We start from the raw sequence: 115,343 nt of genomic DNA on the forward strand, positions 1-115,343 counted from the left end.
ACCAACAACACTTTTTAACATATCTTGCATTAATTGAATGTTATCATTAATATCTGCAAAAGCAACTTCTGGTTCTATCATTCAAAATTCTGAAGCATGTTTTGTTGTGTGTGAGTTTTCAGCTCTGAATGTTGGTCCAAAAGTATAGATATTTTTAAATGCTTGAGCAAATGCTTCACCATTTAATTGTCCTGAAACTGTTAAACTAGCTTTTTTACCAAAAAAGTCATTTGCATAATCTTTATCTTCATTAACTGTAACTATGAATTGTTCACCAGCACCTTCAGCATCATTTGAAGTTATGATTGGTGTTGTTACATAAACATAGTTATTTTCTTGAAAGAATTTATGAACTGCAAAAGCAGCTGTTGAGCGAATTCTAAAGATTGCTTGAAATGTTTTTGTTCTAGCTCTTAAGTGAGAGATTTCTCTTAAAAATTCAGAAGAATGTTCTTTTTTTTGTAATGGATACTCTTCAATTGCTTGATCAAGTAGAGTAATTGAAGTTGCATTAATTTCAAAAGGTTGTGGTCTTGTTGGTGTAGGAATTAAAATACCTTCAATTTCAACAATTGAACTAACTCTTGCTTTACTTCCTTCTTCAAAACCAATTGTTTCTGGTTTATAAACAACTTGTAAGTCATTTAAAACAGTTCCGTCATTTAAAACCATAAAGCTAACTGCTTTTCCCTGACGATTTGATCTAATTCTACCAACGATTGTTACTTTTTGTTCTTTTAAAGTTTCATGGTTATCATATAAAAATTTAATATCCATATTTTTATTCTCCTTTTAATACATATTTTTCTATAAATTTACCAACTCCACCATTAAGGTTTGTATCAGTTTCAAATTTTGCTATTTTTTTAATTGCTGGTACTGAGTTTCCCATAGCAACTGAATTTGGAACAACTTCAAACATGCTTATGTCATTCATATTATCACCAAAGATTAATATTTCATCAAGTTTAATATTTAGTAATTCTGCTAATTTTAATACACCATTACCTTTACTTGCCTCAATGTTAATAAACTCATAAATTGGTGTTGATTCAACATTACTTCTCATTTTGTTTAACACTTTATTTTTATCAGTTTTTTCAAATCATTCTAACATTGCAGCTTCTTCTTTTTCCTCAACAAAAATCATAAACTGAATAACGTCTTGATAGTTATTAAATGTTGACACATCAATTGGTTCAACATCATATTTATCAACTCAATTTCTTTCTTTTAATGACTTAACATTAATATCAATTTTATTTCAATATGCATGTGCAGGAACTTTTGTATATGCTAATGTTGGAATGTTCATTTCAAACATTTTTTGCATAAATTCTTTAACTAATTCAATATCGATTGTTTCGCAATATGTTGGTTCAAATTTTGATACTGTTGAAATAACAGATCCGTTTGAAAAAATAGAAACATCAGAATGTTTATCAACATCAAACATTTTTGCTCTTACTGAACCACTTGATCAACCTTGACCCGTAACAACAGCTACATGAACACCTTGTTCTGATACTTTTTTTAACATTTCTAAATCAAATGGATTTGATATTTTTCCATGCTCTAAAATTGTTCCATCTAAATCTGTTGCAATCAATTTAATATTAGTTAACTTCATTTATTTATTTTCCTTTTTTCTATTTTTTGTTGAATTTACATAGAAAGTATTAACTTCATATTTTTCTAAGAAATTATTATCAATAATTTCAGAGTTAATACCTAAATTTTTTAAAGCTCTCTCAGTTGCTTCGTCATCTTTCATTATTTTGTTTTCAAAAACTAATCATCGATAAACTGTTTGATAATAATGATGTTTTAAAGATAAACAATGCGATGAATAGTCATAAATTAAAATTTCATCATCTCTTGAATGAATTGTTCTTTTAACAAATAATCTCATTGAATCATCAAATGGTGTTACATTATCATTTCTACAATGCAAGAAAAACATTGGGAATATCATCTTTAAATCTGATTCATAGTATTTAAATACATCTAAATCATTTCAATCTAAATCAGTATCTTGAATTTGGTTTTTAATAATTCTATTAATAGATTTACCAACTCTTTTGTAACTTACTAAGTTTTTTAATCAAACATTTCTTGTATGCACTAATAATGTTTTAATGCTTCCATAATATGAGTCTGAAATTGCTCATTTAATATTATATTTAGAAAATTCTTTGTTATATTTTACAATACCATATTGCATTGTAAATCCACCCATACTCATTCCAACTAAACCAATTGTTTCTGGTTTGTGGTTTTCATGTAATCATTTCATTGCTGCTCTAAAGTCTTTAACTTCACTAGCACCCATAGTTACATATTCAGTACTTTCAGATTCACCGTGATTTCTAAAATCAAAAACTAAAATGTTATATCCTAGTTCAATGAATGGTCTTGCTTCGTATAAAGCTCAATATTTATGTCCAGCAAATCAGTGTAATGATACAACTCATTTTTTAGAATTAGGATCAGTTATGTACTTCATTCCTGAAATAACTACTCCATCTTCTGTTTCAAAATTAAAAGGGATTAAATTATCAGTTGCTTTTAATTGTAGTTGTGGTGTTTTATAAAACTTACGCATGATTTTATTCATACGTCTTAATTCAGGATAATAGTATTTATTCTTATTAGAATCTCCCATTGTTCCTTCTAAAGCTTTATAAAAAAATTTAAATCTAAGGTTAACAGTTTTAAAAATTTTGCTACCTAATCTAGATCTGAATTTTTTATTATTTTTTTTCTTTACTTTGGACATATATTAATCTCCTTATTTTTTCTCACTATTTAAGTAATGGTAAATTAATAAATCATTAAAGTAATGGAAAGGTAATGATTTTGAAATTAAAACATTATCATCATTTATTTCAACACCATCAACAATTAATGTATGCACTAAACTGGCATTTTCTTCAACTTCTTTTGAAGGCACTTTACCTGAAATAAAAATTGATTTACCTTTTTGTTTTCTTATTGCTTCTATAACTTTTGATAAGTGTGTAGAAGTTCCATATTTTGTTAAGAATATGTATAAATCATTTGTTTGTGTATTTTTAATTCTATTATTGATTGAGTCTCAATCTGAATCTAATAATGTTACATTAACACCTTGGTTATAGAAAAAGTTAGAAAGATCCATTGCTGGTCCTCTTAATACACCTTCTCAGTAACAAATAACAATTCTTGGTGATGAATCAATTAAATTAATTGTTTTAACTAAATTAGCTTTTTTAATTAAAGTGTAATTTTGTTTAATTAAATTGATATATCCATTAGCTACGTTTTCATCATTTTTTGCAATATTTAATTCTGCATGTTCAACGTCATTTGCTAAACAAATCATGAAATCTCGATATCCATCAATATTCATTTTTTTCAATAAATTATAAATTGCACTAAACCCTGTTTTTGCACGTCTTGCTAATTCATCAATTTTAATATTTTCTTCTACTATTTGTTTTGAATTGCTTTTAATGTAATCAACAATAATTAATTCACGTGTAGTTAAATTATTTTTCTCAATTGTTGAAAGTTTTGCTAAAAAAGATCTCATATTTCCTCCGTTGTAAAATTATGCATTTTTGCATATTTATTTATTATATTTTATCATTTTTGGAAATTAATTACTACTTTTCAACTTTTCGTACGCTAATTTCGCTATCATTGCTGCATTATCTGTGCAATATTCCATCTTTGGAACAAATGTGTTTGTTATATTATATTTTTTACCCAATGATATTATTATGTTTCTAATTTCACTATTAGCACTAACACCACCAGCTACTGTTAATGTTTTTGGCTTAAACTGAATAATTGCTTTTTCTAGTTTTTTTTCAACAATTTTTGTAGCTGCATATTGAAAACTTGCAGCAATATCTGCAACCGGTATTTCCTCACCTTTTTGAGTTAAATTATGAATAATATTAATGACTGCTGTTTTTAAACCTGAATATGAAAAGTCATAACTATCATCATTTTTAGATATAGGAAATATAAAAGCTTCTTTATTTCCTTTTTGAGCCAATTTGTCAATTTTTGGTCCACCAGGATAGCCTAATCCCATTACTCTAGCTACCTTGTCATAACATTCACCAATAGCATCATCAAGTGTTGCACCAATTACCTCAAATCCATTAGGTGAGTTAACGATTTCAATTTGCGTATGTCCTCCACTAACAACCATAGCTAGTACTGGATAAACAAAATCATTTTCAATTGATGCTCCATAAATGTGACCTTCAATATGATGTAATGGCATTAATGGTTTATCAATATAACTAGCGATAGTTTCAGCAACTAATTTACCTATGATTAAAGAACCTATTAAACCAGGTTTTTCAGTATATGCAACATGATCAATTTCTTCAATTTTTGTATTTGAAGATTCAAGCGCAGATTTGATTACTCAAGATATATTTTCCAAATGTAATCTTGCAGCTAATTCAGGTACAACACCACCAAATTTAACATGTTGTTCTATTTGAGAAGAAATAATATTAGTTAATATTGTTCCATCTTTAATAATTGAAATTGAAAATTCATCACAACTTGATTCAATAGCTAATATTTTCATTGTTTTCTCCTTATAACGATTTAATAAATTCTTCATACATTTTTGAAATGTTATAACCAAATTTTTGTGCATCTTGTGTATGTAAATAGTCTACTTTAAATATAATTCCACTTTTGAAAATCATAGTCAGATCAGCAATATCACCAAGTACGCCTAATTTTACATCTTGTATTTGTTCTAATCCATATTGCTTAATTTGACTTGCTGTTTGAATAAATTTACTTATTGTAAATAGCCTCTTGTTTGTTAGTAAAACCATATGAGCAAAAGCATTTATTTCTCCCACAATAATATCTATAACGAATTCTTCAGATAAAAAATATTTTTCAACTTCTTGAAATTCTTTTTTATTTATTAATTCATATTTGTCAAAATTGTAAATTTCTAATTTACTTAAGTATTCTTTGTTGTCCATAAATAGATTATAACAAATAAAAAAACCACATTATATGTGGTCTATTCATTATCAATTATTATTTGATTTGCGTCTTCAACAATTTGCATTGCTTCATCTAAGTTGTTAATGATTGCTCCAGCAGCCATTTTGTGACCACCTCCACCTCATTTAACAGCTAATTCATTAACAGCAATACCATTTGAACGGAATTCAACTCTTCATTTTCCATCCTCTCTAATTGAGAATGTAATTCAAATGTCAATTCCTTCTAAGTCTTTTAATAAGTTTGAAAATTTTCCATTTTCATCATAACTTAAATTATATTTTTTCATTAATTCATATTGTAAGATGATATATCCAACTTTGTGATCAGTTACTTTAGCTGATGCTATTAATTCTGATTGTAAAGCTAAAACTGGGAATGAACGTTTGTACATAGTTTTATACATTTCAAACACATCAAAACCTGTTTCAATTAATCTAGCACATACTTCAAAAGTTCTTGGCGTAATACCACCAAATAAAAATCTTCCACTGTCTGTACAAATTCCATGATAAATAACTCTAGCAGCAACTGGTGTTATTTCTCAGTTATTATTAACAGCTAAATCTCCAACCATTTCACTTGCACTTGTATAATTTACATCAACTCATGATAGATCTCCATATGGTGTTGCATCTGGGTGGTGATCAATTTTTAGTAAAAATGCACCTTTATCATAATTTTGATTATCAATTCTTTCGACATTACCACAATCAGTTACAATAACTAATGCATCTTTAAATATTGCTTCATTTGTGAAAACATCGGGTGTTCCAGCGTGTTTTAAATACCCAATTTCTTCACCAAATGCGTAAACTTGCTTATTTGGATAATTTGTTTTAATTAATTCTTTTAATCCTAATTGTGAACCATAAGCATCTCCATCTGGAACAATATGTCTTAAAATAATTATCTTGTCATATTTTTCAATAATTTCTTTTATTTGTTTATAAATTGTCATAATTCTCCTTATATTATTAATATTTTACCAACTATTTGATAGAACATTTTATTTTACAATAAAAAAAGCAATCCCTTACGGAATTACTAATTTTTTATTAATCTAAAGAACTAATTATTTAGCTGCTTTTGTAGATTTTTTTGCTTTTGCATTTTTTAATGCATCTGCTTCAACTGCTTTACGTAATTCTCTAGCCATGTTTGGTGAAATTAAGTTGTTGATTAAGAAACTTGAAATTGATAAATAAATTCAGAATCCAACTAAAGTAACTCCATTGATTGCTGCGAAAATGCTTTGTAAGCTATTTCCATCTGGTCCATATAAAGCCATGAAGTTTGAAACAGTAGCGACAGTTCATGCGATCATTGGTAAAATGATTCCATCAACTAATAATTTTTTAGATAATGTTTTGTGTTGTTTAAAGCTATCTACTAATGTAGCGATTACATAGAATATTAAACTTGTTGATAATACTAAGTAAGCTACTGCTGAGAATCAAACTCAAATTTGAGCTGATGATCCTGGAGCAACGATGTTAACTTTTGATACACCAACAATTCCTGCTGAAATTGTAATGAAAGTTAATACGTATAATGAGTAGAAAATAATAGCTGGTTTAACTAAAATATTTTTGATGTTTTTGTATTGTTCATTTCTGAAGATCATTAATGAATGAGCAATAATAGTTAAAATTACTCAAGAAATGAAGAATGTAGCTGCTACAGCCAATGTTCTAACATCACCTGTTAAATTAGAAACTAATCCATTGATTAATCCTCCAACAAATGCAGAAATAATAATTGCTGGTACAAACATTGCAACTAAGAAGAAGTTGAATTTGAAGATTTCTAAACTATAAATTTTTCATCCTAAATTGTTATCTGCTTTGTCTTGTAATGCTTTGTGGTAAGCGATTGAGTATTTTGAACCTGTTGCACAGTATTCATATCCACGTTTTAAGTCGAAGAATAATTCATCTCCACGACCATTAATTGAACGTCTTCTTTCTTTTTCATACATTTCTTTGATTGATTCTGTAACAACTTTTGCTGATTCAGCAAATACTGTTAAGTCTCCCTCTCTGATAAGTACTGAACAAATTTCATCCATCATAATGTTTAAGAATTCTGGTTTAAATGCTAATCCTGAATATGCTGCATAATCAGCTTTAACTGCATCAAAGTTTCCTTCTGCCAATTTAACTTGTAAATCTTCAGTAAATGAAATTGTTTTTTGGTAGTTGTATAAAACGTTTGATTGACGGTTTTTCATGTATGATTTCATTCCAATAACTGTTCCAAATAATAATTGTTTTGTTAATGGTACGAACATTGCAAATACTCCCCCAACTAAAATCATTTTGAATGGATCCAATAATGTTTTTAATAATGAGTTTGCTGCCATAAATCCTGACAATACATATTCACCATTTGTTAATGCTGTTAATTTTTCAATAAATTCAACATTTGCTAAAGCTGAAGGCGAAATTACATCTAACATTTTTGATGGAAAGTTTGATGAATTATTACCTTGAGCTGAAATAAAATCTGCAAATCCATTTTCTTTCATTCAAGTAACTAAAGTTTCTGAATTTGTAAACCCTAAATTATTATTTGCAATATAATCAAGAATTTCAGCAACTTTTGTGTTTCAAACTGATGATCCTAATTGAGCAGCACCCACATTGTAAATAGCAACTGAATCAATTCAAGCTGAGTAACCAAAGTAAATAACTGCAACAACCAGTAATAAAATAACTAATCTCACTGTTTTTCTCATTTTCTCTATTCCTTTCTTTTAACTAAAATATTATAACAAAAAAATCAGTATCAATACTGATTTTGTGTTTTTTTGTACCCTTATTTAATTACAATGTTAACAATTCTATCGACTACAGCAATTTCTTTAATAATTTCTTTATCTTTAATATAACTAACAATATTTTCATGTTTCTTAGCTAATTCTAATAATTTATCTTTAATAGTTCCTTTTTCCACTTCAATAGTTGCTCTTAATTTACCATTAATTTGTAATGCAATTACTACTGTGTTGGAAACTAATTTACTTGGATCAAAGACTGGTCAAGATTCTTTTGTAATTGAAGGAGCATGCCCTAGTTTTTCTCATAATTCTTCTCCAATAAAAGGAGCATAGATACTTAACATTTTTACAAATCCTTCAATATAAGGACGATATACTGGTCCTTCATGTTTATAAATTGCGTTAACAAATATCATTAATTGTGATATTGCTGTGTTAAATTTTAATGATTCAATCATTTCACTTACATTTTTAACTACATCATTATAAACAAAATCTAGTTTAGTATCATTTACATCAGTTAATTCAGTAGCTATAACCATTCTATAGGCTCTATGAATTCATTTTAAAGCAGAATCTAATCCATCTTCACTTCAAGGTAATGAAGCATCTAATGGTCCCATAAACATTTCATATAATCTTAAACTATCAGCACCATGTGTTGAAACAATATCATCAGGGTTAATTACATTACCTCATGACTTAGACATTTTTCTACCATCCGGTCCTAAAATCATTCCTTGATTAAATAATTGTTTAAATGGTTCTTTAACTGAAGTAATTCCTAGATCATATAATACATAGTTTCAGAATCTTGCATATAGTAAATGACCAACAGCATGTTCTTGTCCACCAACATATAAATCAACTGGCATTCATTTTTCAAAACGCTTTTTAGCTTCTGCACTATCGATGTCAATAAATTCATTTTCTCCATCAGCTAAGATATAAGCTAAGTAATATCAACTTGAACCTGCGGATTGAGGCATTGTGTTTGTTTCTCTTCTATATTTAACACCATCAATTTCTACATTAACTCATTCTTCAACATTGGCTAATGGTGATTCTCCAGTACCACTTGGTTTAATATTTGTAATTCTTGGTAATTCAACTGGTAAATCTTCTATTAATGTTATTTCTTGATTTGGTCCATATAAGACTGGGAAAGGTTCACCATAAAATCTTTGACGTGAGAATAATCAATCTCTTAATTTATAGTTTGTTTGTTCTCTTCCTCAACCTTGTTCAACAGCAATTTTTGTCATTGTTTGAATAGCTTGTTTTTTATACATCCCATTTAAAATATCTGAGTTGATAATTTTATCTTCTCCAACAAAAGCCTTTTCATCAGTTTTGTTTTCAATAACAAATTTTTTCTCTAAATTAAATTTAGTTGCAAATTCTCAATCTCTTTTATCGTGAGCAGGAACTGCCATAACAGCACCAGTTCCATAATTAGCTAATACATAATCACTAACTCAAACTTGAACTAACTCATTAGTGTGCGGATTAGTTGCATACCTTCCAGTGAAAACTCCAGTTTTTGGTTTTGATTCATCTTTACGATCAATCTCTGATTTGTTTTTTGCTAATTCAATATATGTTTGTACTTCTTTTAATTGTTCTGGAGTTGTAATATTTAATACTTCTTCATGTTCTGGAGCTAAAACAATATAACTAACTCCATAAATAGTATCAATTCTAGTTGTAAAGACTGGAACTTTAATATCATTAACTAAAAAGTCTAATTCAACACCAGTTGATTTACCAATTCAATTTCTTTGTAAGTCTTTAATTGAACTATTTCATTCTAGTTCATCTAATCCTTCTAATAAACGATCAGCATATTCTGTAATTTTTAAAACTCATTGACGCATTTTACGTTTAGTCACAGGATGCTCTCCACGTTCACTAACCATTAATCCATCTTTTTCAATAATTTCATCATTAGCTAAAACAGTTCCTAATTCTTGACATCAGTTAACTTCAACGTCACGATTTTCTGCTAAACCTTTTTTATATAATTGATTAAATATTCATTGTGTTATTTTATAATAGTTTGGATTAGCTGTTGATATTTCTTTATCAAAGTCATAACTAAATCCCATCATTTTTAATTGGCGTTTAAATGTTTTAATATTTTCTAAAGTGAAATCAATTGGGTCATTACCTGTTTTTAATGCATATTGTTCTGCTGGTAATCCAAATGCATCTCAACCCATTGGATGTAAAACATCATATCCATTCATTCTTTTATAACGAGAAAAAACATCAGTTGCAGTATAACCTTTAACATGACCAACATGAATACCAGCTCCACTTGGGTATGGGAACATATCCAATACATATGATTTTTTATCAGATGCATTAGTTGTTTTATTTGTATTATTTTCTTCTCAATATTTTTTTCATTTTTTCTCAATTGCTTTATGTGAAAATTCCATTTTAAACTCCTTGTAAATATAAACTATTATTAATTTTACTATTTTTAAAAAATAAAAAAAGTAATAATCAAATGATTATTACTTGTGATATCTAATGGTCGGAATAATTGGACTTGAACCAACGACCTCTCCGTTATCAGCGGAGTGCTCTAACCAGCTGAGCTATATTCCGAAAACAAAAATATTGTATTATTTTTAGAATGTTAAGTCAATAGAAAAACGAATAAAAAATAAAAAAGACAGCCTAAGCCATCTTTTAAATATATATTGCTGAAAATATATGATTAACGTTTTGAGTATTGAGGTGCTCTACGTGCTCCACGAAGACCGTATTTTTTACGTTCTTTAATACGTGCATCACGTGTTAGTAACCCAACAGCTCTTAACCCTTTACGGTAATCTTCACTAGCTACTAATAATGCTCTAGCAATCCCTAAACGAGTTGCTCCAGCTTGACCAGTAAATCCTCCACCTTTAACTGTAACAGTGATATCAAAATCTTTTTCTGTTCCAGTTGCTACAAGTGGTTGTTCTAAGTCTTGAACTAATGTTGGATATGGGAAGAATTCTAATGCAGGAACACCATTAACAATGATGTTTCCTTTTCCAGGAGTTAAGATAACTTGAGCTACAGAAGTTTTTCTTCTTCCAGTTCCTCTATAAATAACTTTTTCTGCCATTATTTGTTATCTCCTTTTTTTACAAATGTTAAAACTTCTGGTTTTTGAGCTGCATAAGGGTGGTTTTCACCAACGAATACGTGTAATGCTCTAAATTGATTTCTTCCTTGTACATTTTTTGGTAACATCAAACGAATTGAACGTTCTAAAATTTTAGTTGCGTCTAATTCTCTTTGAACTGCTACAGTTCTTCTTCTTAGTCCACCTGGGTGCATTGAGTGGTGGTAGTATGTTTTATCTGATTCTTTTTTACCAGTAAATAATACTTGTTCAGCGTTAATGATGATAACGTGATCACCATTATTCATGTGAGGTGTGAAGTCAACTTTATGTTTACCTCTTAAGATTCTAGCTACTTCTGTAGATAATCTCCCCACATTTTGTCCTGCTGCATCAACGATATATCAATTTTTCTTGATGTCTTTTGCAGCAATTAATGTTGTTTGTTTCATGTGCTTTTTCTCCTCTTATTTGACTTGTCCGGGGTCTTATAAATGTAGTAAGCAAAAATATTATAATACATTTGCTTTAAAATTTAAATTCCTAAATGAAATTTTTTATATATAAAGGTAAAATTTCTTCAATTTCATCAATCAATTTGAAGTTTTTTTCTAATAAGTTAAATGTTTGAATATAATCTAAAGACTGATTATCTTCTTTAATTAAAAAGTTAGAATAAGTTTTTTTAATATCATCTAATTCAGATAAGTTAACAACTGTTTCTTCTATTAAAGGCTTTTGGTTTTCATATACTCCAATATAGTATTTATTTCCTCTAGCATCTAATATTGAAATAGCTTGATCATTTGCTGCTTGAAATGCTAATGAATTTAATAAATAGACTTTAATTCTATTGTTTAAAGTTTTTAAAGTTTTAACAATTGTTAGTCCAACTCTAACACCTGTATAACTACCAGGACCATTAGTTAAATAAAATTCATCAATATCATTAATTTTTAAATTATTTTTGCTTAATAACTTAGTGATAGTAGATAATGCTATATCACTAACCTTTTTAGTGTCAGGCAATATTAGACTGTCCATTATCTGATCATCTTTTTTTAGCAATAAAACTAATTTTCAATTACATGTATCTATAAATAATTTCATCCTAATAATTTCTTTCTATTTTAATTTCTCTAGTAGTTTCATCAATTACTAATATTTCAATTTTTATATTTTTAAATTCATCAAAGTCATAATTTAAATTTGTTCATCATTCAATGATATTAATATTGTTATCAAATTCTTCTAAAAACATTTCAATATTTGATTGTTTATCTAGTCTATATGCATCCATATGATTTATAACCAAGTTATTTGTAGTTTCATATTGATTCAAAATATTAAAAGTTGGGGATGTTACATTTTCTTCAACTCCCAATGATTTAATTAATTGCTTAGTTAAAGTTGTTTTACCTGCGCCAAGATCCCCTGTTAATAATAAATAAACTTCACCCATAACTCTTTTTAGCTCATCAGCGATTTTAATGGCTAGTTCTTTAGTTTCATTAATATTTTTAATAATCATTAAAATCACTTCTTTCATTATTAAATTATATAAAAAAATACCTATTAAAGGTATTTATAATCATTCTTTAAATTTTTTGATGTATAGTTTTTTAACTAATTGTGCTAAAACTATATAAGTTCCAACAAATCCCAATGCTACAAATATAAATGATCAGTGTGGTGTTGACATTTGAACCAATTGATTAATTGGCGTAAATGGAATCAATATAGCAGCTAAACAAATCACAATAGTTGCTATTAACATTGACATTGAACATTTAGATTGAATAAATGGTGTTTTTTCAGTTCTATATACTTGCATTACAGCTGTTTGAGTCATTAATCCAACAACGAATCAAGAAGCATGGAATTGCATTGCATTAGTACTTCCTTCAGGTACACTTCCTTGGAATGGCACTAATTTGTATCCAAATATTAAAACTAAGAATGTTGAAATATCGAATATAGAGCTTATAGGTCCATTTATAACTGCAAATCATATTATATTTTTGGTTGTAAATGGTCTAGGTTTTTGTAAAAACTCTTCATCTACATTATCAAAAACTAAAGCAAACATTACAAAGTCATATAGTAAATTTTGTAACAACAGATGTAATGCTAACATTGGTTCTTCTTTTGTTAAGAACAATGCAACAATAACAGATATAACGTTACCAAAGTTTGATGCAACTGTTACTTTAATGTATTTAAGCATATTAGCCAAACTCTTACGTCCTTCAATAACAGCGTTTTCAATAGCCATTAATGATTCACTTGTTAAGATCATATCAGCTGCGTCTTGAGCAATATTTGATGCTTCACTAAATGAAATAGCTACATCAGATTCTCTAAGAACGGGAGCATCATTAATTCCGTCTCCCATGAAACCAACTACATGACCTTGCGCTTGTAACGCTGCAATAATTGTTGATTTATGAATTGGTGATAATTTTACGAATACATTTGCTTCAACAACAGCTTTGTGTAATTGTCTATCATCCATAGTTTCAATTTCTGCACCAGAAAATAGTTTAGTAATTTCAAAATCGACATTTTTACAGATTGCTCTTGTAATAATTTCATTATCACCAGTAAGAACTTTTGTTGATATTCCTTTTGATGCTAAATTTTTAATTAATTTTTTTGAAGTCTTTTTAGGTTTATCAAAGAAAGTACCAAATCCATAAAAAATTAGTTCTTCTTCAACGTCTTCATCTTGTAAAACATTATGAGCTATACCAATTACTCGGTAACCATCAATGTTTAATTCATGAGTTTTTTTCAAAATCATTTTCTTTAACTTAGCATCTAATTTTTCTATTTTTCCATTAATTGAAATTCTATTACATACTTTTAAAACTTCTTCTACCGCACCTTTTGTAAAAATTTCTTTATCTTTTTTACTAGTTAAAATTACAGATAAGATTTTTCTTTCAAAGTCAAAAGGTATTTCTCATTCTTTTGTATAGTCATCAACATCAGGTTTTTTAATTTTTGATGACAAAACAGCACTATCAATAGGATTTTGGAATCCTGATTGGAAATAACTATTTAGATATAAAACATTTTCTAAAAATTCTGATTTTTCACCGTTAACTCCAGTTACTTTATTTAAACTAATTTCACCACTTGTAATAGTTCCTGTTTTGTCAGTACATAAAATGTCAATGGCACCTATGTTTTGTACTGAATTTAAATTTTTAACAATCATTTCACCATTTTTTTCAATTTGTTTGTATCCTCTAGTTAAGTTTGAGGTTACGATAATTGGTAACATTTCTGGTGTTATACCTACAGCAATAGCTATAGTAAACATTGCTCCCTTAACTCAATCATTTTGTTGTAATCCAGAAATAAGTAAAACAACAGGTATAACAGCAACCATAAAGGCAATTAGGTATAATGTAATTCTTTTAATTCCTTTTTCAAATGAAGAACTTTTTCTTTTTTCTTTAACTTTGTTATCGATTAATGAGAAATAAGTATTTTGCCCTGTAGCAACTACAATGGCTAATCCACTACCTGACATAACTTCTGTTCCCATGTAACCAATGTTTTCATAACTTAAATGAGATTCAAATTCTTTATCATGTGAATCTTTTTTTTGTACTGGGAAACTTTCACCAGTTAAAGATGATTGGTTAACATATAAATTATTTGATCAAATAATTCTAACATCAGCTGGAATAATATCTCCATTGACTAAATAGATAACATCTCCTGGAACTAATTCATCATTTTCAATAACTTCAGCTTCTTTGATCAATCTAATTGAATTAGCGTTATCTACTGATTTATAGTTGTATGAAATATTTCTTATAACTTTTGATGTTTTTTTATTCTCAGTTATCATTTTTTTAATAACTAAATGAGATCTGATTTCTTGAATGAATGCCATTGTTCCACTAGCTAATATCATAATTAGCACAATGACAGCAGCCACAAGTGAAAATGTATTTGGATCACTAATATATTCATAAAAGTTAAATGCATCTATTGCCATTAAAATAATATTAAATGGTGAAAAAAATGATTTAACAAATACAAGAAAAACATTAAATCTTGCTGGTTTTAATTCTTTCCCACCAAATTTTTCTCTATTTATTTCAACTTGTTCGTTGTTTAAACCAAAACTATTTATTTCAAATTGTTTTAGTAATTTATTATTATCAGAGTCTACGTAATTGATTAATTCAATTTTTGTATTATTGATTAATTTCTTTAGTCTTTTCATAAATTTTCCTTTTCTATGAATGCCTAAATACTAAAATTTTAACGATTAAAAATTAGTGATTTAAAAGCACTCTCAATAAAATTTAATCCATTAAATAAACTCTGGGATGGAATACTCATAAAATCACCTCTTTCATTTCTTATAGATTATAGCATAAAAAGTAAAATGCATAAAATTTGAATTTATTATAGACATCAAAAAAAACGGCAAGCATTAACTTTAGCTTGACGTTTGTTCTTTATTATTAAATATTTTCTATAGCTCAGTAATAAGCTCCTCAAATTCCTGCGTCATTACCAAGTTTAGCTATTTCTATAACCATATCTTCATAAAATGATTTTAAAGTATATTTTTTTAAATTCTCGAAAATTATTTCAGATATTCTTTCGCCTAAATTTGAAGGGCCACCACCAATGATTACTTTATCAACGTCTAAAACAGTTTGTAAATATCCAACAGCTTTTGATAAAGGCATTAAACACTCTTTGAAAATGTTTATAATAACAGGATCTTCGTTATTAAATAATTCGACAATATCAATAATTTTGATTGTCTTAAATTCTTTTCCAAATTTTGATTCAATGTAATTTTTATTATCAGCTTTATTAAGTTCACGTTCTATACCTGTGGCACTACTTCTTGCTTCTAAACAGCCATAAACACCACATGAGCAAAGTAACTCTTCATCAGCGAAACAACCACCATGGCCACCTTCACTTGCGTATCCTTTTTTAGTTCCTTCTCAAATTTGTTTATTTAAAATTAAACCATGACCAACTCCAGTTCCTAAAGTGAATAGCATCATAGATTCTGGTATACCATCTTGACCTTTTTTTCATTCACCATAAGTTGCAGCATTGGCATCATTTAAAATAAATATTTTTTCAAAATTGAATATTCTTCTTGCTTCTTTTAAAAGAGGATAGTTTCATCAATTTAAATTCCCTGCAAAAACAATAATTTCAGTTTTTTTATCGTATGCACCAGGTACAGAAAAAGATATTGCTTCAATATTTTCTCATTTATAACCATTTTCTTTAAAATAAATATCTATCATTTTCTTTAAATTTTCAATTATTTCAAATTTTGGTGTTTCAACAAAAAACTTACTTTTTATTTCAAAGTTTTCAATAAGTGCGCATTTAGCTGAATTTCCACCTAAATCAATATTTAGTATCATTTTATTCTCCTAATTTTATAATATGTGTCTTGTACTTAAATAAATTTTTCTATATGTGTAAATTCCATACATGAAAGCAAAAACATTTAGTGTTAATAGCTCAAATATTATTAATACAAACATTGTTTTCATTGATTTTTCATTTAAATAACTTCCATATATATCAATCTTATATATAGCTTGTCAGCAGTACAATGCACTTACTATAGTTTGGATGAAAACTATACAAGGTAATATTCATCAAAAAGGAAACTGTTTTACAACACCAATATAAATACAACTAATTATAAAAAGTAAAGTTGAAACAATGAAAACTGCAATACTTGAATTAAGCGAAAATTTTGCTTTTTCACGGTCATTATATCTCATTGTTTTTATTTCCTTTCGATAGCTATTACTTGATAAGGTTTTAAAGAATCAAAACTAAAATCTTCATAATTATTTAAAATTATTTTTCAATTATTGCTATCTAGTTTTAATTTTATCAATTTATTTTCAGTTGTTCAGTTTGTTAATATAATTATTTCTTTATCTTTTAATTTTCTAGAATATGCATAATCCTGGTCTTCAAAAAAGTTTATTGTTCCATCATTAAATACTTCTTCGTTTAATCTTAAATTAATTACTTTTTTATAAAAATTTAAAACAGATTTATCATCATTTAATTGGTTTTTAACATTGATCGTTTTGTAATTTTTATTAACAAATAAATTTATATTTTCTTTTTCTGAAAATCCAGCATTGAATTTATCATTTCATTGCATAACACTTCTTGCATTGTCTCTTGATTTAATTCTTAAAATATCAAGTACTTCTTCTTCTGATTTTATTTTTAATAAATCATTAGCATTTCCAATTGATTCAATATCTTTAAATTCATTAAGATTATTAAAAGTTAAATTTGTCATACCAATTTCTTCACCTTGATAAATGAATGGAACTCCACGCATTAATGAAGTAAATGCAAAAATAGAAGTTGCACTTTCATATCAATATTTATCTACATTCCCAAATCTTGAAACAGCTCTTGGTTGATCATGATTATTCATAAATAAAGCTAAAGTAGAATTTTCTAATTGATAATATTCTTGTCATTCTTTTTGTAATTTTCAAAAGAAGTTTAAATCAGGCTTTATATTTGTTCATTTATCACTATTTTCATAATCGACTTTTAGATGTAAGAATGTAAAAACTGAGTCAAGTTCATTATTTCCTACCTTAGCATATTTAGCTGATTTTTCTTTAGTAGTTGATGAAACTTCACCAACTGTAAATATTTCATTATTAGTTCCAAAAACTTCATTATGCATCAAATTAAAGTACTCTTCAACTTTTGCTCCATCAGTATAGAATCTTCTTCCATCTCCAATTTCATCATTTTCAAATAATGTGGGTTTGCTATAAAGATTACAAACATCAAGTCTGAAACCGCTAATACCTTTATCTTTTCAAAACTTCAATATATTAATTAGTTCATTTCTAACTTCTGGATTTTCTCAATTTAAATCTGGTTGTTCTTTTGTAAATAAATGTAAATAGTATTTATTTAGATTAGGCACGAATTCTCAACTTAAACCACCCATTTTACTTTTTCAATTAGTTGGTTCTTTGCCATTGACTGGATCTTTAAAAATATAATAATTCATATATTTTTCATTACCTGCTAACGCTTTTTTAAATCATTCGTGTTGGTCAGAAGTATGATTGAAAACTATATCTAAAACAATTGTTAAATTTCTTTTCTTTGCTTCAGATATAAGAATTTCTGCTTCTTCCATAGTACCAAATTCTTCATTTATTCCACAATAATCTGAAACATCATAACCACTATCTTTAAAAGGTGATTTTGTAAAGGGTGATATTCATATTCTAGTTATGCCTAAACTTTTTAAATAATCTAATTTATTTATTATACCTTTGATATTTCCTTTACCTTTTTTCTTACCATCAGAAAAAGTTAAAGGGAATATCTGATAAATTACTTCATTTCTCATTTTTTCCCTTTTTCTATTTAGTTTTATTTTAATATTATTTTAGTAATTCTGCTGCTTTTACTTCGATATTGAATTTTTCGAAATATTTAACTTTTGAGAATACCATTGTTAATCCTATTGAAACTGCCGCTGTTAATATCATTGATATCATAAATCATGTATAACCAGTTCCAATTCAAGTATTAACACCTTCAATTTTTGATTCAACTTGAACATTTAAAATTCCTAATCAAGCACCATTTCCTGAGTTTGTTGCACTTACACCTGAAATAACTGCTAATTCTAATCCTAAACCTGTTGCAATTGAAGCTGCTGCAAATGGATACATATGTTTTAAGTTAACACCATACATTGCTGGTTCAGTAACTCCTAGATAAGCTGAAACAACTGATGGGATACCTACATCTTTTGCTCTTGGATCTTTTTTGTTAACTAATATTCAACCAAGAACAGCACTTCCTTGAGCAATAGCTTGAGCACATGTTCCAATAAATAAGAAGTTTCCTCCATTTTGTATTGTATCTTGTACAAACACTGCGTTAAATAAGTGGTGAACTCCTGTTAATACAATTGGCGCATAGGCCATACCAATTATAAATCCGAAGAAGTATTTTGCAATGTTATTTGTAAATGCTCATGAAATAGCAAAACTGATAACTGATGCAACTATAAATCCTGCAGGACCAATTACAAACATAGCTAATGTAAATGTTGGTAAAATTGTTACTAACGGAACAACAATTTGACTTACAACTGCTGGTGATGTTCTTTTAATTCATTTATTGATATAAGCACCAACAATACCAATAGCAAACGCAGGAATAACTTGCGCTGTATATTGAATTTTTCAAGGATATTTCATGAAACCTCAGTCAAAGGCTCCATCATCCATACCTGCCATAATTTGTCAGATTCATTTAAATCCACCATCTTGTGAAGCTTCACCAGAAACTTCATAAACGTTCATTAAAGGTGGAACTAATAAACATAATCCAACAACAATTCCCATAACTTGGTCAGCTTCCATTTTTCTAAAAATACTTCAGCATAAATGAACTGGTAGTCATCAGAAACAAACTTGAGCTGGAATTCATAAGAAGTCATTAAGTCCTTGTCAGAATTGACCAGATTTAACAATTATAAAGCCATTAAAATCTGCTTCTAAAATATTTCTAAATCCTAAAATTATCCCACCTGCTACTAAAACAGGAATAATTGGAATAAATACTTCTCCTAAAAAGTTAAGTGATTTTAAGAATCACCCACCATTATTTTGGTTTGCAATGGCTTTAGCTTTTTCCTTAGATACAGCTTCAACCCCTGAAACAGCTACAAACTCTTTAAAGTATTTTTCAACTTCTGTTCCAATAATAATTTGATATTGACCAGAAGATTTAAAAGTACCCTTAACATTTGGCATTGTTTCAACTTTTGCTTTATTAATTAGATTTTCATCTTTAATAACAAGTCTTAGTCTTGTTAAACAGTGAGTTGCTGAAATAATATTTTCAGAACCACCAAGATATTCAACAAGTTCTTTTGATCATGCTTTTAAATCAATCTTTACTTGTGGTATTTTTTCTTTTTTACCCATAATCTTTGCCTTTCTATTGGAAACATTTCCAACACTATTATTATATATAAAAAAATAAACTATTAAATAATTTTGAAGAAATTTTCCATTTTCTTTTCTTTATTTAATAATTTATTCCCAATTTCATATCCAATTAAAAAGTAATCAATGAAAATATTTATGTCTGAATTAGTTAAATATTGACTTTTTCCCATTCTTCCAATATCAGTAGTAATGAAATTATTTCTTATTTTATTTTCCATTAAATGCCCATACACATACATTGATATAGTATGTGTTGCGCTTACTATAATTTTAGGATTATAGTCTTTTATTATTTTGTGAATAATTTCTTCAACATCATCAAAAGAATTTTGTTTTAATAAGTAATTTTGAACTTTATTGTTTTTAATATTTTCTGTAAAAGATTCAGATCTATATTTTCCTGTTGTAATGTCTTCTTTGTTTAGACCAATAAATGCAATTTTTTCATTTTTATAATCAGTATCAATTTTTAAAGCTAGTTCTTTAAACATTTCTTTATCATCAATGTTAACAGATTTAACTCCTTCAATATTTCTGTTATAAACAATTAAGTTAGTTGATTTTATATCTTGAATTTGTAGTATTAAATCTTTAGAAGTATGTTTGGGTAATAATAAAACAATTCCAAACGGGTTTCTCATTGTTAAATATTTTAAATCTTTTTGATAAATTTCACTTTCAGATGATGAAAGAAAAATAAAGAAATTAATATTATCAGCTGTTAATGAACTCTTAACACCATTAACAATTTCCATATTAGCTGTCTCATCGTTATTGTAAGGCAATATTAAGTAAACATCTTTACTAGGCTTTTTAATATTAGACGCTGCAAAGTTGGGGATATAGTCAATTTCGTTTAAAACTTTATTGATTTTTGCTTTAGCTTCTTCAGATATATTGTAATCATTAAAATATCTAGAAACAGTTCCTATTCCAACTCCAGCTTTTTTAGCAATATCATGATAAGTCATTTTTGTTTTTTTCATATAATCCCTTTTATTTGTTTTCTATAAATTAATTATATTACTTTTAACAAACAAAAAGAGTACTTAATCGTACTCTAAATTTTATAAATTATTTTTTGATAATCATTGAAGGTTGAGTCATTTCTTTAGGAATTTCTAATCCCATAATATCTAAAATTGTTGGTGCAACTTTAGCTATAGCTGGATCAAAATCACTTAATTCAATTGATTTATCAGTAACAATTATTGGAACTAAACTAGTTGTGTGTTTTTTGTTAGGTCCTCCAGTTTCATCAATCATGATTTCTGCATTACCATGATCAGCTGTAATAACCATTACACCATTGTGTTTTAAAACAAATTCATCATGAATACGTTTTAATTGTTCATCTAAAACTTTTACACCTTTAACAGTTGCATCATTATTTCCTGTATGTCCAACCATATCACAGTTAGCAAAGTTTAAGATAATTAAATCAAATTCATCTTTTTTTACTTCTTCTAATAATTTATCTGTAATTTCAACAGCTGACATTTCTGGTTTTAAATCATAAGTTGCAACCTTTGGTGATGAAATTAAATCAATACTTGCATGAGGTAAAGAAATTTCTTCAGGTTTTGCTAAACCATTTTTAAAGTAATCGTTTCCTCCATCAAAGAAGAAAGTAACATGAGCAATTTTTTCAGTTTCAGCAATTCTTAATTGTTTTAATCCTAAACTTGAAATATATTCTCCTAAAGTATTAGTTAATGGAGTTGGCGGATATGCTATAAATGGTGAAGTTACACTATCTGCATATTTCATTGTTGAAACAAATCTAATTTTATCTCCAATAAATCCAACACCTTTGAATGCTTCATCATTTCACGCTGGATAATTATTGTTTGTCATGATTGATGCCATTTGAATAGCACGATCAGGACGGAAGTTAGTAAAGATCATAGCATCATTTGCTTTTAATTCTGAATCAACAACACTTGCATTATAAGCAGGAACAATCATTTCATCATCTAATCCATTTTCATATGCTGCTTTAACATATTCAATTGGGTCTGTAAATTTAGGTTGATCAACTTTTCTTTCAGTCATTGTTATATATGCTGCTGCACTTCTTTCAAATCTTTTATCACGATCCATAGCAAAGTATCTTCCACTAATTGAAGCTATTTCACCAATGTTGTTGTTATCTTTAATAACTTGTAATAATTGATTGATATATTGTTCTGCAACTTTTGGTGCTGTATCTCTACCGTCAGTAATTAAATCAAATTTAATATTTGTTAAACCAAATTTAACAGCAGCTTTATACATTGAAATCATATGATTCATATGAGAGTGAACTCCACCATCTGAGAATAATCCCATTAAGTGTAATGCACTATTGTGTTCTTTAACATATTTAAATGTATCTACTAATACTTCGTTTGTTAAAAATCCATCAACTTTGACTTCATGATTTAGCTTTGCTAAAGATTCCATATTAATTCTTCCAGCACCTAAATGAATATGTCCTACTTCTGAGTTACCCATTTGTCCTTCTGGTAAACCTACTCATTCACCTGAAGCATGTGCTTTAACTCATGGATACATACCCATCATTTCTTTTACAAATTTTTGATCAGCATTAACAACTGCATTACCAACACCAGCTTCTTCAATTCCTCAACCATCTAAAATGGCTAAGATAACAGGTTTTTTAACATTCATTTTTATTTCTCCTTGGTTATTTATTTAAAATGTACTTGTTAACAAATTCTGCAACAGCACCTTCTGTATTTTCTTTATCTATATACACTTGAGCAACTTCTTTAATTCTTGGTTCTGAATTTTTCAAAGCTACTCCAATTCCAGCATGTTCGATCATTGGTAAATCATTCATACCATCGCCCATTGCAGCAATGTTTTCTAATGGAATATTAAAGTATTCTGATAATCAATCAATCGCAAATTTTTTATTAATTCCTGGTGCATTGATTTCAGCAATTTTTCCATCATTAGTTGCAATATTTAAATTAAACTCTTTTTCAAATTTTTCATAAAGATCATAATTACCATTGAATCCTAAAATCTTGAAAAAGTTAAAATTGAAATTATCTTTAACATCTTCATAGATTAGATATTCTCCATCAAAAAATCTTCCTTCTCAATGACATTCTTCATTATAAACATCATTAATTTTTCTTGAAAGAATAACTGTATTTAAATCATCAACATATCCTCATAGAATTGTATCTGCATTTTTAACTTCTTCAAATAATTGTTTAGCTTGGTCAGATTTAATTGGACTACTTTTTAAAACCCTTTCAGTATTTAAATCATAAATACATCCAGAGTTACATCCAATTAAAATTGCATTCTCTTCGGCCAAATTATGAGCTTTTAAATTATTTGGTTTTGCTAAAACTGGTCTTCCAGTAACAAAAGCTACTTTAGTACCAGTTTTGATAGCATCTTGTAATGGCTTAATATTAGATTCGATAATATTTCCCATCTTGTGATAAGAAGTACCATCCATATCTAAAACTAAAAGCTTAATTTCATTCATTAATTATTTTTTGTAATTGATTAATGCAACAAAATCATCAGCTTTTAATGAAGCTCCACCAACAAGTGCTCCATCAATGTTTGGTTGTGACATTAATTCAGCAATGTTTGATGGGTTAACACTTCCACCATATTGAATAGTAATTTGTTGTGCAGTTTTTTCGTCATAAATTTTTGTTAAATTTTTACGAATAGCTTCACAGACTTTTTCAGCATCTTCACTTGTTGCAGTTTTACCTGTTCCAATAGCTCAGATTGGTTCATAAGCAATAATTGTTTTTAATGCATCTTCTGCGCTAATTCCTTTATAAGCTTTTTTAATTTGTGCGTTTACAAATGTAACAGTTTTTTTAGCTTCTTTAGTTTCTAAAGTTTCACCACAACAAATAATTGGTGTCATTCCTGCAGCTAATAATGCAGTAGCTTTTTTGTTAACTGTTTCATCAGTTTCAGCAAACATTTCTCTTCTTTCTGAGTGACCAATAATAACGTATTGTACTCCTACTTCTTGTAACATTGAAATTGAAACTTCTCCAGTAAATGCTCCTTTTTCAGCAAAGTGAACATTTTGTGCAGCAACTTTAACATTTTTTGCTTTTTCAATTCCTGTTGATAATAATGTAAATGGCAATCCTAATCCTGCCACTACATTTGATTTTTTAGCTGCTTTGTCAACTTTTTTTAAGAAAGTAACAAGTTCAGCATTAGTTCCGTTCATTTTTCAATTCCCGAAAATTACTTTTTGTCTCATGATATTTCTCCTCTTGTTTTTTGTACATTTTTAATTATATAACAATAAGAAAATCAATGAAATAAAAAAGATAACAACATTTAAGTTGTTATCAAAAAATTTATTCAAAAACTCTTGCATATCCCATTTTGTGGTAACGTTTTTCACCATCTTCTGAGTTTTGACCATTTATTGAGAAATACATAATATTGTATTTACCTCAACCAATTATTTCTTTTCCATACATGTTGTATTTAACTATATTATTTGTACCTTCTTTTAATTCTGTTGTTACACTAACTCTGCTATTGTCATCAGTAGATCCTATAAAAATGTCTCCTAATTCAGGATGCAAGTTATTTACATGAATTTCTAAAGTTACTGTTTCTTTATATTTTAAATGATATGGAGAAAATATACTTGTTGAAGGTCAATCTTTTCCTGGTTGTGATTGATAAGGTAATGCAAAAATATTTAAATTTATTTCAATTTTTTGATTAGTATCATCAATTTGATAAATTTTTATATGTGCTTTTGTATCATCAATACAATTTGAACTAATTGTGACTGTTCTAAATTCAAGTGTTCCTTCAACGCCTGTTTCTTGTCCAATTGATACATTTGTTTCATTATTATCTGATTCGATAGCTAAAGATTTACCTGCTAAATTTTTCCCATAAATTTTATATGTATTATTTAAAGGTTTTCTTAAATCATAATTTAAATCATTTGATGTTTCAAATTCAGCTGGCATATATCATGTTCCATTATTTTTAAAAGATTTTTCTCCTGTACTTCCAAGCTTATAAGTAATTGATACTTTGTAAGATAAATTCTCTTTTTTATCTCACTCAAAATAAACTTGATCAATTCCATTAATTGATGCTAAGTCTTTTTCAACTTTAACTTGCATATCATTTTCTTTTCCAGTTTTTCAATTATAATTATTTTTAATATTATTTAATGCTAAACTGATACTATCTGAAATATTAACTTCAGATTTTGAGATTAATGTAAACATAGAAACAATTTCATCATTTAATTTTAAACCTATTTGTACTTTTGCATTTTCAGGTAATGCTTTAATAAATTTATAATGCAATATAAATTTTTGTTGGTTTTGAGAGTCTTGCAATAAACTTGTTTCAATATATGTTGAAACAGAAAAACTGTTTTCAACCCCTTGAAGTTTTGAAGTTATTTCAAAACTATCACCTTTAGTTTTATCAAAATCATTTGTAAAAATATCTAAAGTAGTTTCGTGATTTAAGTATCAACCATATTCAGGGTCTAATTTTGTAACTATTTCAGGTTTTGCTAATATTGAAGTTGTAAATTCAATACCATCTTCTTTTTCATCTTCATCTCAAACTTTAATAACACTTTTAATACTTTTATTATTATTAATTACTAATGTAATTTTTTCATTAGCATAAGTTGCTGTTACAGATGAATTATCTGAACTGACAGATATTTTTTTATTAGCTAAATTATTACCTTTTAAATCAACTGATATTGTATTAGTTTTTCTCATGTCAATAATTTGATTTTCAATTTTTTCAAATGTTGCTGATTGATATTTTAAAAGTGTACCACTTATTGAACTTGGTCCAAAATAATCATTTGAATAACTTAATTTAATATTATATTTTAATAAGGATTCATCTATTCAAGAAAATTCTGTATTAGTTATTCCTTCAATTTTTAAATTAGATTCAACTGTTGTTCTTGCTGAAGATGAACTTTTATACTCTTTTGATTCAAAAATATTTTGAGCGGTTTTAATAGCATCTGCTAAATTTGATTTAAGTTCTATCACTCCTTCAGCACTTTCTGGCCCTTTACTTTTGTCATCATATTTAATTGAAATAGTGTATTTATAAGGTGCTCACTGATCTCAAACTAAACTAGTACTTTTAACACCTTCTATGCTTTCAAAAGTTGACTTAATAACTTTTGTTGCTGCTGGTTTTGATTCATATTTTTTATTGTCTTTACTGATTGATTGATTAGCAGCATAAATATCAGTGCTTAAATTATTTTTTAAATTGATTAAAACCTCTTGTTTTTCTGGTCCTACAACATTATATTTATAAGTTAAATTAACTTCATATTTTAAACGACTTCTTGTCATTTGTGCTTGAAAAACAGTAACTTGATCAACACCGCTAATTGATTTAAATTTAGTTTTAATAATTTCTTTTGCTTCATTTTCATCTTCAAAATAAACATTGCTTAGTTCAGTAGCAACTTTATCTACATTTTTTTCATTATTTATTTTAATTGTTACATCAAACTCACCTGCTGATGTTTTTGGTCATATATAACCTTTTTTTAATTTTCCTTTAATATGGATAGAAGAAACTGAATCAGTTCCATAAACACTTCCTGTTAAAGAATCTATTCCTTCAGTTTTTCAATCAGATTTTGATTGAATATCTTTTATCGCACTTTCTTTACTATCAAATGTTCCTTTTTCATTTAAATAGTTTTGAACTTCCATCTTTAATAAAACCTGACTGCTTTCCTTATCAGTGGTTTTTGGATCAGTTGTTCCGCCTTTGTTTTTATCACCCTTAAAAGAACAAGACACAGCTGTTGCGCTTGTTCCTCCAACTACACTAACCGCAGCTAGTAAAGTAATTGTCTTTTTCATTGTCCTAACCTCTTTCTTATTTAAAATAATAAAAAATTAGTTATTTAAAGGTGGCATATTTCTCATTTTGTCTGTTTTAATTATTTTTGTTTTTAAAATTTTAAATATAATTTCAGTCTGATGAATTGAATACGCTAAAAAATGCTTTATTAAATTAATAAAGTTTATTTCGATATTTATGTCACATTCATCATTTTCAGTATTACTGGGTTCATATTTTTCAATTCACAATGAAAAATTGATTTCACCATTTTCTTCAATTAATCAATTCTTTTTAAATATGTAACTTAGAACTATATACGTTATTAAACCAATTAATATTATACTCATTACTAAAAATATGATAGTTACGATTTGAATTGAAACAGGTAATGAATTATTAAATTTATTAATAAACATAAATCTTACAAATTTAATAGTTAAGAATGGTATAACCAAACCCATAAGTCTAAAAATTGATTTAATATTCTCTTTCTTTGTTAAAAATTTAATATTTTTATTTTTAATTAAATCTTCATCATTTCTTGATACAAATCTAATTGTTTCAGATCCTAATAAAATAATTAAAATAAATGATGAAACATTATTTATTTTATCAATCATCATATTTGTTTCATGAAAGTTACTTGTTTTTATAACTTCAAAAGACACTAAAAAGGCAAACAAAACGTATGCTAAAAAAGAGCAATAGATGAAGAAATGAGTTATTTTTTTTATTCTTAATTGATTCATTTTGCTTCCTCCAATTTTATTTATAATAATTTTACTCTTTAAAAAATAAAAAAAGCACATAAGTGCTTAAATTTTTATAGTGGTGGTTGTGGACGGAATTGAACCGCCGACACGCAGAGCTTCAATCTGCTGCTCTACCAACTGAGCTACACAACCGATGGCGACCCCAACGGGACTCGAACCCGTGATCTCCTCCGTGACAGGGAGGCGCGATAACCAACTTCGCTATGGGGCCATTAAAAATGGTTGCGGGGGCAGGACTTGAACCTACGACCTTCGGGTTATGAGCCCGACGAGCTACCAACTGCTCTACCCCGCGATAAAAAAATGGCGGAAGATGAGGGATTCGAACCCCCGCTCGGGTTTCCCCGACTCTCGGTTTTCAAGACCGATCCCTTCAGCCGGACTTGGGTAATCTTCCGTGTAATATTCAAGTTGCAACCATACTTTATTAACTATTGGTGGACCTTATTGGACTTGAACCAATGACCGTCCGGTTATGAGCCGGATGCTCTAACCAACTGAGCTAAAGGTCCTTTAATTATGGTAGCGGGGGCGAGATTTGAACTCGCGACCTTTCGGGTATGAACCGAACGCTCTAACCAACTGAGCTACCCCGCCGTAAAAAAATGGTGGACCCTATCGGGATCGAACCGACGACCCCCTGCGTGCAAGGCAGGTGCTCTCCCAGCTGAGCTAAGGGCCCACAAAAAAAATATAATGGTCGGGAAGACAGGATTCGAACCTGCGACCCTTCGGTCCCAAACCGAATGCTCTACCAAGCTGAGCCACTTCCCGATACGACAATGTTATTACTTTTTCAATAATAACATTAATAATTTAATTGGTGCGCCCGGAGGGACTCGAACCCCCAACCTTTTGATCCGTAGTCAAACGATCTATCCAATTGATCTACGGGCGCATTTGTTATTATTGGTACACCTTAAAATTTAAGGGACTTTTTTATTATAAATAAGTTTTACTAAAAAAACAATAGATTTTTTACAAATTTAAATTTTGTAAAAAAAACCATTCAGATCACTGAATGGTTGGTATTTTATTGGAGGCGGCAATCGGATTCGAACCGATGATCAGGGTGTTGCAGACCCATGCCTTAGCCACTTGGCTATGCCGCCAAATTAAGTACTATATAAGTATATAAAAAAAATCTTATTATGTAAATTAATAGTTGTCATTTACATAATTTTAAAAAAATCAGACATTGCTGTCTGATTAGTTTACTTATTCATTTTATCTATTCTTTTAATTATTAAATATCTATATAAAGTTGAAAAACCTATGTAGATACCTGCAATAATAACTACGAACATAAAGAATCAAACAACACCAGGTATACCTAATAAACCGTCTTTAGCAGGAGTTGTTATTTGTAAAAAGAAATAAGGATATGCATACATTGATGTTGGAGAAGTTCCACCTGATTCTTTTAATAATCCTCTAAGAATTGAGTATACACCATAACTTATTAAAGTGATAATACCTTGCATTCAATTTTTGTGTAAAAACTTAGTTGATATATTTTCTTTTGAATCATGGTTCATACCTAAAATAACATATAACACAAAGGCAATTGGTCCAAATGTATGGAATACTTCATTTTCAATTACTGATGTTGCACTTGGGAATATTGCTTGTAATAATGATTCACCATTTCCTAAGCTGGTTGCAATTACAGTAGGTCTTAAACTTAACTGATAAATTAAGAATGTTATAGTAATAAATGTAGCTGTTAATATTGCACCATTAGTACTAATCAATCCTTTTTCACCTTCATTTTTTGGTTTAATAAATGAAGTTGTCATTCAAACTAAAACTAATATATTACTTAATAAAGTAAAGAATGAAGTTCTAAATCATATATCTTCAAAAGGTTGATAATTTGCATGTAAAGTTTTAGCTTCATCAATTATTGTAAAGTTAATTGTTGAGATTATATTAGGTATATTTTGATCTCCAACTTTTGTAATAATTAATCAATCATAGTTTTTTCCTTCAGCAAATGTTATCAACTCTTCAACTGTTTTGATATTTATTTCGGGATTATTTAAAATATCATTTATTTGCTTTACATAAATACTTGAATCGATAATTGGTTTTAAATAACTCATAAGTAATACAGCGAATAAAATAATAACAAAAGATAATTTAAATCAAAATTTTCAATCACTAACTGAATAGTTATTTGAGAATCATTTATTAACACTTTGTTTTTTTAAAGTAAAATAATTATTTTTCATTGTTTGCTCCTTTTTTTGATCCTTTGTTTGCATTTTTAATAATTATTAAATTATATAAAGAAGTAAATCCAATACAAATACTTGCTATTACTATCATAAAAATTAAAAATAAAACTATTCCTGGTAACTCAATAGCCCCCATTTTTACATTAAGTTCTGTTACTTGTAAGAATGGATAAGGGAAAGCTTGTTGGCTTGATCCTGGAGTACCACCAGCAACTTTTAATAAACCTCTAATTATTGCATATGCTCCGTATGAACAAAGCCCTAAAATACAATAGGTTCAAGTTGTATTTAATTCTTTAAAATTAAATTCTGTTCCTTTTTCTCACTTAACACCAAAAAGTACATAACCTATAAAAAATATTGGTGCAACTGTATGGAACATTTCATTTACAAAATGACTCATAAAATTATTAGCAATTTCCGAAACAGTTATTCTTAGAATTAAGTTATAAAGTAAGAAAGTCACTGTTATATAAGCAGCAAATATAATTGAAGTTCTTTTATTTAAAATACCTTTTTTGCCTTCATTTAAAGGTTTAAATAATGCAACATACATTCAAATTAAGATTAATAAATTGCTTATTAGTGTAAAGAATGAAGACATTTGAATAAATTGTTCAAATGGCTGATAACCTGCATGAAGTAATCCAGCAGATGTTTTATAAAAAATTAATCTTTCTTGTATAGTTTTAGATAAATTTAAATTATCTAAAACTTCTTTTAATTTATCACTAGCTATATCTGAGCTTAGGTTTAAATTATTTATTTGTTTAACTACAGATGACATATTAACAAATAATTGAATGTAACTGAATAGTATAATAAAAGTCATTAATACTGCGAATAAAGTTTTATATCAAAATCTTCAGTCTCTCAATGTATAGTTTTTATATCAAGCTATAAGCTTTTCTTTTTTTAAAGTAAAAAACATATTGCTTCCTTTCAAATAAAAAGTATATAACCTTTTAAAAGATTATATACTAATTTAAATATTAATTTTTACCTGCACGTAATGTATTATATGCATCAATTAATTTTGGATCTAATTCATTATTAAAGAATGGTTGTAATCATGTATCATTGTAACCTGATCCTTTTTGTAAAATAATAGGTTTAAACATATCTGCATATCTATAGTATGTTCCTTCTTCACCATCTTCTGGTGCTGCTGTTGCTGAATGCAATGTTTCAACAAAACCAGTTGGTGTACCTGTTGATTCTGATATATCTTCAGCATGTGCTATAAAGAAGTTAATAAAGTCATAAGCGATATCTTTGTGTGTAGAATCTTTAGACATAACCATATTATCTGAATATATGTTTGTTGTTTGATGAGTTGGTGCACCCTCTTCAGTTGGTTTTTCACCATTTACACCTTCAACTTCAGCGTTAGGTCTACCATATAAGAAGTAAACTTTATTTTCATCTTCATCAGCTTTAGGTTGAATTGAATATGTATCATCATCTTCATCTGTTTCTAAAGTATCTTCACCATTATAAACAACGTTAGCATATGATAAGTCTCCATTATACATAACAGCAAAGTCAAATCTTCCTTCAGCTGCACTTTGAATTAATGAATCACCTTGTAATCCAACTTTTTTATAGCTTAATAATGTTGCTAGTTCTCTTGTAGCTGCATCAATTTGACTTTGTTTAGTTAAATTACCAGTACCATACAATATTTGTCCTGCCATTGCATAAACGTTTTTAGGATCTTCATTTAAAACAACTTCTTTACCAGCTGCTGCTGCATCTCATAAAATTCTTCATGAAAGTTCAGAGTTATTCATTGCATAGTCATAATCTTTATTATATTCTTTATTATCACCAACTATTTCTCATAATGATTCCTCATTTGATTTTAATTTTCTTAATAAAGTTTCTGGATGAGTCTCTAATAATCATTTTATATTAGCTGCATCTGGATTTGAACTTGTTCTGCTTGTTCCCATTGAATTTGGGTTAACAGCAATAACTAAATCTCCTCATAAATAAGGTATAGCATAATCAATAATTGATTGTGTACCTAAACTAGTTTCTTCATATTCTTCTGGTTCAGTGTAATCAACTTTAGATTTATACATAATATCTAAAAGCTCATCACTTATTTGTAATGTTTCACCTTCTTCAGCTTCTTCTTCTGATTGAGTTTTTGTTGTAAATTCTTCTGAAGGTTTTTTACCTTTATTAATTCCTTCTTTAAAATCGCCAAATCCTTCAGATCATGCATTAATTCTTGAATAATCTAAAGGTTCTAACTTACCTTCTTCAGCTAGTTTTTGTACCATATAATCACTAGGCACCATTAAGTCATAGTTAAATGTGTAAAGTTTATTGTAAAGTGTTTCATTTGAATCATATTCTTGATAGTTAACTTTAACATTGTATTCTTTTTCAAATTCTTTAATTAAAGATGGATCAATATATTCTCCTCAGTTACCAATAACTAAATCGTAAATATTATTCATAACAAATGCCACAGTTAATCCTGTAAATGATACTAAGAATAAAAGTGACACTAAAAGTACTTTTCAACTTCTAGCAAAGAAACCTTTTGTAAAGTTTGCTTCATCAATATTTGTTGGGAAGTATTTTTCTTTTTGTTTTGCTATTGCTAACTTAATATGTGTTACTTTTTCATCTTTTGCTTTTATTAAATTATTTTGTTTTGTTTCAAATTTTACAAAAGCTTCATTTTTTAAATTAATTAATTCTTTATCATTTGGATTGTTTGAAATTTTGTTATTTATTTTGCTAGTTACACTTACTTTTCTAAAAGCTTGTGTTGCAACTAAATCTAATCTGCTTGCTAAATCATTAATTTTGCTTTCATTAATTTGTTTAATGTCTTTTAATTTTTCAACAATCATTCTAAGTTTGAAGTTATTTTTTCCTTCTTCAACTTCAATTTTTCATTCTTCATAGTATTTAATTTTTTTGTTATATCAATTAATAGTACTTTTTGAAGGTGCAATTTCTGCTTTAAATTCTTTTTTAAGTTGTTTAATTTTTTTGTTAATTGAAGCAGCTTTTTCTTTTGCTTCTTTTTCTTGTTCATTTAATCATGCAACTTCTTCAGCAAGGAATGTTACTTTTTCTTCTATTTTTTCTAACTGAATAGAAATCTTAGCAGCTTTCTTAATATCTGTTGTTTTAGTTAATTGTTTTTCAAGTTGTTTTTGTTTTGCGATTGCTTTTTTCAATCTAGCACCATATCTTTTTTCACGGTTAATTGTATTTTGCAATTTATATCTTTTTCATTCTAATTTTGCTATTTTTTTATCATAGTTTTTTGAATTAGCTATTTTAAGTTTAAATTTTAATACGTAAAACTTAAATCATATTGATAACTTGAAAGAGATTTTTCTTTTTGTTCCAGTATTCAATGAATCTTTTAACATTTGAATTTCTTTTTCTAATTTATATATTTCTTTAGTTTTGTATGTACCATTTTTAATTTGTAATTTTGTTGTTTCTTTTTTATCTTGAGCAAATAAGAAAGCGTTTCAAATAATTACACCTGCTGCAATGATTCCTACCATTATTGTTCCAAATGCAAAAATATAAGGTTTAATTCTTTTTGCTGAATAAATAAATGACGCAACGTTTGTTTGAGCTCCACCTGTAAAATATGAAATGATGAAGTCATCAAAACTCATTGCAAATGCTATGATGGTTGCAATAATAATTGCTGGTTTTAAAATAGGTAAAATAATTTTAAATATAACAGTACTTGTTTTAGCACCTAAATCATAACTAGCTTCAACTATTGATTTATCTACTTTTCTAAGTCTTGGCATAACTGTAATTAAAACATACGGAACGTTAAATGAAACGTGGGCCATAATTAAAGTTAAAATACCAAATTTTAATCCACATATCAAAAATACTACCATTAAAGCAACAGCTGTAATAATGTCAGCATTAATTAATGGAATGTTTGCAATTGACATTCATTTGCTTTGTTTTCTTTTTGTTAATCTGCTAAGTCCAATAGCAGCCATAACTCCGATTACAACACTAATCATTGTTGAAACTACAGCAACAAAAAGTGAAGTAATAATTGATTTAATAAAAGGTGAGTTTTTAAAAAACTCTTCGTATCATCTTGTACTAAAACCCATTCAGTTTGAAACTGATGAACCACTATTGAAAGAGAATAATACCATTATTCCAATAGGGACATATATTACTAAAAGGATTAAAGCAAAGTAAGTTGATCTGACGAATCTTTTCATGCTTTTGCTCCTTTCTTCTCAAATTTATTTGTAAAGAATTTTGAGACCATCATTAATAAGAATACCATTGCTGCCAATACTACACTTATCGCAGCTCCAAATCCAAAGTCACTTCCTTTAAAGAAATATGACTCAATAATTGATGTAATTAAATTGATTTTTCCATTACCCATGTATTGCACAACAATAAGTGATGTTGCAGCTTGTAATAATACTAAAGTAATAGCTGTAATAACTCCAGGCATTGATGATCTTAAAGTAACACCTCAAAATGTTTTATACTTTGAACACCCTAAGTCCATAGCTGCTTCTTCGATATCTCTTCTTCTTGAATCTAAAGAATCATAAATTGGAGTTATTGCAAAAGGAATAAACATATATGTCATTCCAATAATAATTGCTATTTGTGTTCCTAAAGCACTTGGTGCCATGATTAAAAATAAACTTCTTAACCCTAGAACTTTTAATAACATTGAAATTCACATTGGCATTGTAACTAATAATCACATATTTTTAGCCAATATTTTTGATTTCATTTCAGACATAATTAATGCAATAGGGTATCCTAAAAGAATACACATCACTGAAGCAATAAATGCATAAGCGATTGTTAATCCCATTGACATCATAATATTTCCGTTTTTAAATAATCTGATAAATTTTTCTAAACTTATCTCAAACATTTTTAAGTCACCACTTGGTTGAACTATAGAATACACAACAATTGAAATGATAGGAATAATAACCAATAGAGTCATTACTATAAAAAATGGTAATAATATTGGTCAAACCTTACCTTTGGTAAAGTTAAATAATTTAGTTTTACCTAAAACTTTATTAATTTCTTTAATCTTTTGACGAACTTTTACTTTATTTTCACGAGCAATTTGATTATCAATTGCTGTGTCTAATTGTTCTTGATCAAAAGTATTTGAAATTTGTTTTTCTTTTTTACTCATTAAACTATTCTACTTCTTTTCACATTACATGAATAGCTTCATCATTTCATTTAATAGACACTTTATCATCTACTTTAAATGCTTGAGTTGTGTGTATTTTTCAAATTCTTTTTTTAGTTGTTTCAACCAATAATTCTCAGTGCACTCCTTTAAAAGTTGTGTGCATAACTGTTCCATTAAAAAATCCTGTATTTGTTTTTTTAATTTCAATATCTTCTGGTCTAATTACTATGTCAATTGACTTTTCATTTTCACCGAAGTTAGTATCATCACAAACAAATGTTTTTCCATCTATTTGAACTTTATTATCTTCAATAAACATTCCATCTTCAATAATGTTTGATTGTCCAATGAATTTTGCTACTCATAAATTTTCTGGTTCATTATAAATATCTTCAGGTGTACCAATTTGTTGTATTGAACCTTCGTTCATAACAACAACACGATCACTAATACTTAAAGCTTCTTCTTGATCATGAGATACCATTAAAAATGTAATACCTATTTCTCTTTGTAATCTTTTTAATTCTTCACGCATATGTTGTCTTAACTGTACATCAAGTGCTGCTAATGGTTCATCTAATAATAAAACTTTTGGTTTCATAACTAGAGCTCTTGCAATTGCTACACGTTGTTTTTGACCACCAGAAAGATCATTGATATTTCTATCTTCAAAACCTTCTAATCCAACTTGTCTTAATTGTTTTAAGACTTCACGTTGTAAAATATCTTTTTTAGTTTTTTTAGTTCTCAAACCAAACGCAATGTTATCAAATACATTTAAATGTGGAAATAGTGCATAAGATTGAAAAATTGTATTAAATTGTCTTTTGTTAATTGGAATTGGCAATAAGTCTTTGCCTTCGAACATAATTTGTCCACTATTTGGTTTTTCAAAACCTGCTACGATTCTTAAAGTTGTTGTTTTACCACAACCTGAAGGTCCTAAAAGAGTAATAAATTCCCCTTCTTTGATATTTAAATCTATACCTTTTAAAACAACTTTACCATCATAGTCTTTAGTCACATTACGTAACTCTAAGATGTTATTTTCCATTTTGGTCTCCTCATTTTTCTTCATATATGATTGTTGAGTTTAAACTCAAAAAAACATGTCATTATATGACAAAATAGAAGTCGTTATTAATAAGACTTCCTACTTAAGGGAGAGACTTTCAGTTTCTAAAATAGTTTCAAAAATTTGGGTATGGCTAAATGCAACATCTAATCATTCAAGAATTAGATATTGTTGTGAATTTGAAATTTCTCTAAATTGTAATAAATTCATAGCTTACCTCCTTTTAAAACAACTAAATAAATTTTATATTAATTATTAAAAAAATGGTGAAAATATTTGCATTTAAAGTATTAAAAAATGAAGCTAAAAGAGCTTCATTAAAAATAATAATTTATTTAAAAATATTTTTAAATAAATAATCTCCAACTCCACCTTCTCCGGCAGTTAAATCTGTAACATCATCAGCAGCTTCTTTAACAATATCTTTTGCATTTTTCATAGCAATACCTTTACCTGCTCATTTAATTGCTGCTATGTCATTTTCTCCATCTCCAAAGTAAATAACGTCTTTAGCATCAATGTTTAATTGTTCTGTAACATATTTCAATCCGTATGCTTTATCAACTCCAATTGGGTTTAATTCGATATTAGCATGTGCGTCTGAAACATAACTAAATGCAAAAATTGAAACATTATTATTTTCAGCTAATTTTCTAAATTTATCCATATGTTTGGCTTTTCCAAAACATATAAATTTACTTACTTTTAATTTACTAAAATCTGTTTTTTTATTGTAGCTAATTAATTTTTGTCTTTTTGATTTAAACTTCATAAAAGTTCTAAATGCACTTATTTTTTTATTGCAGTAAGCATATTTTTCATTTTCAGAATATGCAAAAATTCTAATTTTATTTTCATTAGCACAATCAAATAATTCAATTGTTAATTTTGTGTCAAAAGATACTGTGTAATAAATTTTTAATTCGCCTTTATCTTTATGATTAAAACTAAAAGATTGACCACCGTTTTGTGAAACAAATGGATATGAAGAATTTTCTATTTTTAATTCTTTTGCAATGTGATGTATTGATGATAAATTTCTACCTGTTGCTATTATTACTGGTATGTTTAATTCTTTTGCTTTTAAGATTGCATCTTTTGTTGTTTGGTGAATTCCAGTTTTATGATCTAAGACCGTTCCATCGATATCTATTGCTATCATTTTTATCATTTAAGTTACCTCTTTGTATTTAAATAAATTATACTTTATGGAACATTAATAAAAAAGAAAACTAAGAATAAATCTTAGTTTTTTTATTTCAAATGTTCTAGAAAACTTAATGCTCCTAAATATTGAACAGTTTGGTTGGCAAACATATTTGATTTTTTAATAATTTTAGTTATTTCTTCTGTTGAAAAATTTGTGTCAACATCGATAGAAACATATTCACTTATTAAATTTGAAATGAAAGCATCACCAGCTCCAGTAGTATCAACTAAATGTTCAGCTAATACTGTTGGAACATAGTTTATTTGATTTTTTCATCCAAAAATAGTATCTTCACACCCACGTGTTATACAAACTAATGCATTTGGGTTTCTTTGCATTATAGTTTTAACTGCTTCTTCTTGGTTTTTAATTTCTGTTAACAAAAATAATTCATCTTCTGAAAATTTTATTAAGCTTGCTTTATCCATAAATTTTTGGCAATGATTTTTAAAATTTTTGATTTCTTTATCAGTAACTCAAAGTTTATCTCTAAAGTTTGGGTCAAAAGAAAATTTTATATTATTTTTAATAGCAAATTCAAATAGCTCATTGTATGATTCTTTTAAATTACCTTCTAAAAAACCTGTTGCACTTCCAAAATGTATAAAATCTATTTTTGAAAGTTTTTCATTTGATTCTTTTGAAAGACTATAATCAGCATCACTATTTCTTATGAATTGAAAAAATCTTTCTTTGTTTTCATCTAGTGTAACTTTAGCAATAGTTGTTGGCTTGTCACTCAATTGAATAAAATCTTCTTTAACATTAAATTTTTTAACAAAATCTTTTATTGGTGATACAAACTCATCATTACCAAGACTACCCATAAAATAACTGTTATTTTGTTTTAAAGCACCTATTGAACAAGCAACATTAAATGATGCTCCACCAACTTCGCTTTTAATTGTGTTATTTTCTGAATAAACATCCATTAACACTTCTCCAATTGAAACTATATTTTTCATATTATTGTCCTTTTATCTCATTATTGAATATTATATTATTTCAATTATATGAATACCCTTTTAATTGATTAATTTTTACATTTTTTAAATTTGTTAGAATTTTGTTATGTTCATTTATATAGAATCTTACTGAAACAGCGTGTTCACCTTCATTAATAAAGATTTCCATAACACTTCTATCTACTAAAATTCTGATACTTTGAACATTTAAATTATCTAAGTTAATTAAAGGAGGTAAATTTTCATCATCTTTGAAAGTTGCTTCAGATCTATCTATTCTAAATTTATTATCAATATTAGATATTTTTATATTTTCGTTTTTTTCATTTTTTATTAATATTTCAAAATTATTTTTAATATCGGTTGCACATATTTCAGTTAAACCATTTTCATATGTATAAATATTTTCAAAACCTTTAATTTCTTTTACTCTTAGTTCATCCAATTCTTTTATTGGTACTTGATATAATTTATTATTTTTAACAAATAAATCTCTTGGAAGTGTTAGTTGATTACTTCATGTTGTAAGCTCTGGTGGGAATGGACTAGATTTTGAATTACCCAATCATCCCAACATAATTACTCTTTCTCCAGTATTACTAAATACTTGAGGGGCATAAAAGTCAAAACCTAAATCAATTTTTAATAAATTGGTTTTATAAGTGAAATTTATATCATTATCAATTTCAACTTCTCTATATTTAACATAGTGACTTCCATCTTTTAATGGTGCATCTTGTTCTAAACATGCGAAAACATATTCTCTTCCATCCAATTTAAAATAATTAGGACACTCTAGCATGTAAGCATTTTGTTCATTAGCTTCATCAAATTTAATATCTTTGAAATTTTCTCAATTTGATCCATTAAATTTGTAAACATTTAGCATTGCTTTTAAATCTTTTGTTTGAGCTCCGTTAAGCATATACAATTGATTATTTTTTTCAAAAACAATTGGATCTCTATAGTGACCTGTATATTTAGTTAAATCTGCTTCAAAAAGTAATTCTTTTGTTACTAATTTTTCTTTTAAGTCTATAAATGCCTTTAATGTATATGCTGTTCTATCAACATCATTAAATTTTACATTACCTGTATAATATATTTCAATTTCATCATTTTCATTTATTCTAGCGCTTCCTGAAAAAACTCCATTAATATCGTACTTTGTTGAAGGTATTAAAGTTAAACCTTCATAGTTATAATTAATAAAATCAGATGTTGTATATAATGCTCATGATTTATTAAAGTGTTGGATGCTAAATGGGCAGCTTTGCATAAAGATATAATATTTTCCTTTATGATATGTTAATCCATTAGGGTCATTAGTAGAACCTGAATATCCAGCTAAATGAAACTGATTATTGTATCAATCGCTTTGTTTTTTATCATGTCATTTTTGAATATCTTCAAGATCATTATTGCTTATTAAGCTATATTTTTCTTTTTGCATGTCATTATTCTCCTTTGTTTTTTCTAAATTTGATTTTGTCAAATTTTACTTTTGCTTTTAACTCATCAAATTTTAAACCTAATTTAGTTTTTTTAGCTTCTACGCCTTCTTTAAATAAAAAGAATGTTAATAAGAATGCTGATCCAAAGGCTATAATGTTAACACCTATAATTCCCAATAGTTTAACTCAATCTCCTGTATAAAGTAATAATCCAGGTACTACAGTTACTCCCATTCCTGGACATGTAACATTCAACACTCCTGCAAATAAACCACCAAAGAATGCACCAATAGATGCATATATAAATGGTTTTACTTTAGGCAAGTTTGTACCAAATATAGCAGGTTCTGTGATTCCAAAGAATGTTGAAAGTGCTGCAGAAAAACCTAATTCTTTATCTGATTTGTCTTTAGCTTTTATAGCTATCGCCATTGCAGCTCCACCCTGTGAAATAATTGATGCTGTTCATATTGCATTGAATATTGAACCTGCAGGGTCTGCTCCGTTAGCCCCTAGTAAACTTCCATCAATAACAAGTTGCATTTCAAGTCCTTGTAATACTTGGTGGCAACCAGTAATAACAATACCTTGTAAAAGACCTGCAATAATAGCTGTTCCAAATCCGTATTTAATTCCTAATATCGCTTTTGTTGCAATTAATATTCCTTGTTCAACCATTAATAAAATTGGTCCAAAGAAAAATAATGCAATTAGTAAAGCAAATGAAATGGTTAAGAATGGTGTAAAAATCATATTAACTGATTTTGGCATTCATGATTTAATTCATTTTTCTAAATATGCTACTACAATACCTATTATTAAAGCTGGTAAAACTGAACCCTGATAACCTGTAATAGGTATTATTCAAAATTTTATAGCTGTTATTGGCGCACCCATTGTTGCATCAACTAAAATTTCTTTTGACGCATCATCAATTATTGGAGCAGTTCCCATTCATTTTAAACCTGCATTATTTCAATAATCATATATTTGATTTATATTTAAACCTTTACTTGATTGATCATTAAAGAAATCTAATTGTGCATTGTACGCTGCAATTGATCCTTTGTTTGGCAATAACGGACTAACTAACATTAATCCAATAATAATACCTAATACAGGATTTCCACCAAATCTTTTAACAGTTGATCAACAAACTAAAACTGCTAATGAGTCAAATGCTGTTTTAGTAATAATATCAACAATAATTCATAATAATGAATTAAGTTCAGCTCCTGATGGTTTTAAAATTTGTTTTAATAACGCAGCCACACCCATTGCTAATCCAGCTGCTACAATAGCAGGAATGATAGGAACAAATATGTCTCCTAAAACTCTCATACCTTTTTGGATTTGTCCAAAAAATCCTGATTTATTTCTTAAAGCTTCTTTATTGGCTTTAGCTTGTAATTTAAAGTCTTCTAATTTATCATTACTCAATTTTTCATTTAAAGTTAAATTACTTACTTCCATTTCTTTTTGAACTTCTTCATAAACAGCTTCAACAACACCACTACCTAAAATAATTTGTAGTTGATTTTGTGAATAGTTTATTCCTTTTGTTAATGGAGATGCTTTTATTTCAGCTTCATTAACTTTTGTTTTATCAATAAGATTTAATCTTAATCTTGTAACACAGTGAAGGTAAGATTCAATGTTTGACTTACCTCCAACTGCCTCGATAAAACGTTTGGCTTCAAACGCATAATCTTTCTTTTTCATTTTCTCTCTCTTTACATTTTTATTTTCTTCACTCTATAAAATCTCATTTAAAGAATTTAGGTTTATATCTACTGATTCTATACTCAAGTAGCTCTCCAAAAATTCCGTAAACATTTCCCTCATCAACAATATATCCTTGAAGTTTGTCATCATTAAACGTTTTATAAATTTCGTCATCATTAATATTTTCAAAATATATTTTTTTTGATGAATGACTTACTTTTGAAGAAGTTTTTTCTTCAATATATTTCATAAATCCGTAATGATTTAAATAATCTAATCTTAAATCATTGCATAGGTTTTTTGGAACCATGCTTTCTTGATAAAGAATAATTTCTTTAGAGTCTTTATTTTTTCTTAAACATTTAAAATGTATGACTTTTGATCCCACATAAAAATTTGTCTTTTTTGATAATTCTTCTGTTATTAAAATTTCCTTCAAATCATAATATGTATTAGTTGAATTAGGAAATAATTCTCTAAAACTAAAAAGCAAATTATTTTTAATTTTATCTTGAACTACATATCCTTTTCCATTTACAGCTTTTACAATTTTTAGCTCAATTAATTTATTAAAAGCCATTCTAATCGGTTGTTCACTGTACTTAAATTTTGTTTTAAGCATATTTTGACTTGGTAAAACTTCCCCTGCTCCAACTTTATTCTCTCTTATTAAGTGCATTAAATAATCAAAAACTATCTCTCATTTTTTGTCCATTACTTTTATCCTTCATACTAATAATTAATTTTAATTATACTAATTTTCAGATGGATTTAAGTAATTTTTAATTGATTGTTTTCCTCAATCTGTTCTTAACAATAATGCAGATGTCCCGGCAGTTGCAAAAACAGAAATTAACATTGCAATTATTATGTGAACTCCCATAGGTATTCCTGTTAATATTGCATGAATATTATTCGCTTCAATATATTTTTTAGTATCTACTGTATTTCAATCGAATTGAACTAATCCTATTCAAGATGCACTTCCTAGTGAATTTGCCATAGTATGTGTCATTCCTAATCATCATCCAGCAAAAGCAGAACCAATAGCTGCTGAAATGAATAATGGTTTAATTTGTAAATTAATTCCAAACATTGCAGGTTCAGTAATTCCTGTATATCCTCCGAATGTTGATGAAATAGCCTTTGATCTTTCAACTTTATCTTTTGTATAAAATACTAACATTAATGCTGCTGTACCTTGTGCTATGTTTGAAACGCAAGCTACAGGAGTAATAAATGATAATGAATGACCGAATTGTAAATTACTATCTACAAGCAATTGAGTTTCAATTGGCAAGAATCCTTGGTGTAATCCTGTTATTACTAAGAATGGATAGAATCCTGCAAAAACCATTCCACCAAAACCAATAAAGTTTCAGTTAGTATATTTAAATAATCCTGATAATCCCAATGATATACCTTTTCCAATTATTTCTCCTAATGGAGCTATCGCTCAGAAAGCTAATCATGAAGATAATATAACTGTTGCCAATGGCACAACTATAATTGCCACAACTTGCGGTGTTCATCTTTTTAATACTCTTTCAATGTTTACTGATAATCCAATAACTAATAAAACTGGAACTATCTGAGCTTGATATCCAATCAACTTAATTTTAAAAAATCCAGAGAATATTGTGTAATAAGTACCAACTATTTTGTCAAGCATGATTGTTATATTTTCTGGTTCAGGTAAATTATTGTCAGATAAATATTTATAGAATGCCTCTAATCTTGCATTTTGTATTATATCGCTTGGAGTATTAATATCAAATCCTAATTGTATAGGAGTATTGGTTGAGTATCTGTTAAGTAAAGCTGGTGAAACTAAAACTAATCCTATAGCCATTCCTATAAAAGGATTACCTCCTCACTTTTTAGCAGCGGTATATCCTACGAATACTGGGATTGATCCCATAATACCCCCACCAATTACATCAAGTAATTTTGCAAATCCTGTATTAGGTGATATTTGATTAACCAATGACATAATTGCTAATGACATACCTCCAGCAATAAATACTGGAACTAGTGGCACAAAAATTGAAGCAAATGAATTCATTCCTCTTTTTGAAATCATTAGCATATTTGATTTTGTTGATAATTTTTTATTTCAAAATTTTTGCTTATTTTCTGGTTTTAAATCATTATTATTTAATGAATTATTATTTAAAATCAAATCTATTTCTTTATAAACTTTGTCAACTATACCTGCTCCTATAATGATTTGGTGTTGATTTTCTTGTTTTTTATAACCTTTAAAAAGTTTAGTTTTTTTAAGTTCTTCTAAGTTAAATTTTACATCGTCTTTAAGAATTATTCTTAATCTTGTAGCACAATGATATATTTCTTGTATATTTTCTTTTCCGCCTAGTAATTCAATAATTTCTAATGCGTAAGCTTTTCAATTGATCTTTTTCATAAATCCCCTTTGCATAATTTATATTTTATTAAAAAATAATTTATTTTCATATTTGAAAAATACCTATGATTATAACTTTTGATATAAAAAAAGAAGCTCTTAAGCTTCTTCGATTAGATCATTTGATTTTTTAGTTTCATTTTTAAAGAATATTATTTTTATTTGTGGTTGTATTGTAATACTGTAACCAACAAGTAATAACAACATAACCCCAAATACTTTTCATGTATCAGAATCTTGATTGATAACAAAAGTAATATCAGCTGCCATCATCATTGCTGTGGCAATTGTTAATACAATCAATGTTGTAATACTAATAATCATTGTTTGAAATGGTTTTCTAAAAAATAATTTTAGAATAGGTAATATCATTGATGCTCAAACTAAAATTATTCCAGTTAAAGCTAATGCAAAATATTGTTTATTATTTTCTGTTTCTTTTGTAACATTTGCTAAGTTAATTGAATCCTTAAATCCAATGCTATAAAAAGCTACTAAAGCTAGGATACCAAAAATCATAACATTGACACATACAGCCATGTTTAAAATAAGTTTTTTAAAATTTTTCATATTGTCCTCTTTCTTTATTTTAATATTATACTATTATTTATTTTTAAAAAATAAAAATAACGATTTAATCTCGTTATTCTTAAATATTATTTAGTTGCTAAGAATGCATCAACTAATTCAATAACTTCAGGAGTATCATCTGAAGATAATGCTTTATTAGCTAATTCTTCTGCTTCAGCCATAGTAATTTTACTCATTAAGGCTCTTGCTCTTAACATTGAAGTTGCACTCATTGAGAATGCATCCAATCCCATTCCTAAAAGTAATGGTAAAGCTTGAATATCTCCAGCCATTTCTCCACACATACCAACTCATTTATTATTTTTGTGTGCACCTTTAATTGTTAAATCAATTAATTTTAATAATGCTGGATTTAAAGGTTGGTAAAGGTATGAAACATTCTCACTCATACGGTCAGCAGCCATTGAATATTGAATTAAATCATTTGTTCCGATTGAGAAGAAATCAGCATATTTACTAAATTTATCTGCGTTAACAGCAGCGGCAGGAATTTCAACCATCATTCCAACTTGAACATTTTCGTCAAATGCAATATTTTCTTTTCTTAATTCTTCTTTACATTCTTCTACGATTGCTTTAGCACGTTTGAATTCATCAACAGTTGCAATCATTGGGAACATAATTCCTAGTTCACCATGCGCACTAGCTCTTAATAAAGCTCTTAATTGATCTTTAAAAATATCTTTTCTGTCTAATGTAAAACGAACAGCTCTATATCCTAAGAATGGGTTCATTTCATGTGGGAATTCAAAGTATGATAATTTTTTATCTCCACCGATATCTAATGTACGGATAACAACTAATTTACCCTTCATTGCATCCATAACTTGTTTGTAAGCTATATATTGTTCTTCTTCAGTTGGGAAGTGGTCATTGTCCATGTATAAGAATTCTGAACGGAATAACCCAACTCCTTCTCCACCATGTTCAATAACAGATTCAACATCAGTTGGAGAACCAATATTTGCTTCAATTAATTTTTCTTGCCCATCAGCTGTTTTTGAAGGTAAGTCTTTAAATTTTTGTAATTCAGCTTTTAAGTCAGAAAATTCTTTTGCTAATTTTTCATATTCTGTTTTAATTGCATCTGTTAAATCTAATTCAACAATACCTGTTGTTCCGTTTAATGCAAAAACTTCTCCATTTTTAACATCATTTGTTATTGTTCTTAAACCTAAAACTGCGGGAATTTCTAAACTTCTTGCCATAATAGCAGCATGAGAAGTTCTTCCACCAATATTAGTTGCAAAACCTTTAACAAATTGTTTGTTTAATTGAGCAGTTTGTGAAGGTGTTAAATCCTCAGCAACAATAATAACTTCTTCACTTATTGTTGATAGGTCAACAATAGCAATTCCTAAAATGTGTTTAATAATTCTTGAAGCTACATCTTTAATGTCTGCACTTCTTTCTTTAAAATATGGATCATCCATTGAGGCAAACATTTCATAAAAGTTATTAGTTACTTGCTCTGCCGCAAATTCAGCACAAATTGATTCAGATTTAATAACATTTATAATTTCATCTTTAATAGCTGGGTCAGATGCAATTTCTTTATGTGCATCAAAAATAGCTGCTTTTTCTGGACCTAATTTTTCAAGTGTAGTAGCTTTTAAATTCTCTAAATCCTCGATTGATTTATTAACTGCATTTTCTAATTTTGAAACTTCTGCTTCAATATCAGAAACTTTTGTTTTTTTAATTTCTATATGGTCTTCTGCTAGAACTAAAGCTTTTGCTACAGCAATACCTTCACTAGCTCCAATACCTTTAAATTGTTTACTCATACTTTTTTCTCCTATGTAAGTTATTTCATAACATATATAATTATAATATTTAATTGCTATTTTTTATATTAAAAATATTAAAAAATGGAAAATATTATTATATTAAAAATAAAAAATGATGGTAAACCATCATTAAATTTCTTTAAAAACAACTGAGTCAACAGGAATATTATTACCTACACAAAAGTCGTAAAGCATTTGATCTAAAACTTGTTGATTGTCAGATTCGGCTGTAAATAAAATTTCAGCGCCTCTCATAATTACTTTTTTCATGTTAATTTCTCCTTGTATTTATTTTCTTTTAAATTCTTTTGGTGCAACAGCACCATTTCTTTTATGTTCACTGATTTTATGTAAATGATCAACTCTTGATTTTACATTTTCATCATTAATTTCACCAGCTAAATAAGCATCTATTTGATCATAAGTAATACCTAACTCACTCTCATCAGTTTGGTCTTCTCATAAACTTGCTGTTGGTGCACGATTTATAATTGAAGTTGGTACGCCTAATATTCTTGCTGCTTCTCTAACTTCTCTTTTTAATAAATGTACTAATGGAACCATATCAACTCCACCATCACCGAATTTAGTAAAGTAACCAATATGTCACTCATCAAGATTGTCAGTTCCCAGAACTAAATATGAATTTGTTTGAGCAACAGTATAAAGTGTTGTCATTCTTAAACGTGCTTTTGCATTTGCAATAGGCAATTTATGTTCAGGTGTTGTTGAATCTTTAATAGCTTTTTTAAAAGATAAAAAAGTTTCTTTTAATTCAACATCAATTGCTTTAATATCACATTGATCAATCAACTCTTGTTTACATTTGTAATCTTCATCACTTGATTCAATTGGCATTCAAACAGCAGTGTAATCGTTAGGAAAAGCCTTTTTAGCTAAACAAGCAACAACTGCAGAATCAATACCACCGCTTATTCCTATAACTACACCTTTTGCATTAGCTTTTTTAACTGTTTCTTTAATAAATTCAACTAAATAATCTAAATATTCTTTTAATTCCATAATATTACTCCTTTACAAATTAATCCATTCACTCAAGTTCATATTCAAATACTTTTACAATATCTCCAGCTCCAACTCCACGTTCTCTTAACATGTCATAAACACCAGATTTTTTAAGTTTTTCATTAAATAATAATAAGTTATCATCTGTTGTAATTGGGAACTTTTGATAAATTTTGTAGATTGTATCTCCGGCAACTTCTCATCTACCATTACCTTTATTAATTATTTGGATATCTTCTTCGTCTTCTTCTAATCTATAAACTTTGATACCTTCATAAATATCTTGTTCCATTTCTCATAATGGAACATATTTAGCAGTTTCAAGTTCTTTTGCGATTTTTAATAATAATTCATCAACATTATCTTTTAATAATCCTGATACAAAAACAACTTTTTTATCTTTGAAATATTTTTTTATGTCTTCTTCCATCATATTTAATTGAGCTTCATCTGTATCCATTTTATTAGCCACAATTATTTCTGGTCTTTCATCCAGTTTATAATTATATTTTACTAATTCACTTCTTATTAATTCATAGTTTTTGATTACATCTTCTTGACCATAATTTCCACTCATATCTAAAACATGGCATATAACTCTACATCTTTCGATATGTTTTAAAAATTGATGACCTAATCCTTTTCCTAAACTAGCCCCTTCAATTAAACCTGGTAAATCTGCAACAACAAATGTTGAACCATCTTTAGCTCTTGAAACTCCTAATTGAGGATTTAAAGTTGTAAAGGCATAGTCAGCAACTTCTGGTTTTGAATTTGAAATCGCTCTAAGTAAAGTTGACTTACCAGCATTGGGTAATCCAACAAAACCTACATCAGCTAAAACTTTTAATTCAGCTTTAACTTCATAAAATTGTCCTATTTCACCAGCTTCAAATATAGTTGGCGCTTTATTTCTTGAGTTTGCAAATCTTGCGTTCCCTTTTCCACCTTTTCCACCTTTAGCAACTAAGACTTGTTTTTTATCTTCATCCATATCAGCTAAAATTGTTCCGGTTTTATTATCTATAATCAATGTACCCACAGGAACTCGAACGATAAGATCTTTACCTTGAGCACCATGCATATTTTTTATATCACCTTTAAATCCATCTTGTGCACCAAGTTGTTTTTGAAGTTTTAAATCTAAAAGAGAATGTTTTCCACCATCGGCTTCAAATATTACACTTCCACCATTTCCACCATCTCCACCGTTTGGACCACCATTAGGTACGAAAAGCGCAGTATGAAAACTAACTGCTCCGTTCCCTCCATTACCGGCTTTAATAGTAAACTTAGCTGTATCAATAAATTTCATATTTTCCAGCTCCTTTCTTTCTACATTATCAAATCATTTGATTTCAACATTCATCACATAAAAATGTTGGTTCTTGATTATCAAAATTAATATCCTCGAATTTTTGTCATTCTTGGATAGGTTTTTCAACTAATTTTTCAACTTCACTATCTGTTAGGTTTTTTCCTTGTTCTTTAATTAAACTCCCAATTGGTTTTGGATGATCTTTCAAAACAAAACTAATTTGTGGTTCATAGCAAAGAGAACATCCAATACCAAAGGCTTGGATCATTACATCATTAAAATCATTAAACTCGACATAATTATCTTTATTAAAGTTTATCTTATTGTTCATAACCTTTAATCTCCTTTAATATTTCATGAGCTTTATCTTCATCAAAATTAAATCATTGTTTAATATAAGACATTTCTTTTTTTTCTTCTAACATTTCTATAGCAATTAAAATAAATGCTGCAGCTTTTTCATTTAAGAATGAATTATTAAATTTGTCTAAATTATTTAAATAAAAATTTATATTCAACATTTTAGCATCATGTGCTATTCCTGGATTTTCATTTTCTATACTTTTAGAAATAACTTCATCTATTTCAGTTATAAATTTAAAATTATTTTCAAAATCTATTTCAATTGGATTTCAAGATTGTTGGACACCACTATATAAAACATCAAAACTTCTATTTATTTCTTGTTCTTTTAAAGTAAATAAGATCAAAGTTTTAATTGAGTTATCAATTCTTTCTAAAGTAAGTAATTCAGAAACGTCATTTAACTTATCTCTTAAATTAATTTTGTTTAAAAAATTAATACCAAATGCTTGTTGTTCTCTATCACTTGATTTAAGTAATTGCAAAATATATTCAGCATTTAAATTATTATTACTATTTGCTTTTTTTGAAATTTGTTCAAAAATCTGAGTTTTAAACTCCAAAAGTTGTCCTTCAATATCTGAAGGTACATATGGCATTGATAATTCTTGATTTATTTTTAATAAAGCAGTTTCAAAATCGTTTTTCAGAATAAGTTCTTTTAATTCGATAATTAGTTCATCATAAAAATTCATAAAACCTCTTTCTATTAAAAAATCATGCCTTTTATAGCATGATTGATGTTTTCGAGTGGTGCCCACGAGAAGGCTCGAACTTCCGACCTCACGCTTAGAAGGCGCGTGCTCTATCCAACTGAGCTACATGGGCAATTAATAATTACATATATAAATATATCATAAATATTAATCTAATGAAAAATAATTTCATAAATTTTTATTTAAATTATTATCATTTATTTTTTGGTTTTCTTGAAGAACTATTTGAAGAAGAATTTCTTCTGTTACGTGTTCCTGATCCTTTGTTATCTCTTGGACCTGAATGAACTCATTCTCCACGGCCTGAACTTCTTCTGTTTCTTCTTTCATCTCTTTCATTATTTGAATTAAACCCGTCTTTTTTATTAAATGAATCTGGTCTTTTTTCTTTTCCAGTAACTCTTTCTCAACGGCCTGAATCTTGTTTAGAATAATCAGTTTTAACATATCATGAAGAATGTCTAGTACCTTCAAATTTTTTATTATCTCTTTCTTGACCATCTGTTCTTCTGTCATCACGACCACGGTTTGAATTTCTTCTGTCATCACGACCATGGTTTGAATCTCTTCTGTCATCGCGACCACGGTTTGAATCTGTTCTGTCATCACGACCACGACCTGAACTTCTTCTGTCTCCTCGACCTGAATCTCTTCTGTCTCCACGACCTGAATCTCTTCTGTCATTTCTTTCAAAAACATTTTGATTGCTATCTTGATTTTCATTCACTGAATAATCATCAACTAAAGATAAAGCTTTTTTAGCAAATTCTTTTTCTTCTGGTGATAAAGATAGCATTCTTTCTTCTCATGATTGAGAAGTTCAAGCGCTACTTCTGCTATCTAGTCTTTCACTTGTTCTTTTTCTTTCGCCATGAGCAAAGTCTCTTCTATCATTGTGTCCAGCATTTCTTCTGTCATCACGACCACGATTTGAATCTCTTCTGTCTCCTCGACCTGAATCTCTTCTGTCTCCACGATTTGAATCTCTTCTATCTCCACGACTTGAATCTCTTCTGTCTCCACGATTTGAATCTCTTCTATCTCCACGACTTGAATCTCTTCTATCTCCACGTGAACTTCTGTTTGAGTTTCCTCTTCCTTCTTGCTTGTCTACTTCACCATATTCAGAAATTTGCATTTCATCAATAATTAAATTAAAGTTTTTTTCTATTCCTCTAATTTGTCTTAAAACATTTTGATTTTGTACAAAAGTAATTGAATCACCTTTTGTATTATTTCTTCCTGTTCTACCAATTCTGTGAACAAAATGTTCGTCTTCCATTGATACATCATAGTTAATTACGTAGTCAACACCTGTAATATCAATTCCACGAGCAACAACATCAGTTGCAACTAAAACTGATATTTCATTGTTTCTAAATTTTGCAATAGCTCTTGATCTTTGTGATTGTCTTTTGTCACCATTAATAACTATGGCTCTAATTCCTGCTGCTTCTAAATTGTCTGCAATTTTATCTGTATGGTTTTTTGTGTTTGAAAACACTATAGCTCTTTTAGGTTGGTGTTTTTCAAATACTTTAACAATTAAATCTTCTTTACTAAAACCTTTTGTAAAAATAAAAGTATTTGTAATATTAGCATTAACTTCTATTTGATTTTCAATTTCAATAACGTCATATTCATTCATATAATCATTAGCAATTTGCATTACTTTTGGTGATGTTGTAGCTGAAAATAAACCAATTTGAACATCTGGTGAAACTCTTTCAAATAATGCATCAATTTCGTTTTTGAATCCCATTTTTAGCATTTCATCAGCTTCATCTAAAATGATTGTTCTAACATCATCTAATTTTAAAGTTTTTCTATTTAAGTGGTCATTAACCCTTCCTGGAGTTCCCACAACTATTTGTGAGTCTTTCAGTCTTTTAATTTGATCTCGCATATCAGCTCCACCGATTAATGGTGCTATTACTAGATTTTCTATTCTTGATCCAAATATTCTAATTTGGTTAACAATTTGCATTGCTAATTCTCTTGTTGGTGCCATTATAACGGCTTGAACTCTTCTTTTGTTTGGTTCTATTTTTTCTAAGATTGGCAATACAAATGATGCTGTTTTACCTGTACCAGTGCTTGATTTACCAAAAATGTTTTTTCCTTCTAGGAAAAGTGGTATTGCTCTAGCTTGAATTTCTGTAGCTTCGTTAAAATTAGCTTTTTCCAGTGCGACTAATACTTTGTCGCTTAATTGTAATTCTTTAAATGTCATTTTCTATCCTTTTTCTATACTCAGGATCAAAAAATCAGCATTTTAAATCACAAGTCATTTATATATTATAGCACAGTTGCTTGTAATTAAAGAAATTAAAATTTTTATTATAAAAAGCAACTTAAAAGTTGCTTAATTATTTATTATTTTAATTTCATTTCTTTAATATCAGATAATAACATTTCATGTTCATTATTTAATTGAATTTTATTAAAGTTTTTTACAAAAAATCTTGAAGTAAAAATTGTTTCATAATTGTCCGCAAATATTTCAATTGATGATGAATCAATAAATATTTCAACTTTTTGATTTTTGAATTTTCTTAATGCTTTTCTTGGTGTTTCGAAATTTCAATCAACTTTTGAAGTTTGATTTGTTCTATCTAAAATTATTTCTTTATCAGTAAATTTTATTTCTATAGATTCACTTTTTTCATTAAGAATTTTAATGTCTAAATTATCGTTTAAATCAAACTCTAAATGTATTGCTTTATTTACACTTAATTCTTTAAATGCTTTTTTAGTTGTTTTAGTTAAAACACTTTTTTTGAATTCTGAATAAGGTTTTTGAACCAAAATTTCTTTTGATCAGTTTAATTCTCTTGGTATTGTTAACATTGAGTGTCATGAATATTCATCTGTTGGATATTGAACATCAACTGCACCTAATCAACCTATCATTAAAAGTTTTTTATCTACTCAATAAGTTTGAGGTGCATAAAAATCATGTCCGAAATCCATTGTTTTTAGAATTGATTTTTCATTCAATTTATTGTTTTCAAAATCTAATTTATCTATTTGAGTATAAACAACATTTCTTGAATTATTTAGTTCATAAGGATTTTCTTCATTAAATCATCCTTCTGATGATTGCATAAATAGCATTTTTCCTTCTAGATAATCTAAATTAGGGCATTCTCACATGTATCCATAAGTTTCGTCTAACGATGGTTTTAGTATTCTATCAAAAGTATATTTTTCCATATCATCAGTTTTGTAGAAAACTAACCCACCAAGCATATCAGCTTTACACTGAGCACCAAAAATCATATATTTGTTATTTTCATATTCAAATATTTTTGGATCTCTTACGTGAGGTGTGAAAAGATTTTTATCGTGCTCTACAACAACTCTTTTATTTACAATTTTTTCATCGATGAAGTCTGCTTTGATTTGCACTTCTTCAATCATTTCGCCATTTTCTTCAATATTACCTGTGTAGTAAATTTTTACTCCGCCTTTTTCTTTAAATGCTGAGCCAGAAAATGCACCTGTTCTTTCGCATTCTTCTGTTGGTATTACTGACACACCTAAATCATCATAATTAACAAAATCTTTAGTTTTAACTAATCGTCAATGTTTCATTCCATGATATGGTTGAAGTGGTGATCATTGATAATGAATATAATGTTCTCCATTTACATAAACTAATCCATTTGGGTCATTCAATAATCCATTTGGAGGTGCTATATGATATGTTGGTCTATAATATTTATCACTTGCTACTAATTCATTTGCTTTTTTAATATCATCTTGATTATGTTCTGTTATTAAATTTAATATTGTTTCTTTTTTTAATTTCATGTTAATTCACCGAAAAATCTCTTTCTAAAACTTTATTACTCATTTCTTTAAATACTTTTAATTTTGACAATCCTATAGTTGCAAAGAAAGTTGTTACAAATGTTGCCACAATAGCTATTGCCATTCATAAGTAAGGCCCACCTGCTATATTGCTTACATTGAAATTATTTAATATTTCTTTATCCGTTGTTATTGATAGGAAAATCAATAATGATGCATTTCCATTTGTACATATAATTCCTGCAAAGGTTGTTATAATAATGCCCACTGTGGCACCTATGCTAGCAGCTATTACTGGGTATATGAATTTAAGTCCAACACCAAATAATGCAGGTTCTGTTGAACCACTTACATATGCTAATGAATATGACGGAACTGCTGTTCTTTTTAATTCTTTGTTTTGTCTATTAATTAATGATACCGCTAGTATTGATGTAGCAACAGCTATATTTAATTGAGTAAATAATGGCATCATTGTTGTTCCACCAAAATTTGTAAATTGTTGCAAGTTAATAACAACAAGAACTTGAATTAACCCTGTTATTACTAATCAAGGCAAGGCTAATCCTAAAATTGGGTTAAATATATATTTAGCTATATGATTTGTTGTTGCTCAAACAATACCTACATTCATTCCATATGTTAATAATAATCCAATAGGAGCTATTAATAAAAGAGCTATGAAAAATGTAGAAATTGTGATCATCGGAATTGCAACCATTTCCTTAAATACAGGTATATCAAACTTATTTGCAAATCTTTCAATATAAACTGCTAAAAAACTAACACCTACAATTGGTAATATTTGCCCTTCAAATGAAATTTTTCATGGATAGCCTGTTTTAATAAATGAAACAGCTTCATCTCAATTAAATAAACCACCATGGCTGCCATCCATTATTGAGTTAGTTGTTAGTAAACCATGAAAACACAAAACTACTCCTATAGATATACCTATTGCTTGACTTCCTTTCATTAATTTAAAAATTGATCAAGGAATCATAATAGAAAAAGCTAAAACTAAACTATCTGATAAAGTTCTAAACATTAAACCTATAACTGCAGCAACTTGCCCCGTACTTGCCAATGTCCCGGCTGCTATTTTTAGTTCTTCATTTCCTTGTGTATTAAAACCAAAATTTATTCCATTAAATACATTTGATAATGTAGCTACTATGGCCATTGTTATCAATAAAGGGATTAAAGGCTTAACAATTATTGCAATCCCATCAGTAAAAGCTTTAAAAAAACTTTCTGACTTATTTACTCTTATTTCAAAATCATTTGGCACTTCATCATAAGAAATTTTCAATGCTCTTAATAAATTTAAAAAAACTTGTTCAATATTTTCGTTAGCAATTAATTGAACAAAGTCATCTTTTAATAATGTTTTAACAAAAACTTTAGAACCTTCAAGTTTATTCAAATTTAATTTTGTTATATCAATAACTTTGATTCTGATTCTTGTTGAACATCTATTAATTAATTCGATGTTTTTTATTCCACCGACAGCTTCTCTTACTTTTTTACATTCGTCATAAAAGTAGCTGTTAATTTTTGTATGCTTCATTTTTCACCTTTCAAATAATAATAATAATAATAATAATAATTTCTATTTATTTTTACCTTTTTAGAAATTATTCTAAACTTATTATAAGTCTAATTTAACCTACAATAAGTTGTTAAAAATAAAAACCTATAATCATAAGTTGGATAAAATGCAAACAAAAAAGTGGCTAATAACCACTTAGTTTTTTATTAAATTACACATGCATCACATTCATAGTTTTCACTATCTTCTAATACTTCTTGTCTTACACGTACGTAGTAGATTGATGCACATTTTTTCTTAAATGCATGAATGTATGCTTTGTTTAAGTCACGAGTTGTAACTTGATCTGTCATAAATAATGTTAATGATATAGCTTGATCAACGTGTTGTTGAGCTGCTGCAACAATATCAATAATTGGCATTGGCCCAACTTCATATGCTCCTAAAGCATAGTAAGCCATGTTATCAAAATTAATATTGTATGCTGGAACATAAATTCTTCCTAATTTTCCTTCTTTACGTACTTCAATTGGTGCTACAACTGGTTGTAAACTTGGAGTACATGAAGATAAGTAACTAATTGATCCTGTAGGAGCAACAGCCATTAAATGTGAGTTAGCAATTCCATTTTTTTTAATTAGTTCAACTAATTCAATTCAATCTTTTTGAGTTGGAATAGTTACATTATATTGAGTAAATAATTCTCTAACTCTTTGAGTTTCAGGAGTTCATTTATCTTCTGCACATTTAGTATATTTGTTAAATCAACTTCCATCAGCAAATTGTGATGTTTCAAATCCATCAAATGTACCATATTGTAAAGCTAATTTGTGAGATGCTTTAAATGCGTTATATGCCATTGCATAGAAGAACATGTTTGTAAAATCAACTGCTTCAATTGAGTTATATCAAATGAAGTTTGTAGCTAAGAAACCATGTAAGTTCATAGCACCTAATCCTACAGCATGATTTTTTTTGTTTCCTTGTTGAATTGAAGGAGCACTACTTAAGTCACTTGTTCTTGAAACTAGATCTAAAGCATTAATTGAGTGTTCAATAACTTCTGCAAATTCAGCTCCACTTTCCATTACTTTAGCAATGTTAAGACTTCCTAAATTACAACAGATATCGTCTCCCATGCTTTTGAAACTTAAATCATCCTTAAATGTACTTGGTGTTGAAACTTGTGCAATTTCACTACATAAGTTACTCATAACAATTCTTCCAGTTGCTGCATGAGCATTATTGTTGTTTACTGTATCATCAAATAAGATGTATGGGTAACCACTTTCAAAGTGTAATTCAGCAACAGTTAAAAAGAATTTTCTCGCATTAATATAAGTTTTTTTAATATTAGGGTTTTTAACTAGATTTTCATACTCTTGAGTAATTGAAATATCTGACATTGCTTTTCCATATTCTCTTTCAACATCATAAGGACTAAATAAAGCCATTTCTTCATTTTTTTGAGCTAATTCAAAAGTAATATCTGGAATAACTAATCCTAATGATAATGATTTAATACGGATTTTTTCATCAGCATTTTCTCTTTTAGTATCTAAGAATGACATAACATCTGGGTGGTGAGCATTTAAATAAACAGCTCCAGCACCTTGTCTTTGACCTAATTGATTTGCATATGAGAATGAATCTTCTAATATTTTCATAACTGGAATAACACCAGTTGCTTGGTTAGCAATATGTTTGATTGGTGCACCCAATTCACGTAGGTTAGTTAAACATAAAGCAACTCCACCACCACGTTTTGATAATTGTAATGATGTTGTAACAGCACGACAAATTGATTCCATGTTGTCTTCTACTCTTAATAAGTAACAAGAAACATACTCACCACGTTGTTTTTTACCTGCATTTAAGAAAGTAGGCGTAGCTGGTTGAAATCTACCTAACATTAATTGTCTTAATGTTTTTGTTGCAGATTCAAAATTACCATTTCCTAAGAATAAAGCATTCATTACTGCTCTATCTTCAAAATTTTCTAAATATTGTTGTCCATCAAAAGTTTTTAAACCGTATGAATTATAAAATTTCATAGCTCCCATAAAACTTGGGAATTCACGGTGAAATCCATAAGCAATATCAGTAATTTCTTCAATTTGTTCTATTGTATATTTATTAATAAGTTCTTCTTCGTAGTATCCATTAGAAACTAGGTATTCTATTCTTTCTTTAACTGAACCAAATTTTACTAATCTAGGTTCAACATGATGTTTTAAATAAGCTTTTGCAGCATCAACATCTAATTTAAAGTTATCTGATCCAGCAGCTAATATTTTAGCTCTGGCATTTAACGTAACGTATTCATCGCTTTCGTCTGTTCCAGATAATGTATTTATTTTTTTATCTTCCATTTTTATTCCCCTCAAAATTCTTTCAATATTTCATTGATTTTTTCTACATCGTTTTGAGTTCCTAATAATTCAAATTGATATAACAATGGAACATTAAGTTTTTTTGAAAGAATTGGTCCTGCCATCGCAAAAGTATTACCAAAGTTGGTATTACCTGATGCAATCACACCTCTACAATAATTTCTATTATTTTCCTTGTTTAAAAATTTAATTACTTGTTTTGGAACTGCTCCCGAAGTAAATTCACCACCACCACTATATGTTGGTGTGATTAATACGTAATCAGAATCAACATTAATTTCTTCTTCTAATTCGTAAGGTATTCTTGAATTCTTAACACTTAGTTTTTGAATAAATCTATGTGTGTTATTTGAAATTGATGAGAAGTAAACTACATGCACTTCTCCTGTAGGCTTAACAATTTCTTCACCTGAAACTAATTTAATATCATCGTGCATATATTAAAACTCCCAATCGTCATCTTCAGTTTCTTCTGAAACTCCCATAATATATGATGAGCCATTCCCTGAAAAGAAATCATGGTTTTCATCAGCTCTAGCTGATAATTGTGTGAATATTTCTGGCTCAATTCTTGTTTCTTCTTCTGTAAACGGAGAATCATAACCTAAATTTTGTAAAAACTTACCTGCGTTGTAAACACTAAATCTAATAGCATCATCAGCTAATCCAAAATCCTCATACAATTCTTTCAAATAAGCTTTTTCTAAATCTATTAATTCATATAATAATTTAAAAACGAAATCTTTCATTTCAGCTTGTTTTTCTGGAGAAAGTTTAGCAACTTTCTTTTGATATTTATAACCACTATAGTAGTTATGTATAACTTTATCTCTTAATATTAATCTAATAATATCTGAAGTGTTTGGTAATTTACCTCTAGCTGATAGATAAAATGGTAAATAGAAACCTCCATATAATAAGAAACCTGGCATTAAAGCAGCTGCAACTTTTGACTTTAAAGGGTCATCATTCACATAATAAGGAATTAATGCTTTAGCTCTTTCTTGTAATGTTTCTGTATTGATAACTCATTCATGAGCTTCTTCAATTTGTTCACTTGAACATAAAGTTGAAAAGATTGAACCATATGATCTAGCGTGAACTGCAACCATAAATGCAAAGTTTGTGTAAATTACTTGTTCATGGTCAGTTAATGAGTTAGGAACTTGAGCCACGTCACCAACAGTAGCTTGAATAGTATCTAACAATGTTAATCCTGTAAAAGTTCTTGTAATTAATTCTTGTCATTCTGGTGTCAAAGTTCTTCATGAAGTTAAATCATTTGAAACTGGAATTTTTTCAGGCAACCAGAAGTTTTGTGTAATTCTATTTCATACCTCTAAATCTTTTTCATCATTTACTACGTTTCAGTTTACTGAACGCATTTTTCCTTTAAATCCTTGTTGCGCATATTCAATTGGCGAAACAGACTCATTGTAATATTGGTTTTTTATTTTTGCCATATATATCCTTTCTTTTTCTCTTATTATAAATTCAACTAAATAAAAAAGTTTCTTCTTGTCTTTTGGACATAAAAAGAAACTTTAATAATTAAAGAGTGGTTTTTCACTTATAGTCTCCAAATCGGTTTGAAGGCGGGGTCAGTAGCCCATTATGCTACCCTGTATAAGTTTCTTTTATATTCAGTTGTAAATTAATAATAATTTTTTATTTTTTAAAAATCTTAATATTTACTATTGATTTTATTTTTTTTCTATTTAAAATGGTGGAGTTTGTATAAAACACCAATTGAATCTACAACTTTATCTTTTTGTTGTAATTTTTTATATTGAGTTAATAATTTGTTTATCTTGAATTCAATCAATTCAAGGTCTTTGTTAGTAAATGACATCATGCTTTTTTTATAAGGTCCAAAAGCAATAATGTAGTATTTAATTAGATTTTCTCATGAATAATCAAAAGCTTTTGGTGCTTTTGGATCAATTGTAATTGCTAAAGAAATAATTTTTAACATAATAGACATTTGAGAATTATAATCTGCTATTTCCTCAAATCTATCAACTTTATTAAGCATTTTAGAGAAATTTTTTGCATCTAAATTTATTGATTTAAACCTGACATTTTTATAATTAAAGTCAAATTTTTCTTCATTTTGATTGTAAAAATGCATAGATTGTACTATTCCCACTTTTTTGAATGATATTAAACAGTCTCCAAGCACACCATTATTTCTTTTTGTCTTATTTATAATTTCCATGTAATATGTTGAATATCTAACTCTAGCTATGAAATCAAACAATTTTTCAGATCTAAATTTAATTTTTTTGAATTCTTTAAATTTCTTTGAATGTTTTAATGTTCAAATAGGGTTAAAGTCTTTTTGATTAATTGGTGATATGCTATGTACGTTTTTTAGAGGTCCTTCAAATGTTTTTATGTTGATTTTGCCTTGTTCTTTATTTGAACTTAAAAATAGGGGTAAATAGGTATATATTGCTTCGTATACATCATCACCTTCAGAAATAACAGAAATGTTTTTTAAATTGTCTCTTAAAAATATTGTTGTTATTTTAGAAAGTTCATGAATTATTTTAAATTTCTGTTTTACATCTATTTTTTCTCAATTATCTTTTTTAAAATTTAAAATAAATGCATTAAATTCATCTTCATTTTTTAAAAATTGAATAGTTGGTTCTAATCATTCTTTTTCTTCAGAAGTAAGTTCTCTTCCTCTTTTGTATGCTTCAGAAATATTTTTTCTAGTAAATACTTTTTTTATTTTATCAACCATATCTGATGGTTTTAACACATCTATGATAAGCATAGTTACTAAAAAAGGATAAACTATAGAATAATAATATTTACTTTCTTTTTCATTCTTAAAGTTTATATCATATTCAAATTTACTTGTTAAAGCACATAAACTGGCAAAGTTTCAATAATAATTTTGATTGATATCGTCAGAACTATTAAAAGATGTTTTTAAAATATGATTTAAAACTAATTCTTCTATAACTTGTTTAATAAAAAATTTTTTAGTTTCATCAATTTCTTTAAATTTTGATTCTATTTTTTTGTCTTGAAATGTAAAAATAAATAATTCATTATAATTTGAAATAATATAATTTGAAATTTCGCTAAATTTTTCAGGTTCAATATTTATTAATGATTCGTTTTTTCACAATTGAAATTGAAATAAAGAATAATAAGTAACATCATATATTTCATTTATTTTTTCTTTTAAATCATTATTAATTTTTTTAAAAATACATGAAGAGTCTTTTTTAATATATTCATCAAAATATGCTCAAAAAACAGTGTCTAAACGATTTATCATAATATTTGTTCCTTCTAAATTTTTTTAATAAAATCCTTAATAGAATCAATTGCTAATTTTGAAATATTTTCATTTTTCAGTTTTTTAATTTCTTGTTTAGTAACTTTTCTATTAGGTCTTTTAAATTCTATTTCATCAACTATTCCTCAATTTGCTTTCATTGGTTGAAAGTTTGTTATAGAAGCTTTATTTATATAGTTAAGTAAAGCACCTGTAACTGATTTTGATGATGGTACTTGCATTTCTTTTCCATTTATGAAATTAGCAATATTTATAGCTGTGATTAAACCAGAAACACAAGATTCAACATATCCTTCTACACCTGTTATTTGACCAGCAAAAAATATGTTTTCATTAGTTTTTAATTGTAAATATTTGTTAAGAACTTTGGGTGAATTTATAAAATTATTTTTATGCATTACACCGTATCTAACAAACTTAGCATTTTCTAAACCCGGTATCATTGAAAAAATTCTTTTTTGTTCAGGTCATTTTAAATTTGTTTGAAAACCAACAATATTATAAAGTCTATCATTTGCATCGTCTTGGCGTAGTTGAACAACAGCATGATTTCTTGTTCCATCAGGTTTATTTAAACCTTTTGGTTTCATCGGACCAAATAATAAAGTATCAACACCTCTTTTGGCCATAGCTTCTACTGGCATACATCCTTCAAAGTATTTCAATTCTGCTTCACCAGGTAGATGCCCTATAGAAATCTCTGCATTAATTAGTTCTGTATAAAAATTTAAATATTCTTCTTTTGACATTGGACAATTTATATAATCGCTTGTTTCACCTTTGTCATATCTATTTTTTTGATATGCAATTTCCATATTTATAGATTCTTTTTCTATAATCGGAGCAACTGCATCATAAAAGTAAAAATCGTCATTTCCTATAAGCTTTGTAATTTGCTCTTGTAGTTTATCTGTTGTTAAAGGCCCTGACGCAATAAGTGTTAATTCATTTGGGTTTATATTTTCAACTTCAAGATCTATGACTTCAATGTTTTCATTAGAACTTATTTCTTTTGTTATATATTCAGAAAATAAAACTCTATCAACCGCTAAACTTCCTCCAGCTGGAACTTGTGCGTATTCAGCAGCTCTTATAATTAATGAATCTAAAAGTCTCATTTCTTCTTTTAAAGTACCAACTGCATTAGTTAATTCATTACTTCTTAGAGAATTAGAGCAAACTAATTCAGCAAACCCGTCCAAGACTTGGACGGGATTTTTAGTTATTCTTTTAACTTCGAAAAGTTTAACTTTTATATTTCTTTTAGCTAGTTGGTATGCAGCTTCTGTTCCTGCTAAACCAGCTCCAATAATATTTACTGTTTTATTTTTCATTAATTCATCAATCCTGCTTCATATAATTTTTTAAATCTTCCAGGTGTTGAAATTAATTCTTCATAACTACCTTGTTGCACAATACCTTTTCCGTTTGCACCAAGTACTATAATTTGATCAACGTTTTTAATTGTTGAAAGACGGTGAGCGATAGTAACACTTGTTCTACCTTTCATCAATTTATCTAACTCAGCTTGAATTTCTTTTTCAACAATATTATCTAATGCACTTGTTGCTTCATCCAATATTAAGAAATCCGGGTTTTTCAAGAAAACTCTAGCTATAACTAAACGTTGTTTTTGACCACCAGAAAGTAAAAAACCTCTTTGCCCCAAAATTGTATTATATCCATCTTTTAATGAAATAATAAAGTCATGTAAATTAGCTTTTCTACATGCTCTCATGATTTCTTCATCAGTGGCATCAAATTTAGCGTATCTTATATTTTCAAAAAAATCTCCAAATAAAATTTGAGGTTCTTGTTCAACATAACCTACCTTATTTAAAAATGCTGGTAAATTTATTTCGTTTAAATCATGTGATTGTTTAGAAACACTTTCATCATTTTTATATTTACCCTCAACCATTATTTTTCCTTCTGTAGGCATGTAAAATCTTAATAATAATTTTGCTACAGTTGATTTACCACTTCCTGTTTCACCAACAAATGCATATGATTTACCTTTTTCAAAAACAATATTCATTTTAGGCAAAATTGTTTTTTCAGGTTTTTTAGGATAAGCAAATTGAACGTTTTCAAATGCAATTGAATTTATTTTTTCAATTACAGGCCCTTCCGGGTTTGGTTTAATTGTTGGGATTGGGTCTGTTAATTCTGAAATTCTTTGAGCTGCATTTTGAGCTCTTGTAGCTGATCTTAATGTTGGGATTAACATTGCAATAGCACCAATAACAAATGAAACTAAAACTTGTGCTAAAGGCATTTTTACACTTAAAAGTTCTATACCCGCACCAATATCGCTTTCTTTTGCGAACATAATACAAAATATAATAATAAACATTGGCATCATCAATGATGCTGTTACTTGAATTCATTGTGTTAAAATGGCTGATCAAGTAATTGCTGCATCTCCAGCTCTGTTATATTTTTCATTTAATTCTTCTATTCTTTCAATTTCGTATTCTTCTAATCCTGAAGATTTTATTAATGATATATTTGATATTCTATCTGTCATATCTTGATCAACATCACGTTTTTGGTCAAATGCTGTAATTAATTTTCTTCTACTTTGAATAAAAATAACAATAGCAATTACAATTGAAAGGAACATGTAAACAGCTAATATTACAGCTACATATCAAAGACCTGATAAAAGCATAATCACAACTGACATAGTTATACCAGTAAGGAAATAAATAATGTTAGTAAAGAATTGTTGAATACCAAATGCTAAAGATTGAGTATCCCCTACAAGTCTTGTTAAAATGTTTCCTGAAACGTGATCAAAGAAGAAATCTACATCTTGTTGAGCTAATCTAATTAACATTTTTTGTCTTTGATTAATCTCTACATGAAGTGAAAACTGAGCGATACTTCAGTTAACAACATACTCACAAAGTAGTAATAAAACTAAAGCAGCTAAAGTTATATATAATCAGACAGTTCATTCTGTTAAACCAACTTCTCATGCTAAGAAGTTTAATGTCTCTGCTCCAGGTTTTGTAATAGCAGAAATCATCATTGTTGCAAAAACCGGAAGGAAAGTTGCAACTATAGCATCAAACATTGTAAATAAACACATTGCTCAAAAAATAAATTTGTTTTCTTTTGCTGATTCAAAAATTTGGCGCATAAATACACCCATTTTTTTTCATGAAAATTCAAAATTAACATCAAATCCATGTTTATTTAATTGTTTACCATTTTGCAAATTATTGTTGCTCATTATTTCTTACTTCCTTTCCATCATTTTTTGAGTTCCCAGCATCATATAAATCTTTGAAATGACCTGGAATTTTTTTAAGTTCATTGAAAGTACCTCTTTGAACAATTCCTTGTTTAGGTGCAAGAACTAATATTTCGTCTACGTTTTTAATCGTTGAAAGACGGTGAGCGATAGTAACACTTGTTCTGCCTTTCATTAATTCATTTAATTTAGCTTGAATCTCTTTTTCTACAATATTATCTAAAGCACTTGTTGCTTCATCCAATATTAGTAGTTGTGGGTCTTTTAAGAACATTCTAGCAATTACTAAACGTTGTTTTTGACCACCAGATAACATAAATCCTCTTTCACCAAGTATTGTGTCATAACCATCAGGTCAAGTCATAATTAGATCGTGTAGCTCAGCTTTTTTACATGCTGCAATTACTTGTTTATTTGTAGCTTCAAATCTACCATATCTAACATTGTCATAAATATTACCTAAGAAAATTGCAGGTTCTTGTTCAACATATCCTACTTTATCTAAATAAGATGAAAGAACTACATCTTTTAAGTCAATATCTTCATTAATTAAAACTTGTCCAATAGTTGGATCATAGAATCTCAATAAAAGTTTTGAAATTGTTGATTTACCTGCTCCAGTTGTTCCAACAAACGCATATGATTTACCTTGTTCAAAAGTAAAGTCAAATTTAGGTAAAACTAATTCAGTAGGTTTTTCAGGATATGCAAATGCAACATCTTTAAAATAAATATTTCCTTTTATTTTTTCTACTATAACACCATTTTTATCTTCAAAATGATTATCAAATCTTGGTTCTTGTTCCAGTATTTCACCTATTCTCTTTGATGCAACGTTTGATTGAGTTAATCCAACAAGAACTCTTAAAAATGACATTAATGGACCAATCATAAGTGATGATGCTGAAATCATACCTGGTAGAACGGCAACTATTTGGTTTGAATCATAAATAAGTACTGTAGCAATGATCATTACAGTTTCAATAGCATTAATAATTAAGAATATCAATGATAAAACTATAGCTTGATAGTAGTTCATCAGTGATGATTGTTTAAAGTAAGGGATATGTTTTTCAATAAATCTATTTTCTTCATATTCTTCTGTTCCAGAAGCTTTAATTAATTTAACGTTGTTAATTCTATCTGTAACATCTCCATTTACTTCAGTAACAATTTTTCTTGTTTTGTAAGCAATTGGTTTCATTGGTATAAATAGAACAAAGAATATTAAAAATAAAGTTAAGAATACACACATTAAAACTATAGTTAATGAACCACTAATTGTAGACATAACTATTATTGCTGCTATTGTTGTCAATACACCATTTAAAAAAGTGATTGGAATAATCCCAGTTTGTTCTCCAATGATTTGTGTATCAGAAACAACTTTTGTTAAAATTTCCCCAATTTTTTTATCAGAGTAGTATGACATATCCATTGAAACTAATTTTTTGTTTAAGTCATTTCTTAAGTCAACTTCAATTTTTTTCCCTAACATACCAGCTGTTCATTGAGAAACAAATGTTGCAATAGCCATTGCAATAACAATACCCATTTCAATTCAAAGTAAACCTGTAAAGTTAATTCCTCACCATTTAGCTAAAGCTTGACTATATCTTTCTCACAATTCTGATCCTTCATCAGCTACCTCTTTATATCTTTCAACTACTACTGCTGCACTCATTTGTTCAATAATTTTTGGAGTCATAGCTGTAGCAACTGAAAGAATTAAAACAGAAACTAGCATTAAGAAAGTTCACATTTTGTTTTTACCCATATACCTTAAAATTAAAGCTATATAAGATTTTGATTTTTTCTTTGATTTTGTTGCTTCAAGTTCAGTGTTTAAATCTGATTTTTTTAATCATCTTGAAACTCTTACTTGAGGTGTTGAAGATTCATTGATTTTTTCATTATCAAGCATCTCTTGTTCTTCTCTGTCAATCATAAATACCCTCTTTTCTAAATAAAATTACTTTTGCATTTTAAATATTTTACCACCAAAATACAAAATAAAAAACACGAAAAGTGTTTTTAAATTTGATTTAGAATATCTGTTGCACTTTCTAATAATTTAGCGCCATTTTTTAACAAATTATTGCTAGAAGATTCAGTATCTTTTAAATTTTGTGGAATTGCGAAATAGGGTTTATTTTCATTTAGAACAGCTTTAAACAAAGGCTCAATTTTTTTAAAATTTGAATGTTCTAAAAATATAATCGCTTTTGATAATCCGTTTATTATTCTTATATTCATTTCTTCTTTGTTGTTATTTGACTTATGCTTAAAATCATTTGATTCTTCATATTCACTTATGATTACAAAATCAGAATATTCTATATTTTTATGTTTCGCTCAAGATTCACTGTTTAAAAATGACTGAAGTGGTTCTTTAGTTATAACAATTAACTTACCCTGTTTTTCAATAATAAAGTCTAATATTTTATTATCTTGAGAATCTTCACAAGATAATAGTATTGTTCTATTTTCTTTAATAAGATCTTCAACTACTTGTTTTAATACTTTAAAGTTATACTCATCAATATTATCTGAACTATTAATAAAAATTGTTTGAAAGTAATTTTGTAGTAATGAAATATTACCTAAATAATAAAGAATGAAAGGGGGCTTCATTATTTGTTTTAAGTTGTTTGGGTATAGTGGATTTATAATGGAAATAAAGTTATTTGGTATAGAATTTGGAACTTTAATTAAATCTTGTGTTTCTATTTTTTCTTTTCTATCTAACGCATCATAAATTTTTTCTCAATCCCCATGGTATTTTAAAGAAAAATATAATAGTACATTATCCATAGTATTAGTTTAAATACATTATTCTATTTGCAATAATTTCATTAAAAACATTTGAGCTTTCTTTATTAACTGATGAATGGATTTTAGCTTCAATTCCAACAATAGCTTGATCGTGTAAAGCAAACTCATCATTAATAGCAGATGATCAAGCTTTTACATTAATTAAATCATCTTCATTTTTGCCTGTTTTAGATTTATAAAGGTTAGGGACCCTAACTACAAACTTATATAATTTTGCATTACCATCTTTTGATGTATAAGTAACTTGTGCATCTCCTTCAATTTGACCAATTATATTTACTAAATTCATATGAACTCCTTTTTTTATATGTGTCAGATACCTGACATAATATAATTAAGAAAAAAAATAAAAAAATAACATTAAAAGTTATTTTCTAGAATATCTTTAATTGGTTTGTAGGTTTTTCGGTGTATTGGTAAAACACCATGCATTTTAGTTTTTTCAACGTGTTGTTTTACACAATAACCTTTATGAGAATCAAAATTATATTCGGGGTAAATTTTAGCATAATCCAACATTATATTGTCTCTTGTAGTTTTTGCTAAAATTGAAGCTGCTGCAATTGACTGACTTAAATCATCCCCTTTTATAAATGGGGTACATACATATTCTTGAATAATAATATTTTCTGCATCAATCAAACATAAATCAGGCTTAGGTTTTAAATTCATAATAGATTTTGTCATACCTATTCTGCTAGCTTGCTTAGGATTTAATATATCTACTTCATCTGCTTCAATTATTTCAATAGCATAGCTTATAGCTACAGACTTTATTTCTTCGCAAAGTAATTCTCTTTGCTTTTTGCTTATTTTTTTTGAATCTCTAATTAATGGATTTTTATATTCTTTTGGCAATATTACACTTGCTACAACAACAGGCCCTGCCATTGCACCTCTGCCAGCTTCATCACTACCACTAATAAAATCAGTTTTATGTTTTTCTCTAATTTGACTATCAAATAATATTCTTGATTCATCTATCATAAATCTGAAATATCCTCGATTGCTTTTTCATTTTTAATTTTTGATGCTTTTTCCATTTCTTCTGGAACAACTTCTAAGATTCTTTCAAAAGAAACTCTATTAAATTCATTAGCAATAATATCTCTCATAAAAGCATCAATTACTCTATCATAATCAAGTAAATCATCATTCATATATCATTTTCTTACTTTTGCAATCATTTCAAAAATTATAAAAGTATCTGTTATTTGAATTGGTCTTTGTAATCTTGGAGAAATCTTATAATGATTTTCAATTAATCCTTCGTAGTGATTAAATAAGTATTGCATTAGTTTACCTGCAACTCTTTCTTTAGGATATACATCTTCTTTAATAGAATTAATTGCACAAATATTAGTAGCTACAGTTTCGTTTTCTAACTTTGCCGGTAAAACTCCCGGTGTATCTAATAAAGAAATAAATTGTGATAAGTGAATTAATTGAATACCTCTTGTTAATCCTGGTTTATTACCAGCTTTAACACTTTTGTTTTTGATTAATCTATTAATGAATGTTGACTTACCTACATTTGGAATTCCAATAACTAAAACATTAATTAATGAGTTTACCATTCCTTTTGCTTTGTCTTTTTCTTGTTTTTCTTTTGTAGCTTTATTAATTAAGTCAATTAATGGTTTAACAATATTTTTTTGTTTATCATCCAAAACCATTACAGTATTATTTTTTTTCTCATAAAACTCAACTCATTCTTTAGTTATATTAGGATCTGCAATATCAGCTTTTGATAAAACATATAAGATTGGTTTATTCTTTAAAATTTTTGAGAAAGTTAAATTACGAGATGAATATGGTGCACGGGCATCTAAAATCTCGATTACTAAATCAACTACAGGTATTTTTTCTTCAATGTTTTTTAAAGTCTTATTCATATGACCTGGAAATCAGTTAAATTCTGCACTCATATCGTTTTCTCCTTTTAAATCTTTTTATATTATAACAAATAAAAAAACCCTCATTTATTATGAGAGTTATATTGTTTAATAATTGACAACTATTTTTTATCAGCTTTTGTTGGTAAGATTTCTTTAATTCTTGCAGCTTTACCTGATAATTTTCTGATGTAGTAAATTCTAGCTCTACGTACACGTCCACGTTTAACGATAGTAACTTTATCAATAATTGGTGAATGTAGTGGGAAAGTTCTTTCTACGAATACACCGTTTGATAATTTTCTAACAACGACAGAATAAGTAATACCTGAACCTTGAGTTTTGATTACTAATCCTTCAAATGTTTGAATACGAAATTTTTCTCCCTCTTTAATTTTAACGTCAACTTTAATAGTATCCCCTGATGTAAAATCTGGTAAGTCGTTACGCAATTGGTTGTTAATAATAGCGTATTTTGATTGTGTTGTTTTAGTTGCTTTTGATGCCATATTATTTATCTCCTTTCGATTTTCTAAGATTTTCTAATAATTGAATTTGTATTTTATTTAATTTGGACTCATCAATTAAATCTGGTCTTTTATTAAAAGTAGAAATTAATTGTTGTTCGTCTCTTCACTTTTGAATATTAGCATGATGTCCACTTAAAAGGACTTCAGGAACTTTGTCTCCCCTATAATCATGGGGTTTTGTATACACTGGATAATCCAATAAATTATTTTCAAAACTTTCTTGCTCATGTGATTCAGTGTTTATAACTCCTGGTAGAATTCTAGTAATAGAATCTAGCATTATTAATGAAGGTAGCTCTCCACCAGTTAACACATAGTCACCAATAGATATTTCAACATCAATATATTTTAATATTCTTTCATCAAAACCTTCATAATGACCACATACAATAATGATGTGATTATATTGTGTCGCAAATGATTTTGCTATGTTTTGATTTCAAGTTTTCCCTTGTGGAGATGTTAATACAACAATTGAGTTTTCTGTTTTAACAGATTCAATTGCACTAACAACTGGATCACACATTAAAACCATTCCTCTTCCCCCACCGAATTGATATTCATCAACTTGATTATGAGGTAGTTTTGTAAAATCTCTTATATCAATAATTTCTAATTCAATTTTTTCACGCTCTAGAGCTTTTTTAATAATTGATTCAGAAATATAAGATTTAATAATATTTGGGAATAACGTTAGAATTGAATATTTCATTATTTTAATCCTTCAATGTTTTTTAAAGTTATAATTCTAGATTCATCATCAATGTTGTTAGTGTACACATCAACCAAAGGTACTCAAAATGCTTTTTCTTCATTTTCTAATAGTACTTTGACTAAATCATGATTACCATTAAACATTGTTTCAATAACTTTACCATTTTGATTGTTATACACAATGGAATAGTAAGTTAAATCATAGAATATTGAAAATGCATCATTGTCATTTAAATATTTAACTTTTTTGCCTTTAAAGATTTCAACATCATTAATATGATTATGTTCTTTAAAGTAAACAACTAAATGACTTTTTTGCATACTTATTGATTCAACTTGTTTTGGAATAATTACATTGTTTGTGTTTTCAATGAATAAAAGTTTAATTCCATTTATATCATTAACTTCAATGTTTTTTTCTAAAGCTATCTTCACAGCTCCTTTAATACCAAATGTGTTGACAATTTTTCCAATAGATAATAAATTTTTATTTTCCATTTTACTTCCTTGCTAAATTTAAAGTGGTTTTAAAACAAATTTTTAATTCTGTTAGAATTATTTTTTGTTAGCAAGTTTTGCTTCATGTAATGCTTTCATTACACCTTGTTGTGATAATAATTCTCTAACAGTTTCAGTTGGTTGAGCTCCATTTTGTAATCATTTTAAAGCTAATTCATTGTTAATTTTAACTTCTGATTTTAATGGATCAAATGTTCCAATTAACTCTATGTATTGACCATTACGGTTAACTCTTGAATCAGCAGCAACAATTCTGTAGAAAGGCGCTTGTTTTTTACCAATTCTTTTTAATCTAATTTTTACCATGTTTCCTCCTATAATTTTTAAAACCTTATTTAATTTTACTAAAAATAAAAAGGGTGTCAAGTAAAACTACTTAACTTCCCTATTTTTTTATTTATATCTGTGGTTTATTGGTCTCATTCTTCATTCAACAATACTGAATATTGAGAAGGCTACGCTATATCTTAAGATATTTCAAGCAAATATTGAAATTCCGATAACAAAATTAATATCTGCTACATTTTCTAACTTACCATCTGAATGATCATGTCCTTCATGGAATAAACTTATTGAATGTTCATGTGCATTATGACTATTAGTTGTTAAACCATCTAAATACATCCCTAATATAAACATACCTGTTGTAATAATTGACGCAAATATAATCATTAGTGGAATTGGCGCGAACCTTTTGAATCTAGCTTTTGTTTTATCAGTTTCTCTATGTATTGGTGAGTTATTAAATAGTACATTGAACACAAGTCATACCATTCAAACAATTAATACATTTTGAGGTGCTTCAATGACAGTTGATCAAATACCATGTTCTCCACCATGTATGGCAAAGTGAATAAAAGGATTTAATAATCCAATAATTGATGAAAATATTGGACCCAATGTTGCTATTGATATACAAATAAATGCAATATCTAAAAATCTAAAATCAATTCATAATTGACCTGAACCTACTGGTAACGCAATTTTTTCAAAGAAAATGTCTAGAGCACTAACTGTTGCTGTTAAAGCTAAGAACACGGAAGTAAGTACCATTTTATAAATAAGTCTTCTTCTAGACATTCTAAATTCAACAGATAGTTTAAATTCATTTTTTTCAATATGATCATGTCCCCCCTGATCATCAAAGTGATGAATTCCATGATAGTGATCTTCTTTTCTATGTTCTTTTTTGCTTATCTCTTCTTCTTCATTTAAACTTATATCTTTTAAATAAGTTCCATATTCTTTTTTATTTTTTTTCATGTTTTCTCCTAATTTATAAAAATTATAAATAAGAATTATAAATATTTCAAGTAATTTTCAAAAAATAAAAACAATATAAGATAAAATAAAAAAAGAAATGAGGAAATTAATATGTCAAAAAACAATGTATTAGACATGATCGTTGAAATTCCTAAAGGTTCTTCTAATAAATATGAAGTAGATGCAAAAACTGGAAGAATTATTTTAGATAGAGTTTTATATGGTGCTAACTTTTACCCAGGAGAATATGGAATGGTTGAAAATACACTAGACTGAGATGGAGATCCATTAGATGTTATTAGTTTATGTACATACCCAACAATGCCTGGTGTTCAAGTAAGTGTTAGAATTTTAGGATCAATTAAAATGATTGATGCTGGAGAAATTGATACTAAATTATTTGGAGTTTTCAATGACGATCCAAGATTTAGTTCTTATGAAAAATTAGAAGATGTTCCTCAACACTTACGTGATGAAATTGAAAACTTCTTCTTACAATACAAAGCTTTACAAAAAAAATCAGTAAAAATTAACGGTTGAGGAACTTTAGACGAAGCAATCGAAGAATTACATGAATGTAAAGAAAGATTTGTAGAATACAAAGACAGACTTGAAGCTGGTGAAAGAGACTTAATCTTAGCTGAGTGAAAAGAAAAAGGAATTGGGCAAGGATAATTTAAACAACTTAAAGTTGTTTTTTTTATACAAAAAAGAGGTTTTTAACCTCTTTCTTACATATAAACAAATGGTCCAACTCATTTAGCATTTTCTCAAAACTCAGAATTTTTAATTAATGGTAAATAACTTATTTTTATATTTTGAGCATAAGTTCTTGCACTAATGAAATCTTGAACATATTCTTCTAAAGTTAATTTAACCAATGAACTAATTTCATCAGTGTAATTATATTCAATAGCTTCTTTAACTTTAAATGAAAAGAAATAAGACATAATCATAGAAATAAATCCTATAAAAAATAATATTGAAAACATAGGAATTTTTCATATTCAAAGAATAATCTTATCAGTGTTTTCACTTGTTCTTCCGCTCATATAACCAAATAAAATACAATTTATTAATAAACAAACACACATTAGTACTAAAGATAGAAATGGAATAGTTACTAACAATCATTTGTATCCTCTTATTAAACCGTTTTTTTCATTAATTTTTGACGCTATTCACAATCTTGAAATAATATAATCAATTTCATATCCTACAGATTCAAATATTTTTTTAGATATTACAATTTGTTTTTTACTTTTATTTAAGTTTCTAAATAAACTAATATAATTTTCTGTATCTGCATAAATGATTTCAAAATCTGCTAAATGATAAATTCTTTTAAATTGTTCTATAATTCTTTCAATTTCTTTTGAACTTATAACATCATTATATGAATTGATTCTTGGTACTTGATAATTTATATATGACTTATTAAAATACAACACCGAAAATAGTAACGATATCATAACAATAAAGTTAACTATTAATAACATTAAATTTATAATAAATAAGTTATCCATATTATCACCTATAATGATTATAAAAAAAATAACACCTAAGTGTTATAAAAAGATTTTATTAATTAATTATATTTTCAAGTATTAAATCGCTTTTTCCCAAATTGCATCTTTTACATAAAGTTCATAAATTAGATAAATTTGAATCACCGCCTTTTGCAATAGGAACTTTGTGGTCAATATGTAATACAATAGAATTATTATTTTTCTTTGAATCGCCACAAACTTGACATGTTAAATTATCTCTATTAAAAATTTGAATACGAACTTTATCACTAACAAGGCTTCTTTCATATTTTCTTCTAAATTCTTCTGAAGATTTTACAATTTTATCTTTTTTTATAGTTTCTCATATTTCAAGTATTTGATAAAAATTTTTTATTTGAGCTTCTTTGTAAGAATTTCTTCCAGCGGGAGTTACATATTCTTTTGATAAATAAATTTTAAACTCAATAACTGGATTTATAAAGTTAGAAAAATAAATCTCTTTTTCATATTTATAAAATTTTTTAACTTTTATCTTTGATGCTAAAACGATTTCTAAATTTGTTTGAACAAAAGACTTGTCTATTTCTTCTTCATATTCTTTTTTAAAATTTATATTAGATTTTATAATCTTAATAATACTTTTTATTTCTGTTTCGTTTTCATATAAATAGTCATAACAAGCATTATATAAGGAAAAATTTTCATACATTCTTTTTCCATTAAAATGATTAAAATAAAGTACTAACTCTGTGTTATTTATTTTTTTAAATTTATGTTGAAAATTTAAATCAATTTGATTTTTCTTTTTTATCGCTTGACTCAATTTCACAATTTGTTTTTTTATTTTTTTATTTCTATAAGAAAATAAAAAAGAGATTATGATTATAAAAATAACACCTATTAATAAAATCCCTATAATAAATAAGTTATCCATATTATCACCTATAATGATTATAAAAAAAATAACACCTAAGTGTTATAAAAAGATTTTATTAATTAAATAGTTGCATTGTGATATACATTTTGTACATCTTCTAATTCATCAAGTTTATCCAATAAAGTTTGTAATTGTTGTTTTAATTCAGCATCTGAAACTTCAATATAGTCATCTATTGGAATTAACTTTATTTCTGACATTAAGTATTCTTCAATACCTAATTCATCAAGTGAGTGTTTAACTGCATTAAATGATTTATATGGAGCTGTAACAATGATCATGTCTTCTTCAACTTCAACATCATTTACATCAACTTCACTCATCATTAATTGTTCAAGTACTTCTTCTTCTGTTTTGCCTTTAAAAGCAAACATTGAAACTTCTTCAAACATGAAAGCAACTTTTCCTTCAGGATTACCATGGTTTTTATTAAATACTTCTCTAATATTGGCAGCTGCACGGTTAACATTACTTGTTAAAGCATCAACTATGATTGCTGTATTTCCTGGACCCATACCTTCATATCTATTTGATACGTAGTTTTCTGCATCTCCTCCAGTTGCTCTTTTGATAGCTCTATCAATAACTTCTTTTGGAATTTGATTTGATTTAGCTTTATCAATTAAAGCTCTTAATGCTAAGTTTGAAGATGGATCAGATCCACCTGCTTTGGCTGCCATATAAATTTCTTTACTTGCTCTACCATTAGCTGCAGATTTTTTTGCAGCTGTTTTAGCCATTGAGGCGGCGCGGACTTCGTGTGCTCTTCCCATATTAAAACTCCTTTTTAATTTTTTCTATATTTCTTATAACTTCTTCAACTTTTTCGTTTAAGTTATCATTGTTTGCATCAATTACTAAAAATGGAAAATCATTTTTATGTTCTTGATAATATTCTTCGTATGATTCATTCAATATTTTTCAATAGCTTTTGTCAATACTTAGTTCAGCAGCTCTTCCTCTTTCATTGATTCTTCTAATTGAAGTTTCATCTGAAACCTTTAAGTAAACAACTAAATCAAACTTTAATCTATCATTAGGATATCTTAAGTTTTCTGATACAACATATTGAAAAAAATCACAATATGTTTTGTAGTCTGTGTCATTAACATTTCCCATTTTATGACCAACATTCATGAAAATCGGATCTTCAATAATTGTTCTGTCAAAAATTTTATTTTTTAAATCTTTTGCTGCAAATAATTGTTTTGATCTAGCTGTTAACATAAATATTTGCATTCTAAAAGCATAAGCCTTAATATCATTGTAATAATCTTCAAAGTAGGGGTTTTCATCTATTGGCTCAGGAAATATTTCATAATTTAATCTATCTGATAATTCTTGTGATATTGATGATTTACCTGCTCCTACTGTTCCAAAAATTGCTATTTTCATAATTTATACCTCTTTATTTAATTTTTAAGTCTTCTTTTCTTTTTGTTGATTGATAAATTCCATAGAATTTTTTAACCTCATGAGGTTTTAATTCTCTATATCTTCCAACTTCTAAATCATCAACTTCTAAAAATTCAATTTTAGTTCTTTTTAATTTCATTAAATTAGCTTCAATAGCTGAAAACATTTGTTTAACGTGGTGTTTTTTACCTTCTGCAATTGTCATTTCAATAATTGATTGATCTTTTTCTTGGTCATAATTTAATAATTCTGCTTGTATTGCTTTTGTAAAATAATCATCCTCAATTTTTACACCTTTAAGTAATTGGTTAACTTGTTGTTTTGAAACCTTACCTTTACATAAACCTTGATAAGTTTTAAAGAATTCATATCTTGGGTGCATCACAAAATTTGCAAATTCACCATCATTAGTCATTATAATTAAGCCACTAACATCATAATCAAGTCTTCCAACAGGATAAACTCTAGTTGGTACATCTTTAAAATAATCTGCAACTGTTTTACGTTGTTTAGGATCATACATTGTTGTTAAAACAAGTCTTGGTTTATTAAATAAATAATAAAACTTTTCATTGTTCTTAGTTGTTTGTTTACCATTAACTTCAATATCAGCATCAGTACTTGTTTTAAAGCCAAGCTCGGTGATAACTACACCATTTACTTTAACTTTACCCTCAACTATTAATTTTTCAGCGTTCCTTCTCGAAGTAACACCTCTAGCTGAAATTATTTTCTGCAATCTTTCCATTAAAACATTCCTTCTGAGTCATCTTCCTCAAAAACATCTTCTTCTGAGATCATTTCTTCAGTAACTTTGATTTCTTCTTCAAAATCGTTTTCTTCATCTTGATTTTTATATGAAGCAAAATCTATTTGAGGTAAAGCTTCAAATCCACCTGTTATATTAAATAATTTAAAGAAGTTATCTGTGATTGTATAAAGATTTGCACCTGTTGAAGTTTTACCAATTGCTTTAATTAATTTTTTTTGTCTTAATCTATAAATTTGATATGAACATTCTGCTTGTCTTATCAACTCAATATCATGTTTTGAAATTGGGCCTTTATAAACAATAATTGATAAAACTTCAATACTTGAATTTGATAATCTTGAATTATTTACTTCTAATTCTAATTTAGCAAAGTATTCATGTAGTTCTGGTTTAGTTTGTAATCTATATTTATTTTTTCCAAATTTTTGAATTGAAAAAGCACAATCAGGATCTGAAGAATATTTTTTTTCTAATTCTAATATAGCTTCTTGAATTGTAACTGGTCTAACATCTTCAAGTACATTTTGTAAGTCTAGTAAACTAATACCATCATCACCATATACGAATAATAAACCCTCAACTATTGCTTTAATATTGCTATTCATATTCTTCTACCTCTTCTATTCTTCTTAATACAGATTCATCAGCTAAAGCTTCAGATGTGAATCTAAATTCTAATGTATCATTCTTTTGATTAATAACAGCAACTTGATGTCTTACCATATCTAGTACAGCTAAAAAAGTTGAAATTAAATTAATTAAGTTTAATTCATATCCAGTGATAACTTCTTCAAGTCTTCACTCTTTATGTTTATTTGTTTTCATAACATCAACAATTGATCTTGCAATTACTTGTGGAGAAATAATTTCATTTTGGATAGGTGCATAAGCATCTTCTAACAACATATTTTCATCATACTCAAAATCTTCATCAAAGTTTTGAGCTCTTTGTAAAATTGATTGGAATATTTCAGCAAATTCATCAATACCAATGTCAAGTGGGTTTACCATTAGTTCATCATTTCTATCTGCAATAGATTGAATAAATGATTTTTTTGTTTTTGGTTTTGAAAAAGTCTTTAAATATTCTTCTTGTTTATTATAGAAATATTCACTAACTTCTTTAATTTGTCCATATTGATTAATTTGTTCCAATAAATCCTCAAACATCAATTCATCTTCAGAATCATCTTCATCTTTTGGAAGTAATATTCTTGATTTCATTTCAATCATTTGAGCTGCTAAAACTAAATATTCACTAGCTAATTCAATATCTAATTTTTGTTGCCCTTCAATATATTTTAAATATTGATCAATTATTTCACTTAAATTAATTTCAAAGATATCAATCTTTTTATCTTTAACCATATTTCACAATAGGTCTAAAGGACCTGAGAAATTGGAAATATTTAATTCGTCTCAATGTTGCATGTTATTTCTCCTTGTTTATTTACTATTTTATAATAAATAAAATCCTTTTTCCTATTTATTAACTTGATTTAATTTTATTAATTTTAGTAATTCGTCATCGTTTTTCAAATCTCTATGCATTTGAATTAATGTTCGAGCAACTAAAATGAATAATAGTTCTGTTTCTAATGCTATATTATATTTTGATTTTGGATCTGTAAAAGAATGTTCTAGATTGTTTCTTAATTTTCTTATGTAATGGAATGAAACTGATTTATTTAATATTTTTAAATAATCTGCAAAAGCTAATTTTCTAACTGTTGTTTTGAATAGTGGCATTGATACTGAATCAAAATCTTTTGTAAAAATAAAATTACTTTTAACATCAATGCTTTTTAAATTATATTTATCGACAAAAAATACATTAATAAACATTAACTTATCAAAAATTGAATATAAATATTTATACATAACCAATTGATCATGAAATTCTAGTTCATTAATTGCAAATCTCTCATTGACACTATCATATGATTTGCTTTTAGAAGATTTATTAATGTAATAGTTAACAATCATTTTTATTTCAGAATAAATATAAAAATCAAAAAAGTAATTTTTAATTGTCATTAAAGAAAGCAGAGTTTTTAAAAGATATAAAAATTCATGTGTGTCTTTTGTTGAAACAACTTTTTTACTTGGTTTAATATCAATATCTAAAATTCTATTATTTTTAACCAAATTAGTGTTAAGTCTATGAGAAATTGTTGAATCTTTTAAAATCACTTCATCAATCATATTTGCAATAAAAAATAAAATATCATCAGCTTCAGACTGCTTAATTCTTTTATTCTTAACAATTTTAATTAATTGTTTTATTTTTTCTGAATAATCAATTAATTTTAATTCATTCATAAAATTTCTCCTTTCTTTTAATTACTAATTATTTCAAATGCATTTGCATGTCATTTATAAATTCTAATGAATATTTCATTTTGTTCTTTAAAAAATGATTTAATCATTTCACCAGTTATTTTATTGTCTAACTGTTCATTATGTTCTATTATTTTTTCATCTGAAAAAATAATAACTTGTTTTCTTATTCATTCAGCTAATTTAGCCGCATGTTGTTTTTCTTCTAAAGTTAAAGTTTTGTTGTTGTATTTAACTTCAAAATCATCTTTAATATCAGAATTTAAATTTTTATAAGTTATAACTTCTTTAAACATTGTTTGTTTAATTGACTCATAAAATTTATTTTCAAAATCATCTATTTCTTCTTGTTCAATAAACAACATACCAAATAAATCAGAAGGCTTAACAAATTTATGATTATTATATGAAGCTATTTTACTAACTACTTCTTCAAACTTTTTGCAAAGTGATTTGCTTATTGTAATTTTATTTTCACTTTCAAAATATTTTATAAAATCACGAAATACTTTATTATTTAAATTTTCATCTATTTTAATATCATTAATTTTTTCAAAATTATTTTTCATATAATCCTCTTATTCTGTAACTATTCTTGAATTAATTTTTCTTTCAACTGATTGTTTTTCATACTCGGAAAAAATATGTTTAATATTTGCGTAATCAACAAATTCTGCAATAACTTGATCAATTCAAATAACTGTTAAAAATAAATAAATACTATTTATAAAGAATAAAGCTGCTGCAGTTATTCTAATAACAATTTTTAAATTATTCTCAAAAGCAATAATATTATCTATATTTGTTTCTGCAATTATTGCTTCAATTGATTGGTAAGTAAATAAACCTGATTTAGTATAAATAATTGAATTGAAAACAAAAATAACCAAGAATTGACCAGCAAGTAATGCTGAGGCAATAAATCCTGTTACTGGAACACCTTTTGATGCTCTATAGTTTCACATAATTGCGAATCCAAATCACATGTAAAATAATACAAAATACGAAGAACCAAATATTAAATTAGAAATAACCATTCAAGCAGGATTAATAATAAATGTACTAATTAATAATGCTATTCCTGAGATTACAATTAGACCATAAATTAGATTTTTAACTCCAATCTTTGGTAATAAAATTTTATACAATGTATAACCTATTGCAAATTGTCCAAATATAAATAATGCTTGGTATTTTCTATCTAAAGTTGATAATCATTCAACATCATTATTATTTATTTTTGAATTTGTTACAAAATACATTCTAAATATTGGTGACTGAACAAAACCATAAATGATACCCAATAATAAAGTTAAAATAATTAATTTTACCAAAGTTGATTTAGAGTATTTTATTAATTCCTCTTTTAAAACTAATCTAAATTCACCAATTTTATTTTTATTTTCTGTTCCAATTTTAAAGCTTATTAATAAAGAAAATAATAGACAGATAATTACAAAAACATTTAAAATAATAAGTTTATCAGTTATGAAGTTATTTAAACTTATTATTCAATTACCAATAAATGTTGCAAATGTTATAACAAACCCAACTGAGAAAGAAACTTTTAATGCAAATAATCTATTGTATTTTTGCTCATTTAAATATAAAAAGTATAAACTTTGTGAAGAAATGCTTATGGCCAATATAATGGCTTGCAAAATAATAATAAATTTAAATCAAGCACTGTCATTTAATGGAATCAATAAAAGCATTGAAGCGACAATTGACGCAACAATTGAAGATCTTATTCATATATTTCTACTTCTAATTTTTCCTGTTATTCAAGTTGCTAGTGGTTTCATTAAAATAGCAAACAAAATTGAACTACCAAATAATAGCAATACAACAATTATGGCTGGTGGTGTGTTATGAAAAGTATCAGTTAAAATGTTTGAATTTTCTTGTATCAAAATAGCATTCATAACTCATACAATTAAAGTCTGCATATAAAATCAAAATAATTTTTTTTCAAAATTAAGTTTTTTGTAAATGAAGTATAAGAATAAAAAACCTAAAACAATTACAAAAGGAACAACAATAATTAAATCTCAATTATTCATGTTACATTGTTTCTAAAGCACTAACACCAATGATAGTAAATGCATTAGTCAATACTTGTAAAACAGACAATACTAATCCCAATCTTGCTTCACTTGTTGGCACATCATTTTCATCAAGGATTTTTGTATCAGCATAGTATGAATGGAATTGTTTACATACAGTTTGAATGTATTCACATATTAATTGAGGCGCTCTATTTTTTGCAGACATTTGGATTACTTGATTGAAGTTGTCTAATGTTAACAATAATTCAACTTCTTTTTTGTTTGATAATAAGTTAGATACGTTTAAATTTGCTTTTATATTTTTTTGTTCAGCTTGGTTTAAAATTGAATGACATCTTGCTGTTGCATATTGAGCATAGTAAACAGGGTTTGTTGCATTTTTTTGTTGAACTAAATCTAAATCTAAATCCATGTGTGAACTACTTGATTTAGAAGCTAACATATATCTTAAAGCATCTTTTCCAACCATTTCCATAATATCAACTAATCAAACAGCAGTACCTTTTCTTTTACTCATTTTGTATTCTTGGCCATCTTTAATAAGTCTTACCATTTGAACCATTTCAATTTCTAAAATGTCAGGATTATGTCCTAAAAGTTGTAGTCCTGCTCTCATTCTAGGAATATATCCGTGGTGATCTCCACCTCAGATGTTAATCAAAACATCTGCATTAGTTCTTTCAATTCTAATATTGTGAGTAGCTAAGTCAGGAACAATATAAGTTAGTGATCCGTCTTTTTTAACAAGAACACGATCTTTGTCATCCCCAAATTCAGTTGTTTTCAATCATAAAGCTCCATCTGCTTCATAAGTAGCATTTTTTTCTTTATATTCTTCTAAAAGTTTTTCAATTTGATTTGTATCATACATTTCTTGCTCACTTGAATAATGATCAATAACTACACCAAAATCTTTTAACTGTTGTTTGATTTCAGCTAAGAAATGTTGAACTGCTTCTTTTCTAAAAATTTGGTGAGTTTCATCATCTGAAATAGCTGTTTCAGTAAAAGTTAAATTTTTAAATTTATCACCATATTTTTGAATCATTATATTTGCTAAATCATCATAAAATGTTCCACCATAAGTATTAGCAGGTTTTTCTGCTTCAATTCCTAAAGCTCAAAGATAATGAACAAAAACAGTAACTGCTAAAATATTTATTTGATTACCAGCATCGTTTGTGTAGAATTCAGTCTGAACTTCATAACCATCAAATTTTAAAACCTCTTCTAATACTGATCCTGTTACCGCATTTCTTGCATGACCTACGTGTAAAAATCCAGTTGGGTTAGCTGATACGTATTCAATATTAATAATTTTATTCTTATTTTCATTTTTACCGTATGCTTCTTTTAAAGTTGTAATATTTTTAATTGTTGTTGAAAGTAATTCTGTTTTTAATTTAATATTAATAAAACCTGGTCCAGCAATTTCTATTTGGTCATAGTAATCTTTTTGTAATAATTCATGTTTAATATTTTCTGCTAATTGAACAGGATTTTGTTTCAACTCTTTTGCGCTCATTAAAGCAAGAGTTGAAGAAAAATGACTGTCAATATTATTTTTGTTAATTTCAACAATTGGGTCTTTTGATATATTAAATTTTTGCGCAATTTCTTTTAAGTCTTTTTTGACTATGCTAATTATGTTTTCCATTTTTTATTCCCACCTTCTAAGGAAAAAACATTTGTTATACAAATGTTTTAATCTATATTGCCATTAATTCTTTTTCTTTAACTTTTGATATTTCGTCTAATTGTTTAATACTTGAGTCTGTTAATTTTTGAATATCTGTTTCAATACCTTTAACAACGTCTTCACTTATTGATTTATCTTTTTTAGCTGTATCGATTGAATCTCTACGAATATTTCTAATACGTACTTTAAAGTTTTCTAATTCTTTATTCATTTTTTTAACTAAATCTTTTCTAATTTCTTCTGTTAAAGCTGGTATGTTGATTCTTACAACCTCAGCATCAGAAACTGGATTTAAATTTAAATCTGATTTATTAATTGCTGCAACCACTTCTTGAATTAAAGTTTTGTCTCAAGGTTTGATTACTAACAATTGTGGTTCAGGTGTTGATATTTGAGCAGTTTGATTAACTGGAGTTGGTGTTCCATAGTAATTAACCATAACTTTGTCTAACATTGTAGCACTTGCTCTACCTGTTCTAATTGTTTTTATATGTTCTTGTCAAGCAACAACAGTATCTTCCATTTGTTGCTCTGCTATTAATAAAATTTCATCCATTATTTTTTCCTCTATTCTTCTATTATTGTTGATTCTAATGAACCTTCCATAACCTTAATTATGTTGTTTTGCCCTTGCATGTCAAATACTTCAATTGGAAGTTTTGCATCCTTAGCCAATGTTGCAGCTGTTAAATCCATTACGCGTAATTGATTTTCAGCTATTTCACGATGAGTTAATTTTTTATAAAATTTTGCATTCGGATTTAAATTTGGATCTGAGTCATAAACTCCTTTTACTCCATTTTTTGCCATCAATACTGCATCAGCATCAATTTCGATTGCACGTATTACTGAATTAGTATCTGTTGTAAAGTAAGAGAACCCTGTACCACCAACAAAAATTGAAATGTAACCTTCATTCATTTTTAGTCGGGCCCTTTTAAAGTTGTAATCATCAGTAACTGTTTCAATTGGTAAAGAAGAATAAACATTAACTTTGTCATATCCTAATCTTTTGATAGTTGATTCAAGTGCTAAACCATTCATAACAGTTGCTAACATCCCCATGTAGTCAGCATTAATTTGTGGCATATCAATATCAGTTCCAAGTTTACCTCTTCAGATATTTCCTCCACCAATAACGATCCCTAATTTCAAACCATTTTTTGCTAACTCAACAATTTGTTTAGCAATGTCTTCTAATTTTTCTTTGTTGTAAATTTCATTTTCGCTTTTTAAAGCTTCACCACTCAGTTTTAATAAAACTGTACTATATTTATATTTCATATTAAATACCTCATTCATCTTATTTATTATACCCAAAATAGACAATAAAAAAAGCACTCCTAAGAATGCTTTAAACTATTTATTTCTAATTGTTTTATTATGATATGCTAATGCATCTTCAGTATCAACTTTGATACCTGTCATTTTTTCATCAAAGAATGAAGCATCAACCATTTTTGTACTAAATTTAACTTTTTTTGTAACTCTTTTACCTTGTTTGTAAAAAACATAAATATTTTCAGTTCTAGTGTCTTTTATAATTTTAACAATATTTTTATTGTCAATTTTTTCTCCAATTAAATTAACTGAATCTTTTGTTAACGCAACACCAAAGTGTGGTATGAAAAAGAATAAAGCAATTACTGAAGCAGCAATGAAAATCATTCCTATAACTGTTGTTACTATAGCACCTGTATTTGCATTTAAAATATCAGGTTTGTAAATTATAGCTGTTACAATTCCCATAATTTCACTTATTGAAATTAATGAAACAGTTACAATAGGTAAAACTAAACCATATTTTTTTGACTTAGTATCAAGTTTTATAAATTGGTAGTAATAAAATGCTAGTGTTAATAATAAAAGTAATGAAACTCCAATTAACACGATACTCATAATTAAAAATTTTGAACTCATAACTAGTTACCTAATTGAGCAGCTACTTCACTTGCAAAGTCAGTAACTACTTTTTCAATTCCTTCTCCAACTTCATATCTAACCATGTCAATTAAAGTTACTTTTTTAGATTCTAAGAATTGACCTACTTTGAAACTTTCATCAACAACATATTGTTGGTCTACTAAACTAATTTCTGATAAACGTTTTGATAATTTTCCTTTTAAAATGTTTTCTAAAACATTTTCTGGTTTACCTTGTAATTTTGGATCTTCTTTAGCTTCAGCTTTAATGATGCTAAATTCTGATTCTTTAAACTCAGCAGGAATTTCATCCATGCTTTTGTATTGTGGACTCATTGCAGCAACGTGCATAGCTAAGTTGTATGCATCTGTTGAATCAAGTGTTCCTTTAAAGTTTAATGCAACTGAAACTCTTTTGTTTGCGTGATTGTATAAAGTAGTTGTGTTTCCAGCTTCTTTTGCAATTAAAGTAAATCTTCTTAATTGAATTTTTTCTCCAATTGTTGCTGTGGCACTAACTAAAACTTGTTCAATTGTTTCTCCAGAGTTTGTTTTTAATGCTAAACCTTCTTCTAAAGTTTTAGCATTTGAAGCTAATAATACATTAGCAATTTCATCGATTAAATTTATAAATTTTTCGTTTTGTGCAACGAAATCAGTTTCTGAGTTAACTTCAAGAATAACAACTTTTTTGTCGTCTTCTTTAGCTAAAGCTACACCTTCAGCAGCTACACGGTCTGATTTTTTAGCAGCTTTAGCTAATCCGTTTTCTCTTAATCAAACGATAGCATCTTCGATATTTCCATCAGTTGCTTCTAAAGCTTTTTTACAGTCCATCATACCAGCTTGTGTAATTTCTCTTAATTCTTTAATTAATTGTGCGTTTACAGCCATATGTGTTTTCTCCTTTTAATTTTATTTATTAGTTATTTGTTCTTTCAGGTCTATTTCAGTTTCTGTTGTTTGAGTAGTTGTTTTCGCCTTCTGTTCTTTCACGTTTAACAACAACTGTTTTTAAAACTGAAGGTGCTAATTTTAAGTTAGCTCCATCAGCGAATGCATCAACTAAAGCGTTGATCATAATGTTTACTGATTCTTGTAAATCATCATTTGCAGGAATTGGTAAAGTTACGATATCTGGATCAACATTAGTATCACATAATCCGATAACTGGAATATTTAATTTAATTGCTTCTTTAACAGCAATTTCATCTGATTTAGGATCTACAACAATTAATGCAGCAGGTAATTTACGCATTTGTTTGATTCCACCTAATGATTTTTCTAAGTTAGCTTTTTCTTTTAAAATTAAGATTTGTTCTTTTTTAGTTCTTAAAGCTAATTGTCCATTTTTTTCTGATTCTTCAATTTCTCATAAAGCTTTAATTCTTTTCACGATTGTTTTGAAGTTAGTTAAAGTTCCACCTAATCATCTTTGGTTAACATAATAGTTTCCTGATCTTAATGCAGCTTCTTTAACAGCTAATTTAGCTGAACGTCTTGTTCCTACGAATAAAACTTTTTCACCTTTAGCTCCGATTGATTGAACTAATTTTTCAGCTTGTCTTAATTGAATTAAAGTTTTTTCTAAATCAATTACGTGGTTTTTTGATTTTGACCCATAAATAAATGGTGCCATTTTTGGATTTCATCTTTTTGTTTGGTGACCGTATTGAACACCAGCAGCAGATAACTCATCTCTTGTTACTTCTTTGTATGCCATTTTTGTACTCCTTCTTTTTTTGTATTTGTTAGGCTTCCAAGCGATTCGAACACTAACCACCCTTTTACTAATTCGGGCACTCGGTAAATGAATTCTCACTTGTGATTGAATATCTATATTTTTTGTTAAATAATCAACTTTAAAAATTATAGCAAAAAAAGCCCAATTTTTAAAGGGCTTAGATTTAAGAATTAATGTTATTTTTTAGTTTTACCTTTTGCAACGGTTGTTTCACTAGCTTTTAATGTATAAACTTTTGGTGTATTTTTATATTTATATCTTTTTTCAAAATAATTTTCATCATTGATTATTTCATTATTTTCTTCTATTTGATCGTATAAAGATTTCATTATTTGATCATTTTGATTTGATTCTTCTTCAGCATTAATACCAGCATCAATGAACCTAGCAATTTTTAATTTACTACTATTTTTTTGAATAATTTGTTTAACAATCGGTAAGTTAACAATAATATTTAAACCAATTTTTGGCCTGAATATTAAAGGCAATATAATACAAATTGGTAAACTTGTAATTCCTGTAATAGCAAGTACACTAATAATTGTTGGAATTGAAATTGAATCCACAATAACACTTGTTGTACCAGCTTCAGTAGTTGCAATATTTATTTTTATTAAAGCAAATTGGCTTAATCCATAATTTATAAATAGAGATGTTGAAATAACTGGAACTAATAAGAATATAAAGTTTGGTATTACATTTTTTAATGAAGAATTGTAAGTTATGTGTGTTCAAGTAAATGACCACAAGAAGAAGTAAGCAATCATCATAAATATCAATTTAATTATGTAAAAATATCTAATCATGTGAGGTATTCAATTAGTTTTATTTCCAGAATTAAAGGCAAAAAGGTAAAGTAGAAGTAAAGTTATAGCTTCTGTTACTACATATCAAGTTGCGATCAAGTTTAATCATTTAGTTGTTCTTTTCTCAATACCTTTAGCTTGAACTAAAACATACTGACCTTGTACTATAATAATGGCACTTGTAGATAAGCCAAATAATATTGAAAATTCTTGTCCAGAAAATATATATTTTAAAGCTTCTGCTTGATATATAGCACTAGCCTCTGTTCCATCAAAATCTTTTGCAATAACATTTCCAAATAATCCAGTTGCAACAAATGGTGTAAGAATCGAAATCATAACAAAACTAAATGCAGCAACAATATATGTATAAAGTTCATAGTTTGTATACGTTTTTCATTCTATTCTTCCTTCTCTTAAAATTTGAGATATAAAGTACTCTCTAAAAGAAACAATGAAATTTAACATAATAATTCTTATGTTAATACCTACTATCATATAAATAGATAACATAGATGTTGTTTTAAGACCAGAAGCTCCTAAAACAATAAGAAGAATAATGATGTCTGCATTCATTAAAGTATTTATTCCTAATGAAGAAAAGAAAAGTTTTGATGATTTTCTCACTAAATTATGATCATTAAAATCTGCATAAAATTTAATTCATGGGTATTTTCTTTTAACATATACCATAATCATAAATCCACGAATAAAAGGATAAATAACAATGGGCAAGAAAACTAAAACAGGACTAATATGTGTTCCTTTAAAATTAATATAACTTAGTAATGAAATAATTAACATATATACAATTACATCAGTAAACAAAATAATTGCTCTTCTTAAATAGTTTTGTTTATCAGCTTCAAGGACGTTTTCATAAATACCAAAAATAGAAGAACTAACAACTTGTTTGAATCCAAAAAAGAAACAAACAAAACCTAATTCTCATAAGTGTATTGTAATAGGATCCATTCCATCTTTAATAATTGGTCCTGTAATACTTGTTGTGATTGGATCTCCCTGTAAGAAATGTGGAGCTAAAGCAATTTCAAGAGGATATAAAATTGAAATTAAAGTTACAAAAATTAATCCTCTTCATAATTTATTACGATATTTTCTTTTTGCTGTTGAAAAAGATTCATTTGCAGTAATTCAATCTTTTTCCATAATTGGTTTTGCCATTAAAATAACTGTAGTTACCCCTAAGGCACCTTCACATGTACCACCAATAATAGCAACTGACATTGATATTCTTACGAACCCATTAAATTCAGTACCATAAGCACTCAAAATTCAATAAATCATAAGAATTTGAATAATAGTATTTGTTAAAGAAATGGCAACCCCAACTAGTGCACTTCAAACACTAGTTCTAGCTGACGTCTTTATAACTATGTTTTCTGTTGCATTTGTAGCTTCATGTTGCATTTCTCCACCTCCTTTTTATCAGGTTGGTTCTATTTCTATAATTTTACCATTTAGATTTTCTAAATTTCCTTCGAAACCATTGAACACTAATTTATTAGCAAATAAAAAAATCATTTTTTCATTGTTTATTATTGTTCCAGAATATCTAGAATCATTGATAATTGAAGCACCATAATATTCGAGAGTAGCTCTAATTTGATGCTTTCTTCCTGTTAATATTTGAACTTCAAGTTCAGTTTGTTCATTAGTTACATCTAAACTAACAACATTAAATATTGTTGTAGCTTCTTTATAATCACTTTTAAATTCTTCACTAAATACTGATTTTTGAATTACTGGATCATATTTAATTCATCCCTTAGCAATTAAACTTTCTGTAACCGGAACATCAATTCTACAACGATAGTATTTTTCAATTTTTTCTTTATCTTGAATTGCTTCCACCATAATGTCATGTGTTTGTTTATTTTTTGCATACATAATTAGTCCAGATGTTAATTTATCTAATCTATGAATATGACTTATAACGTATGAATTTTCTTCACTAGGGTTATATTGTTTTGTGTCAAATAAATAATTCTTAACAATATCATCCATACTTGTTTTTACTGGAGAATGAACTTCAAGATTATAAGGTTTTTTAACAATTAAAAGATTTGAATCTTCATATATAACATCAATGTCATAATTTGTGATTTTTTTAAAATCATCTCTTAAAACTGGTTTGTTATTGTCATAAACAATAATTTCATCATTAGCTTTAATTAAATAATCTTTATCCTTAATTCTTTTTCCATTAATTTTAATGTCACCTTTTCTTAGTCATTTGTAAATAACTGATAGAGGTGTTGTTTTATAATTCTTTTTTAAAAATTTAAATAATGACTGATTATCATCATTTTGATTTGCTTTAAATGTATTCATTAGTTTCTCCCTGCGATCATTAAAATAAATGTTATAAGGTTTGATCCTAAATGAACTAATCATGAATAGGTTACATTACCTTCTGTGTAAATAAAAGTTGCTGATAATATAATTGATGGAATTAAATATATGTAAATGTTTTGAACATCTCCCATACCTACATGTACCATAGCAAAAGCTAATGATGAAATGATCATTGCAAATCACTTATTACCAACTCCTGTAAAAATTGAATCTCTAAATGCTAGTTCTTCAACTAATGGTGCAACAACAACACTAAAAATAAATAATAAAATTGAATAAAATATCTTAACTGTAATTGAAGAGTTTTTATAAATTTCATTAAGTGCATTTTGATTTATTGTTTCTATTTCAATAAAACTTAATCCAAATGATACACCGAATAAAGCGATTGTCATTATTAAAACTACTACTATTACTTTCTTCCATTCTTTTTTCAAAGTTAAAAAAATTCTATCTTTTAAAAATGGCACTTTAATAAATAATATTATTCCTACAACAACTTCTGCAATTATTTGTAGTGTCATTGATACAAATTGAGTTGCTACCTGATTATTTTTACTGTTTCAACCAGATAAAGCTAAAAATAACGAACCTAAAATTATTACAAATAAGAAAGGCAATACTATAAAAGCATAAATACCAAAAGCATTGGTTCTTGTAAAAAGTTCATTGTCTCTTTTATATAAAACAAAGCAACCGATTGCAGAACAAAATATTTGAACTGAAACAAACACAAGATTTATAATACTTTGTGTCTCTTCTTCTGTATTTGCGTTTATTGTAAATTTTAATATTATAAGAACTATTAATGGCACAAATAGAACAGAAGTTGCGAATATGATTCCATCAACCAAAGGATTAAAAACATTAAATTTGAATTTAACTTCTTCTGGTAATTGATCTTGAAATCTCATTTTGTTTGTTGATGATTTCATAAAATTTTTAAGTTTATTAATTATTAATTTCATGTTTCTCCTTTTTTCTTGTCTAATTAATTAAAGCATATAAAAAAATTGCTATAAGCAATTTTCATTAATTTTGTTTTAACCTTCAATTAATGCTGCAGCGATCATTGCTTCTTTAATACCAGCAACTGCTTCTTCAGCATCACTACCATCAGCAATAATAGTAATTTCATCACCATTTTTAATTTGCATTGATAAGATGTTCATTATTGATCTTAAGTTTCCTGATTTACTTCCTGAAACGATTTGAATGTCTGAACCATATTTTGAAGCTGCTGAAATAATTGCAGTAGCTGGTCTTGCGTGTAATCCAATTTTGTCAGTTATAACTGCTGTAAATTGTGCCATTTAATTTTCCTCCTGTATTTTTTAATACTTAATTATTATATCAATAAGTTGATACCATTATCAATTCTTATTTATTAATTTTTCTTTGATATGGTTGCGTCGCTAATTGAAATTGGCATAATTCCATAACTTGAACTAAAAGCAACCTTCATTGTTTGGTCGTTTATTTCAATAACAACTCCATCACCAAAAATCATGTGTTCTATAACATCATTCTTTTCATATCTTGCAGATGTTTTGACCTGCTGATTTGATTTGATTGAACTTAAGTGGCTTGTATTAGCAAACGGATTTGAACTCTTTTGATATTTACCCTCGAATTGATATAAATCTTGGTCGAATTCCTTAATAAATTTTGATGGTGCTAATTCTGATTGTGAAATAAATGAAAATTCACCTTTAATATATGTTATATAAACTTTTTCTTCTGCTCTTGTTATAGCAACATATAAAGTTCTTCTCTCTTCTTCTATTTCTCTAGCTGAATTTGAAGATAATCTACCTGGAAATACATCTTGATTAAGACCGACAACAAAAACTATTTTATTTTCCAAACCTTTTGCAGCATGTACAGTTAATAAAGTAACTTTTTGTGCTTCAATATCATCAGCATCAGAATTTAATAGTGCTTCTTCTTGTAAATAAGAAACTATTTTTTCTATTGATCCTTCGTTTGAATCTTCAGGTTGATATGATTTATCAAAATTTTCTAGTTGATCGTACAATGAGTCTATGTAACTTAAATCCTCTTTTTTTTCTGTATCCTTCAGTTTTTGAATATATCCTGACTCAACAAGCATATATTGCAATGTCATCCTGATATTTTTGCTTTCATTATAAACATTTGCAGAGTTTGAAAGAACATTTCTTATTGTTGTCAAATGTTTTGAAACTTGATTTATATGCAATTCATCTTCATTAACAATTAAGTCATAAAGCGATACATTCATGTCATTAGCTTTTTCTTTTAATTTTTTAATTGTTACATCCCCAACTTTTGGAATGCTTTTTAAAACTCTTTCAACAGCTTGTTCATCTTGTGTAGCTAAAGTTCTTAAAAAAGCATTTGCTTCTTTAATTACTTTTCTGTCTTTAAAACGAATTCCACCAATTAATTGAAAAGGAATTTTATTATTTTGAAATTCCTTTTCAAATTCTTGTGATCAAGCATTAAGCCTGTATAGTACAAAAATATCTTTATACTCATAACCATCTTTGATTAATTCCTTAATTTTTAAAGTTACATATCTTGCTTCATCATTTCTAGATTCACATTCTTTAATTGTTGGTAAATCTCCTGTTGCATTATTTGTAAAAATATCTTTAGCTTCTCTATTTTTATTATTATTAATAAAGTCGTTTGCTAAGTCTAAAATTTTCTGAGTTGATCTATAATTTTGATTAAGTGTGATGCTAACACCATTTGAAAATGATTTTGTAAAATTCAAAATAATATCAACTTTTGCTCCACGTCAAGAATATATTGTTTGATCTGGGTCTCCAACTACTGTTAAATTATTTTTATCTCTTGTTAAAAATTTTATTAAATCAAACTGCAGATCGTTTGTGTCTTGAAACTCATCAACCATAACATAATCATATCTATTTCTTCATTTTTCTAAAGCTTCAGGATGCTCATTAAATAGTTTAAAAACAAGAACTTGTAGATCGTTAAAATCAATTGAATTTATTGTTTTTAAATAGTCTTCATATTTTTGATATAACGTAGCAATAGCTCTTTCAATCCCACTATAACATTCTTCTGTTGCTTCTAATGGAGATGTTAAATCATTCTTTCAATTACCAATTCTATAAATAATTTTTTTCTCTGTGTATTTTTTTAATTCAGGTAAATGACTAAAGTGTTCATTTATTAAACTTCTTAAAATTGCAATTTGATCACCTTGATCGATAATTAAAAAGTTTTTATTTAAACCTACTAATTCAAAATCTTCTCTTAAAACTCTTGAGCATCAAGCATGAAATGTAGAAATATGAGGATTACTTGTTAAGTTAGGTATAATTTTTGTTACTCTATCTCTCATTTCTCTTGCTGCTTTATTGGTAAAAGTCACAGCTAATATTTTATAAGGAACCATTTTTAGTTCTTCAATTAAATAAGCAATTTTTGTGGTAATTACTTTAGTTTTACCAGAACCAGCACCAGCAACTATTCTTAACGGTTTGTCTGTTATTGTTACCGCTGCCAATTGTTGTTCATTTAATTGTAATAATAAATTATTCATGGCTTTCTCCTTTTTCTTTTTGTTCAATTTGTTTTTGATTCTTTTTCTCAATTTTTAAATTTTCAGTTAAGCTAGGTTTATCAACTTGTATTGAATTATAAAATTCTTTTTCCTCTGAGTTACCAATTTCTTCTAAAATTGCATCATCAAATTTACCCGGTGTTTCTTTTAAAATAGATTTACCAGATTTATTTTTATAAATTTTTGTTTGATTTTGTTTTTCTAAAACAACTATAACTTTGTTCTTCATATCTACTGATGATTGATGATTTTTTTGTAATTTAATGGACAGTGCTATAGCAATATTTCAAATTAAAAAAATTCAATAATTTAATTGATATATTATATAACCTGCGTCTAAATAAACACTAGATTTAGTCTTATCATATTTTGACATTAAGAAAAGAAAAAGTATATTTCCTAAATATAATAGACACCATGGCAGTAATATGAATCATAATTCGCGTTCAAATATATCTTTGAACTTTAATTTTTCGCTTGCTTTAAATTTCACTAACTTTATTCTAAAAATAATTTTTCCTACTGTTTTACCATTTAAAAAGTATGGTAGTAAAACAAAGTAGGAAAAATTTCATATTAATGCTGCTAAAAAAATTATAAATAAGAAAATTCAATTACCTTCTTTAGCTTGATCTTTAAAGATAAAACCTAAAATTAAAAATAATAAAGAACTAATAATTAAATCTGTAAGTCTTGCAAAAAATATTTTTCATAAACTTGGTAAATAAAATTCATTTTCCTTTAATGCATTTTCTTCTACTTTTAATAATTCATAATTTCCATCAACATTTTTATTTACTTCAAACATTATCAATTATCCTAATTTTTTTAGTCGTTCATTAATAAAGCTATTGAAATTTTCCATTCTTATTGTGAAATCTGGGTTTGCGTTTTCTAAGAAAATTGCATTTTGTGTTATGAATTCCTTCACTTTTCTGTCGAGTTTTGTATTAACAAATAAAATTGCTTTTTTATGAATAGCTGGATTCTTGATGCTTTTTGAAAGATTCAAGAAATCATATGCCATACAGTAATTGGCTGCAAAGTTTAATTCATCTTTAAATTCTTTATATGTTCCAATTCTTCTGTAGTAGTTTAATACGTGAGGTCATTGATTAACTATATCAAAAATTGAGTATTTAGGTACAGATACTTTATGTTTAAATAAAACATCTCCTGATAAATAAAAGTTTCTTGAGTGTGCAAGTGCCATAAATAAAAATAGCATATCAAATCTAACATTCTTTTTAAAAGTTATTCTAAAATCTTTTATAAATTTACTTCTAAATAATTTACCATAAACTTCTTGTGAAATATAAGCAAATACTTCTTTATTATCTTGTAAATCATACAATTTATTTGTTTCTAATAATGGTTGTGTATGACCCTCAAATAGATTTGATTGTTCATACTGAACTTCAATTAAATCTATTTTAGCTTGGTTTGATTCAACGATGTTTTGTACTGTCTGTACATAATTTTCATTAATTAAATCCCCTTCTTTTAAAAATGAAACATACTCACCACGAGCTAACTCTATCCCATTATTTCAATTTAATGATTCTCCTTGACCTTTTGAATTAAAGATTAGCATAATTTTGTCGTTTTCAATAAATTGATCTCTAACAAAATCTATAGCTTCTTTTTCAATGTTTGGTTCGTCAACTACTATGATTAATTCATATGAATCATTAGTTTGTTTTTTTAGTGTATTAATTGTTTTAAATAATTTTTCTTCTCTAGCTTGGCTAGAAATAATAAATGAAACTAACATCCTTTTACCTCTCTTGAATATAACTATATATATTTTACACTAAAAGGTATTTGTTTGTTATTTATTCCTTTAAGTAGTTATCGAAGAACCTAATTATTTTTTAAAATGATTTTAAGATATAATAATAAATAACGAGAATACAATAAGTTTTTTAACATGAAAGGACGATATTATGAGTATAAAAAATTATTTATTACAAAATGAAATACCATCTAACGAATGATTAACAAAAGATGATAACAAAGAAGTAATTAGATCTGTTTCTACAAAAGTAGCAGATGTTAATAACTTATCAAAAGATGAAGAACTAACAATGAAAAAATTAATTGATTTTGTTGTAGCTAGTCAAGACGATGAATTTAATTATGAAGATAAAGAAGACTATTTACGTCCCGCTGTTGGGCTTGCCGCACCTCAAATTGGTGTAAATAAAGATATGTTTTATATTAGATTTAATTTACCAAACAACCAAATAGAAGAATATGCAATGATTAATACAGAATACGTCGCAAAATCATCAAGAATGGCAGCATTAGAAGAAGGCGAAGGATGTTTAAGTGTTGATGAAGACAAACATGGAATTGTTCCAAGATCTTGAATAATTTCTGTTAAGGGGTTTGACTGATTAAAAAAAGAATGAGTCGAATTAAAACTTAAAGACTACCGCTCTATTGTTTTTCAACATGAAATGGACCACAACATTGGTAACTTATACTATGACCATATTAATGTTGATGAACCTGAATTTATTGACGAAGATTGAGTTGTTCTTTAATTTGTGATATTATCAATTTAACAAAAAACAAATTACATATTAAATGTTAAGTCATTATATTTTAATTAATAATCATAAAAATGAAAATTTAATAGTTAAAAGTTAAAACATAAGTAATATTTATGTATGTTTATTTTATATAAATGGAGGAAAAATGGAAAAGGAAAAAATAACTTCTACTAATCAAATTATTGAAAAAGAAGATTTTGAACCTTTTGTTTTTAAACAAAAAGAAGTTCAAAGAAAATATATTAAAACTGAATCACCAACTAAAGTTTTTGCTTTAGGTGGACTTGAAGAAATTGGTAAAAATACTTACTGTATAGAACATGAAAACGAAATTATTATGATTGATGCTGGAGTTAAGTTCCCAGATGATTCTATGTTAGGTATTAACGCAGTTATTCCTGATTATTCATATTTAAAAGAAAATGAATCAAAAATAAAAGCACTTTTCATAACTCACGGACATGAAGATCACATTGGTGGAATTCACTATTTAGTTAAACAAGTTAATATACCTGTTATTTATGCGCCTGAATTAGCTGCTGCTTTAATTAGAGATAGATTGAAAGAACATAAATTAACTGACAAAACAATTGTTAAAGAATACGTTGCTGACGATATATGAGCAACTAAAAATTTACGTGTAAGTTATGCAGCTTTAAACCACTCTATTCCTGATGCTTTTGGTATTTTAGTAGAAACACCAAATGGAAATATTTTTTCAACAGGGGATTATAAATTTGACTGATCACCTTTAGGGCACTTTGCTGAATTAAGTAAATTAGCTAGCATGGGTGATAAAGGAATCGAACTTTTAATGTCTGATTCAACAAATGCTGAAGTTGAAGGTTATACACCTGGTGAAAAAGGAATTATTGAAAATATTGATAAATTATTTCTAAAAGCAAAAGGTAGAATATTTATTACAACTTTTGCTTCTAATGTTCACCGTATTCAACAAATTGTTGAGTTAGCTAATAAATATGACAAAAAAGTTGTTATTCTTGGGAGATCAATTGAAAGAATTATTAAAATAATCCGTCAAATGGGTCACTTAAAAATTAATGATAAAATGTTTATTAAGGCAAATGACATTGATAAACATCCAGCAAATAAAATAATGATTATTTCTACAGGTAGTCAAGGTGAACCAATGGCAGCTCTTTCAAGAATTGCTACAAATAGACACCAATCTATTTCTATTATTCCCGGTGATACAGTTATTTTCTCTTCATCACCAATCCCTGGAAATAGAGCTGATGTTGAAATCTTAATTAATAGACTAACTAGAATTGGTGCTAATGTTATTGAATCTTCACCAAGCAACAGAATTCATACTTCAGGTCACGCTAGTCAAGAAGAACAAAAATTATTATTTACATTATTAAGACCAAATTACTTTATGCCAATGCATGGTGAGTTCAGAATGTTAAAAAAACATATTGAAACAGCTGAATCTGTTAACCTACAAAAAGGGCACGGATTTGTTATGGCAAATGGTGATCAATTAGAATTATTACAAGGTAATGCTCAAATTGGTAAACGTGTTGATGCTGATGCTATTTATGTAGATGGAAAAGATATGACAGCTCATGCTTCAAATATAATTAGAGAACGTGACATATTAAGTAAAGACGGTTTAATTTCAGTTGTTGTTTCAATTGATTCTCAAACTAATAAATTATTATGTGCACCTAGAATTATTTCACGTGGAAGTTTTTATGTAAAAGATTCAGGTAATGTAATTAGTGAAGCAATTACAATTGTTACAGAAGCTATAAATGAAGTATTAAATTCTAATAAGCCTACATTTGGTGCAATAAAAAAAGCGATTAAACAATCACTTTCTCCATATATATTTAAAACTAAACGTAGAAATCCATTAATCATTCCAGTTATATTAAACAAAAAATAAGAGTTTAAAAACTCTTATTTTTTTAATAATTAATGTTTGTGATTTTTAATTTTTTAATATTTTTTGAATATTTAATAGAATTTTTTAAGTCTTTTCGTGCTTTTAAATCTGTTGCATTTTTTAATGATTTTCTAAATTTAATTATTTCTAATTTTGATTCTTGTCTAACTTGTACAACTCAAGCTTTTCTTTTTGAAGCATAATCTTTTTTATTATTCTTGAATTTTAATTCTTCTAATTTGACAATATTATTATCAGTTATTGAACTATCATATTTTTTTCTAATATTATAGAAATCGATATATGCTTTATTTCACGCGTCTTTAAATGATAGCTTTTCTTCTTTTTTCATTGCTATTGCATTATTCAATATAGTTTGATTTGTGTAAGCATATAAAGACATTGATTCTTCATATGATAATTTAGAGTCTATATTTAATTGTTTTTCATTTGATTTAAAAGTTGCAAAGTATCTTTGATTTACAAAATTTATTATTGAAGAAATTAAATTTAAATTAGTTCCAAATGAAAGTTTATTTCTTATTGAAGCTGAAATAAATTCAATTAATAACGTAAATAAAATAATACCGAATAATAATGCTCCAAATTCATTAAAATATTGATCAGAGAAATATGAATTTAATAAATATCCCATATTACCAGCTCCGACAGCTCCTAACATTGCAACTTCTTTAAAGTTTATATCAAATCTATAAATAATATTTGACATCGCTGCTGTTGATGTTTGAGACATTATCCCATATCTTAATTTGGTAAATCAATTAACTCCTGTTGCTTCAAGTTGAAAAATTATTTTTTGATTTATATCATCAAATAACTCTCTATTATATTTTGTAAGCATGCCTATAGTTCCCATAATAAGAGCTAATACACCTGTAAAAGGTCCCATTCCAACAACAATTACAAATATTAATGCATAAATGTAACTTGGAATTGCCCTCATCATTGATGTTAATGCGACAAAAATTCTTGCTACATATTTATTAACAATTTTTTCTGATGATAACATACCTAATACATATGCAATCACTGCACCTATAAAAGTCCCTACAACTGCAATAGATAGAGTTTCATATAAAAGATACATAACACTATAAGGTGCATTACTGTTTCCACCATTTGCTTTAGAAATGAATAATGATGATCAATTTATTTTTAAAATTTCTAATAAATTTTTATTTGTTGCTTCAATTAATTCTTTTGATGAAAGTTTAAATTCTAGTAATGTTAATGTGTAAATAAAGAAACCTAAAATTATTGCATATAAAACTATTCTTTTAATATAGTTTTTAGGCTCACTTCTTAAAACTTTTTCAACAGATAGATTTTCAATAAAATTTTTATTAGCATTAGCTCTTTCATTTTTTATTTCTTCTATTTTTGCATTTTTAATTTCATTAACCTTAAATTTAAATTTTACTTTATTTATTTTATCTATTCTATAACGTAAGCCAGTTTCAAAATCTTTTGCATACAAGTCAAAACTATTTGGATTTGATTTCTTTAAATTTTTATAAGCTTCGACGTCACTTTCTATTTTAGTACTTAAGTCACTTTTAAAGTTATTTATTAATTCTTTTTTTTGCTCTACCAATTTTTTAGTATTTTCTTTGTTTTTAGAATCAGTTATTTTTTTATCTATATCTAAACAAAGTACATTTTTGATATAAAAATTAATGTCTTTTTGAGATTTTATTTTATTTATTCTTTTATCAAATTTTCTTTGCTCTTTACCATCTATTCTGAAATCTTTATCTTCTATAATGTAATTTCTAATTAATCATATTGAAAGTTCTAAAAATAGTATAACTGCAACTAATAGAGTTAATAAGAAACCAACTCTATTTCACTCATTATAGTCAACTGCATTGTTTATCATTTGACCTATTCCCATTCTTGTTACACCCGCAATGATTGAAACATATCTTATGTTAGTTTCAAGAGAGTAAAACATTATTGAAAGTACATGATGAGATACCTGAGGTCAAACAGCTGCTCTAAATGATACAGATTTATTTGCTCCAGTTGATTGAGAAGCAGTAAATATTTTAATATTTATTTGTTCTATTCTTTCATACAATGTTTTACCTGAAATTGAAAATGTAAACATAGTTAATGAAAGCATTACTGTAAAAGTTGTAGCACCAAAATAATTTACAAGAACTAATGCATACACAAAAGATGGTATAGTTCTAAAAATTGAAAGTATAAGTCTAGCTATAAAATTTACAGATTTATTTTTTACAATATTTGAAGAAGCTAAAATAGCTACAGGAATTGCAATTACAACACCAATAACAGTTCCAGCAAATGCCATAACGATAGTGTCTCATATAGAAACAAAAGCGTTATATAAAAACGAGTGGCCTGTACCATTAATTGCGTTAAAGTCAGTTCAATCTCATTTAAACATTTCACCTATTCTTTCAAAAAGACTAGGCATATCTCTAAAAAACTCTAATCATTTTGAATCTAAAGTGAAAAATGAGAGTATCACTATAAAAAGTGTAAATAAAGTTATTGATCAAAAGAATATTTTTTTTGGGGATTTTGAATAGTTATCTTTTATCTTGAATGCTTTTTGATTCAAAATAGAATTTGATAATCTTTTAGTCATTATTTTCCGTAAATTTCTTCTAATTTGGATTCATTTAATTTTTTAGGTTCCCCATCAAATACTATTTCTCCATCTTTTAAACCTATTATTCGATCACAATATTTTAATGCTAAATCGACATGATGAATATTTATAATAACTGTTATATTTAATTCCGAGTTAATTTTCTTAAAATCTTCCATAACTCTATTTGCTAATATTGGGTCAAGTGCTGAAACAGGTTCATCTGCTATTATTATTTTAGGATTTTGATTTATTGTTCTTGCTAAAGCAACACGTTGTTGCTGACCACCAGACAAATTATCAGCCCTAATATATGAAAACTCAAGTAAATTAAGTTTTTCAAGAGCTGCAAGAGCATTTTGTTTTTCTTCTTTAGTAAAAAATCCTGCCATTGCTCTAAAAAAATTCATTTGAGCAACTCTTGAGTTTAAAACATTTTTTAAAACTGTTTGTTTTTCAATATTGTTGTACTCTTGTGACATTAACCCAATGTGTTTTCTTAAATTTCTTAAAGATTTACCTTTAGTTTTATTTATTTCATATTTTTCATTTTCATTTATGTCAATAAAAATTTCTCCAGAGCTAATATTATTTATCTTATTTATCGTTTTCAACAATGTAGTTTTACCAGCTCCTGATAAACCAATAACAGCAACAAATTCACCCGCATTAATTTTTAAATTAATATCTTTTAAAACATGTTTTCCATTTGGTCAAACTTTTTCAACTTTTTTAAATTCTATCATTATATTCACTTAGCAAGCAAAATACGCAAAATGCGTATTTTAACTATCTTTCTATTAAAATTTTTTTACTAAAGATCTTTTATTAATGTTTCAATTTTTTCTGCTTCAACACTAGTAACAGTTATTTCTTTATCTAAAGCTGTTTCTCATTCAATTGGAGTTTGTTCTTCTTTAGGTCCAATATAATCTGTATGGTTGTACACATTAAAAATTTCTTTATTTTCTTCTTTACTAATAAGATCTTTGAATGAATCTCTTAAGTCTTTTATAATTTTATCATCATTAATTCTTTTTCTTGAATACATTATTCCGTCATTTATAATTTTGTCTGACATTCCAATAACACTTGTATTTTTAAATGCTTTTATTGAAGCTGCTTCATCCTTGATTTCGTATCTAATATCACTGAAACCAACAGCAACACCGTTTGATGTATTTGAAACATATTGTGCAGCTGATGGATAATCAGCTTGTCTATTTGATTTTGTATATATGTATTTAACTTGTTCATCATTAAATCCAGCTACATTTTTAAGTCACATTAAAGGATAAATAGTTCCTGCGCTTGATGTTTTACTTTTTGAAACAGAAAAATTCACGTCTCCTTTTGCTTCTTCACCATTTGCTCCAGGTAAAATTAATTTTCTTAAAGCAGCTTGATATTCATCATCTGCTGAAATTTCAGATAGTTTAATATCACTCTTATTTAACAAATCATTATTTACATAAACATAAGATCTGTAATATTCTGAATTACTGCTTGTGTCTAAATATTTTTCTCTTATTTGTTCTTTTGTTATAGTTTCATTACCTGTAATATCTAATATTTTATTATATTCATTTGCATATTTTAAAGAATCTGATTGTGTTATAGAACCAGCTGGCATATCTTTTTCAACTGTATATGCATCTCTAGAAGATTCAAGAAGAATACCTAATTTATCATATGTTCCGTCTTCTTTAATAGTACCTTTGTTTTTATTGTAAGTTCCTACTGGTAAAAATGCTAAATCAGCTTTACCAGCAGCTAGTGTTGAGCCAGCAGCTTCATAACTTGTAGAAGTTGAAATTTTAACTTTTTTAGTAAATGTTTCACCACGCTCTTCAGCTTTTGCTTTCATTTCTGCTTGTAGTTTTTCTTCCAATGGTTTAACTGTGTTAATAACTTCAGTTGCATTATTTGATGGAATAAAAATAATGTCAAATGTATCTGTTGTTCCACATGAGACAACTGTTGTTGCAGCTGTTCCTGTTAATCCAATTGCACCAACTATTGCTAATAATTTTTTCATATTTCCCCCTATTTTGAAAAAACCAACTTAAAGAAAAACTTTAAAAAATAGAAAAAAGAGGTTTTTTTTTACAAAAAACCTCTACACACTTATAGTCCCGAGATTGGTCCGGGGCGGTTCAGTAGCCCATTATGCTACCCTGTATAAGTTTTTCTTATTAAGTTGTTATTTACATTTTAAACATATTTTTAAAAACAAACAATAGTTTATGAAAAAAATATTTTTTTCTTACATTATACTTTTTGAAGTAAAAATATTATAATTAATCTAACCATAAAAGGAGATTATAAAATATGGCTATAAATAGAAATTATGGGCGAAGCTATATTCCTAGAGGGTTTATAAAATTTGCTCAAATATTAGGTACAGCAGTAACTGCTATTATACTAATAATGACAATTTACTTTTTTTCAAGTAGTGATTTCTTGGGTTCAGGTGATCCAAACACAGTTACATTGAGTTCTTTAATAATTGGTATCGAGATTTACTTCTTGTGAAAATCAATATATTCAGCATATGTAATAATTACTTATTTAAATTCTGCTTCAGATGAAGAAGTAATTGCTAATAGATATATACTTGCAATTTTGAGTGTTGGGGTTGGAGGATTAATTACACCTTTCATACTAACATCATTACCAAATATCGAAACTCAATCTTCAATGAATCCAAGAGCATTCTTGGCAAAACACTTGGGATTAACAATGTTAATTGGTTTTACATTATTTTTAGTATCTTTTGTTTGAATAACTTTATCATCAGGAATAACATTTAATGAATTAATTGATACAAGTACTGATTTTGGATTAATCGGGTTTTTATCTTTAACTTTATCAATTGTTGGTTTATTAATAGGAATTCTTGGATTTGGACTATTTTCAAGAAGCAATTCATCTGATTTAATGAAAGAAAAAAACTTACAAGGATATATGATGCAAATAGTTGGTGTTATTTTTACAATCATTGCCACTTTAGAATTAGTATTCTTAATTATAATGGCTATCATTAGATTAATAGGTGTTATATTCCAATCTTTTAGTTATATGAACCGTTACGATGGATTCTTTAAAGTATTTGCAATATTCTTGGCATTTTCTAGAATAGGACTTGAAATTTGATATGTTACTTGAGTTGTTTCAATGTATTCAAAAATTATTTCAGGTCTTTGATCAAAAGAACAAGTTATTAAAATTAATAACTTTGAAAAAGTTGATGAAGCTAGAGTTCAAGAACAAAAAGCATAAAAAACGGATTTAAATCCGTTTTTTTTATTATGAAATATTAATTAAATTCTAAAAACAAATATGTTATTTTAATTCTTTTTTAGCTTTTTTAAGTGCTACATCATAAATCAACTTTGCTTCTTCATCAATGTAGTCATTAGCGTGTTCTCCATTTTTAACAAAAGATAATGCATACGCATAGCCACCAAAACCTAAAACAAAACCTAAAACAAAAAATATACCACAAAAGACAAGTTCAATAATTCCTTTAGTTTTTTGGGCTTCATCAATTATGACATGATTATTTAAATCTTCTCAATCATAGCTTTTAGAAGTAAATAAATCTATCATTCCAACAGACATCAAAATAGAAGCAATTATAACAAAAATAAGAGCTAAAATAACTCATGGTAATATTTTTTTATTAACTGTCTTATAACATCCCATATGACTTGTGTATATTCTTCCACTTGTTGACACAAAACCTAAATTTGAATTATTAGTAGTATAAATAGCGCCAGCTGAACTTTGACCACTTCTGCTTAATTGGTATGGTTTTATTGGTTGTTTACAATAGTTACAATTTTTCATATTATCTCCTTTACTTATTATATTTTATAACTTTAAAAATAATATTTTTATATAATATAAATATAACATTTTCGGGGCAAGGCGAAATTCCTTACCGATGGTAATAGTCCATGAACCTTAATTGGTTGATTCAGTGAAATTCTGAAACCGACGGTATAGTCCGGATGGTAGAAAATGTCAGCTACAATAAACAATTTTTTGTTTAATTTTTTGCTGTCCGCCTTGCTTTTTTATAAGCGTTTTTTTATACCCGAAAGGAGGGACTAATATGGATAAAAAATATAAGTTATGAAATTATAAATATGATTTTTCAGAAATAAACCTAAAGAATTGAAAAGAAGTATTAAAAGATACTTTTAAACTTAATACTAGAAAAATAGCTTTGCTTTCAATGTTATTCGCAATTGAAATATTGATGACTATAATTTCTAAAGTCATTATGGGTTTAGCAATTCCAATGATTGTTGGTGTTTACACAATCGAGATTTCTTTCTTTGTAATACTAATTATATATTTGTGTTCCAACTACATATATGCATCTATATTGTCCATTACTGCAATTTGGTTTAGATTATTATTAGGTAGTGAACCTATAGGTTTACTTTCAATGATGATTTCAGATACAACCTTTTTAACAATTTTTGCAATTTCATTTTTTGTCTTAAAAAAATTTATATTTTTAAAATTTATATTTAAAAATCAAATAAAAATTCTTATTGTTTTAATTTGTTTTGCTGGTTTAATATCTATGATTGGATCAGGTTTTATCTCAATGTTATGTAATGATAAATTTATTTTCGAAATGTATTATTTATCAGATGATGGTAGTGGTTATTGAAAAATGCTTTTATGAGTCGGATTTGGTGTAACTTTAGCTAAATATAGTATCAATATTTTGCTCTTTGCTTCAACGCTAAAGGTTTTATTAATTTTAATTAAACAATCTAGAGCATAAGAAAAACAGACACGAGTCTGTTTTTTATTTATTAACTTAATTATTTGTTTTGGATTGCAGCAATTCCAGGTAATTCTTTACCTTCCATATATTCTAATGAAGCTCCACCACCTGTAGAAATTCATGAGAATTCATCTTTGAATCCTAATTTAATTGCAGCTGCAGCTGAGTCTCCTCCACCAATTAAAGTGAAACCTCCATCAGCTTTACGTTTTGCAGCAGCTTCACAAACAGCAACAGTACCAGCTTTGAAATTTTCAAATTCACTAACTCCCATTGGCCCATTTCAAACAACAGTTTTTGCATTTGCTAATTCTTTTTCATACATTTCAATAGTTTTTGGTCCGATGTCTAATCCCATCATTCCTGCTGGAACATTTTCTCCACATAATGTTGGAGCAACATCAGCATATTCAGGAGCACATAAACTATCAACAGGTAACATTATTTTTCCATTAGCTTTTTCTAAGTATTCTTTAGCCAATTCAACTTTATCAGCTTCTAATAATGAGTTACCAATTTCTAATCCCATTGCTTTGTGGAATGTATAAGTCATACCTCCACCAATTAAAATTTTGTCAACTTTAGTTAAAAGGTTGTCAATAACACCAATTTTGTCAGAAACTTTTGCTCCTCCTAAAATTGCAACAAAAGGTCTTTCAGGTGCGTCTACTCCTTTACCTAACATTTCAATTTCATTTTGAACTAAGAAACCTAATGCTGATTCAGAAATGTTTGAAGCTATACCAACGTTTGAAGCATGAGCACGGTGTGCAGTACCAAATGCATCATTAATAAATACATCTCCAAGACTTGCTCAGTATTTTCCTAATTCTGGATCATTTTTTGACTCAGCTTTAACTACTTCACCATCTTTTACATCTTCGAAACGAGTGTTTTCAAATAATAAAACTTCTTTTTCATTTAATGCATTAATTGCAGCTTCTAATTCAGTTCCTCTTGTTTGGTTAACAAAGTTTACTGATTGTCCTAAAACTTCTTCCAATCTTTTTGCTACTGGAGCTAATGATTTAGTTTTTTTGTCATCTTCACTTTTAATTCTTGATAAGTGTGAAAATAAGATAACTTTTGCATCATTTTCAACTAAATATTTAATTGTTGGTAATGCTGCTTGAATACGATTGTCATCAGTAATAACTCCATCTTTTAATGGAACATTAAAGTCAACACGAACTAAAACTTTTTTTCCTTTTACATTAATATCTTTTAATGTTTTTTTCAAATTGTAATTCATTTTATTCTCCTCTTTTTTCTTTACAATATATATTTTAACTCTTTTATATAAATTATTAAATTAATAACAAAAAAAATACCCCAAAGGGTATTTAAATTTATTAATTCTAGGAATTATAATCCCATGAAGTAAATTGTTGTTCTTACTAATTGTGAAACGTATGATGATTCATTGTCATATCATGCACAAACAGTAACTAATTGTTCACCATCAACTTCAGTAATTTTTGTTAATGTTGCATCAAAGATTGAACCGAATGATGATCCGATTGTATCTCCTGAAACGATTTCTTGTGTATTAAATTTAATTGCTTTTGATAATTCAGCGTCTGCTTTAATTGTTGCTTCAACAGTTGCGTTAATTTCTTCAACAGTTGTTTTTTTGCTTAATTGTAAAGTAACGTCTGTAATTGATCCTGTAATTGTTGGAACACGTAATGCGTATCCATCTAATTTACCTTTTAAGTTTGGTAAAACTAATGAAACTGCTTTAGCTGCTCCAGTTGTTGAAGGAACGATGTTTCATGCTGCTGCACGTCCTCTTCTTAAGTCACCATGAGGTAAGTCTAATAATTTTTGGTCATTTGTTACAGCATGAACAGTAACCATTTTTCCTTTAACGATTCCGAATTTTTCATCCATGATTTTAGCAACAGGTGATAAACAGTTTGTTGTACATGAAGCTCCTGAAATAATTACGTCTTCTGCTGATAAGTTTTTGTGGTTTACACCATAAACGATTGTTTTCATTTCTCCTGTAGCAGGTGCTGAAATAATAACTTTTTTTGCTCCAGCTGTTAAGTGAGCTGATGCTTTATCTTTATCTGTGTAGAATCCTGTTGATTCGATTACTAAATCGATTCCTAATTTACCTCAAGGTAAATCAGCTGCGTTTCTTTCAGCAAAGATTTTAATTTCTTTTCCATTAACGATAATTGAGTTATCTGTGTATGAAATTTTTCCTTCTTGGAATTTTCCTTGTGCTGAGTCAAATTCTAATAAGTAAGCTAATGTTTTTGTGTCTGTTAAATCGTTAACAGCAACGATTTCAACTCCTTGGTTGAATAATTGTCTAAATGTTAAACGTCCGATTCTTCCGAATCCGTTAATTGCAACTTTTTTTGACATATATTTTATCCTCTCTTGTAATATCTATACAATAATAATTTTACACTCTTAAATAAAAAAGAACAAATTTTTCAAAAAAATCTTTGAAAAATTATGTTCTTTTAGATTGTTTTCCCATTAGTGTTACAAATGTTGTTAAAGTTGTTATTCTTTCTTTTAGTCTAGCTACTTTGATAACTTCAATTTCTTTATTATTTTTATTTATATTATAAATTTTATCTAGTTCATAAAACGTAAAATTTGAAGACATAAAAGTAAGTTTTTTTCTATTCATTCTGTAATTCAAAATTATATATCATAAATTATCTCTTGTTCAGCTTGAAACCATTTCACCAGCAAAGTCATCTATAAATAAAATGTCAGCTTTTTTCATTTGATCAATATATGGAATAGAAGAATTAGAGTTTTTACTAAACTGTTCCTTACATTTTTCTATTATATCTGGTGCAGTACAAAAAAATACTTTGGCTTCTCTTTTTGCTGCTTCATTGGCTAGTGTTTTTAACATTGTTGTTTTACCAATACCAGGGTTACCATGTAAATAAACTCCCTTAATATTTATTCGATCAATATTTTTTATGTCTTTAATATAATCAACAACTAATTTTCCTGAATTTTTTATTATCAATTCTCGCTCTTGAATTTCTTCAGCACTAAAAAAGTTTTCAGTTTTTAGATCTTCTAAATAATTCTTTACTGTCTTAGGAAACGCATCTACACTAAAGTCTTTATAAATATAATTATTTTTAATTGTTTGGTTTTTATTTTCATATAAAAAATGAGCACAAGGTGAAGAACTTAAATAAAAGTTTGAATTTTTAAAAGTTAAGTTTAATTGTCGCCCCCTAATTCTTTGCTTACATTCCTTTATTGGACCAGTTGAGCATTCTGTATAGTCGGATACAAATTCAAATAAAATAATAAAATTTTGTTTTAAAACATCATCTGTTATTTCATGAGATTCATTTTTGCTATTTTCAATTAAATTTGCAATAACTCTATTATCTTTAAAAATTTGAATATCCATATTCGACCTACCATTCTATATCTATATTTTGTTCCATTACGAATTCTGTTGTTTGTTGGTTAGCATATGTATAATTTTGATCTTCAACATTTTTATCAGTTCTTTTGCTAACATTTTTCAAATATGTATAAAGTTCTCTTGTTGTAGAAATTTGTTTGTTTTTTAAAGATTCAACTATTTTTACAACATAGTTATAAATAAATTTTTTATTATTTTTTAAGTATGAATAACTAATCAAACAATTTAATATTCCATCAGATAAGTTGTATCTTGTTTTAAGCGAACTAATTATATCAATAACGTTTTGATCTGCTTCAACGTCCATACATTTATTATAGAATGTAAGTCATTCTGTAGAATTAAAACTATTAATAATATTTATGTCATCATCTGATAAATCGTTTCCAAAAGTTTTTCTTATAAATTCTTTTGATATAGCTTTAAACTCAATATTTAAAGCTATTCAATCAATTTCTTTAATTGATTTTTTATAATGGTTTACTAGTAGTTCAGCTATAAATTTTATACTAAATTCTTTTTTTAGTAGAAGCGCATCTAAATTTGATTTTACGCTTTCATTAAATTCTATTAAAACACCTTTTTTTACCAAAATGTTATTTAACTCAAATAAGTTAAGCATTTCTTCACAAATATAAACATCTTTTTTTATTGTTTCAACAGCTTGTTCAATATCAATTAAATCTAATTCGTTGTCTTCATTGTTTTCAAACAGATCTTCAACTTCATAATCTAGATCATCAATATTAAATTCTTTATTCTTAAATTGTAAATGCGCTAGTTCAAAGTTTTCTTCACCAACTTTTTTTAGTAGTCACCCTCTTGTGGCTTGATTCTCAAAGAATTGCTTTGGAGACAACGGTAAGTTTACTACAATTGCCATGTTTCCACTTTTTTTAGATTTGAAACATTTAATCAATTTAAGTTTTGAAAGTTTCCCTAAATTTTTCTTTAGCTGTTTTTCAGGTGATGCTGTTATTAATGCTATTCTTTCTAAAGTAAAAGGTGATGAATTCAATTTTTTACTTCAGTTACTTTCTAATATTAAAGTATTATATAGTCCAATGGCTGATGAACCTATGATGGGCTGGTATAAATTAAAAAGAACTTCATGATCAATTTTTGATAATTCTTTTGATCAGTGAATTAAATACTTACGATTTAAAATGTTCATACCATACCCCCTTGATACAAATATAAATATAAAATAAAAAAATATGAAAAAATTAATAATTTATATAGACTTTTTAATTATTTTTTGTTGTGTTTATAAACATTAAAAAAACCTATGTTAAACATAGATTTATTTTGTGTTTTCCACATTTCCACAAAAAGCTAGTGTTGACATTTTGTACAAAAGTATGTTCCACGGCCTGCAACTTGTTTTTTTAATATCTTTGTCCCACAAACAAAACATTTCTCGTCTTTTCTTAAGTGCACTTTTAATTCATGTTGGAATTGACCAGTTTCACCATCTCCAGATTTATAACTATGTATTGAAGTCCCCTTTAAATTGATAGCTTTTTCTAATATTGCATTAGAAAACTTGATAATTTTTTTAAGTTCTTCATCTGTTAATGTTTTTGTTATTCTTTCTGGATTAATACCTGCTGCAAATAAAATTTCGTTTGCATATATATTACCAATTCCACAAAGAACACTTTGATCTAATATAAAAGCCTTAACTAAAGAATTAGATTTAATCGCTTTTTCTTTTAGATATTTAAAAGAAGGTTGATTATTTAATGGCTCTGGACCTAATTTATCCATTCCGCTTTTTTCTTTATAATTTTCTTTATCTCAAATCTCAATTGTTCCAAATTTTCTAGAATCATAATATTTTAAATATTCGCCGTTTGATAGCTCAAACTGTAATCTTAAATGGTTTGCATTATAAATATCTATTTCTTTTTTTGAAATACTTCATTTACCTTCCATTCTCAAATGACTTATAATAATTTGATTTGAAAGTTCAAACATTAAATATTTTCCATAATTTGAAACATTGAATATTTTTTGATTTGAAACATTTTTATAAAAATCTTTAATTTCATTTCTTCAAATCATTTTTTCAAAAAAACATTCTGCATTTAAAATTGTTGTATTTGCTACTCTTTTGTTTAAAAAAACAGCAACCGTTCTAACCTCTGGTAGTTCTGGCATTTTTCCCACTCCTTAAATTATTTTAACTCAAATCAATTATTACCTTTAGACTTATTAACTTCAAGTTTAACTTCTATTGGTTGTTCTTCTTTTTGAACTATTTTTGATAAATCAACAAAAGCATTTTTCATGCATTCTTCAACTATTTTGACTGCTAATGATTCTTCGCTTTCAAAAATTTCAAAAATGATTTCATCATGAATTTGTGCAGTCATAAAACTTTTAAGATTATTTTTAGTAAATTCTTTATGTATATTATTCATTGCTACTTTTAATATATCAGCAGCAGTCCCTTGAATTGGCATATTTACAGCTATTCTATTTCCAAAGTTTTTTACCATGAAATTAGAAGACGTCAATTCACTAACAATTCTTCTTCTGTTTGCGTAAGTTTCAGCATATCCATTAACAGTTGCCTGGTTTATTAAACTATTCTTATATGTCATAAGTTTTGGAAATGAAAGATAATAATCATCAATAAATCTTTTGGCTTCAGGAATTGATATTTTTAAGTCATTACTTAACCCAAAGTCACTTAGGCCATATATGATTCCAAAGTTAAAGACTTTGGCTATTCTTCTTTGATCACTTGTAATTTCTTTATTTTCTTCTAATTTAAATATTTTTCTAGCAGCTTCAGCATGAACATCTCTATCATTCTCAAAAATATTTAATAAAGTGTCTTCTTGCCCTAACTGGGCCAAAACTCTAAGCTCAATTTGTGAATAATCAAAACTAAAAAATTTTGTTTCATTATTTGAAATGAATATTTTACGTGCTTCTCTTTGCAATTCATCTTTAACAGATATATTTTGAATATTTGGTTCAGATGAAGATAATCTTCCTGTGTTAGTAAGTGTTTGATTAAATATAGTATGAACTTTATTATCATCAAAAATAAATTTTTCAAAACCTCTAAGATATGTTGAATATAGTTTATTTAATTTTCTATGTTCTAATAATAAATTTATAACTGGGTGTAAATGTATTATTTTTTCCAAAGCTTCTTTATCTGTACTTTGTTTTTTATTTGATGGTAAACCAATTTGGTCAAATAATAATTCTTTAATTTGTTTTGGCGAACTGAAGTTAAAATTTTCGCTTATTTGATCTTTTAATATTACTTGCATTTTCTCTTCTAATTCTTCAATTAAAAAAAGTGTTCTTGCTGTTTGTTTATCTAATTCAACTTTATCAATTAAAATACCTTTTTGTTCCATATTAAATAAAACTTCAACTAAAGGAAGTTCGATTTTTTCGTATAGATCAAATTGGTTATTTTCTTTCAATAAATTTATTATTGGTTTATGTGTTGAGTAAAGTAATTCTAACTTTCCAACAATAAATTTTGCTTTTGATGCAGTATCTATTTCTTTATTTTGCTTTACACCTTTACCATAGAAAAGTTCGTCTTCCTCAACAAATAATTCTGTTTCTACTATATTAGCTAAATTTTGAATTCTAGAAGTCACATTAGGATTTAAAACATAAGAAGCAATCATTGCATCATAAGTAAAACTAGAAAACGAAAATTTTATATTATTGTTTCTTAAAAGAGTTACTGTTTTCTTAATGTCATAAGTATTTTTTTTAAAATGATCATTTAAGAAAAATTGTTCAAGTTCTAAATCATTTATTATGTCATTTAAGTAAAAGAATCCTTTTTCATTACAAATGGCTAATCCTAATACCTGTCCTTTATGATAGTTTTCATCTATTGATTCAATATATAAAAAGTTTGTTTCAGAAGAAAATTCATTATTTCATTTTTTTAATTCATTAAACTTTATTTCTTCTTTGTTAATTTGTTCATCTTTTCCGTTAATATTGCCAACTCTAGTAGATAATCTTTTTACTAATGAATTCATTTCATATTTTTCTAAAAAATTAATAAGTCCATTTAAATTTAAATTTATTGGTTCAAAAACCAAATTTTCTATTTCTACTTCACAATTTATTGTTGCTATTTCTTTGCATAAAATTGCTGAGTCTTTTCCGTTAATAAGTTTTTCTTGTAATTTACCTGATATAGAATCAATATTTTCATATATTCCTTCTATAGTTTGGAATTCTTTTAATAATTTAATTGCGGTTTTCTCACCAACACCTTCAACTCCTTTAAGATTGTCTGAAGGATCACCCATAAGCCCTTTTAAATCAACAACATTTTTTGGAGCTACTTCTCATTTTTCTAATAATTCTGCTTCTCCAAATAATTCTAGATTTGATGTTCCAGTTTTTGGCAATAATATTTTTGTTTTATCACTAATCAATTGAAACATATCTTTATCACTAGTTAATATTTCAACTTCAAATTCACTAAAATTATTTTCTAAAGTTTTTGACATGGTTCCAATTAAATCATCAGCTTCATAGTTTTCTTTTTCTCATCAAGAAATATTTGATGAATCTAAAAATTCTCTAACAATTTGAAATTGGGGAATTAAATCTTCAGGAGTTGCTGATCTTCCTGCTTTATAATTTTCTAACTTATCATGTCTGAAAGTTTTCTTTGATTTATCAAAAGCTACTTTTACATCATAATAGTTTCTATCACTTATTAAACTAGTTAGCATATTCGCAAAAGAAAAAATTGCATTGGTTGGTATACCAGTTGTTGTTTTTAAAACTGGTCCTGCGTATGCACTTGCATAATATGCTCTAAATAATAATGAGTTTCCATCTACTAATAAAATTTTCTTCATAATTCCCTCTTTTCAATTAAACCGGTTTAACTATAGATTCAAGTATTCCTGTTATTTTGTTCTTATATTTTTGTGTTCTTATTTTTAAAACATAATTTTTGTTAGTAACTAAATCATATTGTAAATTTTCAAAGTTTGATGAAAATACTGTTAAGTCAATTGATTCGGTGTCATCAAAAACAGTTACAAAAGCCATATTTTTTTGATTCTTATCTTTAATAACTCTAATTCCTGAAATTTGACCAATTATATTTACGTCATTCATATTTTCAACTAATTTAATAATGTCATTTGGTTTAAAAAACGCATTTTCATTTTTTAATTTTGTTAATGGGTTTGAAGATATATAAAAACCAAAAACTTCCTTTTCATAATTTGATTCAACTTCTTCATTTAATTCTTCTTCAAATAAATTTTCTATTTTAGTTTGTTTATCTAATGATATATTTTCATTGAACGCCATCATAGCACTAAAAATAAAGTCCTTATTAGCTACCATAGTTGATTTATTATACCCAAAACAATCAAAGCTTCCTGCTTTTGCTAATAAAGTATAATTTGACTCATTTAAACCTTTATTTTTCATATAAAAGAAAAAATTATTTAAATCATCAAATAAATTTGAGTGTTCTTCATAAACTTTATTTAGAGTTGTTATAAAATCTCTACCAATACCCTTAATTAATGTAAGAGGCATGTAAATTCTGTTTTCTGAACTTGTGTAATTTAATTTTATAGTGCCTTCAAGTTTTTTATTTATTGCAGGCTTCACAGATGGTTTAATAACCTCTATGCCAAATTGTTTTACTTCTTTAATATATCTGCTAGTTTTGCTTGGATTACCAACTACACCATTTAATAGTGCTGTATAAAATTCAGCTGGATAATGTGCTTTAAATCAAGCCAATCAATAACCAATGTAAGAATACGCTATTGCATGTGATTTGTTAAAACCATATTTTGCAAATTGTTCAATTCAGTTTCAAATCGCAACAGCTTTTTCATTTGAATAATTATTTGCCATTGCATTATTAATAAATTCATCTTTGACTTCCATCATATATTCAATTTGTTTTTTACCCATTGCTCTTCTTACAATATCAGCTTTACCTAATGAAAAATTTCCTACTAATTGTAGTATTTGCATAACTTGTTCTTGATAAACAATCACACCATAGGTTGGTAATAAGATATTTGCCAAACTTTTATCTATCAAAGACACTCTTCTATTATTCTTGTTATTTATGTAATCTGGTATCATTTCTTGCGGACCAGGTCTGTATAATGAGGAAGCTGCAGAAATATCATTTATATTATTAACCTTCATATCAATTATTAAATTAGTCATACCTTGAGATTCTAGTTGAAATATACCTGTTGTATTTCCTTCTCTAAGAATTTTAAATGTTTTAGCATCATTTAAATCAATTTTTGAAAGTGTAAAATCTTCATTGTAATTTTTCTTTACAAGATCTAAAATTTCTTTTAAAGTAGTTAAATTTCTTAGCCCTAATAAATCCATTTTGATTAGACCGATATCTTCTAAATAATTCATATCAAATTGAGTCTGATATATTCCATTTAATGATTGCCTAATAGGTAAAACGCTTCTTAGATCAATATCACTTATTATTATACCAGCAGCATGTGTACCTGTTTGTCTAGGACAACCTATTAATTTTTCAACAAGTTTAAATATATTTTTAAATTCAGCTTTTTCACTATATTCTTTTATTAATTTTTGTGATTTAAGTATTTCATCAAAACTTAAATAATCATCTGTTAGGGATTTTGTTATAAGGTTAACCAAATTCATGTCAATTTGATAAATTCTACAAGCATCTCTGAAAGCTGATTTAAATGCGATTGTTTGATAAGTAACTATTGTTGCAACATTATATTTTCCGTATTTCTCAAATAAGTACTCAATAACTTCATCTCTTCTGTTATCTTGAAAATCTATATCAATATCTGGCATTGTGATACGCTCAGGATTTAAGAATCTTTCAAATAGTAAATTATATTCAATTGGGTCAATCGTTGTGATTCTTAATAAAAAGGATACTAAACTACCTGCTGCACTACCCCTACCAGGACCAACAATTATGTCATTTCTTCTAGCAAAA

Annotated in this window: 100 protein-coding genes, 12 tRNA genes and 3 riboswitches (2 of these 115 cut by a window edge); of the genes, 5 read left to right on the plus strand and 107 right to left on the minus strand. The window is 27.2% G+C overall.

Going from position 1 to position 115,343, the window contains the following annotated elements:
• The 73 genes from asnS to T314_RS0100645 form a co-directional block, all read right to left on the minus strand.
• On the minus strand, positions 1 to 777 hold the 5' portion of the coding sequence (gene asnS, locus T314_RS0100275) for an asparagine--tRNA ligase (protein WP_029511686.1). Its footprint begins 588 nt before the window's first position; the window shows 777 of its 1,365 coding nt (coding positions 1–777); its start codon is at positions 775 to 777; its stop codon lies off the left edge, out of view.
• Between the two features lie 4 nt (positions 778 to 781).
• Complete coding sequence (locus T314_RS0100280; RefSeq protein ID WP_011183379.1) at positions 782 to 1,630, minus strand: Cof-type HAD-IIB family hydrolase; 849 nt, start codon at positions 1,628 to 1,630, stop codon at positions 782 to 784.
• Positions 1,631 to 2,779: an alpha/beta hydrolase family protein gene (locus T314_RS0100285; RefSeq protein ID WP_029511687.1), complete on the minus strand. Its 1,149-nt coding sequence runs from the start codon at positions 2,777 to 2,779 to the stop codon at positions 1,631 to 1,633.
• Between the two features lie 12 nt (positions 2,780 to 2,791).
• Complete coding sequence (locus T314_RS0100290; protein ID WP_029511688.1) at positions 2,792 to 3,574, minus strand: MurR/RpiR family transcriptional regulator; 783 nt, start codon at positions 3,572 to 3,574, stop codon at positions 2,792 to 2,794.
• Between the two features lie 66 nt (positions 3,575 to 3,640).
• Positions 3,641 to 4,594, minus strand: coding sequence for a tRNA (adenosine(37)-N6)-threonylcarbamoyltransferase complex transferase subunit TsaD (tsaD, locus tag T314_RS0100295; RefSeq protein ID WP_029511689.1), 954 nt, complete (start codon positions 4,592 to 4,594; stop codon positions 3,641 to 3,643).
• A 10-nt stretch (positions 4,595 to 4,604) separates the two neighbouring features.
• A complete protein-coding gene (locus T314_RS0100300; RefSeq protein WP_029511690.1) occupies positions 4,605 to 5,009 on the minus strand; it encodes a PH domain-containing protein in 405 nt (134 codons plus the stop codon).
• A 41-nt stretch (positions 5,010 to 5,050) separates the two neighbouring features.
• A complete protein-coding gene (locus T314_RS0100305; RefSeq protein WP_036237377.1) occupies positions 5,051 to 5,995 on the minus strand; it encodes a DHH family phosphoesterase in 945 nt (314 codons plus the stop codon).
• A gap of 114 nt (positions 5,996 to 6,109) precedes the next feature.
• Positions 6,110 to 7,774 carry a hypothetical protein gene (locus tag T314_RS0100310; protein WP_029511692.1) on the minus strand — a complete coding sequence of 555 codons (1,665 nt, stop codon included), beginning with the start codon at positions 7,772 to 7,774 and terminating at the stop codon, positions 6,110 to 6,112.
• 80 nt (positions 7,775 to 7,854) lie between these two features.
• Positions 7,855 to 10,260, minus strand: coding sequence for a leucine--tRNA ligase (gene leuS / locus T314_RS0100315; protein ID WP_029511693.1), 2,406 nt, complete (start codon positions 10,258 to 10,260; stop codon positions 7,855 to 7,857).
• Between the two features lie 95 nt (positions 10,261 to 10,355).
• Positions 10,356 to 10,432 (minus strand) — tRNA-Ile (locus tag T314_RS0100320).
• Positions 10,433 to 10,544: 112 nt separating this feature from the next.
• Entirely contained in the window at positions 10,545 to 10,940 is a 396-nt protein-coding gene (gene rpsI / locus T314_RS0100325; protein WP_011183390.1) for a 30S ribosomal protein S9, read from the minus strand.
• Positions 10,940 to 11,392, minus strand: coding sequence for a 50S ribosomal protein L13 (rplM, locus tag T314_RS0100330; protein ID WP_023025963.1), 453 nt, complete (start codon positions 11,390 to 11,392; stop codon positions 10,940 to 10,942). The genes rpsI and rplM overlap by 1 nt, the downstream gene beginning before the upstream one ends.
• Before the next feature lie 91 nt (positions 11,393 to 11,483).
• On the minus strand, positions 11,484 to 12,050 hold the full coding sequence (gene tsaB / locus T314_RS0100335) for a tRNA (adenosine(37)-N6)-threonylcarbamoyltransferase complex dimerization subunit type 1 TsaB (RefSeq protein ID WP_029511694.1): 567 nt from the start codon (positions 12,048 to 12,050) through the stop codon (positions 11,484 to 11,486).
• 1 nt (position 12,051) lies between these two features.
• On the minus strand, positions 12,052 to 12,471 hold the full coding sequence (gene tsaE / locus T314_RS0100340; protein ID WP_029511695.1) for a tRNA (adenosine(37)-N6)-threonylcarbamoyltransferase complex ATPase subunit type 1 TsaE: 420 nt from the start codon (positions 12,469 to 12,471) through the stop codon (positions 12,052 to 12,054).
• A 54-nt stretch (positions 12,472 to 12,525) separates the two neighbouring features.
• Positions 12,526 to 15,186, minus strand: a complete 2,661-nt coding sequence (mgtA, locus tag T314_RS0100345; protein WP_029511696.1) for a magnesium-translocating P-type ATPase — start codon at positions 15,184 to 15,186, stop codon at positions 12,526 to 12,528.
• 244 nt (positions 15,187 to 15,430) lie between these two features.
• The gene (locus T314_RS0100350; RefSeq protein WP_029511697.1) at positions 15,431 to 16,366 is read right to left on the minus strand and encodes an ROK family protein; all 936 of its coding nucleotides are present in this window, start codon (positions 16,364 to 16,366) and stop codon (positions 15,431 to 15,433) included.
• 15 nt (positions 16,367 to 16,381) lie between these two features.
• Positions 16,382 to 16,735 (minus strand): hypothetical protein, encoded by a 354-nt coding sequence (locus T314_RS0100355; protein WP_029511698.1) that lies wholly within the window; start codon positions 16,733 to 16,735, stop codon positions 16,382 to 16,384.
• Between the two features lie 5 nt (positions 16,736 to 16,740).
• The gene (locus T314_RS0100360; RefSeq protein ID WP_029511699.1) at positions 16,741 to 18,360 is read right to left on the minus strand and encodes an alpha,alpha-phosphotrehalase; all 1,620 of its coding nucleotides are present in this window, start codon (positions 18,358 to 18,360) and stop codon (positions 16,741 to 16,743) included.
• A gap of 34 nt (positions 18,361 to 18,394) precedes the next feature.
• Positions 18,395 to 19,954 (minus strand): PTS transporter subunit EIIC, encoded by a 1,560-nt coding sequence (locus T314_RS0100365; RefSeq protein WP_036237388.1) that lies wholly within the window; start codon positions 19,952 to 19,954, stop codon positions 18,395 to 18,397.
• 62 nt (positions 19,955 to 20,016) lie between these two features.
• Positions 20,017 to 20,964 (minus strand): LacI family DNA-binding transcriptional regulator, encoded by a 948-nt coding sequence (locus T314_RS0100370; RefSeq protein ID WP_029511701.1) that lies wholly within the window; start codon positions 20,962 to 20,964, stop codon positions 20,017 to 20,019.
• Between the two features lie 88 nt (positions 20,965 to 21,052).
• A complete protein-coding gene (gene gpmI, locus T314_RS0100375; RefSeq protein ID WP_029511702.1) occupies positions 21,053 to 22,651 on the minus strand; it encodes a 2,3-bisphosphoglycerate-independent phosphoglycerate mutase in 1,599 nt (532 codons plus the stop codon).
• A 16-nt stretch (positions 22,652 to 22,667) separates the two neighbouring features.
• Positions 22,668 to 23,489 carry a Cof-type HAD-IIB family hydrolase gene (locus tag T314_RS0100380; protein WP_029511703.1) on the minus strand — a complete coding sequence of 274 codons (822 nt, stop codon included), beginning with the start codon at positions 23,487 to 23,489 and terminating at the stop codon, positions 22,668 to 22,670.
• 3 nt (positions 23,490 to 23,492) lie between these two features.
• Positions 23,493 to 24,239: a triose-phosphate isomerase gene (gene tpiA / locus T314_RS0100385; protein WP_029511704.1), complete on the minus strand. Its 747-nt coding sequence runs from the start codon at positions 24,237 to 24,239 to the stop codon at positions 23,493 to 23,495.
• Positions 24,240 to 24,339: 100 nt separating this feature from the next.
• On the minus strand, positions 24,340 to 26,874 hold the full coding sequence (locus T314_RS0100390; protein WP_029511705.1) for a hypothetical protein: 2,535 nt from the start codon (positions 26,872 to 26,874) through the stop codon (positions 24,340 to 24,342).
• A 36-nt stretch (positions 26,875 to 26,910) separates the two neighbouring features.
• Entirely contained in the window at positions 26,911 to 27,606 is a 696-nt protein-coding gene (locus T314_RS0100395) for a hypothetical protein (protein ID WP_029511706.1), read from the minus strand.
• A gap of 80 nt (positions 27,607 to 27,686) precedes the next feature.
• Positions 27,687 to 27,762: transfer RNA gene (locus T314_RS0100400), tRNA-Phe, on the minus strand.
• 2 nt (positions 27,763 to 27,764) lie between these two features.
• Positions 27,765 to 27,841 (minus strand) — tRNA-Asp (locus T314_RS0100405).
• A gap of 8 nt (positions 27,842 to 27,849) precedes the next feature.
• Positions 27,850 to 27,925 (minus strand) — tRNA-Met (locus T314_RS0100410).
• A gap of 9 nt (positions 27,926 to 27,934) precedes the next feature.
• Positions 27,935 to 28,027 (minus strand) — tRNA-Ser (locus tag T314_RS0100415).
• A gap of 38 nt (positions 28,028 to 28,065) precedes the next feature.
• Positions 28,066 to 28,142 (minus strand) — tRNA-Ile (locus tag T314_RS0100420).
• 8 nt (positions 28,143 to 28,150) lie between these two features.
• A tRNA-Met gene (locus T314_RS0100425) sits at positions 28,151 to 28,227 on the minus strand.
• Positions 28,228 to 28,236: 9 nt separating this feature from the next.
• A tRNA-Ala gene (locus T314_RS0100430) sits at positions 28,237 to 28,312 on the minus strand.
• A 15-nt stretch (positions 28,313 to 28,327) separates the two neighbouring features.
• Positions 28,328 to 28,404, minus strand: a tRNA-Pro gene (locus T314_RS0100435).
• Positions 28,405 to 28,451: 47 nt separating this feature from the next.
• A tRNA-Arg gene (locus T314_RS0100440) sits at positions 28,452 to 28,528 on the minus strand.
• A gap of 139 nt (positions 28,529 to 28,667) precedes the next feature.
• A tRNA-Cys gene (locus T314_RS0100445) sits at positions 28,668 to 28,742 on the minus strand.
• Positions 28,743 to 28,844: 102 nt separating this feature from the next.
• Complete coding sequence (locus T314_RS0100450) at positions 28,845 to 29,864, minus strand: Pr6Pr family membrane protein (RefSeq protein WP_029511707.1); 1,020 nt, start codon at positions 29,862 to 29,864, stop codon at positions 28,845 to 28,847.
• Positions 29,854 to 30,801 (minus strand): Pr6Pr family membrane protein, encoded by a 948-nt coding sequence (locus T314_RS0100455; RefSeq protein ID WP_029511708.1) that lies wholly within the window; start codon positions 30,799 to 30,801, stop codon positions 29,854 to 29,856. Before T314_RS0100455 ends, T314_RS0100450 begins: the two co-directional genes overlap by 11 nt.
• 61 nt (positions 30,802 to 30,862) lie before the next feature.
• Complete coding sequence (potCD, locus tag T314_RS0100460) at positions 30,863 to 34,111, minus strand: spermidine/putrescine ABC transporter permease/substrate-binding protein (protein WP_029511709.1); 3,249 nt, start codon at positions 34,109 to 34,111, stop codon at positions 30,863 to 30,865.
• Positions 34,075 to 35,070, minus strand: coding sequence for a spermidine/putrescine ABC transporter permease (gene potB / locus T314_RS0100465; RefSeq protein ID WP_011183408.1), 996 nt, complete (start codon positions 35,068 to 35,070; stop codon positions 34,075 to 34,077). Before potB ends, potCD begins: the two co-directional genes overlap by 37 nt.
• A gap of 4 nt (positions 35,071 to 35,074) precedes the next feature.
• Positions 35,075 to 36,127 (minus strand): spermidine/putrescine ABC transporter ATP-binding protein, encoded by a 1,053-nt coding sequence (gene potA, locus T314_RS0100470; protein WP_029511710.1) that lies wholly within the window; start codon positions 36,125 to 36,127, stop codon positions 35,075 to 35,077.
• A 352-nt stretch (positions 36,128 to 36,479) separates the two neighbouring features.
• The gene (locus T314_RS0100485; protein WP_029511711.1) at positions 36,480 to 37,319 is read right to left on the minus strand and encodes a Cof-type HAD-IIB family hydrolase; all 840 of its coding nucleotides are present in this window, start codon (positions 37,317 to 37,319) and stop codon (positions 36,480 to 36,482) included.
• Between the two features lie 83 nt (positions 37,320 to 37,402).
• On the minus strand, positions 37,403 to 38,323 hold the full coding sequence (locus T314_RS0100490) for a carbohydrate kinase family protein (RefSeq protein ID WP_029511712.1): 921 nt from the start codon (positions 38,321 to 38,323) through the stop codon (positions 37,403 to 37,405).
• A 1-nt stretch (position 38,324) separates the two neighbouring features.
• Positions 38,325 to 39,776 carry a glycoside hydrolase family 32 protein gene (locus T314_RS0100495; RefSeq protein WP_084322442.1) on the minus strand — a complete coding sequence of 484 codons (1,452 nt, stop codon included), beginning with the start codon at positions 39,774 to 39,776 and terminating at the stop codon, positions 38,325 to 38,327.
• Positions 39,777 to 39,780: 4 nt separating this feature from the next.
• Positions 39,781 to 41,499 (minus strand): PTS transporter subunit EIIC, encoded by a 1,719-nt coding sequence (locus T314_RS03795; protein ID WP_036237390.1) that lies wholly within the window; start codon positions 41,497 to 41,499, stop codon positions 39,781 to 39,783.
• A gap of 19 nt (positions 41,500 to 41,518) precedes the next feature.
• On the minus strand, positions 41,519 to 42,217 hold the full coding sequence (locus tag T314_RS0100505) for a GntR family transcriptional regulator (protein WP_029511715.1): 699 nt from the start codon (positions 42,215 to 42,217) through the stop codon (positions 41,519 to 41,521).
• A gap of 39 nt (positions 42,218 to 42,256) precedes the next feature.
• On the minus strand, positions 42,257 to 43,927 hold the full coding sequence (locus T314_RS0100510; RefSeq protein WP_029511716.1) for a PTS transporter subunit EIIC: 1,671 nt from the start codon (positions 43,925 to 43,927) through the stop codon (positions 42,257 to 42,259).
• Positions 43,928 to 44,026: 99 nt separating this feature from the next.
• Positions 44,027 to 44,497, minus strand: a complete 471-nt coding sequence (locus T314_RS0100515) for a hypothetical protein (RefSeq protein ID WP_029511717.1) — start codon at positions 44,495 to 44,497, stop codon at positions 44,027 to 44,029.
• Between the two features lie 86 nt (positions 44,498 to 44,583).
• The gene (gene ptsP, locus T314_RS0100520; RefSeq protein ID WP_029511718.1) at positions 44,584 to 46,305 is read right to left on the minus strand and encodes a phosphoenolpyruvate--protein phosphotransferase; all 1,722 of its coding nucleotides are present in this window, start codon (positions 46,303 to 46,305) and stop codon (positions 44,584 to 44,586) included.
• A 132-nt stretch (positions 46,306 to 46,437) separates the two neighbouring features.
• On the minus strand, positions 46,438 to 46,578 hold the full coding sequence (locus tag T314_RS03985; protein ID WP_011183418.1) for a hypothetical protein: 141 nt from the start codon (positions 46,576 to 46,578) through the stop codon (positions 46,438 to 46,440).
• 18 nt (positions 46,579 to 46,596) lie between these two features.
• Positions 46,597 to 47,331, minus strand: coding sequence for an NAD(+) synthase (nadE, locus tag T314_RS0100530; protein ID WP_029511719.1), 735 nt, complete (start codon positions 47,329 to 47,331; stop codon positions 46,597 to 46,599).
• 19 nt (positions 47,332 to 47,350) lie between these two features.
• A complete protein-coding gene (gene obgE, locus T314_RS0100535; RefSeq protein WP_029511720.1) occupies positions 47,351 to 48,649 on the minus strand; it encodes a GTPase ObgE in 1,299 nt (432 codons plus the stop codon).
• Positions 48,650 to 48,674: 25 nt separating this feature from the next.
• A complete protein-coding gene (locus T314_RS0100540) occupies positions 48,675 to 48,983 on the minus strand; it encodes a hypothetical protein (RefSeq protein ID WP_011183421.1) in 309 nt (102 codons plus the stop codon).
• Positions 48,973 to 49,710, minus strand: a complete 738-nt coding sequence (locus T314_RS0100545; protein WP_029511721.1) for a hypothetical protein — start codon at positions 49,708 to 49,710, stop codon at positions 48,973 to 48,975. Before T314_RS0100545 ends, T314_RS0100540 begins: the two co-directional genes overlap by 11 nt.
• Before the next feature lie 56 nt (positions 49,711 to 49,766).
• A tRNA-Arg gene (locus T314_RS0100550) sits at positions 49,767 to 49,843 on the minus strand.
• Between the two features lie 78 nt (positions 49,844 to 49,921).
• On the minus strand, positions 49,922 to 51,964 hold the full coding sequence (locus T314_RS03860) for a DEAD/DEAH box helicase (protein ID WP_051612861.1): 2,043 nt from the start codon (positions 51,962 to 51,964) through the stop codon (positions 49,922 to 49,924).
• A 143-nt stretch (positions 51,965 to 52,107) separates the two neighbouring features.
• Entirely contained in the window at positions 52,108 to 53,547 is a 1,440-nt protein-coding gene (locus T314_RS0100560; RefSeq protein ID WP_051612862.1) for a glycoside hydrolase family 32 protein, read from the minus strand.
• A gap of 1 nt (position 53,548) precedes the next feature.
• A complete protein-coding gene (locus T314_RS0100565; RefSeq protein ID WP_029511724.1) occupies positions 53,549 to 55,117 on the minus strand; it encodes a PTS transporter subunit EIIB in 1,569 nt (522 codons plus the stop codon).
• Between the two features lie 188 nt (positions 55,118 to 55,305).
• On the minus strand, positions 55,306 to 57,471 hold the full coding sequence (nrdE, locus tag T314_RS0100570; RefSeq protein ID WP_036237392.1) for a class 1b ribonucleoside-diphosphate reductase subunit alpha: 2,166 nt from the start codon (positions 57,469 to 57,471) through the stop codon (positions 55,306 to 55,308).
• A gap of 2 nt (positions 57,472 to 57,473) precedes the next feature.
• The gene (gene nrdI, locus T314_RS0100575) at positions 57,474 to 57,929 is read right to left on the minus strand and encodes a class Ib ribonucleoside-diphosphate reductase assembly flavoprotein NrdI (protein ID WP_029511726.1); all 456 of its coding nucleotides are present in this window, start codon (positions 57,927 to 57,929) and stop codon (positions 57,474 to 57,476) included.
• Between the two features lie 3 nt (positions 57,930 to 57,932).
• A complete protein-coding gene (gene nrdF, locus T314_RS0100580) occupies positions 57,933 to 58,955 on the minus strand; it encodes a class 1b ribonucleoside-diphosphate reductase subunit beta (protein ID WP_036237395.1) in 1,023 nt (340 codons plus the stop codon).
• Positions 58,956 to 59,060: 105 nt separating this feature from the next.
• Positions 59,061 to 59,124: riboswitch (nucleoside riboswitch) on the minus strand.
• 82 nt (positions 59,125 to 59,206) lie between these two features.
• Entirely contained in the window at positions 59,207 to 60,790 is a 1,584-nt protein-coding gene (locus T314_RS0100585) for a hypothetical protein (protein ID WP_029511728.1), read from the minus strand.
• A 14-nt stretch (positions 60,791 to 60,804) separates the two neighbouring features.
• Positions 60,805 to 62,145: a methylenetetrahydrofolate--tRNA-(uracil(54)-C(5))-methyltransferase (FADH(2)-oxidizing) TrmFO gene (gene trmFO / locus T314_RS0100590; protein WP_029511729.1), complete on the minus strand. Its 1,341-nt coding sequence runs from the start codon at positions 62,143 to 62,145 to the stop codon at positions 60,805 to 60,807.
• On the minus strand, positions 62,145 to 64,052 hold the full coding sequence (locus tag T314_RS0100595) for an ABC transporter ATP-binding protein (RefSeq protein ID WP_051612863.1): 1,908 nt from the start codon (positions 64,050 to 64,052) through the stop codon (positions 62,145 to 62,147). Before T314_RS0100595 ends, trmFO begins: the two co-directional genes overlap by 1 nt.
• The gene (locus T314_RS0100600) at positions 64,039 to 66,021 is read right to left on the minus strand and encodes an ABC transporter ATP-binding protein (protein ID WP_029511731.1); all 1,983 of its coding nucleotides are present in this window, start codon (positions 66,019 to 66,021) and stop codon (positions 64,039 to 64,041) included. The genes T314_RS0100595 and T314_RS0100600 overlap by 14 nt, the downstream gene beginning before the upstream one ends.
• 86 nt (positions 66,022 to 66,107) lie before the next feature.
• Positions 66,108 to 66,887 (minus strand): DNA-processing protein DprA, encoded by a 780-nt coding sequence (locus T314_RS03865; protein ID WP_029511732.1) that lies wholly within the window; start codon positions 66,885 to 66,887, stop codon positions 66,108 to 66,110.
• Positions 66,888 to 66,891: 4 nt separating this feature from the next.
• Positions 66,892 to 67,197 carry a single-stranded DNA-binding protein gene (locus T314_RS0100610; protein WP_029511733.1) on the minus strand — a complete coding sequence of 102 codons (306 nt, stop codon included), beginning with the start codon at positions 67,195 to 67,197 and terminating at the stop codon, positions 66,892 to 66,894.
• A gap of 71 nt (positions 67,198 to 67,268) precedes the next feature.
• The gene (locus tag T314_RS0100615) at positions 67,269 to 67,895 is read right to left on the minus strand and encodes a ribonuclease HII (RefSeq protein ID WP_029511734.1); all 627 of its coding nucleotides are present in this window, start codon (positions 67,893 to 67,895) and stop codon (positions 67,269 to 67,271) included.
• Entirely contained in the window at positions 67,889 to 68,836 is a 948-nt protein-coding gene (gene ylqF, locus T314_RS0100620; RefSeq protein ID WP_029511735.1) for a ribosome biogenesis GTPase YlqF, read from the minus strand. The genes T314_RS0100615 and ylqF overlap by 7 nt, the downstream gene beginning before the upstream one ends.
• Before the next feature lie 89 nt (positions 68,837 to 68,925).
• The gene (gene rplS / locus T314_RS0100625; RefSeq protein WP_011183437.1) at positions 68,926 to 69,312 is read right to left on the minus strand and encodes a 50S ribosomal protein L19; all 387 of its coding nucleotides are present in this window, start codon (positions 69,310 to 69,312) and stop codon (positions 68,926 to 68,928) included.
• Between the two features lies 1 nt (position 69,313).
• A complete protein-coding gene (gene trmD / locus T314_RS0100630; RefSeq protein ID WP_029511736.1) occupies positions 69,314 to 70,045 on the minus strand; it encodes a tRNA (guanosine(37)-N1)-methyltransferase TrmD in 732 nt (243 codons plus the stop codon).
• Complete coding sequence (locus tag T314_RS0100635; protein WP_029511737.1) at positions 70,045 to 70,545, minus strand: ribosome maturation factor RimM; 501 nt, start codon at positions 70,543 to 70,545, stop codon at positions 70,045 to 70,047. Before T314_RS0100635 ends, trmD begins: the two co-directional genes overlap by 1 nt.
• 57 nt (positions 70,546 to 70,602) lie before the next feature.
• Complete coding sequence (gene rpsP / locus T314_RS0100640) at positions 70,603 to 70,872, minus strand: 30S ribosomal protein S16 (RefSeq protein WP_011183440.1); 270 nt, start codon at positions 70,870 to 70,872, stop codon at positions 70,603 to 70,605.
• A gap of 87 nt (positions 70,873 to 70,959) precedes the next feature.
• Positions 70,960 to 71,829, minus strand: coding sequence for an ECF transporter S component (locus tag T314_RS0100645; protein WP_029511738.1), 870 nt, complete (start codon positions 71,827 to 71,829; stop codon positions 70,960 to 70,962).
• A gap of 111 nt (positions 71,830 to 71,940) precedes the next feature.
• Here T314_RS0100645 and T314_RS0100650 point away from each other — a divergent pair, with 111 nt between their 5' ends.
• Entirely contained in the window at positions 71,941 to 72,504 is a 564-nt protein-coding gene (locus tag T314_RS0100650; protein ID WP_029511739.1) for an inorganic diphosphatase, read from the plus strand.
• A gap of 56 nt (positions 72,505 to 72,560) precedes the next feature.
• Here the strand turns inward: T314_RS0100650 and T314_RS0100655 are convergent, their stop codons facing one another.
• The 23 genes from T314_RS0100655 to T314_RS0100765 form a co-directional block, all read right to left on the minus strand.
• Positions 72,561 to 73,355, minus strand: a complete 795-nt coding sequence (locus T314_RS0100655) for a hypothetical protein (RefSeq protein WP_029511740.1) — start codon at positions 73,353 to 73,355, stop codon at positions 72,561 to 72,563.
• A 58-nt stretch (positions 73,356 to 73,413) separates the two neighbouring features.
• Positions 73,414 to 74,274, minus strand: coding sequence for an HNH endonuclease (locus T314_RS03870; protein ID WP_051612864.1), 861 nt, complete (start codon positions 74,272 to 74,274; stop codon positions 73,414 to 73,416).
• A 62-nt stretch (positions 74,275 to 74,336) separates the two neighbouring features.
• Positions 74,337 to 75,050, minus strand: a complete 714-nt coding sequence (locus T314_RS0100665) for a YebC/PmpR family DNA-binding transcriptional regulator (protein WP_011183444.1) — start codon at positions 75,048 to 75,050, stop codon at positions 74,337 to 74,339.
• A gap of 1 nt (position 75,051) precedes the next feature.
• Entirely contained in the window at positions 75,052 to 75,672 is a 621-nt protein-coding gene (locus T314_RS0100670) for a deoxynucleoside kinase (protein ID WP_029511741.1), read from the minus strand.
• Positions 75,673 to 75,685: 13 nt separating this feature from the next.
• Positions 75,686 to 76,441, minus strand: a complete 756-nt coding sequence (locus T314_RS0100675; RefSeq protein ID WP_011183446.1) for a pseudouridine synthase — start codon at positions 76,439 to 76,441, stop codon at positions 75,686 to 75,688.
• Entirely contained in the window at positions 76,441 to 77,070 is a 630-nt protein-coding gene (gene scpB / locus T314_RS0100680; protein ID WP_029511742.1) for an SMC-Scp complex subunit ScpB, read from the minus strand. The genes T314_RS0100675 and scpB overlap by 1 nt, the downstream gene beginning before the upstream one ends.
• Positions 77,063 to 77,896 carry a segregation and condensation protein A gene (locus T314_RS0100685; protein ID WP_029511743.1) on the minus strand — a complete coding sequence of 278 codons (834 nt, stop codon included), beginning with the start codon at positions 77,894 to 77,896 and terminating at the stop codon, positions 77,063 to 77,065. Before T314_RS0100685 ends, scpB begins: the two co-directional genes overlap by 8 nt.
• Positions 77,897 to 77,947: 51 nt before the next feature.
• The gene (locus T314_RS0100690) at positions 77,948 to 78,787 is read right to left on the minus strand and encodes a hypothetical protein (protein WP_029511744.1); all 840 of its coding nucleotides are present in this window, start codon (positions 78,785 to 78,787) and stop codon (positions 77,948 to 77,950) included.
• A gap of 17 nt (positions 78,788 to 78,804) precedes the next feature.
• On the minus strand, positions 78,805 to 79,374 hold the full coding sequence (locus T314_RS0100695) for a hypothetical protein (RefSeq protein ID WP_029511745.1): 570 nt from the start codon (positions 79,372 to 79,374) through the stop codon (positions 78,805 to 78,807).
• Positions 79,375 to 79,383: 9 nt separating this feature from the next.
• A complete protein-coding gene (locus T314_RS0100700) occupies positions 79,384 to 80,868 on the minus strand; it encodes an MFS cation transporter (protein WP_029511746.1) in 1,485 nt (494 codons plus the stop codon).
• A gap of 1 nt (position 80,869) precedes the next feature.
• The gene (argS, locus tag T314_RS0100705; RefSeq protein ID WP_029511747.1) at positions 80,870 to 82,531 is read right to left on the minus strand and encodes an arginine--tRNA ligase; all 1,662 of its coding nucleotides are present in this window, start codon (positions 82,529 to 82,531) and stop codon (positions 80,870 to 80,872) included.
• A gap of 52 nt (positions 82,532 to 82,583) precedes the next feature.
• On the minus strand, positions 82,584 to 83,129 hold the full coding sequence (gene frr / locus T314_RS0100710) for a ribosome recycling factor (protein WP_011183453.1): 546 nt from the start codon (positions 83,127 to 83,129) through the stop codon (positions 82,584 to 82,586).
• An 11-nt stretch (positions 83,130 to 83,140) separates the two neighbouring features.
• Positions 83,141 to 83,857, minus strand: coding sequence for a UMP kinase (gene pyrH, locus T314_RS0100715; protein WP_023026088.1), 717 nt, complete (start codon positions 83,855 to 83,857; stop codon positions 83,141 to 83,143).
• A gap of 75 nt (positions 83,858 to 83,932) precedes the next feature.
• Positions 83,933 to 84,493 (minus strand): hypothetical protein, encoded by a 561-nt coding sequence (locus T314_RS0100720; RefSeq protein WP_029511748.1) that lies wholly within the window; start codon positions 84,491 to 84,493, stop codon positions 83,933 to 83,935.
• Positions 84,494 to 84,495: 2 nt separating this feature from the next.
• A complete protein-coding gene (tsf, locus tag T314_RS0100725; protein ID WP_029511749.1) occupies positions 84,496 to 85,389 on the minus strand; it encodes a translation elongation factor Ts in 894 nt (297 codons plus the stop codon).
• 28 nt (positions 85,390 to 85,417) lie between these two features.
• Positions 85,418 to 86,218, minus strand: a complete 801-nt coding sequence (gene rpsB, locus T314_RS0100730) for a 30S ribosomal protein S2 (RefSeq protein WP_029511750.1) — start codon at positions 86,216 to 86,218, stop codon at positions 85,418 to 85,420.
• A 197-nt stretch (positions 86,219 to 86,415) separates the two neighbouring features.
• Entirely contained in the window at positions 86,416 to 88,476 is a 2,061-nt protein-coding gene (locus tag T314_RS0100735; RefSeq protein ID WP_029511751.1) for a hypothetical protein, read from the minus strand.
• Positions 88,477 to 88,491: 15 nt separating this feature from the next.
• Positions 88,492 to 89,400: an RluA family pseudouridine synthase gene (locus tag T314_RS0100740; RefSeq protein ID WP_029511752.1), complete on the minus strand. Its 909-nt coding sequence runs from the start codon at positions 89,398 to 89,400 to the stop codon at positions 88,492 to 88,494.
• Positions 89,400 to 90,392: a CPBP family intramembrane glutamic endopeptidase gene (locus T314_RS0100745; protein WP_029511753.1), complete on the minus strand. Its 993-nt coding sequence runs from the start codon at positions 90,390 to 90,392 to the stop codon at positions 89,400 to 89,402. The genes T314_RS0100740 and T314_RS0100745 overlap by 1 nt, the downstream gene beginning before the upstream one ends.
• A 75-nt stretch (positions 90,393 to 90,467) precedes the next feature.
• Positions 90,468 to 90,737: an HPr family phosphocarrier protein gene (locus tag T314_RS0100750; protein ID WP_011183463.1), complete on the minus strand. Its 270-nt coding sequence runs from the start codon at positions 90,735 to 90,737 to the stop codon at positions 90,468 to 90,470.
• A 74-nt stretch (positions 90,738 to 90,811) separates the two neighbouring features.
• Positions 90,812 to 92,983 carry an ATP-dependent helicase gene (locus T314_RS0100755; protein WP_029511754.1) on the minus strand — a complete coding sequence of 724 codons (2,172 nt, stop codon included), beginning with the start codon at positions 92,981 to 92,983 and terminating at the stop codon, positions 90,812 to 90,814.
• Positions 92,976 to 93,812, minus strand: coding sequence for an RDD family protein (locus T314_RS0100760; protein ID WP_029511755.1), 837 nt, complete (start codon positions 93,810 to 93,812; stop codon positions 92,976 to 92,978). The genes T314_RS0100755 and T314_RS0100760 overlap by 8 nt, the downstream gene beginning before the upstream one ends.
• A 6-nt stretch (positions 93,813 to 93,818) precedes the next feature.
• Entirely contained in the window at positions 93,819 to 94,778 is a 960-nt protein-coding gene (locus tag T314_RS0100765; protein WP_029511756.1) for a glycosyltransferase, read from the minus strand.
• Between the two features lie 172 nt (positions 94,779 to 94,950).
• On the opposite strand from T314_RS0100765, the gene def reads away from it, so the two are divergent.
• Positions 94,951 to 95,553 carry a peptide deformylase gene (gene def, locus T314_RS0100770; protein ID WP_029511757.1) on the plus strand — a complete coding sequence of 201 codons (603 nt, stop codon included), beginning with the start codon at positions 94,951 to 94,953 and terminating at the stop codon, positions 95,551 to 95,553.
• Between the two features lie 154 nt (positions 95,554 to 95,707).
• Positions 95,708 to 97,474 carry a ribonuclease J gene (locus tag T314_RS0100775; RefSeq protein WP_011183468.1) on the plus strand — a complete coding sequence of 589 codons (1,767 nt, stop codon included), beginning with the start codon at positions 95,708 to 95,710 and terminating at the stop codon, positions 97,472 to 97,474.
• A gap of 22 nt (positions 97,475 to 97,496) precedes the next feature.
• On the opposite strand, the gene T314_RS0100780 is transcribed toward T314_RS0100775, so the two are convergent.
• The 3 genes from T314_RS0100780 to T314_RS0100790 all read right to left on the minus strand — a co-directional run bounded on the left by T314_RS0100780 (position 97,497) and on the right by T314_RS0100790 (position 102,153).
• The gene (locus T314_RS0100780) at positions 97,497 to 100,112 is read right to left on the minus strand and encodes a PhnE/PtxC family ABC transporter permease (RefSeq protein ID WP_051612865.1); all 2,616 of its coding nucleotides are present in this window, start codon (positions 100,110 to 100,112) and stop codon (positions 97,497 to 97,499) included.
• On the minus strand, positions 100,112 to 100,861 hold the full coding sequence (phnC, locus tag T314_RS0100785; protein ID WP_029511759.1) for a phosphonate ABC transporter ATP-binding protein: 750 nt from the start codon (positions 100,859 to 100,861) through the stop codon (positions 100,112 to 100,114). The genes T314_RS0100780 and phnC overlap by 1 nt, the downstream gene beginning before the upstream one ends.
• A 68-nt stretch (positions 100,862 to 100,929) precedes the next feature.
• Positions 100,930 to 102,153 (minus strand): PhnD/SsuA/transferrin family substrate-binding protein, encoded by a 1,224-nt coding sequence (locus T314_RS0100790; protein WP_029511760.1) that lies wholly within the window; start codon positions 102,151 to 102,153, stop codon positions 100,930 to 100,932.
• A gap of 87 nt (positions 102,154 to 102,240) precedes the next feature.
• Positions 102,241 to 102,302: riboswitch (nucleoside riboswitch) on the minus strand.
• 144 nt (positions 102,303 to 102,446) lie between these two features.
• On the opposite strand from T314_RS0100790, the gene T314_RS0100795 reads away from it, so the two are divergent.
• Positions 102,447 to 103,397 (plus strand): hypothetical protein, encoded by a 951-nt coding sequence (locus T314_RS0100795; protein ID WP_029511761.1) that lies wholly within the window; start codon positions 102,447 to 102,449, stop codon positions 103,395 to 103,397.
• Between the two features lie 63 nt (positions 103,398 to 103,460).
• Here T314_RS0100795 and T314_RS0100800 read toward each other — a convergent pair whose 3' ends face one another.
• A complete protein-coding gene (locus tag T314_RS0100800; protein WP_029511762.1) occupies positions 103,461 to 103,967 on the minus strand; it encodes a hypothetical protein in 507 nt (168 codons plus the stop codon).
• A gap of 63 nt (positions 103,968 to 104,030) precedes the next feature.
• Positions 104,031 to 104,147: riboswitch (FMN riboswitch) on the plus strand.
• Positions 104,148 to 104,235: 88 nt separating this feature from the next.
• Here T314_RS0100800 and T314_RS0100805 point away from each other — a divergent pair.
• Positions 104,236 to 104,922, plus strand: a complete 687-nt coding sequence (locus tag T314_RS0100805; protein WP_029511763.1) for an ECF transporter S component — start codon at positions 104,236 to 104,238, stop codon at positions 104,920 to 104,922.
• Positions 104,923 to 104,962: 40 nt separating this feature from the next.
• On the opposite strand, the gene T314_RS0100810 is transcribed toward T314_RS0100805, so the two are convergent.
• The 7 genes from T314_RS0100810 to dnaE all read right to left on the minus strand — a co-directional run.
• The gene (locus T314_RS0100810; RefSeq protein ID WP_029511764.1) at positions 104,963 to 106,177 is read right to left on the minus strand and encodes a phosphoglycerate kinase; all 1,215 of its coding nucleotides are present in this window, start codon (positions 106,175 to 106,177) and stop codon (positions 104,963 to 104,965) included.
• A 113-nt stretch (positions 106,178 to 106,290) separates the two neighbouring features.
• Complete coding sequence (gap, locus tag T314_RS0100815) at positions 106,291 to 107,304, minus strand: type I glyceraldehyde-3-phosphate dehydrogenase (RefSeq protein ID WP_029511765.1); 1,014 nt, start codon at positions 107,302 to 107,304, stop codon at positions 106,291 to 106,293.
• A gap of 91 nt (positions 107,305 to 107,395) precedes the next feature.
• Positions 107,396 to 108,331 carry an AAA family ATPase gene (locus T314_RS03875; RefSeq protein WP_051612866.1) on the minus strand — a complete coding sequence of 312 codons (936 nt, stop codon included), beginning with the start codon at positions 108,329 to 108,331 and terminating at the stop codon, positions 107,396 to 107,398.
• Positions 108,332 to 108,338: 7 nt separating this feature from the next.
• Positions 108,339 to 109,523, minus strand: a complete 1,185-nt coding sequence (locus tag T314_RS0100825) for a DnaD domain protein (protein ID WP_029511767.1) — start codon at positions 109,521 to 109,523, stop codon at positions 108,339 to 108,341.
• A 161-nt stretch (positions 109,524 to 109,684) separates the two neighbouring features.
• The gene (mutM, locus tag T314_RS0100830; protein WP_029511768.1) at positions 109,685 to 110,512 is read right to left on the minus strand and encodes a DNA-formamidopyrimidine glycosylase; all 828 of its coding nucleotides are present in this window, start codon (positions 110,510 to 110,512) and stop codon (positions 109,685 to 109,687) included.
• 17 nt (positions 110,513 to 110,529) lie between these two features.
• The gene (polA, locus tag T314_RS0100835; RefSeq protein ID WP_029511769.1) at positions 110,530 to 113,217 is read right to left on the minus strand and encodes a DNA polymerase I; all 2,688 of its coding nucleotides are present in this window, start codon (positions 113,215 to 113,217) and stop codon (positions 110,530 to 110,532) included.
• Between the two features lie 16 nt (positions 113,218 to 113,233).
• Positions 113,234 to 115,343: the 3' portion of a DNA polymerase III subunit alpha gene (gene dnaE / locus T314_RS0100840; RefSeq protein ID WP_029511770.1), read on the minus strand. The gene runs 869 nt beyond the window's last position; the window shows 2,110 of its 2,979 coding nt (coding positions 870–2,979); the start codon falls outside the window, past its right edge; it ends in the stop codon at positions 113,234 to 113,236.

The sequence above is a fragment of the Mesoplasma grammopterae ATCC 49580 genome (assembly GCF_000701525.1).
Lineage (GTDB): Bacteria > Bacillota_I > Bacilli_A > Mycoplasmatales > Mycoplasmataceae > Mesoplasma > Mesoplasma grammopterae.